This is a genomic window from Cognataquiflexum rubidum, from assembly GCF_022538115.1.
Classification (GTDB): Bacteria; Bacteroidota; Bacteroidia; order Cytophagales; family Cyclobacteriaceae; genus Cognataquiflexum; species Cognataquiflexum rubidum.
On record NZ_JAKZAL010000015.1, the window covers coordinates 1 to 115,343 of the forward strand.

Annotated in this window: 101 protein-coding genes (1 of these 101 running past the window's edge); 56 read left to right on the forward strand and 45 right to left on the reverse strand. The window is 40.6% G+C overall.

Annotated features, from left to right (window positions below):
• The 5 genes from MMU05_RS15635 to MMU05_RS15655 form a co-directional block, all read right to left on the reverse strand.
• The coding region (locus MMU05_RS15635; RefSeq protein WP_241142618.1) for an ATP-binding cassette domain-containing protein at positions 1–1,426 on the reverse strand (1,426 nt) is incomplete at its 3' end.
• A gap of 134 nt (positions 1,427–1,560) precedes the next feature.
• Positions 1,561–2,013 carry a D-aminoacyl-tRNA deacylase gene (dtd, locus tag MMU05_RS15640; RefSeq protein WP_241142619.1) on the reverse strand — a complete coding sequence of 151 codons (453 nt, stop codon included), beginning with the start codon at positions 2,011–2,013 and terminating at the stop codon, positions 1,561–1,563.
• A 3-nt stretch (positions 2,014–2,016) separates the two neighbouring features.
• Positions 2,017–2,733 (reverse strand): Rossmann-fold NAD(P)-binding domain-containing protein, encoded by a 717-nt coding sequence (locus tag MMU05_RS15645; protein ID WP_241142620.1) that lies wholly within the window; start codon positions 2,731–2,733, stop codon positions 2,017–2,019.
• A gap of 48 nt (positions 2,734–2,781) precedes the next feature.
• Entirely contained in the window at positions 2,782–3,195 is a 414-nt protein-coding gene (locus tag MMU05_RS15650; RefSeq protein WP_241142621.1) for a YkvA family protein, read from the reverse strand.
• Between the two features lie 4 nt (positions 3,196–3,199).
• Positions 3,200–3,721 carry a DUF7935 family protein gene (locus tag MMU05_RS15655; protein WP_241142622.1) on the reverse strand — a complete coding sequence of 174 codons (522 nt, stop codon included), beginning with the start codon at positions 3,719–3,721 and terminating at the stop codon, positions 3,200–3,202.
• A 117-nt stretch (positions 3,722–3,838) separates the two neighbouring features.
• Between MMU05_RS15655 and MMU05_RS15660 the strand changes: the two genes are divergently transcribed.
• Positions 3,839–4,162, forward strand: a complete 324-nt coding sequence (locus MMU05_RS15660; protein ID WP_241142623.1) for a HesB/IscA family protein — start codon at positions 3,839–3,841, stop codon at positions 4,160–4,162.
• 22 nt (positions 4,163–4,184) lie between these two features.
• Here the strand turns inward: MMU05_RS15660 and MMU05_RS15665 are convergent, their stop codons facing one another.
• On the reverse strand, positions 4,185–4,640 hold the full coding sequence (locus tag MMU05_RS15665) for a hypothetical protein (protein ID WP_241142624.1): 456 nt from the start codon (positions 4,638–4,640) through the stop codon (positions 4,185–4,187).
• A gap of 40 nt (positions 4,641–4,680) precedes the next feature.
• On the reverse strand, positions 4,681–5,781 hold the full coding sequence (locus MMU05_RS15670; protein ID WP_241142625.1) for a 2Fe-2S iron-sulfur cluster-binding protein: 1,101 nt from the start codon (positions 5,779–5,781) through the stop codon (positions 4,681–4,683).
• A gap of 290 nt (positions 5,782–6,071) precedes the next feature.
• Between MMU05_RS15670 and purB the strand changes: the two genes are divergently transcribed.
• Entirely contained in the window at positions 6,072–7,418 is a 1,347-nt protein-coding gene (gene purB, locus MMU05_RS15675; protein WP_241142626.1) for an adenylosuccinate lyase, read from the forward strand.
• A gap of 156 nt (positions 7,419–7,574) precedes the next feature.
• Positions 7,575–9,131, forward strand: coding sequence for a SulP family inorganic anion transporter (locus MMU05_RS15680; protein ID WP_241142627.1), 1,557 nt, complete (start codon positions 7,575–7,577; stop codon positions 9,129–9,131).
• Here MMU05_RS15680 and ctlX read toward each other — a convergent pair.
• The 7 genes from ctlX to MMU05_RS15715 all read right to left on the reverse strand — a co-directional run bounded on the left by ctlX (position 9,123) and on the right by MMU05_RS15715 (position 16,619).
• On the reverse strand, positions 9,123–10,058 hold the full coding sequence (gene ctlX / locus MMU05_RS15685; protein WP_241142628.1) for a citrulline utilization hydrolase CtlX: 936 nt from the start codon (positions 10,056–10,058) through the stop codon (positions 9,123–9,125). The genes MMU05_RS15680 and ctlX overlap by 9 nt on opposite strands.
• Before the next feature lie 19 nt (positions 10,059–10,077).
• Entirely contained in the window at positions 10,078–10,980 is a 903-nt protein-coding gene (locus tag MMU05_RS15690; protein WP_241142629.1) for a hypothetical protein, read from the reverse strand.
• Positions 10,981–11,148: 168 nt separating this feature from the next.
• Complete coding sequence (locus tag MMU05_RS15695) at positions 11,149–12,090, reverse strand: hypothetical protein (RefSeq protein ID WP_241142630.1); 942 nt, start codon at positions 12,088–12,090, stop codon at positions 11,149–11,151.
• A 150-nt stretch (positions 12,091–12,240) separates the two neighbouring features.
• Complete coding sequence (locus MMU05_RS15700; protein WP_241142631.1) at positions 12,241–14,769, reverse strand: ATP-dependent Clp protease ATP-binding subunit; 2,529 nt, start codon at positions 14,767–14,769, stop codon at positions 12,241–12,243.
• An 82-nt stretch (positions 14,770–14,851) separates the two neighbouring features.
• Positions 14,852–15,484: a WbqC family protein gene (locus tag MMU05_RS15705; RefSeq protein ID WP_241142632.1), complete on the reverse strand. Its 633-nt coding sequence runs from the start codon at positions 15,482–15,484 to the stop codon at positions 14,852–14,854.
• A 65-nt stretch (positions 15,485–15,549) separates the two neighbouring features.
• Positions 15,550–16,185, reverse strand: coding sequence for an L-threonylcarbamoyladenylate synthase (locus tag MMU05_RS15710; RefSeq protein WP_241142633.1), 636 nt, complete (start codon positions 16,183–16,185; stop codon positions 15,550–15,552).
• A gap of 26 nt (positions 16,186–16,211) precedes the next feature.
• Positions 16,212–16,619 carry a (deoxy)nucleoside triphosphate pyrophosphohydrolase gene (locus tag MMU05_RS15715; RefSeq protein ID WP_241142634.1) on the reverse strand — a complete coding sequence of 136 codons (408 nt, stop codon included), beginning with the start codon at positions 16,617–16,619 and terminating at the stop codon, positions 16,212–16,214.
• An 87-nt stretch (positions 16,620–16,706) separates the two neighbouring features.
• On the opposite strand from MMU05_RS15715, the gene mltG reads away from it, so the two are divergent.
• The 15 genes from mltG (at position 16,707) to MMU05_RS15790 (ending at position 32,298) form a co-directional block, all read left to right on the forward strand.
• Positions 16,707–17,750, forward strand: a complete 1,044-nt coding sequence (mltG, locus tag MMU05_RS15720; protein ID WP_241142635.1) for an endolytic transglycosylase MltG — start codon at positions 16,707–16,709, stop codon at positions 17,748–17,750.
• 1 nt (position 17,751) lies between these two features.
• Positions 17,752–18,159 (forward strand): acyl-CoA thioesterase, encoded by a 408-nt coding sequence (locus MMU05_RS15725; RefSeq protein WP_241142636.1) that lies wholly within the window; start codon positions 17,752–17,754, stop codon positions 18,157–18,159.
• Between the two features lie 11 nt (positions 18,160–18,170).
• Positions 18,171–19,124 carry a YihY/virulence factor BrkB family protein gene (locus MMU05_RS15730; RefSeq protein WP_241142637.1) on the forward strand — a complete coding sequence of 318 codons (954 nt, stop codon included), beginning with the start codon at positions 18,171–18,173 and terminating at the stop codon, positions 19,122–19,124.
• A gap of 87 nt (positions 19,125–19,211) precedes the next feature.
• Positions 19,212–21,308: a phosphate acetyltransferase gene (gene pta, locus MMU05_RS15735; RefSeq protein ID WP_241142638.1), complete on the forward strand. Its 2,097-nt coding sequence runs from the start codon at positions 19,212–19,214 to the stop codon at positions 21,306–21,308.
• 73 nt (positions 21,309–21,381) lie between these two features.
• Positions 21,382–21,753 carry a globin domain-containing protein gene (locus MMU05_RS15740; protein WP_241142639.1) on the forward strand — a complete coding sequence of 124 codons (372 nt, stop codon included), beginning with the start codon at positions 21,382–21,384 and terminating at the stop codon, positions 21,751–21,753.
• 3 nt (positions 21,754–21,756) lie between these two features.
• Positions 21,757–22,521 (forward strand): lysophospholipid acyltransferase family protein, encoded by a 765-nt coding sequence (locus MMU05_RS15745; RefSeq protein WP_241142640.1) that lies wholly within the window; start codon positions 21,757–21,759, stop codon positions 22,519–22,521.
• Positions 22,518–22,805 carry an Asp-tRNA(Asn)/Glu-tRNA(Gln) amidotransferase subunit GatC gene (gene gatC / locus MMU05_RS15750; RefSeq protein ID WP_241142641.1) on the forward strand — a complete coding sequence of 96 codons (288 nt, stop codon included), beginning with the start codon at positions 22,518–22,520 and terminating at the stop codon, positions 22,803–22,805. The genes MMU05_RS15745 and gatC overlap by 4 nt, the downstream gene beginning before the upstream one ends.
• A gap of 38 nt (positions 22,806–22,843) precedes the next feature.
• The gene (locus MMU05_RS15755; protein ID WP_241142642.1) at positions 22,844–25,615 is read left to right on the forward strand and encodes a hypothetical protein; all 2,772 of its coding nucleotides are present in this window, start codon (positions 22,844–22,846) and stop codon (positions 25,613–25,615) included.
• Positions 25,616–25,695: 80 nt separating this feature from the next.
• Positions 25,696–26,418 (forward strand): ABC transporter ATP-binding protein, encoded by a 723-nt coding sequence (locus MMU05_RS15760; protein ID WP_262917689.1) that lies wholly within the window; start codon positions 25,696–25,698, stop codon positions 26,416–26,418.
• Positions 26,419–26,498: 80 nt separating this feature from the next.
• Positions 26,499–27,047, forward strand: coding sequence for a cob(I)yrinic acid a,c-diamide adenosyltransferase (locus tag MMU05_RS15765; protein ID WP_241142643.1), 549 nt, complete (start codon positions 26,499–26,501; stop codon positions 27,045–27,047).
• A gap of 4 nt (positions 27,048–27,051) precedes the next feature.
• Positions 27,052–28,119 carry a branched-chain amino acid aminotransferase gene (locus MMU05_RS15770; protein WP_241142644.1) on the forward strand — a complete coding sequence of 356 codons (1,068 nt, stop codon included), beginning with the start codon at positions 27,052–27,054 and terminating at the stop codon, positions 28,117–28,119.
• 332 nt (positions 28,120–28,451) lie between these two features.
• The gene (locus MMU05_RS15775; protein ID WP_241142645.1) at positions 28,452–28,976 is read left to right on the forward strand and encodes a hypothetical protein; all 525 of its coding nucleotides are present in this window, start codon (positions 28,452–28,454) and stop codon (positions 28,974–28,976) included.
• 60 nt (positions 28,977–29,036) lie between these two features.
• Positions 29,037–30,138, forward strand: a protein-coding gene (gene prfB, locus MMU05_RS15780; protein WP_241142646.1) for a peptide chain release factor 2 whose coding sequence is annotated in 2 segments (ribosomal slippage) — positions 29,037–29,096 and positions 29,098–30,138 — 1,101 coding nt in all. Because the reading frame shifts where the segments join, the coding sequence is not laid out codon by codon here.
• A gap of 73 nt (positions 30,139–30,211) precedes the next feature.
• The gene (locus tag MMU05_RS15785) at positions 30,212–31,399 is read left to right on the forward strand and encodes an MFS transporter (RefSeq protein ID WP_241142647.1); all 1,188 of its coding nucleotides are present in this window, start codon (positions 30,212–30,214) and stop codon (positions 31,397–31,399) included.
• A 173-nt stretch (positions 31,400–31,572) separates the two neighbouring features.
• The gene (locus tag MMU05_RS15790) at positions 31,573–32,298 is read left to right on the forward strand and encodes a lysoplasmalogenase family protein (RefSeq protein ID WP_241142648.1); all 726 of its coding nucleotides are present in this window, start codon (positions 31,573–31,575) and stop codon (positions 32,296–32,298) included.
• Positions 32,299–32,300: 2 nt separating this feature from the next.
• Here MMU05_RS15790 and MMU05_RS15795 read toward each other — a convergent pair whose 3' ends face one another.
• The 5 genes from MMU05_RS15795 to MMU05_RS15815 form a co-directional block, all read right to left on the reverse strand.
• Complete coding sequence (locus MMU05_RS15795; RefSeq protein ID WP_241142649.1) at positions 32,301–33,656, reverse strand: M24 family metallopeptidase; 1,356 nt, start codon at positions 33,654–33,656, stop codon at positions 32,301–32,303.
• A gap of 59 nt (positions 33,657–33,715) precedes the next feature.
• Positions 33,716–35,083 (reverse strand): MATE family efflux transporter, encoded by a 1,368-nt coding sequence (locus MMU05_RS15800; RefSeq protein ID WP_241142650.1) that lies wholly within the window; start codon positions 35,081–35,083, stop codon positions 33,716–33,718.
• An 18-nt stretch (positions 35,084–35,101) separates the two neighbouring features.
• Positions 35,102–35,641, reverse strand: a complete 540-nt coding sequence (locus MMU05_RS15805) for an NUDIX domain-containing protein (protein ID WP_241142651.1) — start codon at positions 35,639–35,641, stop codon at positions 35,102–35,104.
• Between the two features lie 63 nt (positions 35,642–35,704).
• Positions 35,705–36,187, reverse strand: coding sequence for an Lrp/AsnC family transcriptional regulator (locus MMU05_RS15810; RefSeq protein WP_113924451.1), 483 nt, complete (start codon positions 36,185–36,187; stop codon positions 35,705–35,707).
• Between the two features lie 210 nt (positions 36,188–36,397).
• Complete coding sequence (locus tag MMU05_RS15815) at positions 36,398–37,591, reverse strand: tetratricopeptide repeat protein (RefSeq protein WP_241142652.1); 1,194 nt, start codon at positions 37,589–37,591, stop codon at positions 36,398–36,400.
• A 76-nt stretch (positions 37,592–37,667) separates the two neighbouring features.
• Between MMU05_RS15815 and MMU05_RS15820 the strand changes: the two genes are divergently transcribed.
• Both MMU05_RS15820 and MMU05_RS15825 read left to right on the forward strand, forming a co-directional pair.
• A complete protein-coding gene (locus tag MMU05_RS15820) occupies positions 37,668–38,315 on the forward strand; it encodes a sulfate ABC transporter permease (protein WP_241142653.1) in 648 nt (215 codons plus the stop codon).
• 121 nt (positions 38,316–38,436) lie between these two features.
• Complete coding sequence (locus MMU05_RS15825) at positions 38,437–40,464, forward strand: M3 family metallopeptidase (protein ID WP_241142654.1); 2,028 nt, start codon at positions 38,437–38,439, stop codon at positions 40,462–40,464.
• A 113-nt stretch (positions 40,465–40,577) separates the two neighbouring features.
• Here the strand turns inward: MMU05_RS15825 and MMU05_RS15830 are convergent, their stop codons facing one another.
• Together MMU05_RS15830 and MMU05_RS15835 are read right to left on the reverse strand one after the other, a co-directional pair.
• The gene (locus tag MMU05_RS15830) at positions 40,578–42,014 is read right to left on the reverse strand and encodes an amidohydrolase (protein WP_241142655.1); all 1,437 of its coding nucleotides are present in this window, start codon (positions 42,012–42,014) and stop codon (positions 40,578–40,580) included.
• 371 nt (positions 42,015–42,385) lie between these two features.
• Positions 42,386–43,381: a cation diffusion facilitator family transporter gene (locus MMU05_RS15835; protein ID WP_241142656.1), complete on the reverse strand. Its 996-nt coding sequence runs from the start codon at positions 43,379–43,381 to the stop codon at positions 42,386–42,388.
• Positions 43,382–43,520: 139 nt separating this feature from the next.
• Here MMU05_RS15835 and MMU05_RS15840 point away from each other — a divergent pair, with 139 nt between their 5' ends.
• Positions 43,521–44,606, forward strand: a complete 1,086-nt coding sequence (locus tag MMU05_RS15840; protein WP_241142657.1) for an AI-2E family transporter — start codon at positions 43,521–43,523, stop codon at positions 44,604–44,606.
• Positions 44,593–45,528: a tetratricopeptide repeat protein gene (locus MMU05_RS15845; RefSeq protein ID WP_241142658.1), complete on the forward strand. Its 936-nt coding sequence runs from the start codon at positions 44,593–44,595 to the stop codon at positions 45,526–45,528. The genes MMU05_RS15840 and MMU05_RS15845 overlap by 14 nt, the downstream gene beginning before the upstream one ends.
• Here MMU05_RS15845 and MMU05_RS15850 read toward each other — a convergent pair.
• From MMU05_RS15850 to MMU05_RS15860, 3 genes are all read right to left on the reverse strand, one after another.
• A complete protein-coding gene (locus MMU05_RS15850; protein WP_241142659.1) occupies positions 45,519–48,470 on the reverse strand; it encodes an ATP-binding protein in 2,952 nt (983 codons plus the stop codon). The two genes, MMU05_RS15845 and MMU05_RS15850, sit on opposite strands and share 10 nt — an antisense overlap.
• Positions 48,471–48,611: 141 nt before the next feature.
• On the reverse strand, positions 48,612–49,853 hold the full coding sequence (locus MMU05_RS15855) for a porin (RefSeq protein ID WP_241142660.1): 1,242 nt from the start codon (positions 49,851–49,853) through the stop codon (positions 48,612–48,614).
• An 81-nt stretch (positions 49,854–49,934) separates the two neighbouring features.
• Positions 49,935–52,196 (reverse strand): aconitate hydratase, encoded by a 2,262-nt coding sequence (locus tag MMU05_RS15860; RefSeq protein WP_241142661.1) that lies wholly within the window; start codon positions 52,194–52,196, stop codon positions 49,935–49,937.
• 480 nt (positions 52,197–52,676) lie between these two features.
• Here MMU05_RS15860 and MMU05_RS15865 point away from each other — a divergent pair, with 480 nt between their 5' ends.
• Positions 52,677–54,425, forward strand: coding sequence for a sensor histidine kinase (locus MMU05_RS15865; RefSeq protein WP_241142662.1), 1,749 nt, complete (start codon positions 52,677–52,679; stop codon positions 54,423–54,425).
• Between the two features lie 8 nt (positions 54,426–54,433).
• Here the strand turns inward: MMU05_RS15865 and MMU05_RS15870 are convergent, their stop codons facing one another.
• Positions 54,434–55,447, reverse strand: a complete 1,014-nt coding sequence (locus MMU05_RS15870; protein WP_241142663.1) for an acyl-CoA reductase — start codon at positions 55,445–55,447, stop codon at positions 54,434–54,436.
• Between the two features lie 143 nt (positions 55,448–55,590).
• Between MMU05_RS15870 and MMU05_RS15875 the strand changes: the two genes are divergently transcribed.
• The 5 genes from MMU05_RS15875 (at position 55,591) to cas6 (ending at position 59,738) form a co-directional block, all read left to right on the forward strand.
• Positions 55,591–55,938, forward strand: coding sequence for a 4Fe-4S binding protein (locus MMU05_RS15875; RefSeq protein ID WP_241142664.1), 348 nt, complete (start codon positions 55,591–55,593; stop codon positions 55,936–55,938).
• 177 nt (positions 55,939–56,115) lie between these two features.
• Positions 56,116–56,445, forward strand: coding sequence for a DUF3276 family protein (locus MMU05_RS15880; RefSeq protein ID WP_241142665.1), 330 nt, complete (start codon positions 56,116–56,118; stop codon positions 56,443–56,445).
• 122 nt (positions 56,446–56,567) lie between these two features.
• Complete coding sequence (locus MMU05_RS15885; RefSeq protein WP_241142666.1) at positions 56,568–57,650, forward strand: AI-2E family transporter; 1,083 nt, start codon at positions 56,568–56,570, stop codon at positions 57,648–57,650.
• Between the two features lie 13 nt (positions 57,651–57,663).
• On the forward strand, positions 57,664–58,761 hold the full coding sequence (gene ychF, locus MMU05_RS15890; RefSeq protein WP_241142667.1) for a redox-regulated ATPase YchF: 1,098 nt from the start codon (positions 57,664–57,666) through the stop codon (positions 58,759–58,761).
• Between the two features lie 107 nt (positions 58,762–58,868).
• The gene (cas6, locus tag MMU05_RS15895; RefSeq protein ID WP_241142668.1) at positions 58,869–59,738 is read left to right on the forward strand and encodes a CRISPR-associated endoribonuclease Cas6; all 870 of its coding nucleotides are present in this window, start codon (positions 58,869–58,871) and stop codon (positions 59,736–59,738) included.
• A gap of 69 nt (positions 59,739–59,807) precedes the next feature.
• On the opposite strand, the gene MMU05_RS15900 is transcribed toward cas6, so the two are convergent.
• Together MMU05_RS15900 and MMU05_RS15905 are read right to left on the reverse strand one after the other, a co-directional pair.
• Entirely contained in the window at positions 59,808–62,510 is a 2,703-nt protein-coding gene (locus tag MMU05_RS15900) for a PQQ-dependent sugar dehydrogenase (RefSeq protein ID WP_241142669.1), read from the reverse strand.
• A 105-nt stretch (positions 62,511–62,615) separates the two neighbouring features.
• Entirely contained in the window at positions 62,616–63,194 is a 579-nt protein-coding gene (locus MMU05_RS15905) for an outer membrane beta-barrel protein (RefSeq protein ID WP_241142670.1), read from the reverse strand.
• 270 nt (positions 63,195–63,464) lie between these two features.
• Here MMU05_RS15905 and msrB point away from each other — a divergent pair, with 270 nt between their 5' ends.
• Positions 63,465–64,568: a peptide-methionine (R)-S-oxide reductase MsrB gene (gene msrB / locus MMU05_RS15910; protein ID WP_241142671.1), complete on the forward strand. Its 1,104-nt coding sequence runs from the start codon at positions 63,465–63,467 to the stop codon at positions 64,566–64,568.
• A gap of 336 nt (positions 64,569–64,904) precedes the next feature.
• Here the strand turns inward: msrB and MMU05_RS15915 are convergent, their stop codons facing one another.
• Complete coding sequence (locus MMU05_RS15915; RefSeq protein ID WP_241142672.1) at positions 64,905–65,411, reverse strand: GtrA domain-containing protein; 507 nt, start codon at positions 65,409–65,411, stop codon at positions 64,905–64,907.
• A gap of 1,010 nt (positions 65,412–66,421) precedes the next feature.
• Here MMU05_RS15915 and MMU05_RS15920 point away from each other — a divergent pair.
• Complete coding sequence (locus MMU05_RS15920) at positions 66,422–66,829, forward strand: hypothetical protein (protein WP_241142673.1); 408 nt, start codon at positions 66,422–66,424, stop codon at positions 66,827–66,829.
• An 86-nt stretch (positions 66,830–66,915) separates the two neighbouring features.
• Here the strand turns inward: MMU05_RS15920 and MMU05_RS15925 are convergent, their stop codons facing one another.
• Positions 66,916–67,335 carry a Dabb family protein gene (locus MMU05_RS15925; RefSeq protein ID WP_241142674.1) on the reverse strand — a complete coding sequence of 140 codons (420 nt, stop codon included), beginning with the start codon at positions 67,333–67,335 and terminating at the stop codon, positions 66,916–66,918.
• Between the two features lie 160 nt (positions 67,336–67,495).
• On the opposite strand from MMU05_RS15925, the gene MMU05_RS15930 reads away from it, so the two are divergent.
• A complete protein-coding gene (locus MMU05_RS15930; protein WP_241142675.1) occupies positions 67,496–69,925 on the forward strand; it encodes a penicillin acylase family protein in 2,430 nt (809 codons plus the stop codon).
• Complete coding sequence (locus MMU05_RS15935) at positions 69,922–71,514, forward strand: glucoamylase family protein (protein WP_241142676.1); 1,593 nt, start codon at positions 69,922–69,924, stop codon at positions 71,512–71,514. The genes MMU05_RS15930 and MMU05_RS15935 overlap by 4 nt, the downstream gene beginning before the upstream one ends.
• 79 nt (positions 71,515–71,593) lie before the next feature.
• Here the strand turns inward: MMU05_RS15935 and MMU05_RS15940 are convergent, their stop codons facing one another.
• The 3 genes from MMU05_RS15940 to MMU05_RS15950 form a co-directional block, all read right to left on the reverse strand.
• Positions 71,594–71,929 carry a rhodanese-like domain-containing protein gene (locus MMU05_RS15940; protein ID WP_241128120.1) on the reverse strand — a complete coding sequence of 112 codons (336 nt, stop codon included), beginning with the start codon at positions 71,927–71,929 and terminating at the stop codon, positions 71,594–71,596.
• A gap of 64 nt (positions 71,930–71,993) precedes the next feature.
• The gene (locus tag MMU05_RS15945; RefSeq protein ID WP_241142677.1) at positions 71,994–72,257 is read right to left on the reverse strand and encodes a hypothetical protein; all 264 of its coding nucleotides are present in this window, start codon (positions 72,255–72,257) and stop codon (positions 71,994–71,996) included.
• Positions 72,238–73,134, reverse strand: coding sequence for a sterol desaturase family protein (locus tag MMU05_RS15950; protein WP_418884478.1), 897 nt, complete (start codon positions 73,132–73,134; stop codon positions 72,238–72,240). Before MMU05_RS15950 ends, MMU05_RS15945 begins: the two co-directional genes overlap by 20 nt.
• A 377-nt stretch (positions 73,135–73,511) precedes the next feature.
• Between MMU05_RS15950 and MMU05_RS15955 the strand changes: the two genes are divergently transcribed.
• Both MMU05_RS15955 and MMU05_RS15960 read left to right on the forward strand, forming a co-directional pair.
• Complete coding sequence (locus MMU05_RS15955; RefSeq protein ID WP_241142679.1) at positions 73,512–74,117, forward strand: class I SAM-dependent methyltransferase; 606 nt, start codon at positions 73,512–73,514, stop codon at positions 74,115–74,117.
• A 104-nt stretch (positions 74,118–74,221) separates the two neighbouring features.
• The gene (locus MMU05_RS15960) at positions 74,222–75,025 is read left to right on the forward strand and encodes a universal stress protein (protein WP_241142680.1); all 804 of its coding nucleotides are present in this window, start codon (positions 74,222–74,224) and stop codon (positions 75,023–75,025) included.
• Positions 75,026–75,131: 106 nt separating this feature from the next.
• On the opposite strand, the gene MMU05_RS15965 is transcribed toward MMU05_RS15960, so the two are convergent.
• The gene (locus tag MMU05_RS15965; RefSeq protein WP_241142681.1) at positions 75,132–75,974 is read right to left on the reverse strand and encodes an alpha/beta hydrolase; all 843 of its coding nucleotides are present in this window, start codon (positions 75,972–75,974) and stop codon (positions 75,132–75,134) included.
• Positions 75,974–76,813 carry a 1,4-dihydroxy-2-naphthoyl-CoA synthase gene (locus MMU05_RS15970; RefSeq protein WP_241142682.1) on the reverse strand — a complete coding sequence of 280 codons (840 nt, stop codon included), beginning with the start codon at positions 76,811–76,813 and terminating at the stop codon, positions 75,974–75,976. The genes MMU05_RS15965 and MMU05_RS15970 overlap by 1 nt, the downstream gene beginning before the upstream one ends.
• Positions 76,814–76,894: 81 nt before the next feature.
• Here MMU05_RS15970 and MMU05_RS15975 point away from each other — a divergent pair, with 81 nt between their 5' ends.
• From MMU05_RS15975 to MMU05_RS15990, 4 genes are all read left to right on the forward strand, one after another.
• A complete protein-coding gene (locus MMU05_RS15975) occupies positions 76,895–77,971 on the forward strand; it encodes an AMP-binding protein (RefSeq protein ID WP_241142683.1) in 1,077 nt (358 codons plus the stop codon).
• Positions 77,972–78,033: 62 nt separating this feature from the next.
• Entirely contained in the window at positions 78,034–78,390 is a 357-nt protein-coding gene (locus MMU05_RS15980) for a DUF2141 domain-containing protein (RefSeq protein ID WP_241142684.1), read from the forward strand.
• Between the two features lie 31 nt (positions 78,391–78,421).
• Positions 78,422–79,624, forward strand: coding sequence for an ATP-grasp domain-containing protein (locus MMU05_RS15985; protein WP_241142685.1), 1,203 nt, complete (start codon positions 78,422–78,424; stop codon positions 79,622–79,624).
• Between the two features lie 132 nt (positions 79,625–79,756).
• Positions 79,757–80,551, forward strand: a complete 795-nt coding sequence (locus MMU05_RS15990) for a hypothetical protein (protein WP_336246955.1) — start codon at positions 79,757–79,759, stop codon at positions 80,549–80,551.
• On the opposite strand, the gene MMU05_RS15995 is transcribed toward MMU05_RS15990, so the two are convergent.
• Both MMU05_RS15995 and ppsA read right to left on the reverse strand, forming a co-directional pair.
• A complete protein-coding gene (locus MMU05_RS15995; RefSeq protein ID WP_241142686.1) occupies positions 80,538–80,993 on the reverse strand; it encodes a hypothetical protein in 456 nt (151 codons plus the stop codon). The genes MMU05_RS15990 and MMU05_RS15995 overlap by 14 nt on opposite strands.
• A gap of 108 nt (positions 80,994–81,101) precedes the next feature.
• Positions 81,102–83,486 carry a phosphoenolpyruvate synthase gene (ppsA, locus tag MMU05_RS16000; RefSeq protein ID WP_241142687.1) on the reverse strand — a complete coding sequence of 795 codons (2,385 nt, stop codon included), beginning with the start codon at positions 83,484–83,486 and terminating at the stop codon, positions 81,102–81,104.
• Positions 83,487–83,629: 143 nt separating this feature from the next.
• On the opposite strand from ppsA, the gene rluF reads away from it, so the two are divergent.
• A complete protein-coding gene (gene rluF, locus MMU05_RS16005) occupies positions 83,630–84,364 on the forward strand; it encodes a 23S rRNA pseudouridine(2604) synthase RluF (RefSeq protein ID WP_241142688.1) in 735 nt (244 codons plus the stop codon).
• Positions 84,365–84,479: 115 nt separating this feature from the next.
• On the forward strand, positions 84,480–85,160 hold the full coding sequence (locus tag MMU05_RS16010; protein WP_241142689.1) for a YiaD family glycine zipper/OmpA-like lipoprotein: 681 nt from the start codon (positions 84,480–84,482) through the stop codon (positions 85,158–85,160).
• Between the two features lie 159 nt (positions 85,161–85,319).
• Here the strand turns inward: MMU05_RS16010 and MMU05_RS16015 are convergent, their stop codons facing one another.
• The 4 genes from MMU05_RS16015 to MMU05_RS16030 form a co-directional block, all read right to left on the reverse strand.
• Positions 85,320–86,087, reverse strand: a complete 768-nt coding sequence (locus tag MMU05_RS16015; protein WP_241142690.1) for an XRE family transcriptional regulator — start codon at positions 86,085–86,087, stop codon at positions 85,320–85,322.
• 10 nt (positions 86,088–86,097) lie between these two features.
• Positions 86,098–86,355, reverse strand: a complete 258-nt coding sequence (locus MMU05_RS16020; RefSeq protein ID WP_113924905.1) for a hypothetical protein — start codon at positions 86,353–86,355, stop codon at positions 86,098–86,100.
• Between the two features lie 404 nt (positions 86,356–86,759).
• A complete protein-coding gene (locus MMU05_RS16025) occupies positions 86,760–89,015 on the reverse strand; it encodes a Tex family protein (RefSeq protein WP_241142691.1) in 2,256 nt (751 codons plus the stop codon).
• Positions 89,016–89,197: 182 nt separating this feature from the next.
• Entirely contained in the window at positions 89,198–89,815 is a 618-nt protein-coding gene (locus MMU05_RS16030) for an outer membrane beta-barrel protein (RefSeq protein WP_241142692.1), read from the reverse strand.
• 268 nt (positions 89,816–90,083) lie between these two features.
• On the opposite strand from MMU05_RS16030, the gene MMU05_RS16035 reads away from it, so the two are divergent.
• Entirely contained in the window at positions 90,084–90,674 is a 591-nt protein-coding gene (locus tag MMU05_RS16035) for a TlpA family protein disulfide reductase (RefSeq protein ID WP_241142693.1), read from the forward strand.
• A 158-nt stretch (positions 90,675–90,832) separates the two neighbouring features.
• Here the strand turns inward: MMU05_RS16035 and MMU05_RS16040 are convergent, their stop codons facing one another.
• The gene (locus MMU05_RS16040) at positions 90,833–91,450 is read right to left on the reverse strand and encodes an outer membrane beta-barrel protein (protein ID WP_241142694.1); all 618 of its coding nucleotides are present in this window, start codon (positions 91,448–91,450) and stop codon (positions 90,833–90,835) included.
• A 218-nt stretch (positions 91,451–91,668) separates the two neighbouring features.
• On the opposite strand from MMU05_RS16040, the gene MMU05_RS16045 reads away from it, so the two are divergent.
• The 8 genes from MMU05_RS16045 to MMU05_RS16080 all read left to right on the forward strand — a co-directional run bounded on the left by MMU05_RS16045 (position 91,669) and on the right by MMU05_RS16080 (position 99,840).
• Positions 91,669–92,247 (forward strand): TlpA family protein disulfide reductase, encoded by a 579-nt coding sequence (locus MMU05_RS16045; protein WP_241142695.1) that lies wholly within the window; start codon positions 91,669–91,671, stop codon positions 92,245–92,247.
• 101 nt (positions 92,248–92,348) lie between these two features.
• Complete coding sequence (locus tag MMU05_RS16050; RefSeq protein WP_241142696.1) at positions 92,349–93,023, forward strand: hypothetical protein; 675 nt, start codon at positions 92,349–92,351, stop codon at positions 93,021–93,023.
• Between the two features lie 92 nt (positions 93,024–93,115).
• Positions 93,116–93,502 carry a hypothetical protein gene (locus MMU05_RS16055; RefSeq protein ID WP_241142697.1) on the forward strand — a complete coding sequence of 129 codons (387 nt, stop codon included), beginning with the start codon at positions 93,116–93,118 and terminating at the stop codon, positions 93,500–93,502.
• Between the two features lie 17 nt (positions 93,503–93,519).
• Positions 93,520–94,638: a helix-turn-helix domain-containing protein gene (locus MMU05_RS16060; RefSeq protein ID WP_241142698.1), complete on the forward strand. Its 1,119-nt coding sequence runs from the start codon at positions 93,520–93,522 to the stop codon at positions 94,636–94,638.
• A 188-nt stretch (positions 94,639–94,826) separates the two neighbouring features.
• Positions 94,827–95,519 (forward strand): DUF2306 domain-containing protein, encoded by a 693-nt coding sequence (locus MMU05_RS16065; RefSeq protein WP_241142699.1) that lies wholly within the window; start codon positions 94,827–94,829, stop codon positions 95,517–95,519.
• A gap of 551 nt (positions 95,520–96,070) precedes the next feature.
• A complete protein-coding gene (locus MMU05_RS16070) occupies positions 96,071–97,417 on the forward strand; it encodes a flavin monoamine oxidase family protein (RefSeq protein WP_241142700.1) in 1,347 nt (448 codons plus the stop codon).
• Complete coding sequence (locus MMU05_RS16075; RefSeq protein WP_241142701.1) at positions 97,414–98,544, forward strand: nitrilase-related carbon-nitrogen hydrolase; 1,131 nt, start codon at positions 97,414–97,416, stop codon at positions 98,542–98,544. The genes MMU05_RS16070 and MMU05_RS16075 overlap by 4 nt, the downstream gene beginning before the upstream one ends.
• A gap of 30 nt (positions 98,545–98,574) precedes the next feature.
• Positions 98,575–99,840, forward strand: a complete 1,266-nt coding sequence (locus tag MMU05_RS16080) for a C69 family dipeptidase (RefSeq protein ID WP_241142702.1) — start codon at positions 98,575–98,577, stop codon at positions 99,838–99,840.
• 102 nt (positions 99,841–99,942) lie between these two features.
• On the opposite strand, the gene MMU05_RS16085 is transcribed toward MMU05_RS16080, so the two are convergent.
• The 4 genes from MMU05_RS16085 to MMU05_RS16100 are packed head-to-tail and all read right to left on the reverse strand — an operon-like array spanning position 99,943 to position 102,896.
• Positions 99,943–100,926: an MlaD family protein gene (locus MMU05_RS16085; protein ID WP_241142703.1), complete on the reverse strand. Its 984-nt coding sequence runs from the start codon at positions 100,924–100,926 to the stop codon at positions 99,943–99,945.
• On the reverse strand, positions 100,926–101,684 hold the full coding sequence (locus MMU05_RS16090) for an ABC transporter ATP-binding protein (RefSeq protein WP_241142704.1): 759 nt from the start codon (positions 101,682–101,684) through the stop codon (positions 100,926–100,928). The genes MMU05_RS16085 and MMU05_RS16090 overlap by 1 nt, the downstream gene beginning before the upstream one ends.
• Positions 101,677–102,474, reverse strand: a complete 798-nt coding sequence (locus tag MMU05_RS16095; protein ID WP_241142705.1) for an MlaE family ABC transporter permease — start codon at positions 102,472–102,474, stop codon at positions 101,677–101,679. The genes MMU05_RS16090 and MMU05_RS16095 overlap by 8 nt, the downstream gene beginning before the upstream one ends.
• Before the next feature lie 53 nt (positions 102,475–102,527).
• Complete coding sequence (locus tag MMU05_RS16100) at positions 102,528–102,896, reverse strand: response regulator (protein ID WP_241142706.1); 369 nt, start codon at positions 102,894–102,896, stop codon at positions 102,528–102,530.
• A gap of 499 nt (positions 102,897–103,395) precedes the next feature.
• Here MMU05_RS16100 and MMU05_RS16105 point away from each other — a divergent pair, with 499 nt between their 5' ends.
• The 7 genes from MMU05_RS16105 to MMU05_RS16135 all read left to right on the forward strand — a co-directional run.
• A complete protein-coding gene (locus MMU05_RS16105) occupies positions 103,396–103,854 on the forward strand; it encodes a YciI family protein (RefSeq protein WP_241142707.1) in 459 nt (152 codons plus the stop codon).
• A 152-nt stretch (positions 103,855–104,006) separates the two neighbouring features.
• Entirely contained in the window at positions 104,007–105,350 is a 1,344-nt protein-coding gene (locus MMU05_RS16110) for a sugar porter family MFS transporter (RefSeq protein ID WP_241142708.1), read from the forward strand.
• Positions 105,343–106,227, forward strand: coding sequence for a carbohydrate kinase family protein (locus MMU05_RS16115; RefSeq protein WP_241142709.1), 885 nt, complete (start codon positions 105,343–105,345; stop codon positions 106,225–106,227). Before MMU05_RS16110 ends, MMU05_RS16115 begins: the two co-directional genes overlap by 8 nt.
• Before the next feature lie 164 nt (positions 106,228–106,391).
• Positions 106,392–107,720, forward strand: a complete 1,329-nt coding sequence (locus MMU05_RS16120) for a DEAD/DEAH box helicase (protein WP_241142710.1) — start codon at positions 106,392–106,394, stop codon at positions 107,718–107,720.
• Positions 107,721–108,399: 679 nt separating this feature from the next.
• On the forward strand, positions 108,400–111,618 hold the full coding sequence (locus tag MMU05_RS16125) for a SusC/RagA family TonB-linked outer membrane protein (RefSeq protein ID WP_241142711.1): 3,219 nt from the start codon (positions 108,400–108,402) through the stop codon (positions 111,616–111,618).
• 28 nt (positions 111,619–111,646) lie between these two features.
• Positions 111,647–113,203: a SusD/RagB family nutrient-binding outer membrane lipoprotein gene (locus tag MMU05_RS16130; protein WP_241142712.1), complete on the forward strand. Its 1,557-nt coding sequence runs from the start codon at positions 111,647–111,649 to the stop codon at positions 113,201–113,203.
• 72 nt (positions 113,204–113,275) lie between these two features.
• Positions 113,276–115,343, forward strand: partial view of a phosphocholine-specific phospholipase C gene (locus MMU05_RS16135; RefSeq protein WP_241142713.1) — the 5' portion only. 482 nt of this gene lie beyond the right edge of the window; the window shows 2,068 of its 2,550 coding nt (coding positions 1–2,068); it begins with the start codon at positions 113,276–113,278; its stop codon lies beyond the right edge, outside the window.

Consider the following 115,343-nt stretch of genomic DNA (forward strand, 5'->3'; position numbering starts at 1 on the left):
AATGACTCACATAAATCATCGAAACCGGCAGAATTTTGCAAACCAGATCGACAGTTTCTCTGAACCTGACCCTTTGTAAGTCATCCATTCCTTGGGCAGCCTCATCCAAAACCAATAATTCGGGATTTTTGATCAAAGCCCTGGCAAGCAAGATAAACCTTTGGTTTTCGAGTGAAACCTGACTCAACAATCGATTGGCTATATTTTCCAAGTGAAACAATCCCAACCAATCCATTGCCAATTTTTCCTGCTCCGGAGAGACTTTTTTGAACAAACCCATGGTGTCAAATAATCCCGATAGCACCACCTTGATACAGGTTTGATTGGGTGGAAAAAACCTCGAAAGCTCCGGCGCTACAAATCCAATTTGCTTTTTGATATCCCATATACTTTCTCCTGATCCTCTTTTCCTGTCAAAAAGCCATATTTCATTGGCATAGGCTTGAGGATTTTCACCCAATACCAAACTGAGAAGAGTGGATTTGCCTGCACCGTTTTCTCCTTTTAGAGCCCACTTTTCATTGGGAAGAATCGTCCAATTGATGCCATCCAGGATCTGTTTGTCTCCATACCTTACCACAGTATTTTTAAACTCCAGGATTTTTTGGAAGGAAAATGCCGAATTCTTAACCAAAAGCCTTTTTACAAATTCCGGATCAACGTCATTCTCAAACCGCATGCTTTGGTGCACTCCTTTTATTCTTTCCGCTTTGTCGGCATTGGAGATTTTATTTTCGCTCAATATGGCTACGTGGGTGATTCCGGATGGAATCTCGTCATGGTGGGTACTCATCAAGACATGAATCCCCGAGGCAATGATATCTGAAAGCATACCTCCAAAATCACCCCTTGTTTCTTTGTCCAAACCCGTAAGCGGCTGGTCCATCAAAAGAATTTTTGGATTCTTGATCAAAGCTGTGGCAAAAGAAAGTCTCCTCGTCTCTCCATTCGACAATTTGATAAGGGATTTGTCTTTGAGATGTTCTAAATTCATGAACCTGATTACTTTTGATAAGCTCCAGGGACCGGGCACTTTTACTTCTATGTTTTTAAGATAATCTTCCACAGTCAGGGCCTCATCCGACTCCATCGAGTTGAAGCGTTGCTGATAATAGAAATTACCCAGGTTGGACTTGTTCTTAAAAGTATACTGCTGAGAAACGGTGGCAATCAAATCCCTGAATGAGTTTACTTCGCCTGCTTCTGATTTTTGCTCTTGGTATTCTTTGGCAAAAGACCTTTGGATGGTACCTGAAGTCACCATGGTTTTGCCTAATAGGGTATCCAAAAAAGCTGTGAGTTCCACTCCTGATTGCCCCAAAATCGCCCAATGTTGACCTGTCTCCCATTCAAAATCCAGGTTCTCAAAAACTACTTTGTCAAATTGTCTGACAGTGGCTTTTTGGATGGAAATTAACGTGAACATGAAGGGGGGGGTTGGTTGTAGTGGTTGAAATTGTTGTAGTGGTTGAAATTGTTGTCAAGTTATCGCGTTGTCGAGTTTTTGGGTTTTGCCAAACTGCCTACTGAGACTGTTAACTGTAAACTCTTACTTCTTCCTCAAACTTTATTTTTGCTGTCCATAATGATCGTGACTGGACCATCATTGACCAAAGCTACTTTCATATCGGCCCCGAATTCCCCTGTTTGGATGGGTTTTCCCAATTCCTTTTCAATGGAATGAATAAAGTTCTCGTAGATCGGAATGGCAATGTCAGGTTTTGCAGCTTTGATATAGGAGGGTCTGTTGCCTTTTTTGGTACTTGCATGGAGAGTAAATTGGCTGATGAGCAAAATGTCCCCTGAGGCCTCAAGAATGCTTCTGTTCATCACCCCATTATCATCAGGGAAAATTCTGAGGTTGACGATTTTTTTACTCAGCCATTCTATATCTTCAGTGCCATCCGCCTCTTCTATTCCCAATAAGACCATCAATCCTGTCCCGATTTGGCCTTTGATCTGTCCGTCTATTTTGACTGTGGACTCAGATACCCTTTGAATCACTGCTATCATACCTCAAAAATCCTGCATCTTCTTAGAGGAAATAATCTCCACTTTTACCGGTTTGGTTTGGTTGGCTTGATGAATCATTGCCTTCGCAACCTGATTGTCATTGATGGGACGGAAAGACTTCCCCAATTTCAACCATACCAAAGGCTTTGTCAATATTTTGGCCACTTCTTCCCCAAACCTGAATTCTTTCCTGTTCCCGACCAATAATGAAGGCTGAAACAGACCAAGATAATCAAATGGTATCACCTTAAGGTCCTCTTCGGTCTCTCCTTTGACTTTGTTGTAAAAAACCAAAGACTGTGGATTGGCACCCATTGCACTGACATATAAAAATTTATTTACACCCAAAGTATGTGTCCAAGATGCAAATCCGATCACATAACCATGGTCAATTTCGTAAAATTTCTCCTTCGATCCTGCCACTTTGATGGTAGTACCCAAGGAACAGAAAGCATGCATTTCACAGGATTTTTTATTGATGGCATCTACAAGGGGGAAAAATACCCCGCCCAAGTCCTCTTCCCGCAGTTTGGATTCTATGTCCCAACTTTGGATTTTGCTGAAATCACCTTCCACCTGTACTAACTTATGGTGCTTCAAGGCGAGTTTGCGACGTCCTACTGAAATGAGGTAATCATAAGAACTGTCCTGAAGCAACTGGTGCAGCAGCTGCATGCCAATCAAACCTGAGGTACCTGCGAGAAATGCTATTTTTTTCATATCAGGTAAAGTACGCCCAAAAAGATGAAAAGCAAAAGTTCAAAGTCATTAAGCCTGGGTCTTTTCCCAATTCAAAAAATCCTGGACTTCATGTTTGACAGTATTGAACACCGCTAAAATCACGGAAAGATCATCCGTAAAACCCAAAATCGGCATAAAGTCAGGAATAATATCTATTGGGGTGACGAAATACACCAAACCCAAAACAATGAGACCTAATGTTTTGGATGAAACTTTAAATTTTCCACTTCTGTGAGCCTGGATCATCCTTTTGAAAATCAAGATCGGTTCCAAAGCTGTCTGCACCTTTGGATGATGGGAAACTTGACTAAGCCTGTCGCTGACATTTTTCAAAAGCTTTTGAAGCTTACTGTCCTCCCCCGCTATTTGGTTTGCTTTTTCGAGGTAAAGGATTTTGGCCTTGCCAAAAAAATCAACTGTCTTTTCCCTTAATGACGCCATGTTTTTAGAAGAATATTCTTATTTCAGACTTAACGGATTTCAAGGCCATTTGGATAGCATCATTTTTCTGGTCCAATGTTAGCTGAAAAACCCGCTTGGCGAGATCGATACTTCTGGCCTCTTCCGGCAAATCCTGCATAGCGGTATTGATGATGGTAACGACACTCTCCACCGCCCTTCGGACGCTTTCCCAAGTTTCATCAGTAAAATAAACCTGCTGAGAAAGGTTATGGTTAAACTCCTCCCTTACCTCATGTAGCAATTGGCTATAGAATTCTCTGGCCGAAAATTCAGGGTTGCTGATTCTTCTGACAAGGTTATTTGGGGTGATCCTTTCGAGCAAAAGACAAAGTCTTTCACCTGCCTGCAACCTGATAGGCAAAATCGTCTGTGTGTTTTGGGTTTTCAAATCCAACAACATTTTCTCCCTTTCTTTCTGAAGAAAGGACATGATAGTCAGGTACATCCCATAAATCACCAATCCTGCAGGCAAAATAATTTTCAATAAATCCGCGAGATACGCCATATAATTTCAATAATTTGATCCGAATATCAGAAATTAATAGACGCAATAAAACTTTGCCAATTGATATTTTTAAAACCTAAATTTGAACTTACCTATCAAAAAGTGGATTAAATAGACATGTTGATTCCGATCCAAATCACTGAAAAGGCACAATCCGAAATCAAGGATATCATTGCCCATAAAAATATCCCTCCTGACTACTCGCTCCGTGTGGGAGTCAAAGGTGGTGGCTGTGGCGGAATGTCCTATCTTTTGGGATTTGATAAACCCAAGGAAGGCGACCAACGATTTGAAGTGGCCGGCATTCCTGTTTTAATCGAAAAAAAACATTACATGTTTTTGATGGGGATGCAGGTTGATTTTTTTGAGGGGGATGAAGCAAGGGGTTTTACTTTTGTAAATCCTGATATTCCCAAAAGACATGACAGTGACAATCAATAGACCCTAGCAGCCAGAAAGGGTTTTATCCCCTTCTCTTTAATCCATTTACAAGCTCTTTTTCTTCCCCTACCAGCTTCAACGACCTGATAATCCGGTCAGGAGAAGGCTTGGCTACTGAAAAAAACAACAATGCAATAGCAAAAGAGACCGTATATCCCGGGTTTTCAAATAAAAACAAACCCAATGCCGATATCAACGCAGCTACCAGCAGTAGCCCAAATCTCTTGAATGAAGCTTTGGAATAGGAATGAAGCTTTATTGGAAGGTCATAATTGGAGTTGACTATACCTTTGCTTTCTTTTTGGAAAACCACAAACTGGGCTAGCAAAAGAGTAAAAACAGTTCCCAAACCAAAATATTCCCAAAATCCAGGTAATTGAGGCACGTTGAAAAAGAAAATCGGGCTCTCTGAATTCAGGTAAACAAATCCAAAAAAGGGAATCGGAATGGCGATCATGATCAGCACAGTCCGTTCCAAATTGTCGTAGATTTTCCTTAATTGTGAGTCTTCCAAAATCCTATTCGATTACAATTTTGATATCAGAACTTGCCGGCTTGGACGAACAACATAAAATATATCCTGCTGCTATTTCACTTTCGCTCAATCCTGCATCTTCGATCATATCAACTTTACCGGAAATCAATTTTCCCCTACAGGCAGTGCAAAGACCACTTTGACAGCTGTAAGGCATGTTGATGTCTTTGTCCAATCCCGCTTCAAGAATTGTTTTTCCCGCAGGAACTTCAAAAGAGTAGGATTGTCCTTCGACAGTTACCTCGATTTCCCGGGTCAGCTCAGGAGACAATTTACCTTCCGACTTGAGTGTCTCCTCTTTGGCGTGAATGTCTGAAAAAAAGCTTTCCTTAAAGATTGATTTTTTGTCAAAACCCATGGATTCGAATGCTGAGATCGCCGTGTCCATTACACCATCTGGACCACAGGTAAAAAATTTGGGGGAATCGAGTCCAGGGTGGTTATTTTCATTCAGGATGGTCTTGACCTTTTCTACATCCAACCGGCCTTTTAGTCCGGTCCAACCGGAACTAGGCTGACTGATATTATGGAATATTTTGAACCTGTCGGGATATTTTGATTCAAAAGCATCAAGTTGCTTTTTGAAAATAATCTGATCTTCAGACCTACTGCAGTAAATCAGGGTAACTTTTGATTCAGGTTCATTGACAAAAACCGACTTGATGATACCCATGATCGGAGTAATGCCGCTTCCTCCGGCCACCATTACGAATTGGTTTTTATTTTTGGAATGAAACTCTGTGGTAAAATGTCCCAGAGGTTTTATTATTTCTATGGTCTTACCAGGTCTGATCTTTTCGTTGAGGTAATTGGAAACCAAACCGCCTTGGACACGCTTGATGGTAATCCCCGGATGAGGATCTGTAAATGGTGAAGTACAGAGACTATAAGATCTCCTTACTTCCTTTCCACCCAATTCCAGAATCAAAGAGATGTATTGGCCGGGCTTATAATCGAGATATGGCTCCGGTTGCTCAAAATAGATGGTAACTGTATCTGAAGTTTCTTTGACTACTTCCCTTACTTTCAAAGACATATAATGGTCTCCCCTCTTATTGTCCTTTTTCTTGAATAGATTAAACATTCGCGATTTTCAATTTACACACTTACAATTTTGGCTCGCCCAAAATTAAGGTTCTGTTTTGTAATTATTTTATTTATTCACTGATTAATAACCATCATCACAACAAATTAATGGGAAACAGGTTCGAATTAGGCAAAAGGAATTTTAAAACTTTTTAAAAATCAAATTGAAATAAGAAATAAACAAATCACGCGGACAGTAACACCTGCAGAAAAGCCTTTTATTTAAAATTTACCTCCGTATTTCATATTGAAAACCTAAATTGCAGGCTCAAATCAAAAATCATCCTTATGGAATTGACACATCTGACAGCCGTGAGCTCCATTGACGGCCGTTATGGAAATAAAACCGCTCCCCTTCGTTCCTATTTTTCAGAGTTTGCTTTGATCAAATACCGGGTTCACGTAGAAATCGAGTACTTTATCGCCCTTTGCGAACTTCCTCTTCCACAGTTGAAGGATTTTGATAAAAACCTTTTCCCGGCTTTGAGGAAGATTGTCTCTGAGTTTCAAATTGTCGATGCCGAGACCATCAAAGAAACTGAGAAGACCACCAACCACGATGTGAAAGCAGTGGAATATTTCATTAAGGAGAAATTTGACAAACTACACCTTCAAGAATTCAAAGAATTCATCCATTTTGGCCTGACTTCACAGGACATCAATAATACCTCTACTCCGCTGATGCTAAAAAACGGGCTCAATGAGGTGATTTTACCGGCTTTGGATCGGGTCATGTCTAAGCTCCTATCCCAAGCAAACGATTGGAAGGATATCCCGATGCTTGCCAAAACCCACGGTCAGCCTGCCTCCCCGACAAGGTTGGGCAAAGAGATCATGGTATTTGTGGTACGCCTTGAAAAACAACTTGGATTATTGTCACAGGTTCCTTATTCTGCAAAGTTTGGAGGGGCCACTGGGAATTTGAACGCCCATTTTGTGGCGTACCCGGACACAGACTGGCATGGATTTGCAGATGATTTTGTTTCGAAATATTTGGGATTGGAAAGAAGCTATCCTACGACCCAAATAGAACATTATGATAACCTTGCTGCACTTTTTGATGGGTTAAAAAGAATCAATACCATTCTTTTGGACCTATCCAAAGATGTTTGGCAATATGTCGCCATGAATTATTTCAAGCAAAAAATCAAAGCCGGAGAAATAGGATCTTCTGCCATGCCACATAAAGTCAATCCCATTGATTTTGAAAATGCAGAAGGAAACTTAGGGATTGCCAATGCACTTTTGGAGCATTTGGCTGCAAAACTCCCAATCAGCAGGCTCCAACGTGACCTGACCGATAGTACGGTCCTTCGCATTATCGGCGTTCCTTTAGGCCATATGCTGATAGCTTTCGAGTCTTTAGAAAAAGGACTTGGAAAACTTGAACTCAACCGTGCGGCCATAGATGCGGATCTGGAAGACAACTGGGCCGTGGTGGCGGAAGCCATTCAAACAATTTTAAGAAGAGAAGGCTATCCAAAACCTTACGAAGCCCTGAAAGAATTGACTAGGACAAATGAAAAAATCACCGAAACTTCCATCAAACAATTTATAGACACTTTGAATGTTTCTGATTCGATAAAGGCCGAATTAAGCGGGATCAGTCCATTTAATTTTACGGGAAAATATTGAAAATACAGATGAGGGCACTCGGGATTTAAAATGTATTTAAACTTCCAGGGCTCTTTTAGGAATTATTTTAAGATTCTATTTATCAAAAATGTTCTCTAAGATTTGGTTAAAAATGATATTTTAGCCTCAAGTTTAAATCAAACAGGCCCAATATTCATGCAAAAAAGTCTCTTTTCACACCTTGGCAATGATTTACCGGCAGGATTGGTCGTTTTTCTGGTAGCCCTTCCTTTATGTCTTGGAATTGCTTTGGCCTCTGGCGCACCTTTATTCTCCGGAATTATTGCAGGAGTAATCGGAGGGATTGTAATTGGTTCTTTGTCCGGTTCCCATACTTCTGTTTCTGGTCCAGCGGCAGGTTTGACGGTTATAGTCCTCAATGCCATCACCGAACTTGGGAGTTTTGAAGTTTTCCTTTCTGCGGTAGTTCTTGCAGGAATAATCCAAATAGCTTTTGGGGTTTTAAAAGCCGGGGTTATTGGCTATTATTTCCCAACTTCTGTTATTAAAGGAATGCTGGCTGGTATCGGAATTATTTTGATCATAAAACAGATTCCATATGCTTTTGGTGTAAATGATACCAAAGATTTAGAGAAATTCATACCCTTTGTAAATGATTGGGATGCTGTGATGAGTCTTGGTAATTTGACCAACACATTGGATATAGGTGCCATCATTATTTCAGCAGTTTCAATCGGCATCCTGATTTTATGGGACAAGCAGTTCATTAAAAAACTTTCCTTTACCAAATTAATACCCGGTCCTTTGATCGTGGTTTTGTTGGGTATCGGACTGAATAAATATTTTAAATTTTTTGTCCCGTCTTTGTATTTGAGCAATGAAGACAAAGTGGTTTTGCCTGTAGTTCAGTCTTTTGATGGATTCTTCAACCTGTTCACATTCCCGGATTTTTCGCAATTGGGTAACAGCGATGTTTGGCTTGCGGCAGTGACTATCGGGATTATTGCAAGTTTAGAAACCTTGCTCAGCTTGGAGGCTGCAGACAAAATAGACCCTTTGAAGCGTATTTCGCCACCCAACCGGGAGCTTTTGGCTCAGGGCATCGGTAATGTGTTCAACGGATTTGTAGGAGGACTACCCGTGACGGCTGTGATTGTCAGGAGTTCCGCCAATGTGACGGCAGGCAGCAGAACAAAGATTTCTGCAGTTTTCCACGGGATATTGCTTTTCGCAAGTGTCATGTTTATCCCTGGACTTCTTAATTTGATCCCACTGGCATGTCTCGCCGCTATCTTGCTGATGGTAGGATATAAGCTTACTAAAGTTTCCCTTTTTAGGAATCAGGCAAAACTTGGTTGGGATCAATTCCTGCCGTTTATTATTACTATTATGGGAATAGTTTTATTCGATCTTTTGATAGGAATCGGTTTGGGAATGGGGATAGCCATGGTATTTATTCTTTTGAGAAATTACCAAAACTCATACTTGCTGGATGACAGGAAAGAGGAACTTGACGGTTCGATCAGGATTGTCCTTTCAGAAGAGGTAAGTTTTCTCAATAAAGGTGCCCTGATAAAAGCGCTTGAAGATATACCGGATGGAAAACATGTGATTATTGATGGATCCAAATCCAAAGTGATAGACTACGACGTCCTTGAGGTAATTGAAAATTTCAAAACCAACGCAGGATCCAGAAATATAGACGTGGACACCATCAAAATTAAATCGATCAAAACGACCGGATTACATTAAGGGCAAAAAGATCTCTGCCATCATACATCGGACACTTCCTCCACCTATTTTTTCAATGGTTGGGATTTTCGGGACGAGGATTTCCGTGTATCTTTTGATGGTATTGATCTGGACCTCACCGAGAGAATGAAATGCCGAATCGGACATGACAGTGAATTTCTCCCCTTTTATGTTCTGTATTTCAAGCATATTACCTGCAAACTGAAATTTCTGCTTAGACGTAATGGGAATCATTTTCTTTCCGGTTTTTTCCAGATATTCCTGTACTTTAAGCTTTTCAGACGCTAGCGGAATACTGTCCAAACAGACAACAGCAATCTCAGACCCCACATGCATCATGACATTAGTATGGTAAATCGGGGAAGCAGCACCATTTATGACTTGGGTCGCATCAAAGTCGACAATCTCAAATCCCATTAATTTCCCAAAATATCCTAAAGGCGTACTGTGTGTCCTTTGTGACCTGCAGGCATAGGCGACTTTATTGATTCTATCCAGGATCAAACTTCCCGTTCCCTCCAAGAATTGCCCGTCCTGCTCAAAAAAAGTCAGGTCAATTATTTCAGAAATCTTAAAACCTTTATTGATCAGGATTTCAATGATGTCTTTTCTCCTTTCCAACCTCCTGTTTGGAGAAAACATGGGATAAAGCACCAATTTCCCGTCCTGATGCGTGCTAAACCAGTTGTTGGGGAAAATGGCATCGGTTTTTTTGGGTGAGCTTGTATCATCCACCACCAAAACATCTACACCCTTTTGTTGAAGTGAAGAAACAAAAGCATCAAATTCCCGCTGGGCTATTGTATTGACTTCATCCGCATTGCGGTCATCCTTTTGTTGGTAAAAGTTGTTTTCGGCAGTTTCTGGGTTAAAACCAAAATTTGTAGGCCTAACCATTAAAATGTGGGAAGTAATTTGATTTGTCATAAAGTTCTGGTCAGGAATATTACTTTCGATTGTACCTATACAATGCAGGTTCTATGTTGAACCTTTTTTCACTCAAGGTGAAATAACTTTTTCCATTGGGGTGAAAGCCAATCGCCTCACCTTGTGGTTCAGGCTTATAGGGCAAAATCAACGGGTCACGGGCCAAGGCCTGAGGGATGGTTTCATTTTCATTTCTTTTCCAATAATAAACAGTAAAGTAATTTTTGATCAAAATCTCTTTACCATCACTCGAAATATCCCCCGCTACCGACATCGTAAACGGCAATTCCATCACCTTCTCCAACACAGCCTCTTTCTTTTCAAATGCCTCTTGGGTGGTTCTGTAGAGAATATTCAGGCTATCACGCTTCGTCAAAATAAAAATGTCTTTCGTAATCGGGTCTACTATAAGAGTCTCCGCATCTTTGGCCCCATCCGGGTAGCTCAGTTTCAATATCTCAGGCTCCACTTCCATCGCTTCTAAAAATTGCTCCGGTTCGGGAAATCGATAAATGAAAACATTGGTATACCTTGCCTGATTATCTCCAATTTCACCTACGTATATGTAATTCAGTTTTGGATCCGGACCCGGACCAACGGCAATGTCTTCCCAATCTCGGTTCCAAACACCTTTGAGTTTGAATACTGTCAAACCTTTTCCCAAGGTATCAATTACAAATATCTTTCTCCCTCCCCCACTGTCATTGTGGGTGTAAATCAGACCATCATGGGTTTTAGAAAACGCTATACCGCTCGCCTCGTCGATTTCCTTGTTTTCTAAAGTCCCAACACTGATTTGATTTGTGAAAAAATGTTGATCAGCCTCTTTTTCAAGCCTGACCAATTTTGGCTGGGGGATATTCAGCATCAGCATGGATGGGAAAAAATACAAAAACAAAAACAACCTCATGTATTCACTCATTTCTAAGTCTCTCTTTAATTATGGATAACAAAGTTCGGGCTTTTTTGGGTTTGGCAAAGTTAATTTTTGTTGGGATTCTAAACCATACAGGGCTTGGGCGATAAGAAATAATCGAGCTATTCATTGATTCAACAAAATCTGACCGATTAAATTCAATTAACTTCCCCCTTATTTCCTTTTGTAATAGTTCAAATCAGGAATGATCCCATCATTCCATTCGCTAAGTGTAAAATATCCACCTTTATCATCGAAGCAAATTGCTTCTCCCTGTTCTTCTTTTTCGTAAGGTGCAAAAGACGGAATGCTCTCCAACAATGCTACCAAGGATTGGTCTGTGGTTTTTTTCCAAAAGAAAATTTTATCATAATTCTTGATCAAAACTTCATTGCCATCTTCAGAGACTGTTCCCGCCGTTGCGATTCTAAAAGGAAAAGTACCGGCACGAATAGCTGTGTTTAATTTATCTGTCTTTTGAGGATAGGGCAAGGAAAATAGCAATGAGAAAATATCCCTTTTGGTGACCAAAAAAATATCCTTGGTAATGGGATCTACCAACAATGCTTCAACGTCATGGCTTTTGTCAGGATATTCAAAAAGGATTTTTTCCAAGGGTAATTCTAAGTCTATGGTTTTAGACCGGTGAGATTCTTCAAACTTTGGCTCTTCAAAGCGGTATATAGTATAATCTTTATACTCCTGGTTATTGTCGCCAATGTCTCCAATATATAGGTAATTTTTTCCGGACTCAGGACCTAGACTGATTTCAATGTCCTCCCAATCTCTATTTTCCGCTCCTTTAATCTTATATTCAGCAACCGTCTCCCCATTGGTGATATCAAGCAGGTAAAGGCTGTTGGTATTCCCTTTGTCTTGAATAGTCCAAACAAAACCGGTGTTGTAACGACTGTAAGCAAGTCCCGAACCCTCTTTTAATCCGACTTTACCTCTTGCTTCGGCTTTTGGTTCAAAAAAATCAGAATTCTTTAAATCGCTTAATTTATAATCAGACTTAAAAGGAATATTTCCTCCTGGGTTGTTTTCCGGAGCTTCATTCTCCTTGCAAGCAAATAGAAGGATTACCAAAAAAGGAAGATAAAAATAAAATTTCATCGATTATGTAGATTGGAATTATGGCTGAAAGGTAAGAATAAAATTATTGTTGCTTGCCTTGTTTGAAATTCCAACACAGACAACTGATTAAAACAAAAAAATAGGCGAACAATTTCCCGTTCACCTATCTCTAATAAAAGCTTTGTGTTTTTATTCTGCTTTCTCTTTTTTCTCTACTGTAATGGTCAATTCATCTCCTTCTCCTGAATAATCTGCCATGATGATGTCGTTTTCGGAAAGTTCACCTTTAAGAATTTCCTCCGCCAACGCATCTTCAAGATACCTTTGGATTGCCCTGTTCAGAGGTCTTGCACCATACTGTTGGTCATAGCCTTTGTCAGCAAGGAAATCTTTGGCTTTATCAGTCAATTGGATAGAATAACCCAAGTCAGTGATTCTTTTGAACAATTTGCTCAAGCTGATATCAATGATCTTATGGATATGATCTTTATCCAGAGAATTAAACACCACTACATCATCCAATCTGTTTAAGAATTCAGGGCTGAATGCTTTCCTTAGCGCGCTTTGGATCGTTGACTTCATGACATCATCCATACTTGTGGATTTTGCTTTGGATGCAAATCCAATGCCCGCACCAAAATCCTTCAAGTCTCTAACTCCAATATTGGAAGTCATGATGATGATTGTGTTTCTAAAATCTACCCTTCTGCCCAATCCATCCGTCAAGATTCCGTCATCCAATACCTGAAGCAGGATATTGAACACGTCGGGATGCGCTTTTTCAATTTCATCCAGAAGCACCACAGAATAAGGCTTTCTTCTGACTTTCTCTGTCAGCTGTCCACCTTCTTCATATCCGACATATCCCGGAGGCGCTCCCACAAGTCGGGAAACACTGAATTTTTCCATGTATTCCGACATGTCAATTCTTATGAGCGCATCGTCTTTGTCGAAAAGATAGTTGGCAAGCATCTTTGCAAGCTCTGTTTTTCCTACCCCGGTAGGGCCAAGGAAGATGAATGAACCGATTGGTTTTTTCGGGTCTTTCAATCCCACTCTTGTTCTTTGGATGGCTTTTGAAAGCTTCTTGATCGCTTCTTCCTGACCGATGACTTTAGCCTGAAGCTCTTCGTTCATGTTTAGAAGTTTCAATCCTTCATTCTGTGCAATCCTTTTGGCGGGAATGCCCGTCATCATGGCAATAACTTCTGCAACGTTATCTTCCTCTACAGTGTAGCGTTTAGTCTTGCTATCTTCTTCCCACTTGGCTTTCGCATTTTCTAATTGCTCAAGGAGTTTTTTCTCCTTGTCTCTCAATTGGGCGGCTTCTTCGTATTTCTGGCTTTTTACAACACGGTTTTTTTCCACCTTGATTTTCTCCACTTCTTCTTCCAATCTCAGAATATCTTCCGGAACATGGATATTATTGATGTGGACTCTAGCACCGGCTTCATCAAGAATATCGATCGCTTTGTCAGGAAGGAATCTGTCTGAGATATACCTGTCAGAAAGTTTCACACAGGCTTCTATTGCCTCAGGCGTGTAGATTACATTGTGGTGGTCTTCGTATTTGTCCTTGATATTATTGAGGATTTGAATGGTTTCCTCGGGTGTAGTAGCATCTACCATCACCATTTGGAACCTTCTGGCTAAAGCGCCGTCTTTTTCGATATACTGTCTGTATTCGTCTAAAGTGGTGGCTCCTATGCATTGGATTTCTCCTCGGGCCAATGCCGGTTTGAACATGTTGGAAGCATCCAAAGATCCGCTGGCACCACCGGCACCAACAATAGTATGCAACTCGTCTATAAACAGAATCACACTGGGAGACTTTTCGAGCTCGTTCATGACGGCTTTCATTCTCTCTTCAAATTGACCTCTATATTTTGTACCTGCCACCAAAGATGCCAAGTCCAAGGTTACCACGCGCTTGTTAAACAAAACACGGGAAACTTTTTTCTGTACAATTCTCAAAGCCAAACCTTCAGCAATGGCAGTTTTACCTACACCAGGCTCTCCGATAAGGATAGGGTTGTTTTTCTTTCTTCTTGAAAGAATCTGAGCAACCCTTTCGATTTCTTTTTCTCTCCCAATGATCGGATCCAACTTGTCATCTTCAGCCATCTTGGTAAGGTCTCTTCCAAAGTTATCAAGAACCGGAGTTCTGGATTTTTCTCCCGTAGTTTTGGAGGCTCCTGATGCACTTCCTGATGAAGAACCGAACAATTTCGAACCGTCCTCGTCCGGATCGTCGGCTTCTGCTTTTGCACGGGGAGCAGAATCTGTTTGGAATTCCAACATCTCTTTCACAGAGTCATAGTTGGTGTCGAACTTATGGAGGATTTGAGTCGCAATGTTGTCCTCATCCCTCAGGATTGATAACAACAAATGCTCGGTTCCGATAAGTTGGCTCTTGAATATTTTAGCTTCCAAATAGGTAATTTTCAAAACCTTTTCGGATTGCCTTGTCAACGGGATGTTAGCAAGGTTTTTTACATTGTGCGTAGCTGTACCTTTTACAGCCCTTTCGATAGAATTGCGAAGCTCGTCAAGTGGCACACCCAACTTCTTCAATATGGAAACAGCCACTCCTTCCCCTTCTCGAATCATACCCAGCAAGAGGTGCTCTGTACCGATATAATCATGACCCAACCGCAAAGCTTCTTCACGACTGAGAGAGATCACCTCTTTTACCCTGTTTGAAAATTTTGCTTCCATTTATTTCCTTTCTAAATTTTATTTTAAATCTGTAATAATGTTACCGAATTTGTTTTAAAAACACAATCTATTTACAGATTGTTCAATGATTTTTTTTTGATTGTATGAGGACTTCATTCGATTCCGGACCCATGCAAAACAACAAATCAAGAATGCTAAGGTTGGGAACAAAGTCTAAGCCAAACAATTGCGTGTAAATAACGGGTGTCATGATGTCTCTTTCACCATACCCCTCCTTGGCATAGATTATTCCCCTGATATCGGCAGATACGGGCAAAATGTCAAAATTTGACTCCACTTTAAGCTTCACCTTCAGTTTGAGTAGTTTCAGACAAACTGTCAGTAAGTCCAGATTCATTTCAAACAAAAACGTCATGTTTTTGTCAAAGACTTGGTCAAAATACGGGTAGAAATATTCAAAAAATGGTGCTTTGCCATAAGCACTTTGGATTCCCCGCAGGTGGACATTTTTCCACTTTTGGTTATAATCAATTTTCACCTCTTTATAGAGTTGTTTTTTACTGCTTCCGATAACAGGAACCGACAGGACATCCATCTTATTCGCCAACAATATATGGGCTCTATTTCTGTAAGTCTGCTTCTGAAATCTCTCTGTCGGATCTATAAAAATTTCTTCACAATCCTGAATTGCTACGAAAAATTCGATTGGCGGCAAATAAAAAAGATCGGTGATGATGGTGTTTTCTTGGTTCAAATGATCCCGAATTTAAATGGGTAAATATTCAAACAATTTCTTTTGTAAAAACCTTTGTGTTGCCTTTAATACCCCATGATGTCCTCCACGGAGCCCAAACCTTGACGGACTACTTCTATCTCCTCACCGGTGCAATCCAAAATAGTGGATCCCACATTGTTGCCATATCCGCCATCTATGACCACATCAACCAAATCTCTGAATTTTTCATATATCAATTCAGGATCTGTACTGTATTCTATAATATCATCTTCATCGCGGATAGAGGTCGTCAATATCGGGGATCCTAACTCTTTCACCAGCAATCTGGGTATGGCGTGGTCAGGAACCCTGATACCCACTGTTTTTTTGTTGCTATTGAGGATTTTGGGGACAGAATTATTGGCTTCCAAGATGAATGTATAGGGTCCCGGCAGTGCTTTTTTCATCATCTTGAAAACAGGCGTACTCAAAGCACGCGTATATTCAGAGATATTGCTCAGGTCATAGCAGATAAAAGAAAAATTATGCTTTTTCACTTTAATTCCTTTGATCTGGGCAATCCGTTCTACCGCTCGAAGGTTGTGGATGTTGCATCCCATCCCATAAACTGTATCTGTGGGATAAATAATCACTCCTCCGTCAAGTAGAATGTTGACGATTTTCTGGATTTTCCTTGGGTCAGGATTCTCAGGGTATAGTTTGATAAATTCGGCAGCCATGGAAGCTTTGAAATTCGTTGGTTAAGTCAATGGTTTGCTTTAAACCATTCGATGAAGTCAAAAACAATGGGTACATCCGCCTCAGCCCAGTCCAACAGCAGAAGATTTTCAGGTTCTATCCAAAGGATTTGCTGATGCTCTTTGATGACCAAATGTCCACTTATATAGCCACAAAGAAAAGGAATAAGTTCAATTTCCTTTCCTTCTGTATAGGAATGAAAGTTGCTTCTAAATGCTTTTTTAACCTCAATGTCGATGTTAAGTTCTTCCCTGATCTCTCTGATCAGACATTTTTCTGCAGATTCATTGGCTTCAAGTTTTCCACCGGGAAATTCCCATTTAAATGGCAAATCCATTTTTCCACTTCTTTGGGCAACGAGGATTTTTCCATTTTTGAGGATGATCGCACAGCTGACTCTTACAGTTTTTGCCATAACATGGAGGATAGGGTTAAAGGAAATGCCTGCCCTTGAACAAAAATCTCTATTTTTGCGGTTATTCTATTGTTGCCTCCCAATTATATGTTCAAAGACAATAAAACAAAATATTACTTTATTGCCGTGATCACTATCTCGGTCCTCTTCACTTCCTTGTCCTTTTACTTTTATCAGGCATTTTTCAGCCCAAATGCACTCACAGATAAAGAAGAGTCTTACACTTTGAAAATCCCCAGCAATGCCACTTTTCAAATGGTGTCTGACAGCCTCTACCAGAATAGAGTTATTCATGACTTGATTTCATTCAGTTTTGTTGCAAAAGTATTGGGATACCAAAAAGCTGTAAAACCGGGCTTGTACGTCATTCCTGCAAAAACAAGCAACCTCAATCTGATCCGACTCCTGAGGTCAGGGAGGCAAACCCCGGTTAAACTGACTTTCAACAATGTCAGGACCAAGGAGGATCTCGCAGAAAAAATCACCAAAAACCTGGAAGTTAACCAAGACGAGTTCATGGACTTGATCACAGATTCTGCCTATATCCGCAAATTCGGGTTTGAAGAAGAAACCATCATGGGGATGTTTATCCCAAATACCTATGAAATATGGTGGAACACCGGTGCTGAAAAACTTTTTGACAGGATGTACAAAGAGTATGGGAATTACTGGACTGCTGAAAGATTGGCTAAAGCGAAAAAACTAGGATTGACTCAAAACGAAGTCTCCACTTTGGCTTCGATTGTACAAGCCGAAACTCAAAAATCAGACGAAAGACCCAAGGTAGCCGGTGTGTATCTGAATAGACTCAGAATTAACATGGCACTTCAGGCGGATCCGACCCTTGTTTTTGCTGTTGGAGATTTCAATCTAAAAAGAGTTTTGAATGTCCATAAGGAAATCGACAGTCCCTACAACACCTATAAATATCCGGGATTACCCCCAGGACCGATTAATCTCCCAGAGATCTCGGCTCTAGAAGCTGTCTTGAATTATGAAGACCACGACTATTTATATTTCTGTGCCAAGGAGGACTTTTCAGGTTACCATGCCTTTGCAAAAGATTACAATGAACACATGAATAATGCCCGCAGGTACCAAGCTGCATTAAACAAATCAAAAATATTCTGACATGTTCCAAGCTGAAACCAAAATAAGAGTCCGGTACGCAGAAACAGACCAAATGGGATATGTGTATTATGGAAACTACGCCATGTATTTTGAAGTGGCAAGGGTCGAAGCGCTTCGATCTGCAGGCTTTTCATACAAGCAGATGGAGGATGACGGGATCATCATGCCGGTATTGGACCTACATACACAGTTTATCAAACCGGGTAAATATGACGAGCTGCTGACCATCAAGACAACGATACCCGAAATGCCAGGAATAAGGATAAAGTTTGAGTATGAAGTCAGCAATGAATCCGAGGCACTGATTACCAAAGGCTGGACTGCTTTGACTTTTTTGAAAAAAGAAAGCCACAAACCCTGCAGACCATCCCAATATTTGCTAGATTTATTACGTCCATATTTCCAGTAATCCATTTTTAAGTGAAAAAGAGGATCCGCTTATTATCGATCAGATTTACCAGAAAAGCTAAGTTTCTTAGAAAATTTCATCTCGGAAATCCTGACCAAAACCTTTACGATGTAGGCAGGATATTCATGTTTCAGATGCGGAAAGATGAAATTACAGAAAGGGCCGGTGCCATGGCCTTCAGTTTTACAGTAGCGATGTTTCCGCTTCTACTTTTTCTATTGAATATGATTCCTTATGTAGGCTTGTTTTTTCCCAATGTGACGACACAAAACATCCTGCTATTCATCGCGGAATTTATCCCATCCAGTGTCTACCAGGAAGCTGAAGCTACGATCATGGATATTGTCAGCAAACCAAGACAGAGTTTATTGTCCCTTGGTTTTTTTCTTGCCTTATTCTTATCCACGAATGGGGTGGTTTCTATGATGAATGCCTTTAACGCGGTCTACAGGACAAAAGAAAACAGATCTTTTTGGATGACTAGAATCATTGCTGTCAGTATCGTGATGGTCTTGGTTTTGGCCATATGCGGGGCGGTATTGATCATGATTCTTGGAGGAAGTATTCTTTACCGGATTTCGGAGTGGGACATGGTCTCCAGCAACCTTTATATTTATATGCTGACCTTCTTTCGGTTTTTAGTTTTGTTGTCTGTTTTCTTAATCGCTACAGCTTTTATTTTTCGGTTTGCTCCTGCTGTCCATGACAAATGGAAGTTTTTTTCTACAGGATCTCTCACAGGAGGCATTTTGATCACCTTCGGGTTTTATCTTTTTTCTTTCTACCTGAATAATTTCGCTACCTACAATAAGCTTTACGGCTCCATCGGTGCAATGATTGCAGTCATGCTTTGGCTGTTTATCACTTCCCTGATTATCCTGGTGAGTTTTGAGATCAATGTAAGTCTGGACAAAGCTGCCGGTAGACATCTTGTCACAAAAGGGGTGGTTGAAGAAAAAATATGATTTTAATCATGATTATATAGTATTTTCATCAAGTTTGGAGTCCTCTAGGCATTCTAATTTTGTACCTGATTCAAAAAACCGTTTTCTATGGAAACCAACAAAAGCATTTTTATTGCCACAACACAACCCTTTAGCGGAAAATCAATCGTTGCACTCGGATTGGTCGATATGCTGCTTTCCAAAGCACACAAGATCGGATATTTCAAACCCATCATCAACCACAATCCCGGAGTCAAAAAGGACCCTCATTTCGAAACACTCATACAACATTTCAAACTTCCGATCCAATACGAAAAATCATACGGATACACCAGAGAAGAGGCAAATCATCTCATCGAAGCGGGACAGCAGGGAGAAATCATTGATACCATTATCAGCAAATACAAAGTCCTGGAAGAAGAATATGATTTCACAATCATTGAAGGAAGTGATTTTTTGGGAGAAGGGACAGCTTTTGAATTTGATGCCAACCTTGCCATTGCAAAAAACCTAGGTTCACCTGTTATTATCGTCCTATCGGGAGATGGTAAATCGGCGGCACAGGTAGTCACCTCAGCCATAGTGACTATCAACAATTTCCTGCAAAGAAAAGTAAAAGTGTTGGCAGTGGTCATCAACAAGGTGGATGATGAATTCCGAAAAGAAATCAAAAAGAGCCTGCAAAGCCAATTGAATAAGGATATCATCTTGGCTGTGATTCCAAAAATACAGGAACTCAAAAGCCCTTCCATGAAAGAAATCAAAGAACACCTTGGCGCAGAAGTCATGTTTGGAGAACAATTTCTTTCTAATCCCGTGGACCACTTCATTTTTGGTGCGATGCAGATTTCAAACTTTCTCAAACACATCAAAAAGAATGTCCTGATCGTCACACCTGCAGACAGGGCGGATATCATCTTGGCTTCCCTTCAGGCCAATCATTCCCAAAACTTCCCAAGGATGGCCGGAATGGTATTGACCGGGGGTTTTGAAATCGCTGATTCCGTCATCAAATTGATCGAAGGCTCAGATGTAAACCTTCCTATGTTGAGAGTGGACGATCCCTCTTTTTATGCTGCGACCAAAGTAGCCGCGATCCATTCCAAGATCAGTCCAGACTGCCCTGACAAGATCATGGGAGCGATCAATACTTTTAGAAAATATATTGACACAGAAGCCCTAGAGAAAGAAATGATCAATTTCGTGGGTGTCGGCATGACCCCAAGGATGTTTCAGTTTCAGCTTGTCAAATGGGCGAAAAACAAAAAGAAACACATCGTATTGCCGGAAGGAAAAGACGATAGGATATTGAAGGCCGCTGACCGACTTGTGAAGCAAAAAGTGGTGAAAATAACCCTTCTTGGCAATGTTCAGGAAATCTTAGCGAGCATCAGCAGGCTTGGTTTGAACCTTACCAAGGACAATTGTCAGATTATCAATCCACAGGATTCTTCCAATTTTGAAGATTATGCCAATACCCTCTACGAGCTCCGAAAAGGAAAAAATATGCCATTGGAGGTCGCCCGTGACCTGATGACCGATGGGGCCTATTACGGAACAATGATGGTTCATAAAGGCCACGCTGACGGAATGGTCTCCGGAGCAATCCATACCACAGCACATACCATTCGGCCTGCGCTTCAGTTTATCAAAACAAAGACAGGCATCTCCTTGGTATCTTCTGTTTTCTTCATGTGCCTTCCTGACAGGGTGACGGTATTTGGTGATTGCGCCATCAATATCAACCCAACTTCTGAAGAATTGGCGGAAATAGCCATTTCCTCCGCAGACACCAGTAAACGGTTTGGAATCGAACCGAGAGTAGCCATGCTATCCTATTCCTCCGGTGAATCAGGAACAGGGGAAGATGTAGAAAAAGTCAGAAAAGCGACTGAAATCGTGAAAGAAAAAAGACCCGATATTAAAGTAGAAGGCCCTATACAATACGATGCAGCCGTGGACCCGGTGACAGGACGCCAAAAAATGCCCAATTCAAAGGTCGCAGGAAATGCCTCTGTTTTGATTTTCCCTGATCTCAACACAGGGAACAATACCTACAAAGCAGTCCAAAGGGAAACCGGCGCAGTCGCCATCGGGCCGATGCTTCAGGGACTCAATAAACCTGTCAATGACCTTAGCCGCGGCTGTACCGTCGATGATGTGTTCAACACTGTCGTGATCACAGCCATTCAAGCTCAAGAATAGTTTTCTCTTAAAATATATTTGGTTTGAGAATTGATTTTTATCGGTTCTCAAACCTTTTTTATTAAGTTCCCCCATGAATTCTACTGTTTCTATTTACGAATCCCTCGGTGAGGAAAAGATAAAGTTGATAGTCCGTTATTTCTATGAGAATGTGGCAGACTTTAAAGAGTTGCGAAAGCTCTACCCCGAGGATTTGGCACCCGCAGAAGAAAGGCTATTTTTGTTCCTCATCCATGTATTTGGTGGACCTCATACCTACCTGGAGCAACGGGGACACCCCATGCTTCGCAAAAGACATTTCCAATGGCCAATCGACGGCGATATGAGAAACTCCTGGCTTAACTGCATGCTTTCGGCGATCGAAAAAGTAGAAATGGACACTGAAATAAAAGATGCTTTACAAGGATATTTTGTCAAGGTAGCTAACCATATGATCAATCAATAAACCATGGTTGTAATTAAGAAGATTTATTCCATTTATGCTTTTTTGATCTTTGGATTGACATTTCTTTTACTTTTCCCCTTATTTCTGATTTGTATCTGGATTCCAAATTGGGAGAAATACGGTCGGAAAATCAATCAGTTTTGGGCCAACCTGTTCTTTTTTCTGATCTTTATGCCCATCAAAGTGGAAGGGAAGGAAAATATTAAAAAAGGACAACCCTACATCTTTGCAGCAAACCATTTCTCCTACCTTGATATCGCCATGATGGGATTTATTCCGGGCGATGTGGTATATATCGGCAAAAGCTCCATCCGGAAAGTCCCTCTTTTTGGTTATTATTTCAAAAAACTGCATATAGCCGTCAACAGATCCAGCATCAAAAGCCGTAGTGAAGTGTTGGTAAGGGCAAAAAATGCAATTTCCAAAGGAAGCAGCATTGTGATTTTTCCTGAAGGGGGTATCACCACAGGGATGCCTCCGCACATGAACAAGTTCAAGGATGGGGCATTTAGTCTTGCGATAGACAAACAAATACCATTGATTCCTGTCACTTTATCGTTTAATCATTTAATTTTGCCCGACGACGGGAGGCTTTTATTGAATTTTAAGAAAGGAAAAATTGTAATCCATCCCCCGATCCAGACGCTTGGCCTGACTTCCAAAGACCTTTCAAGCATCAAAAATAAATGTTACTACACCATTCAGGACCAACTTTGGGAAGACAACAACCTCTTGGATACTGAAAAAACCATAATTCAGACTTTATGAAAATTGATTTGAATACCGTAAAGAAAATCTCCCACCTCGCCAGACTTGAGTTTAACGAGGAAGGAGCAGAAAAAATCCAAAAAGACATGACCCAGATCCTTGATTGGGTGGAGCAACTCAATGAGGTTGATACAACAGGGATAGAGCCTATCACGACCATGTCTTCCGAAGTCAATGTGATGAGAGAAGACGTCGTGGGAGAGCACCTTTCGCATGAAGCCGGTTTGCTCAATGCCCCACAGCGGGATTCGGATTACTTCAGGGTTCCAAAGGTACTCGAATAATGCCGACAAAAAACACTCAAAAATTAGACAATATCATTATGAAAGGCCTTCCAATATCACTCTCGGTGGTAGGAGGCCTTTTCCTATTGTTCAGCAGTTTCGTTTGGGAACGTGGGATTATGCCTGTCCTTCCCGGAATATTTTCTGAAGCAGTCTCGGTTCCCGTGAAATTGGTACAGGTCGGGGGGGAATTGATCAGGATTGAAATGGACAATTTTCTTTTGTTCCAAAATTTCGAATCCATTCCCGCGTTGGTTTACCCCTCACTCACCCTACTGTTTGGCAGCTTGGTATGGATACTTTTCAGTTTGGGACTTGCCCTGATCAGCAGCCTCAAAAAGCTTTACTTCACCGCGGCGACAGCTTTGGTGATCTTTCTGCTAGCATTTAGCGGAATCAACGGTCTTAATATTGGAGGCATATCAAGCAATTATGCCTTGATTGGATTGATGGCAGGAATCATGATCCCATTGATCGGATTGTCCTTTTTTGCCCCCTCTTGGGGAATATTAAGAAGGTTTTTGGTAATCCTGATTTCAGGTTCTGCGACACTTTATCTTCTTACACAGGTATCTGAAATCCCATCTCCATGGCTTTGGCTCGGGGAAAACAGCGCTTTTCCTGCAGCAGTAGTATCAGTTGTTTTCCTCATGCACATCGGTCATGCGTTCATTTCCGGCAGTTCGATTCTATTGATCAAGCTGAATAAAGGAACCGGGATCAAAATTACCTGGCATATCCTTTTCATCTTCCTGATCTATTTCTTTCTGGTCTTCTTTTCGTTTTTGGACCTTACAGGTGAGGTTGATTTGCCTTTTCCAATCCTTCCTCCTGTGATCTTGATGCTGATCAGCGGATTGATTGGATATTATGTATTGCAGTATAAAATCGAACAGACAGATCAGGTATATAACCATCCTGATATTGGCAAATCTTTCTTTTGGATTGGCTATGCTTTGACCACATTCACCTGGGCTTGGGTTATCTTTAAGGACAACCAACCGATGATTGAATTTTTCAACCATATTTTCATCTATGGTCAGGTGGCATTCAGCTTGCTGTTCTATTTGTACCTGATGGCCAATTTTTCCCAAATTCTTAACTCGGGAAAAGACATAGAGAAAATCATTTTCAAGCCTCAATTTTTCGCCTATTTCCATATGAGAATCGGGGCAATCATGGCAGTGGTGGTATTGCTGATCTATGCGGATGGGATCGTTGGGGTGCAGTTGGCCTCGGGCAGTTCCAATATCAATGCTGAATATTATTACCAAACCGACCGTCCGTTGGAAGCGGCCATTCTTTATGAGAGCTCTTGGATCCAATACCGAAAAAACGACAAGGCAAAGAATACCGCTTCCCATTTGAGATTTTCGCTTAACCAAACCAATTTGGGAATGGAGAATCTCTATCAGGTATTTGACAATTCCCCCTCGGTCATCAACACACTTTTGCTCAGTTCCAAACTTCATGAACAGGAGAAAATCTTCGATGCTGTTTTTTACTTAGAAAGAGGTTTGAGTTACTTTCCTGGAAATCCATATTTGGCCAATAACCTTTCCCTCCTTTATTCCAAACTCAATAAACCGACTGAAGCAATTTCAATGATGGAAGAAATCGTTGACCAAGACCCTGTCCTTCAGTCCAATCTTCTTGCCTTAAAAGTCAAACATCAGGTCGAACAAGAAGATGCGGTTTCTATTCCCGATGATCAGATTTTCAAAATCAACTACCTGGTTTTTGAAAACAAAAAAGGAAACTTTGCTCCATTTGAGTTGGGTACAAATGACCTTTCAGAAAATTATTCTTTGAAAACAGCCCTTCTCCGAAACCAATGGACCAATAAGGTTACAGCACCGCTAGCCTCGGACCTGCCTATCATTGATTCCCTTGTGGCCAAAGCGCAGGTGAGTGTTGAAGAAATGAATCTTCGGGACACGAGGGTATTGAGGACGCTCCAAGAATCGTATATCAACGAAACGCTAAAATACCTCAACGGTACCGCAATGGTTCTTCCCAATGCTGCAGGTTACTACCATTCCATTTCTGCCAAAATTTTGTATGGAGAATTGGATTTTGAGAAATCCTCGGTGGACATTTTGGTGGCTCAGGAAAGAGGTTTTCAAAACTTTCAGCCCATTCACCTGGCCATTCTTTTTTTCGGTGGAAAACCTGCAGAAGCGCAGTTGATTTCTCAAAAATTTGCTGTTCCATTTCCTGATTGGATGGTCTGGGATGAAAACGGGAATTTGGCAGAAAATCCGAAGACAGTCTATTTTGATAAATCAGCAAAATTGCATCGTGCAATGCCTTCTGATTTCATGAATCATCTGGAAGAAATCCAAGACCCAAAATTCAAGTCGGAATATGCTTTTAAAGTATTGCTACACAAAATGCATTGGCTGAATTCCTCTGATTTTGAGAAAGTCAAGAATATTCTGCTTCAAAACCTTGGAGATATATGGTCTTCTGAAGATTTGGATTCTTGGTATTCATTTGTGATCAAAGAAGAAAAAACAGAACTGACGGAAAAAACCCAAGCATTGATCAAACCAGATCTGGACCTGGGTCGAAATGCATATTGGGTTCCCTTGATGTTGAAAAAAGTAAAGGCCGAATCCGATGACCTGAAGAAATACGAGATCCTGCAGGACGCGATCCAATTTTCCAAAGACCCGATGCTTTGGATCCAATATGTGAAGCAAAGCAGGAAACTCGGACTCGACAGCTATGCAAGCAGTGCGCTGATGGAAATGCAAGGCTGGTTGACTATTTCCCAAATTGAAAAACTGCAATTGGAAAACTTATAGCACCTTTTATCGTAATCTTGAAGTAAAGTTTTTTGCTACAGATCTTTTCCATTAATTTAAGACTTTAAAATTATTTGCCGATGACTAAGATAATAGAAACCACCGCAATCAGTAAAACCTATAAAATGGGTGCGGAAATAGTAGAAGCGCTAAAATCCATATCCATTACAGTCAACAAAGGCGAATATGTGGCTTTTATGGGTCCCTCAGGTTCAGGAAAATCAACTTTGATGAACATCATAGGTTGTTTGGATTCTCCCACCACGGGTTCTTATGTCCTCAATGGAAAGGACGTCAGTGACATGACCGAAAATGAGCTTGCAGAAATCAGAAACAAAGAAATCGGATTTGTATTCCAGACTTTTAACCTTCTTCCAAGAGCCACTTGCCTGGACAATGTGGCGCTTCCATTGATCTACGCAGGATATAACAAATCCGACAGGCAGGAAATGGCGAATCAGGCATTGAAAAACGTAGAACTTGGCGACCGGGTCCACCACAAGCCAAACGAACTTTCAGGTGGTCAGAGACAAAGGGTTGCCATCGCCCGTGCCTTGGTCAATAACCCAAGTATCATCTTGGCCGATGAACCTACCGGTAACCTGGATTCCAAGACTTCTTATGGTATCATGGAGCTTTTCCACGAACTCCACCAAAAAGGAAATACCATCATCATGGTAACCCACGAAGATGACATCGCCCATTATGCCCATAGGATTATCCGATTGAGGGATGGGCTTGTAGAATCAGATACTGTCAATCCAAATCCTACAAGAGGAATTTCAATGTTGGTATCTGAGTAAATTCGTGAAGCTTTTATAAATCTTTATGTTATTTTTGTGGCTGGATAGAGAAAGGCCAGCTTAGATACAATTTTGCTTCCATGAAAATATACACCAAAACCGGAGACACGGGAAAGACTTCATTGTTGGGAGGCCGGAGGGTTTCAAAAGCAGAATTAAGAATTGATGCCTATGGCACAGTAGATGAACTCAACAGTTTCATCGGATTGCTCCGTGATCAGGAAATCAACAAAAAAAGAGAGACACTTCTCAAAGAAATCCAAGACAGGCTTTTTACTATCGGTGCTACCTTGGCCTCCGAACCGGGAAAAGAAAATATTAAAAAGCCCGATCTTCATGAAGAGGACCTGGAACTTTTGGAAAAGGAAATTGATGAAATGGAAACCCAATTGCCACAATTGCGGCATTTTATATTACCGGGAGGCCACCAAAGTGTATCTTTTTGCCACGTGGCCAGGACAGTATGCAGAAGGACAGAGCGCTGTGTCATTGACCTGATGGAGATAGAGCATGTAGATGAAATAATCGTAAAATATTTAAACCGGCTTTCTGATTATCTTTTTGTATTGGGAAGGTTAATTGCCCAAGAGTTAGGAGTTGAGGAGGTTACTTGGAAGCCCAGAATCTAATACCATGAAAACAGCATTACAAATAGACATCACCAAAACGGGTGCATCCAGACTCCATGAGACTGACTTTGACAACTTGGTGTTTGGAAAAACCATCAGCGACCACATGTTTGTGGCTGATTATGCAGATGGCGAATGGACCGACCTCCGCATTGAGCCTTATGCGCCCCTTTCCCTCAATCCTTCCAATGCCACCCTTCATTATGGTCAATCTATTTTTGAAGGAATGAAAGCCTACAAAAATGAGGAAGGTGAAATCCTTCTTTTCAGGGCCGATGCCAATCAGAAGAGATTGAATGAATCGGCAAGAAGAATGTGTATTCCTGAAGTTCCTGAGGAGATTTTTATGGAAGGACTGATGACACTTTTGGATCTGGACAGGGCTTGGATTCCGAATAAACCCGGATATTCACTTTATATCAGGCCTTTTGTATTTGCCACGGATGACTATATCGGTGTCAGGCCATCAGAAAAATATAAGTTTATGATCTTCACCTGCCCTGTTGGAAACTACTATTCCAAGCCTGTGGCAGTAAAAGTGGAGCAGAAATATACAAGGGCCATTGAAGGCGGTACAGGACAGGCGAAAGCTTCCGGCAACTATGCAGGCTCGCTGTATCCGGCGCTCTTGGCACAAAGAGAAGGCTACGACCAATTGCTTTGGACAGATGGTAAAACCCATCAATTCATCGAAGAAAGTGGTACGATGAATGTGATGTTTATGGTCAATGACACCATCATCACTGCACCGACCCACACCGGGACTATCCTGAAAGGAATCACCCGAGATTCTGTCTTGTCCATCGCGAAAGAAATGGGTTATCCTGTAGAAGAGCGTTTTTTGAGTGTGACGGAACTGGAGAAAGCACTTACAGAGGGAAAACTTCAAGACGCATTTGGAACAGGCACTGCAGCAACCATTGCCCATATCTTCAAAATCAATATCCATGGAGAGGATTATATCCTTCCCGAAAAGCCATCCTATGCTTTTTCCCATCAGGTCCAGAAAACCCTCGATGACATCAAGTATGGCAAAAAAGAAGACAAACGGGGCTGGATTATCAAATTGTAAAAGAAAGCTGATATTAAATCAGAATAATAAAAACCACCCTTGGGTGGTTTTTTTTTGTTTCAATTGCCCACCTTTCACATCATGTTATGTATTAGATAAATATTTTTAATACAATGAAAAAACTGTTTACAATTTCCAAAAACTTCTTTTTTAGCCTATTTCAGAGCTTTATCTTAAAGAAAAAGAAATTCAATGATTTTAAACCATCCTAAAAATTGCCAAATATTCATAATCGCCCTCATTTCCTTATATTAGCTTAAAATCTTCTATTTGAGCATAAAACTCTTTTGGGGATTTCCGTTATACCTGATACCACCAAAAAGGCCTATTGCATGAAAAGTACCTTTTTCAAATCCAAAGTATCCCTAATTTCACTGATACTCTTGTTTTCATTGGCCCATCATTCCTATTCCCAAAAATTCCTCCTTCTTCAAAAGGGTTCCAATACCAAAACCGCCCTCCGATTTCAGATCGGTGAAGAAATAACCTACAAGTCCACCAAGTTTGATTACTATGTCACTGATGTGATCGTCGATATCAAAACAGACATTATCGTCCTTTCTGAAAATGTCCTCCAACCCAAAGATATCACCGTAGTAGACATCCGCAACAAAGACCAAAGAAACCAAACGATCAAAAACCTGTCTTTCCTTAGTATGGGGGCGGGAGTTATTTTTCTTCTTGTCAATACTGTCAATAGCCTCTACCAACAGGGAGACCTCTCACGGCTGGAGGAATCTTGGGCTTTGTCCGCAGGTCTTATTGCCGGTGGATTTGTGATTTCAAAACTCAAGTATAAAGAATTCAAACACAAAGGAGATAATAAAATCCAGATTGTAATTCTGTATGGAGATTGAAAATGAATAGGTAAATCGGGGATTTTTTACGACTTTTGCACCTCAAAAACTAAATAAATTATGACATCAGACCAGTTGAAAGACTTGAGAGCCCGCGTTTCGGCTTTGAGGAGGTATCTTTGACTACGATAAGAAGAAAGCAGAAATAGAAGATTTGGATGCTGTTTCATCACAGCCCGGTTTCTGGAATGATTCTGATGAAGCGGAGAAAATAATGAAACAAATCCAGGCCAAAAAAACCTGGACCTCACCTTTTGAAAAATTAGAAACCAGCCTTCAGGATCTGGAAGTGCTTTTTGATTTTTACGCTGCGGATGAAGTTTCTGAAGAGGAAATGAAGTCCGAATACAAAAAAGTTTTGGGAGAGGTAGAAGACCTCGAACTCAAAAAAATGCTCAGCAGCGAGGAGGATCAACTCAATGCCGTACTTGAAATCAACCCGGGAGCCGGCGGAACAGAAAGTAACGATTGGGCTTCTATCTTGATGAGAATGTACATCATGTGGGGCGAAAAAAACGGTTACAAAGTTCGTGAGGTGGATTTGCAGGAAGGTGAAGTCGCCGGAATCAAATCCTGTACCTTGGAGTTTGAAGGCCCATTGGCATATGGCTTCCTTAAATCCGAGATTGGTGTCCACCGTTTGGTGAGGATTTCACCTTTTGACAGTAATGGAAGAAGACATACCTCATTTGCGTCTGTATATGCCTATCCCGAAGTAGATGATACCATCGAGATTGACATCAATCCTGCAGACGTTGAGTTGCATACGTCGCGCTCAGGCGGAGCAGGTGGACAGAATGTAAACAAGGTCGAAACCAAAGTGCAGCTTACCCACAAACCGACAGGAATCGTGGTTGTTTGCCAGATAGAGCGCTCTCAGCTTGCCAACAGGGAAAAGGCCATGCAGATGTTGAAGTCTAGACTTTACCAAATGGAAATGGAGAAAAGGAACGCTGAGCGGGCAAAAGTTGAATCAGGAAAACTGAGGATTGACTTTGGCTCTCAAATCAGAAACTACGTCCTGCATCCTTACAAATTGGTAAAAGACGCCAGAACAGGCTATGAAACCTCAGACACCCAAAGTGTACTCGATGGGAATATAAATGAGTTTATTAAGGCATTTTTGCTTGCGCAAAGCGAGGAAGAAGCCAACCAAGATTGATCTTTTTGACTTTACAATCCTGGTTCAGACTCGTTCTGGATCAGGATTGTTTTATTTCTAACTTGACTCCTTCATGAGATTTTTGCCTCCATTCTTTACGTTGGATTATTTTCTCCTCTGCATGAGTTCATTTTTGTTTTTTTCAAGTTTCAATATGATCATCCCGGAGCTCCCCTCCTACCTGAGTTCTTTGGGCGGTGAAGATTACAAGGGTTTGATCATTGCCTTATTTACACTTTCAGCGGGACTTTCACGTCCATTTAGCGGTAAGTTGGCAGATAAAATAGGCCGAATTCCCGTAATGGTTTTTGGAGCTGTAGTCTGCATCATCGCAAGCTTGGCTTATCCCATTGTCACCTCAGTAGCGGGTTTTCTTTTCTTACGGTTTATGCATGGATTCTCCACAGGATTCACCCCTACAGGGACATCTGCATACGTGGCAGACATTGTCCCATTCAACAGACGTGGGGAAGCCATGGGCATCCAATCGTTGTTTGGGTCGTTGGGAATGGCTGCGGGACCCGCGACTGGAGGCTATATTGGGTCTATTTGGGGGATTCAGCCTTTATTTTACACTTCTGCATTTACGGCTATTCTTTCCATTTTGATCTTGATCAGGCTAAAAGAGACTGTGGCCAAACCGGAAAAATTCCATCCGAAGTTATTGAAATTGAAACGGGATGAATTGATAGAAAAAAGGGTTTTGGCCCCTTCCCTTGTATTATTTTTGACTGTATTTTCATTTGGAGCGGTACTGACAATTATTCCAGACTTTTCTGAACATTTGGGAATCCTTAATAAAGGGCTTTTTTTCGCGGTTTTCACGCTTTCTTCTTTGGGTATAAGAATTATCGCAGGCAGGGCTTCCGACAAATATGGAAGAATTCCTGTGATGCTTGTTGCCTGCCTTTCTATGGGAATAGCGATGTTTCTGATCGGGTTTGCTGAATCAAAAGCCATGTTTCTTTTTGGAGGAGTAATTTTCGGTTGCTCTGTTGGCATGAATTCCCCTACCATTTCAGCATGGACGATTGATCTTTCTTTAGATAAGTTTAGAGGAAGGGCATTGGCTACCATGTACATTGCCATGGAATCAGGGATCGGTGTGGGTGCTTTGGTTTCCGGCTATGTTTATGCCAACAAATCGGCTAATTTTCCTTTGGTTTTTTCGATTGCAGGAATATTTTCATTGACAGCTTTTGGCATTTTGCTTTTTTTGAGAAACAACCAAAAAGACAGGTTAAAAATGGATAACCAGTAATATTATAATACTAAATTTAAATAGTGCCATATTTTAAAAAATGTTATAAAAAAATTTAATTTATTGGTTAAATGTAAATTATAAAAATTTTTTAACAATTTAATTTCTAATTAAAGCATTTTATTCTGTTTTTATAGATTATTTTTAAAATCGATAATAAACCGAATTTCTGAATGTTAGTCTGGAATACAAAGTTTTCTGTCTTTTACATTTCCACAGCCATACTTGCAATTACTTTTCTTTTATTGGATATAAAAGCCGGTTTCTATTTATTCAATCTCATGACGGTTCCAATACTTGTTTTGGGGCTATTACTTAAGTTTAAAAAGAATCCTCATCCTTTGATGTCTTTGATGATAGTGGCATCCATATTTTCCTTTGCGGGAGATTTGTTGATGTTATTGGAAATTGAGGAAAGTATGTTCAAAACTATTGGTATCTGTACATTTATTGTAGCACAAACCTGCTATGGCTTATTGTATTATTTTTCCACCCAATTTACTGAACAAAACATAAAGCCATCCCTTGTCAAGAGATGGCCTGAATTAATCGCCTTGATTGTTTTGGGTATTTATGCCTCCGTTGTATTGGAGTATACCAATGAGTTTTTTCTTCCGGGATTACTCTATTCATTCTTTGGTGTTTCCACCTTTATATTGGCTTTGAACAGGAGGTTTTTTGTCAGCCAACGCAGTTTCATTTTGGTATTTATTGGCGCTTTCTTATTTATTTTAAGTGCCTCGCTTACAGGATTTGACATGTATGCAACCAATAAAATCAGTTACGCAGTAGCCATACTCCTATATGCAGGAGGCCATTATTTCTGCAGTTTTGGTATTCTCAGCCAAATCGAAGAAATAATCCACAAGGAGGTCCCGGAAAAATCAATTTTCGAATGACATTACGGATTGTGTAAAAATCCGTTTTTCCTTGGAACAGGCATGATTTCAACCTGCCTGCCATTTAAGTAAGTGACTTTTTTCCCATCAAAAAAAGCTCCTTCCTCTAATTGAACCCTTAACTCCTTGTTCCACTCTTTCAGGAATACCACCGCGTTCAGTTCAATCGCATATATGGTATTGGGATACATGGGATAATCACCGGCTCCGGGTGTATCTCCCTGATTGTCCCACATGCCGATAGTCGGACCGGATGCATGGCCGTGCATGCCAAGAGGATGCGAATAAATACTGCCTTTTATCCCTTCTGCATCCATCCCTTTTCTTGTTTCTCTAAGAATTTGATTTCCTGTACGCCCGGTTACAAAATTAGAAGTAAGTATATCTTGAAGCCTATTGCCGACTTTCATGGCATCTTTGAGGTATTGAGGAACCTCGTTTTCCCCAAGTTTGAGAACATAAGCTAGCTGTTGGGTATCCGTATTCAATCTCAGGTATGAAATACCAAAGTCGATATGAAGCATATCTCCGGGCATGATTACTTCGGAATCTGCTTTGACAGCAAATGACCTCAATTGACCCTGTGATGAAGGATCCGCCCTTTGGATATCGACAGAGGGATGAAACCAAGTGTCTAACTTCAGTTCCTTGATTCTTTCTCTATACCACCATACCACATCATCAGTCGTGGTGACGCCGGGTGTGATTACCTCTTCAGAAAGTCCATCGGCGATGATGTCATTGGCGATTGTTTGAAGATGCCGGTAAGTTGCCATTTCTGAAGGCGTTCTTGTTTCAAGCCATCCAACAGCGAGATTTTGGGCTGAAGTAATTTTATTCTGAAAATTTTCCGGCAAGTAAGATTTTAGAGTATTGTATTCTGTGACGTTTAGGCCATCTGCATGACCAAAATCCTTGGCAATGTTCAAGCCGATTTTCTTAGGATTTTTTTCGACGATCAATTCAGACAAACGCTTCCATTGATCCGGTTGGGTATCAGGATCCCAAGCTTTTTTGAATGATTTTCCGACATCATACCTCGCCACAGCGTATGTCTCGACAGTGGCCGATCCGGGGGCTTTGTACAGGACCAACATGGTTCTTCTTCTTGCGGCATGCCAAGTGGCAGGCAAAAATGTCTTGATCACAGGGTCTTCATTGTACTCTCTCGATATAATCACCCACATATCTATCTCGGTCCTGTCCATCAGCGTGGGCAAAAGTGTTTGAATCCGCTCTTCCAGCCATGCATCGATGACAGTGGCCTGCTCTCTCTGACTCAAAATATGGGGGATTTGTGCGGGAAGGATCTGACTTAATCCTATGAACAAAGCAATTGATAACAAGAATTTTTTCATGGTGATTTCCAAATTTAATTTCGGAAAATAGGAAGAAAACTCAATATTAAAAAGACAAACTATGCCATTGAAATATTGGCTTCTTGCTTGACCAATAACCTTTGGCTGATTTTATGAAAACGGTAGAGCAACATGATACCGGTAACGGTCAGGCCGATCAAAAGTCCAACCCATATTCCAATTTCCTGCAACCCATATGAAAAAGCCAATATATAGCCCAAAGGCAACCCAATCACCCAATAAGCTACCAAGGTCACGATGGTGGGAATTTTCACGTCTGACATTCCCCTGAGAGCACCTAGACCCACCACCTGAATGCCATCTGACAATTGGAAAAAGCCCGCAATGATCAATAGCGTTGCACTCATTTGAATCACAGACACATCATTGATGTAAAGTGAAGGCAAAAATTCTCTAAAAACGATAAAAATGACAGCAGCCACACTCATAAAAATAGCCACCATAATAAATACTGTAAATCCGGCTTCTCTCAGCGTTCTGATGTCATTTCGCCCCAATTGATTACCCACCCTAATCATCGCTGCTGTCGAAAGCCCTGAGGCCATCATATAGCTGACGGAGGCAAGGTTAATGGCTATCTGATGGGCAGCGAGTGCAGTCACCCCTATCCATCCCATCATGATCGCTGCTGCGCTGAATGCCCCCACCTCAAAAATAAACTGAAAACCAGTCGGAACTCCTATTTTTATCAATTTGGACAACATCGGGAAACTCAGTTTTGTCATTCTCAAACTGAGGTTATATGGCTTATAACGCTTTGAATTCCAAACATAATAGGCCATCATCAATCCCATAAAAATCCTCGAAATCAAGGTAGCCCACCCTGCACCGTTCAAGCCAAGCGCAGGAAAACCAAGATTCCCATATATCATGACCCAATTCAAAAAGACATTGATTCCATTGCAGAAAATGGTAATGTACATGGCTTGTTTGGTTTGGGAAAGTCCTTCTGCAAATTGCTTGAAAGTCTGAAAAAACATGAATGGAAGCAAAGAAAACGTGATGATAGCCAGATATGGAATGGCCAAAGTGACTACTTCTTCCGGTTGGTTGAGATTCTTTAGAAAAGGAGATGCCATCACAATCAGAAAAAACATCAAAATCCCTCCGGCCATATTGATAATAAAACCATGGTTGAACAACCGGGAAATCCGTTTGCCTTTGTGATTTCCATCTGCCATAGCCACCAACGGAGTCATGGCCATAGACACTCCAATCCCAAACATCAAAACCACAAAGAAGATACTGTTGGCCAAAGAGGCCGCAGCAAGAGGTACAGCCCCAAGCCTTCCAACCATCATACTGTCTGCCACCCCTACCAAAACCTGCCCCAACTGACTCAGCATGACCGGATAGGCGAGGTAGAAAGTTGTTGAAAAATTTTCCTTGAAATTGGGAAGAGTCATTTTGAGAAAATAAAATCGTCAGATATTGAGCATTCTAGCCACTTTCAATAAGCCAGCAATGGAAATGGCATCCGTAATTTCTCCATTCATTACCTTTTGGATGGCCTCTTTAAGTGGGAGTTTGATGACTTGAAGCTGTTCAGTTTCCTCAAATTCAGTTTCACCCTCGGTAAGTTCCTCTGCAAGGAATATAAATCCTTCCTCATCCGTCACAGAATTGGAAGTATGCAGCCTCATAATTTTTGTCCACTTTTTGGCTGAAAGGCCGGTTTCTTCCTTCAGTTCTCTTTTAGCAGAATCCAGAAGATCCAACTCTAAAGGTCCGCCACCCATTGGGATTTCCCAAGAATATTCATTTAAAGTGTACCGAAATTGCCCGACAAGCCATGTATTCAGATCTTCATCAACAGGGACAATGGCCAAGGCTTTGTTTTTGAAAATGACTTTTCCATAAATCCCGTCTTTTCCTGAAGGGATTACCACTTCATGTTCCTCTAGTTTGATCCAGGGATTTTGATAAATTGTAGTTTTGGATTTGGTTTTCCAAGGATTTTCCATGTATTGGTAAAAATAAAAAAAGGGTGACTTTCGGCCACCCTTGTGATTTATATCTTATAAATTTTAAGCAGGGATCGGCAATACTTTACTGTCCTTAAAAGTAGAAAGAATCACCATGGATTGCATCGAATCCACTTCTTTAATTTCGCTGACTTTTTCCAGCATCAGTTTTTGGTAGGCAGTGATGTCTTTTGCAATGATTTTAAGGATAAAGTCACCTGTACCAGTGATGTGGTGACATTCGATCACTTCTTGGATTTCATTGATCTCTTTCATAAAAGCATCAATATTTCCTTTATTGTGACCTATCAGACTGACCAACACAAATGTGCTGACACCCAATCCGATTTTTTCAGGATCCAATTTGGCATGGTAGCTTTTGATGATTCCCGATTGTTCCAATTTCTTCACTCTTTCCAAAGTCGGGGCAGGAGAAAGTCCGATGTCTTTTGAAAGTTGGGCATTGGTTATTTTGGCGTTGGCCTGAAGTATCTCCAGTATCTTACGGTCTATTTTGTCGAATTTCACTTTAATGCTATTATCCATGATTCTTGAATTTTCAAAATTTTATGTCGTACAAAGTTAATATAATTTGATATTGTTTTAAAACAATTGATTACAAAATAAAACCCTGTTTGCAAAATATTGTTTACCAATAAGCAACTTTTCAGAATATTTGCATTGAATTGTTTTCAACTTATCGAAGTTAATCAAATTATCTCCTGAATTTGATATAACTCATACGGGAAAAGGATATTAAAGTTTATTCTTTTTGATATAATCTCTTGCTTCCTTGTGTGCGGGGTGATTTCGCTTAGCATATTTCTTCACTTGATTGAAATAACTCTTTGCCAAGGGCTTATTTTTTTCTTGATTTGCCATCTTTCCCAAGGCAATCAAAGTGTACAGGTAGTACCCGCTTTCCTGACTTTCGGATTCTTCCCCATAGGAAAGTGTCTTTAGGTAATACTTTTTGGCCTCCTTTTGATCTCCTATCCGGTCATAATACTGGGCAATATAAAAAGCCGCGTACCTTCCGCTATTGGATTCATAACCTGTCCATTTATCATCGATTCTTTGGAGAATCTGTTCAGACATTTCTTTTGCCTCGGTAATTCTCCCCACAGTATATAAATGTCGGGCGTAGGAGCGGTGGAAATATGGATTATTTGGAAATTTACTGTGCAGATAATCTGTGATAGCCAATGCTTTATAAGGTTGTTTTTCTTCAGAAGCATAAAGCCTGAAAAGAAAATATTGTGCTTCAATTCTGGCATAAAAGGCGTTTTGGGCGACATCTTCCAATTGTTTTAGGCCAAGGGCTTTATTTCCTTTGGGAAACATTGCAACCACAGGCTTAAGCAAAGGGTAATTTTCCGGAATCCATACAGAGAAGTAATTGAACAAGGCATCTCCCAACAGCAATTCAGGACCTAACTCTTCTTCTCCCCTGCTAAGATTTAAATATTTGAGTGCATTTTTCCCTGCAAAAGTTGCTCTTGTCCAGCTTTTTCTCTCACTGTACAACCTTCCCTGAAAACCATAAGCACCTGCCAAAAAGAAAGCAGCTTCTTTGTTCTTAGGGTCATTATCCAGCATTTCTTCTGCTTTGTCTATGACGACATCCATCTGATCGATAAAAAGGTCATCGTATTTGTCGTTTTCAACATCAGGGGCAATTTTCCACCATGTACTCAATCCAATCAAGAAATAGGGTAAGGGATGCTCAGGATATTGGTATTGCATCACCCTAAACCCGCGCTCCGCAGTCTCAAAATCAAAATTATACAGGGCATTAACATTCTCTGTGATTCTAAACTGCAGGCCCTTGTCCAATAACAAATAGGGAGATTCACTCTTGCCTACTTGGTCCAAAGGACGGTCTTGTGCAATAGAAACGCTTGCAAAAAACATCAAAATCAATATCACTGAAAAACTTCCTTTTCGCATTCTTATTCTAAATTTTCTCCAAAATTATATGCTATTCCAAACAATCATTTAGATTTGGCTATAATTATTTCAGATTATGTCACAGACGTCCAGTCCTATCTCACAACGCATCGAAGCCAATTTAGATTTCGATAAAAGACTGTTTTTTTTGATTTTGGTTATTTTGTTTCTTTTAGTAAGGTATGTGACCAACGACCTGATCCTACAGTCCATCCCGGGATATGATAAATTGGAGTCCGAAGGTTCATTCATGATATTCCATATTTTCAATGCGCTGAATTACATTTGGACACCTTTTGCCCTGCTGTGGAAATTTACCACAACCGCTTTTGTGATTTGGTTGGGCGCATTTGCTTTTGGCTATAAGGCGCCATTTGTTCGTCTGTGGCAATTTGTCTTGGTAGTAGAATTTATTTTCATCATTCCGGAATTGATCAAAATGTTGGTGTATATCAAACCATCTGATTCGGTGACTTACGAAGAAATCAGGGATTATTACCCGCTTTCTTTATTCTCCATGGTCAATCCGGAAAGTGTTGCCGCCAAATATCACTACCCATTAAGGGCTATCAATCTGTTTGAATTGATTTACGTGGTGTTTTTGATTTTTGGATTCCATACGGTCAGCCGCCGGACACTTACTGAATCAACTTTTGTGGTCCTTTTCAGTTACGTGTTGATGTTTTTGTTATGGTTGTTGTTTTACACTTTGGTGTACAAATAATTTATTCGACAAAATCCAGCATCTGATTATTGACACTTTTTAAGGTTTGCATCTTCCGTCAGGGATATAAACTTGATTACCTTTGCTGTTACTAATTCCTTGAATTCAAAAATCAAAAAATATGAATCCATTATTGGAAAAATTCAATACCCCATTTGAAACTGCCCCATTTGACTTAATCAAGCCTGAACATTATTTACCTGCCATTCAGGAAGCCATAAAAAAAGCAAAAGAGGAAATTCAGGAAATAAAAAATAGCCCGATTCCTACTTTTGAAAACACAATAGTTGCATTGGACCAATCCGGGGAAAAACTGAATGTCATTTCTTCCATATTTTTCAACCTCAACAGTGCCGAGACCAATGATCAAATCCAGGCTTTGGCAAGGGAAATCTCTCCACTTCTGACTGCACACAGCAATGACGTTTTGTTGGATGAAGCGCTTTTTGCCAATATCCAATTTGTCTACGAACAAAAAGAGAAACTTAACCTGACGGAAGAACAGAAAACCCTTCTGGAAAAGACCTACAAAAGCTTTGTTCGAAACGGAGCCAAACTTGACGAAAACCAGAAGATAAGACTACGAGAAATTGACCGTGAGCTATCGCAATTGGGATTGAAATTTGGTGAAAATGTTTTGGCTGAAACAAATAAATATGAATTGGTCGTTTCTGAAGAGTCAGACCTTGCAGGATTGCCGGACGCTGTCAGAGAAGCTGCATTGCAATCTGCTGAGGAAAAAGGAAAGCCGGGAAATTGGGTCTTTACACTAGCCTATCCCAGCTACATCCCATTTATGATGTATTCCGAAAATAGGGCGTTGAGAAGAGAATTGTTCATTGCCTCAAGTACAAAATCCTGCAAGGGAGACGAATTGGACAACCAACAGCATATTAAAGATATGCTTCGACTCAAAAATGAAAGGGCAAATCTGCTTGGATATAACCGATTTTCGGATTTCGTATTGGAAGAAAGAATGGCTAAAAGTGCTCCAAAAGTGATGGATTTTCTTCACAACCTCCTGGAAATGGCCAAACCGAAAGCACTTGCAGAAGTCATAGAACTTGAAAAGTTTGCAATGGAACTTGATGGTCTGGAGAAAATTGAAAAATGGGATTTCGCATTCTATTCCGAAAAACTCAAGAACCAAAAATATGAGGTCAGCGATGAGTTACTTCGACCTTACTTCAAACTTGAAAATGTAATTGAAGGGGTATTTCTCACTGCCGAAAAATTATTTGGGATCCATTTCGTAGAAAACCAAAACATCCCAAAATACCATCCTGAGGTGACCACCTATGAAGTCATTGACACCGAAGGCAATCATGTGGCGGTATTTTACGCTGATTTTTTTCCAAGGGCAGGAAAAAGAAACGGTGCGTGGATGACAAGTTTCAGGGGACAAAAAACAGTGAAAGGAAAAGAATCTAGACCACATGTTTCGATAGTCTGCAATTTTACCAAACCTACCAAAACCAAGCCTTCCCTTTTGACATTTAATGAAGTAACTACCCTTTTCCATGAATTTGGACATGCGTTACACGGCATGCTGGCAAAGGGCAATTATGAATCGCTGACAGGCACGAGTGTTTATTGGGACTTTGTAGAACTTCCCTCGCAGATTTTTGAAAATTGGAGTTATGAGAAAGAATGTTTGGATCTTTTTGCAAAGCATTATGAAACAGAGGAAATTATCCCTTCTGAATTGATCCAAAAGATAAAAAATGCCGCTAATTTCCAGCAAGGTTATCAGACTGTGAGGCAAATCAGTTTTGGCCTCCTTGACATGGCTTACCATGGAACTGATCCGTCTAGTATATTGGATATTTTTTCATTCGAAAAAGAAATCCTAAAACCAACTTCCCTGCTTCCTGATGTGAATGGAACGCTGATGAGTACGTCCTTTTCCCACATTTTCCAAGGTGGCTATGCGGCAGGATATTACAGTTATAAGTGGGCAGAGGTTTTGGATGCTGATGCCTTTGAAATGTTTCTCGAAAAAGGAATTTTCGATAGAGAAACAGCCACATCATTTAAAGAAAATATCTTGTCAGCAGGAGGAAAAGAGCATCCTACAGTACTTTACAAAAGGTTTAGAGGAAGAGATCCAAAACCTGATGCTTTGCTCAAAAGAGCAGGATTGGTTTAAAATAAAGCCAGCCTTCAAATTAAATTGAAGGCTGGCTTTCACTTTTCGATTAACTGTTTCTTTGCATTAAATTAACTGTTGCTTTTAATCGGAATATCAAAAGGTTTTGAACCTCACTTGGTAACATTAAAATCAAGAGGAACCACTTTGTCGCCAACTAGCGCTTCATATTTCAGACCTCCCAATCTTTCGTCAAACTCTTTTTTTGCTTCTTGGATGATCAGAGGATTTAAGATCAAATCCTTTCCTGTCAAGGCCATGGTTTTTGCTGCAAGCATCATTCCTTTAAATCCGATGCTCATTCCATCGGCAGCAACTGCCTGCCAGGTATGTGCGGCAGTTCCAGGCACCCAAGTAGCTGTTCCCAAACCTACGGTTGGAACTACATAACTTACATCACCGACATCAGTGGATGCAGGAAAGAAATTCAGGGCATAAGGCTGGACTTTTTTTGCGACATCCAAAGAAGGTACTTTGGGGGAATTAAAGGTTTTTTGGATTTCTGTGGCCCATTTGATTTCCTCTTCGTCATACTCCACTCCTCCAAGGGAACTCAGGTTTTTATGCATTTGCTTTGCCAAAGTTTCATTTGGCAGTAAGCCATATAATCCTGACGCCAATTCAATTTCTACCCTTGTACCTGTTCCCATGGCAGCACCTTCGGCAGCTTTTCCGATTCGGGCCCACATGTCTTTCAATTCTGTAATATCAGGATGGCGGATCATATACCTCACTTCCGCAAAATCAGGAACGACATTTGGTGCTAAGCCTCCACTCGAAATAATATAATGTATTCTACTTTCCTGATCCACGTGTTCACGCATCATGTTTACCATCATATTCATTGCCTCTACAGCATCTAAGGCTGATCTTCCTCTTTGTGGCGAAGCGGCGGCGTGGGCTGTCTCTCCATAAAACCTGAATCTGCCACCGATTACTGCATTACAGGTGGAAGCATTGGCAGCATTTCGGTCCGAAGGGTGCCAGTTGATGACTGCATCCACTCCATTGAATATTCCATCACGGGCCATGTACACTTTCCCTCCACCACTTTCTTCTGCCGGTGTACCAAAGATTTTAATGGTTGCCTTGATATTGTTGGCGTCAATCCACTCCTTCAAAGCTACGCCTGATGCGACCACAGCTGTGCCAAAAAGATTGTGTCCACATCCATGGCCATTACCACCCTCCACGATTACCGACCTGTAGGGAACCGCATCTTGGGACAAACCCGGTAAGGCATCATATTCCGCAAGAAAACCGATGACCGGACCTCCTTTATCATAGGTGGCCACAAATGCAGTAGGCATTCCGGCTACACCCACCTCCACATTAAATCCCGAAGCTTTCAATTCATCGATCAATACTTTGGAGCTAGTGACTTCTAAAAACCCCAATTCAGGATTTTCCCATATCTCCCGTGCGGCTTTTGAAAACCTTTCGGTATTGGCATCCAATTGCTTGACAATAAATGCCTCATGGGATGGCTCTTGGGCCATAGTCGGCAACCAAATCAGCACCCCTAATAATCCAAGTAATATTCTCTTCATGGCGATAAATTATAAATGAAATTTTTTGAAAGTAAGTGTTCTTAAAATTAAGTATCGCGGGATTAAAACAAAACAGAAAAGTGACAAAAAAGAAAATAAAAAAAGGATATGTTTGTACATATCCCTTTTTAAACTCCTTAATCCATTTGAAAAGCAATTGCTGTTGATGTAGGTACAGCTTAAAACCTTAATATCTTGTTAGATTATGATTAGAACTCCAACAAGAATTAACCATACTACGGAAGTAACCGCTAACAGTACCCGAAATTGTTTGTCCTCGTTCATAGCTTTTTTTTTGTTGAATATACTAAGATAATTGTATTCTTGAAAAAAGGGATAAAATATTTTAATTTTTTTTAAGTTATGAAATATTATTGCTCAATAAACTCATGATAATGCTTTTGATTTTTTGACATATTCAAAGATGTCCATTCTATTTTGGTGTCTTTGGGATATTGCCGAACAACACAGTCTTTCATTTGACAATAATGGCAACATTTTTCCGGAATACAAGGATCTGCATGTACAAAAACTTCCATAATACCGGGCCAGGCATCTTCTAAGGCATGTTCCAACTCTTCCACCTCATTATGGACTTGTTTCAAATCAAAGAAATAAGGCAATGTCAAATGAAGGTCTATATGCCTGTCTCCGCCGTATTGCTGCACCCTCATATTATGGATATCAATCCAACTTGGCTTCCGGTTTTGGTTGATGGTTTTCACGGTCGAATCAATCGCAGTCGGGTCCAATTCATCCATCAATCCTGCTACAGATTTTCTCACCAAACCATATCCCGAATAAAGAATGTAGAAAGAAAATAGTACGGCAATGATGGAATCAAGGAATTGGTATCCTGTAACCAAAATGACAACCACACCCAAGATCAATAGAAAACTGGACAAAGCATCGGTAATCAAATGCTTCCCGCTTGCCTCCAAAGTGATGCTGTTGAGTGATTTGCCCCTTCTTTGTAGCATGATTCCCAAAATGCCGTTAACCGTTCCGGAAACGGTAATCAATACAATACCTGCAAATAAATTTTCGAGTGTATGAGGGAAGAAAAAACTATAAACTGACTGATAAACGATAAACAAACCTGCAAGAATAATCAGGGTACCTTCCACTCCGGCACTAAAAAATTCTATTTTACCGTGACCATAAGGATGATTTTCATCTCTTGGCTTTGAACTCAAATAAATACTATAAGTGGCAAAACCTGCTGCCACAACATTGACTATGCTTTCAAGCGCATCGGTAAGGATAGCAGTAGAATTGGTAATATAATAGGAATAGAACTTGACTACCAACAAAACAAAACTGACAATAAAGGAGACTCTTATCCAAATCGACTTTTCTCTTTCCACTTCAATATTTTTGAACTGTTAAAAATAGAATTAAATTTAATGAGTTTTGATAATCACTGTTTTTATTAATCTCTTTAGATGGAATAAGTGAAGCTAACAACCAAACCCAATTCTGCTTAACCTTCTTTTAAACCTTTTTATGAGCCAAAGTAACATTAATTTACCCCCCTACCTGAAAGCACTTGCTGTTTTGTCATTGATCATCCTGATCGTTTTTATTTTGATAGTTGGGCGTAGTCTTTTAGTCCCTTTGTTTTTGGCAGGTTTGATTTCAATACTATTGACCCCGATGTCAGATTTCTTGGAAAGAAAAAAGCTGTCGCGCATTTGGAGTACGGTGATATCACTTTTTTCAGGCCTGTTTCTCATTTTGGGGTTGATTGCCTTCATTGTTTTTCAGGTTGCTTCATTTGGAAGGGATCTCGGAAATGTAAAAGAAAAGCTCAACATCTACTTAATTCAGATCGATGGTTTTATTATGACCAATTTCCAGATAGAGACCGGTATAGGGAATGGAATCGACAAACATTATCTGATCGATTGGATCCAATCCCATGGATCAACATTGGCTGAATTTGTTTTTGGCACCATCGGATCCTTGTCCATGGTCCTTTTGTTGCCTGTTTTCATTTTCTTCTTTCTACTTTACCGCAACCACCTGACCGTATTCCTTTCGATGCTTTTTCCAAGACATAATAAGGAAAAAGTGATCGAAGAAATCCTGATCCTCCGAAAAGTTGTACAAAATTATATAGTGGGAGTCCTCAAGGTAATGGTAATATTGGCCATTTTAAATACCGCTGTATTGTTGGGATTAGGGATCAAACACGCTATATTTTTCGGCGTTTTTGCCGCAGTATTAAATATAGTGCCATATTTAGGTCCTTTGATAGCCCTTCTCTTACCGGTTGTCTTTGCCTTTTTGACCAAAGACGGACTGTTTTACCCTATTGCAATTATCGTTTCTTTTCAATTGATACAAATGATAGAAGCGAATTTTCTAACACCAAAAATTGTCGGCGGCAACGTAAACCTGAACGCTTTTGCCACAATCATTGGATTGTTGGTAGGTGCATCTATTTGGGGCGTGGTCGGAATGATCCTGATTATCCCTGCCTTGGCGGTTTTAAGAAAAATATTTGAACTTACAGATGCCACAAAGCCTTATGCATTATTATTGGGCGAAGAAAAAAATGACGTTGGTTTCCTTAATGAACAATCTTAAATTATCAGTAATATTCCTTTTTGGGGTTCTGGTTTTATTTTCCTGTGACAATACCGAAACCAAAAAAGGCCGGTTTTTACTCAAAGGAAATGAAAAGCTTAAAGAAAATGATCCCGAGGCTGCGATTGAATTTTATTCAGAAGCACTTTTGGTAGATCCTCATTATAAAGATGCGCTTTATAACAGGGGTTTGGTATACCAGCAGCTCAACAGATTGGAAGAGGCGATTTCAGATTTTTCGTCAGTCCTGAATGCAAATCCTGCCGACTCTTTGGCCCTGTTTCAAAGAGGTGTAGGATACATGGATAACGGAGAATATTATAAGGCTCTTGAAGACAGCAAGAAACTATTATCTACCCTGCCCAAAAGCTGGAAAAGTCATTTTTTGACCGGATTAATTTTGGAAAAAATGAAAAATTACCCTGAAGCGCTTGAAGCATTTGACAATTCTTTGGACCTGCAACCCGATAATCCTGAAGTTTTGATCAATAAAGCCACACTCCATTATTATTTGAAAGAATTTGACCAATCTGAGATATCAATTGATATAGCCCAAAAACTTAACCCTTCTGAACCAAACATCTATAACCTCCGTGCAATGCTTGCTTTTGAATCAAAAGATTATGCCAAAGCAATGGAGTGGATTGAAAAATCTATAGAACTCAATCCAAAAGAGGCATTTTATTACAATAACAGGGGTTTGTACCAGATTTACCTAGGTGAATATGAAAAAGGTCTGGAAGACATCAATTACAGCCTGAAGCAAAACCCAAAGAACCTTTATGCCATCAGAAACAAAGGGATTTACTATTTCTACAAAGGTCAAAAAGAGTTGGCTTTAACTTACTTTAAGGAGGTATTTCAAAAAGATCCTGACCTGGAATTGGTCAAAGATTATATCGAAAAATGCAATCAAAAGTGATTCAAAGCTTCTTTTATTTTTTTCAATAATTCAGAAGCATCAATAGGTTTTGAAACATAACCTGTAAAGCCACTCTGGTCGATTTTTTCTATCAAATCCTGCTTTGCTGCGGCAGATAATGCCAAAACCGGGACATTTGAGATTGATTTAATGAGTTTTGTAGCCTCAAAACCGTCCATGACAGGCATTTGGATATCCATTAAAACACAATCATACTTTTCATTTTTGACAGCATCAACAGCTTCTTTGCCGTTGTTTACCCTATCATAGTCAATGCCCCACTTTTTGATGATTTTTCCAAGAACAAGTGCATTTACATCGTTGTCCTCAGCCATCAACAATTTTATTTTATCGAAAGGCAACATGGCCGCATTTTCCTTTTGGGGCACCGGGACAAAGAGTTTTTTGGTTTTTTCGAAAACAATTTCAAAAAAGAAGGTAGAACCCATTCCCAATTCTGACTCAAGGCCGATCTGACTGTTCATCTGTTCAAGCAACCTCTTGGTAATGGAAAGACCCAATCCGGTTCCTCCATATTTTTTGCTGAAAGAATGGTGAATCTGATCAAATTGGTTGAATATCCGCGATTGGTGTTCTTTTGCTATGCCAATGCCGCTATCCTTAACCGAAAAATATACCCTGATTTTTTCATCCAAGAACTCACTTATCCTGACCTCAATCTCTACCTCTCCGTTGTTGGTAAACTTAAGGGCATTTGTAATCAGGTTATTCAAAATTTGGGCAAGTCTGACTTTATCGCCTTTTACCTCTTGATTTAATTCCTCCTGGATATTGAGGGTAAGTCTATTTCGACTGTCTTTGGCATGGAATTCCAAGCCTTTTACCACCTGATTGACAACTTCCTTCAAATTCATCGGGTTGTATTCCAAGGTAAGCTTGCCGGCTTCGATTTTTTGGTAATCCAATAAATCATTGATCATGATGATCAGGTTATCCACCGCAAAATTGATGGTATTCAAAGCAGATGCTTGCTGGGAAGTATGCTCGTCCTGGAGCAAGGTATAAACGGAACCGGAAATGGCATTGAGAGGGGTCCTCAATTCATGGCTGATCATGGATAAAAATTCAGATTTTATCTGACTTGCTCTTTCGGCCTGCTCTCGGGCATTTTTAAGGTTTTCTTCAAATCTCTTTTGATCCGTAATATCCGTGAGGTACCCATACCAAACCACATCCCCACTTTCCAATAATTCCGGTTTTGCTGCCCCATAAACCCACTTAAACTGTCCATTTGAAGGTTCTTTGACCCTGAATTGACAATTCCAAGGCCTCAATGTCCGAGCTGACGTCACTGTTGAAGTAAGGACTAAGGCAATATCTTCGGGATGAACTTTATTAATGGCAAGGCTGATGTCACTGAAATCCTTCAATTCACCCTCTTTGATTCCCAACAAGTCTTTTATTCCCGGACTTAAGTAGGAGAACTTCATTTCGCCTTCTTTGTCAAGAACAAATTGATAAAGAGCACCTGGAACCTGTTCGGTCAGATGGAGTAAGAAGTCGGAGGAATCCTGAAGTGTTTGCTCAAGATTGACACGCTCTGAAATATCTCTTGCAAAAGAAACAATGTATTTATTCTGATTACTTTCTACCAAACTGCAATTCACTTCCATGTGAATCCCCGATTTATCCGGCTTGGAATATTGGGTTTTGTACATCAGGTTTTTATCCCTTGCCAATTGGCTGAGGAGGTTTTCCCAAGCACTGACTTCAACAAAGCGTGCGTCGAAATCCCCGATTTTATTTGTTTTGCCTGAACCCATTATAAGACCAAGTTTTTGATTGGCTTCTTGGTTTGCAAATATGATTGTACCCGAAATGTCTGAAATCAATATTGATTCCGGGGAGTGTTCAAACATTTCTTTATATAACCCCAACTCACTCAGAAGGTCATTTTCTTCTGAAATATCCCGGATAGTTCCAAAGACCTTTGAAACACCGTTATCTTTAAACTGGCTTTTCCCAATTATCCTTACCCATTTTTCATGTTGAAGTCTTGTTTTTATTTTAAGCCTGAGGTCAAAGTCTTTGCCTATAGCCATCAATTCGGTCATTGACTTCTGGATTATGGACCGAAAATCCGGTAAAAAATAATTGATCAATTGTTCTATGCTCAAAAAATCACTTTGCTCCAATTCAAGGATTGAAAAAAGACCTTCACTCAAAATCACCTTATTTTCAGGCATTGTGATTTCCCATAATCCGGATTTTGAAACGATTTCACCAAGTTTGGTAAGTTCAATTTTCCAGGCTAGACCATCTTTAGCAAGCCGCTGCGCTGTGGTATCTCTTCCAACAGCATAAAACACCCCATCCAAAAAATTAACATTCCATTCAATCCATTTGAAATCCCCATTTTTCGAAATCATTCTAGCCTCAAAATGGCCGAAGGACATCCCGCTTTTGAAATCCAACAATAATTGCTGAACCTTTGACAAATCCTCAGGATGAAAAAACTGACACAGCTCGACATTTGTCATCTCTTCCGGAGCGTATCCCAACACTTCTTTGGATGAATTACTGATCCAGGTAAGAAAATTTTCTTGACCGACACCCACTAGGTCATGAGTATTCTTGAAAAACTCTCCGGTCTCTTTTTTGGAAGGCATTCCAAGTGCCCTCATTTCTTTTCCCTTATAAAAAAGAAAATAATTTGAGCCGTTGTCCTGTGGCAACTCAATGTTAAAAACAAATTCGTGGTCGAGGTAACTGATAATCATCTCCTCACTGAAGATGTAGGAATTGATATCCAACCCCAAACCTACCAAGGTTTTGTCTTCTAATTTGTCTCCGATTATTTTATCGAAAGATTCATTTGTATAAAAAATATTATATGGATAGGTATCATCGGCCAAGAAAACCATCTCTGATGATTCATAAATAATCTTCTTGAATGTATTGTTAATACCTCTTTCCTTCATGGGAAACAATTCTCTGGGACTTAAATTAAAATCTCTTGTAATGGGTGCTAAGCCTGGTGTGAACTTATGCTGTAAACATACATTAAATTGTTTTTTGACACAAATAAATTGTAATTAAATATTTAATAAAATATGCAAATATCATATACCAAATTCAACCTGGAACATCCCTGTCCAAGAGTTGCCAGCATTTTCAAACCTAGATAGTCCCTCCAGCCACTTATATCCCACATTTCCCTGCAACTTTATCCGATGTCCATTGATATAGTAGGTATATCCGAGAAGCGCCTCTTCAATTTTATTCTGAAACTCTGAAATTGATTGGTCAGGATTCACAAAAGCATATCTTACCGCAAATTCCGATTTTTGGGAAACCATCTTACTCACTTGGATATTTAAACCTTTTCCAACCTGCACATACCGAATATCACCGGCTTCATTGGTAGTTATTGGATCCGGGCTATTTCGTTGGAAATATTCTGTCATTATCGAATTTCCACGGTACTTAAACACTGCATCTACTATCAAGGTGTTTAAGTTTCTTGCTTCGAATAATGGCAATCCAAGTTGCCCGCCGGTTCTGGTTGATTTGAGGTTTTTTGAATACGTCAAACCCATGGCTAATTTTGGGGTTTCTTCAAATTCAGTATCTCCTTCAGAATAATCACCATTATTGGAAAATAATCCAAAAGGAAGATACTCAACCCTTCCGGTATAAGCCAATCCTGTGTTTGTTTTCGAGGCATTTCTACCCTCTCCGGTTGTAATTGCCCCCTTTAACTGAAAAAAGGAGTTGTCCTTTAATTTTTTGGTATAATAACCAAAAAAACCAAAATCACGGTCAATGGTAAATGCAGCATTTGCTATAGACCTATCGGCAAACTGAAGGTTTCCTGAACTGATGACCCGTTGACGGTTACCGGGCAGTTTGGACTGTCCAAAACCAAAATAAAGATTTTTTGTAGGAAAATAATAAACAATCGCATCTCTAATCGGCTGAGCTATTCCGCTTGATTCTAAATCAAGGTCAGCTTTTGAAAAACCAAGTTGTATGTAATATTGGAATTTGGGATTAAGAATGTATCCATCGAATCTCAATCGGAGTCGTCTTACCCTCATCTCAAACTCATTTATTGTGATATCGTCCCCGTCGAGGGTGTTGAACCCCGCCCTGTTTTGCATTCTAAATCTTAAATTCATCAGAAAAAGCGAATCCTTTGAAAAGCTGACACCTTCTTTTACATCTAACTGCGCTCGTTCATCGGATTCAACTGTTTGTCCAATTGCATTTTGAGCCATTGATGATAAAAATACCAAGAAAATCAAGGTCTGAATTACCGTGATTTTTTCGGAAGACAATATCAAATGGAAATTTTTGATCATTTACAATCGACTTAAAAATTTGAATAAATAAAAAGGCTGTAGAATTTATTCTACAGCCTGTACTTCTAATTACTTTGAAAATTATATTTCCTCTTTGATCAGATTTAGAGCAGAGCCTGCCACAAACCAACCAATCTGTCCTTCATTATAGGTATGATTGACCGCTATTTCGTTTTTGGTTCCATTAGCATGATTCAAAACCACGGTCAAGGGCTTGCCAGGTTTGAATTCGGTCAATCCTACAATATCAATGGAATCATCTTCCTGAATCAGGTCATAATCCGATGGATTTGCAAATGTGAGAGCCAACATACCCTGTTTTTTAAGGTTTGTTTCATGGATTCTTGCAAAAGACTTCACCAATATTGCCCTGACTCCCAAGAACCTTGGTTCCATGGCGGCATGCTCTCTCGAGGAGCCTTCTCCATAGTTTTCATCACCTACGACTATTGATCCGATTGCATGCTGTTTGTAATGACGCTGCACGGAAGGTACCTCACCATACTCACCGGTGAGTTGATTTTTTACTTTATTGGTTTCCAAATTGAAAGCATTTTGAGCACCAATGAGCATATTATTGGAAATGTTATCCAAATGACCTCTGTATCTCAGCCAAGGACCCGCCATGGAAATATGGTCTGTTGTACATTTGCCTTTTGCCTTGATCAGAAGTTTCAAACCCTTCAGATCCGTTCCTTCCCAAGCTTTAAATGGTTCGAGCAATTGTAATCTATCAGATTTGGGATCAACGAGTACACTCACCTTGGATCCATCTGCAGCAGGTGCTTGGTAACCTGCATCTTCAACAGCAAAACCTTTGGTAGGCAATTCAAGACCACTTGGCTCTTCCAATCTCACTGATTCACCTCGTTCATTGATCAGGGAATCTGTCAAAGGATTGAAGGTCAAATCTCCTGCGATAGCCATAGCGGTTACGATTTCGGGAGAAGCTACAAAAGAGTGTGTATTTGGATTTCCATCTGCTCTTTTTGCAAAGTTTCTGTTGAAAGACGTGATGATAGAATTCTTTTCTTGCTTTTCAGCTCCATGTCTTGCCCATTGTCCAATGCAAGGACCGCAGGCATTGGCCAAAACAACTCCTCCCATGTTTTCAAAAATCCCAAGAAAACCATCTCTTTCGACAGTAAATCTTACCTGCTCTGATCCAGGAGTAATGGTGTATTCTGACTTGGCGGTCAGTTTTTTGTCAACGGCCTGCTGTGCCAATGAAGCCGCTCTGGAAATATCCTCGTAAGATGAATTGGTACATGAACCGATCAACCCGACCTCTAACTTGGCAGGCCATCCGTTTTCTCGCACAGCTGCTGCGAATTTTGAAATCGGCCAAGCCAAATCCGGAGTAAATGGCCCATTGATATGTGGCTCAAGTTCAGAAAGATTGATTTCAATGACCTGATCAAAATATTTCTCGGGAGAGGAATACACTTCCTCATCTCCTGTAAGATGAGCCTTGATCGTATTGGCCATATCTGCGATGTCCCCTCTTTCAGTTCCTCTCAAATAAGCTTCGGATTTTTCATCATAACCAAAAATTGAAGTTGTAGCACCGATTTCGGCTCCCATGTTACAAATAGTTCCTTTTCCTGTTGCAGAAAGGGATCTTGCACCATCTCCAAAATATTCAACCACAGCTCCTGTACCACCTTTTACAGTGAGGATTCCGGCCACTTTAAGTATCACGTCTTTGGCTGATGTCCATCCGGAAAGTCTACCGGTCAATTTAACTCCGATTAATTTTGGAAACTTCAGTTCCCAGGGCAAGCCTGCCATCACATCACAGGCGTCGGCACCACCAACCCCAATGGCAATCATTCCCAACCCACCGGCATTTGGGGTATGGGAATCAGTCCCGATCATCATTCCTCCTGGAAAAGCATAATTTTCCAATACGACTTGGTGAATGATACCCGCTCCGGGTTTCCAAAAACCTATTCCATATTTATTGGAGACAGAAGAAAGAAAGTCATATACCTCTTTATTCTTATCATTTGCTTTTTTGAGATCCGCCAATGCGCCGATTTCAGCTTGGATGAGGTGATCGCAATGTACCGTAGATGGAACTGCGACCTTATCTCTTCCTGCCTGCATAAACTGTAAAAGTGCCATCTGTGCAGTTGCATCCTGCATGGCCACCCTATCAGGATTGAAATCGACATATGACACACCTCTTTGGAAAGAAGAATTCGCTTCTCCTTGGGTAAGGTGTGCATACAATATTTTTTCGGTCAAGGTTAGGGGTCTTCCTACTGCTTTTCTGGCAGCTTCCACCCTTGACGGGAATTTGGAGTAGACCGCCTTAATCATTTCTATATCAAATGCCATTGGGAATTGTATTTAAAATGTTGAGAAGGTTAATTTTATCGTTCGCAAAGATAAAAAAACAGGGCAAAATTGGAAGTATTTTCCCTTAAGCTAGGTCATTTATTTAGCCTAAATGTCTTAAAATTTTCAAATTCGCCAATTATTCAGGACAGTCACGCATTCTGTTCCTGTATTGACCTCGAAATCCAAAATAAACTTTGAAAGTAGATTTTTGATGATTTCAGTCTTTTTGGTTTCTTTTCCCCAATTTAAATTCAAAAAAAAACTCTTCACAATTGACACTAATTTGAGGGATTTTGATTTTCAATTTTCGGAATTTTTTTTTAAAATGTAAAAAAGTGATTTTCATATAAATAGAAGTAATTTCCAATTTTATATTTTTAATCCTAAATAGTCAAACTTCAAACCTAAAATACAAAAACCCTATCCTTTGGTTCTAAAAATGTCTACATTTCCTGCCTAAATCAAATCCAAACACCTGTGGAACTGAATATTTTTTCCATTACCCTTTTGGTATCGGGAATTATTGTAGCGGCAATTTCCACTGTAATCATTTACAGATTAGGAGATTCCGTGAGGTGGTTTGCATTTACCATGCTGTTTGTTTCGATATGGGCATTAGGGTATGGCTTTGAGCTATCTGTCAAAAGCTTGGAAGCCATGCTATTTTGGATCAAAATTGAATACATCGGTATTTCCATGGCGCCGGGAACATGGCTTTGGTTTTCTATAAAATATTCAGGTCTTGAAAAATATGCCACTCCAAAAATCTTTTTCCTGATTTTTTTGGTTCCGGCAATTACTTTTTTAATGGTGCTTACCAACGAATTTCACCACTTACATTATCAGGAAGTAACTGTAGATGAATCCGGACCTTTCCCTTTGCTTGCCATCAAAATCGGCCCTTGGTATTATATCCACCTTTCCTTTTTTTACATTTCACTCTTCGTTGGGATTTTAATATTGCTCTATAAATTCAAAAACGCTGATACCGTATTCAAAAAACAAAACAACCTATTGGTCCTTGCAGGGCTGTTTCCCTGGGCGTTCAACTTGATTTACCTATTTGGATTCAGACCATTTGGGCATATAGACCTTACTCCTTATGCATTTTTGATCATGTATATTTTTGTCGGCATAGCGCTGATCAGATTTGACCTTTTCAGCATAAAACCGATAGCGAGAGACAAAGTATTTGAAGTTATCACAAAAGGAATCCTGGTTTTCGATCCGCATTTCAGAATAATCGATTTCAACCCTCATATTGGGAAAATTCTGGAACAGCCTCTGTCATTTTTGATTGGAAAAAAACTTGAGGAAATTGTGGGAGAAAAAACAGAATTGGAAAGTTTCTTAAAGCAGGGAGAGAAGGTGGAGATTGAATCTTCTTTAAATTTAGTGTCAGGAAAAAAAGACCTATCCATCGAATATGTGCCCATCAAAGACAAGAAGGGCGTATCACTTGGCATGATGGTCATATTTGAAGACATCACACTCAAAAAATCGATCCAAAACCAAATTAGGAAACAAGCAGAAGAATTAAAAAATCTCAACAGCCTCAAGGACAAACTATTCACCATTATTTCCCATGATTTGAAAGGGCCGATTTTTGGGATCAGGGAACTGATAAAATTGTCATTTGATGGCGTGATCAGCAAAGAAGAGTTTTTTGAAATCCTTCCTGAAATCAATAAAAACATGGATTCGGTTTCGATTTTGCTTGAAAATCTTTTGGCTTGGACCAGCAGCCAATTAAAAGGAGAGTATTTGGAGAAAAAAATCTTTGAACTCGACAAGTTGGTAGAGCAGCAGGTTTCCCTTTTTGAAAAGGTAACAAAGGAAAAAGGAATTACGCTGACACTCCAAAAATATGGCAATCTCCAGGTTTTTGCTGACAAAAATATGATCGATCTGGCTATTCGGAATCTTATCAGCAATGCGATAAAATTTTCCGGCCAAGGGGATTATGTGACCGTTATTCTCAAAGAAAATGAAGAAACCATTGCAGTCAAAGTCAAAGACACGGGGTTAGGGATATCAGAAGAAAATCTGGAAAAGCTCAAAAACAGGGAATCATTCACTACTCCCGGAAAAGACAAGACCACAGGAACGGGATTGGGAATGCTTCTTGTGCACGATTATGTGGTCAAAAATGGAGGGGAATTGCACATCCAAAGCCAAATAGAAAAAGGAAGCGAATTCAGTTTTAGCCTTCCCAAAAATGAATAACTATTGAATTATAAAGTTTTTAAAAACGCAATGGTATCTATTCCGTCTGCATAATCTACCAAAGTGGGGCATTGGGCTTGACCAAAATCAAGGCTGTCCTCAAACCACCCTCCCCGAGAAAGCTTACATTGGATCTTATCGCTGACCCTCCTGACCAAATCATTCAGTTCCTCTATGGTTTGATAGACTTCATAGTAAAGCACAGAAATAGGAGAAACCAGACCTTTGCTTTCCTGCAAAATCAAAAAACCGTTATCCAAATGATCTTCTTTGTTTACCAGTAAGATGGATTTATTGTATTCGTAATTGTGGAAGTACTTATGGTTATTGGCGATTTCACTGTAATCTTCAATGGAATCCATGAAAGAAATAAGAACCTCCCTATTGGGAACAAAGATCTTTGATACATTTCTACAGCCCAAACCATAGTATTGAAAAATGTCTAGCCCAAGTTTAATATAATCCTCCTTTGATTCACCACCGTCCAATATCCCGACAGAAGTCCTGTTTTTTCTGATGATATTGGGATATTTGCCAAAGTAATACTCAAAATACCTTGCTGAATTATCACTTCCGGTAGCGATATAGGCATCTTTATTTTTGAGCATTTCCTCTACCGAAATCATTGACTTGAATTTTGGTTGGATCGATACCAGTTTTTCGATTAGCCAAAGGATAAGCACCTGGTCCGAAGAGCTGAGTTTGATACAGGCCCGGTGACCTGTCAGCAAGACACACATCAGGTCATGAAAACCCACCGCCGGGATATTTCCTGCCATGAGAACCCCGACCGACTTTGGGTCATTGTCTGAGGGAAGATTGTAGGCCGATAGCCAATTCTCCAAACTTTCCTTTTTCAAAAAAACCAAAAGGGCATTCAGTGCATTTTTTGTCTGTGCTGGAGAAAACCAATTGTTTTGATTTTCTACTCTTCGGCACAGATTGTCCAAATCCTCCTCGGAAATATTTTTGATAAGGCTTCCAAGTTGGTCAAATGCGTCAATTCTCTCTTCGAGGGTCATTGTTTAGGTAATTTTGGCAAAGATATCCAATTCAAAACAATAATGATTTTTGGCCGATTGAAAATAAATTACTTAGCATGACAACTTTTTATTGCAGGAATGGTTAATTCCATGTTAATTTTGGGGAACAAAAAAAGAGGATTATGGCTATAATGATAACCGATGAGTGCATCAACTGTGGTGCCTGCGAACCAGAATGTCCTAATACCGCCATCTACGAAGGTGGTATTGAGTGGACTTGGGCTGGCGGGACCAAGTTAAAGGAAGTGACCCTTTCGGATGGGTCAGTGCTGGATGCCAATGAAAAACAAGAACCTAGATCTGACGAGTTTTACTATATAGTCACAGAAAAATGTACGGAATGTACCGGGTTTCATGAGGAGCCTCAATGCGCTGCGGTATGTCCGGTTGATTGCTGTGTAGACGATCCAGATCACAGAGAAACGGAGGAAGATCTGATGGGCAAAAAGATTCTAATGCATGGAGAATAAAAAGAGGGGAATCCCCTCTTTTTTTGTTTTGATTAAGAATGAATGGTGGAATTGAACCAATAATCAATGAAACCTTCACTTCAATTAAAAAAAACTAGATAATCCCTTGAATATGATTTTCGAATTGATTTAACTTGTCCTCAAAATAAAGGCTATATCAAACAAAAACTTTGGCAAGTGGAAGATCACAGAGGAAATGACAGAGAAGAAATCTTCTCAAAAAGAGTGAAGGCAGGTAAGCGGACTTACTTTTTTGATGTAAAATCAACCAAGTCAAACGACTATTACCTTACCATTACAGAAAGCAAAAGAAGGATGCAGGGCGATACTTTTGTTTTTGAAAAACACAAAATATTTCTTTACAAAGAGGATTTCGGAAAATTCATTGAGGCTTTGCAAAGCGCTGTAGACCATGTCAAGAATGATTTGATGCCTGAGGTTGATTTCTCTCAATATGAGGTTGAGGAATCAGAAACCGAATTCGATGACGAGCTGAAGTGGGAATAATCCCCATTTTTTAAATCATAAAGAGAAAAGAAACAATATCAGGGAATCTTCGTGGGGTTTTGAACAATCCGATTCGAAAGATTTCATTGTGATTGTTTCTTTTTCCTATCTTTCTATTACTTATGAAAAAGCCAATCATCGCCCTTTTATTTTTCATTTTCGTGCTTTTGGTGATTGGTTGGTATTTTTCAAACATCACTTTCTACTTTATTTTCTCTCTGGTTTTGGCGGCAATTTTGCGTCCATTGACCAACCGGATCAATTCATTCCACATCATCGGCCAACACACGCCAAGATGGCTTGCCATTTTGCTGTCATATGGACTGGTATTGACTTTAATTTTCCTGATAAGTTTACTTTTTCTTCCCTTGATCAGTGCGCAGATTCAGGTGATTTCATCTTTTGATCCGGATTTCTTATATGAGCAGATCCAAAACCCAGTCGGCAAAATCGAGGACTTATTGATCAAATTTGGTTTGGTCAAAAGCGATCCGGGATTCTTGATACTCCAAGTCAGAGAAACACTTATATCAAGTTTTGGGTCGATCAATTATCAGGGTATTGTCAATACAGTTGTCAATACCACAAGTTCTTTTTTGATAGGTGTCATGGCCGTCAGTTTTATTTCCTTCTTTTTGTTGCTTGAAAATGGTCTCCTGAGAAGGAATATCATGGACCTCATTCCCAATCCTTATTTCGAGTTGTCTGTTTCCACATTCAATAAGGTCGAAAGACTTCTTTCCAATTATTTAGTCGGGCTTTTGATCCAAATCACCTGCATTTTTTCTTTGGCCGCCATCGGACTCACCTTAATGGAAATTGATTATGCTTTGACCATCGCCATGTTTGCAGCTGTGGCAAATCTCATACCTTATGCTGGACCCTTGCTTGGAGCAACTTTTGGGGTAATCGTAGGGATTTCTACCGGGAATTTTGAAAATTCCAATGAGATAACTTTCATGATCATCAAAATACTTTCAGTTTTTGGGGTTGTCCAGTTGACTGATAATATCATATTGCAGCCTGTAATATTCTCCAAATCTGTAAAAGCACATCCGCTTGAAATTTTTGTGATTATCTTTGCCGGTGCGAAAATCGCCGGTATCCTTGGGATGATCTTTGCAATACCGGTTTACACCATTTTCAGGGTATCCGTGTTGGAATTTTACCGGGGTTACCGAGAATACCGAATCTTTAAAATGTAAAAAACAATCTTAAATGGCTTTACAATGTGGCATCGTTGGCTTACCCAACGTTGGAAAATCAACTTTATTCAACGCACTTTCTGCTGCAAAAGCTGAAGCTGCAAACTTTCCTTTCTGTACAATAGAACCAAATGTCGGAGTAGTAACCGTTCCGGACCAACGGCTGTCCGTATTAGAGAAGCTAGTAAATCCAAACCGTGTTGTGCCAACTGTGATTGAGTTTGTCGACATCGCCGGACTGGTCAAGGGAGCAAGCAAAGGAGAAGGTTTAGGAAATAAATTTCTCGCAAATATCAGGGAAGTCGATGCAGTGATCCATGTGATCAGGTGCTTTGATGATGAAAACATTGTGCACGTAGCAGGTGGTGTTGATCCGGAATTTGACAAAGAAGTCATAGACACCGAACTACAGCTCAAAGATTTGGAATCAATAGACAAAAAAATCGCAAGAATAGAAAAAATAGCCAAATCCGGAGATGCAAGAGCCCGAAAAGACCTGGAAGTTCTTCAAACATTCAAATCAGAGCTCGAAGCAGGAAAAAACGCAAGGGCTGTTTCGATTGACAAGGAGGAATTTGAAGCCGTTAGAGACTTACATCTTTTGACTATCAAGCCTGTGCTCTATGTAGCCAATGTAGATGAAAAAAGTCTTTTGACAGGCAATAAATATGTAGATCAATTGAGAGAAAAAGTAAAGGAAGAGCATGCGGATGTCATCATTCTCTGTGCGGCCATCGAGTCACAAATCGCTGAATTGGACGATGCAGACGAAAAAGCCATGTTTTTGGGAGAATACGGCTTAGACGAAAGCGGCTTGAACAAATTGATTTCGGGGGCGTACAAGTTACTTGATTTGATTACTTATTTCACTGCGGGGGTTCAGGAAGTCCGAGCATGGACAATCAAAAAAGGTTGGAAGGCTCCACAAGCTGCCGGTGTCATCCACACAGATTTTGAAAGAGGATTTATCAAAGCAGAAGTAATCAAACTTTCTGACTACGAAATGTATAAATCAGAGGCCGCCTGTAGGGAAAATGGAAAAATATCGATTGAGGGCAAAGAATATGTCGTTCAAGACGGAGATATCATGCATTTTAGATTCAATGTATAACAAGTTTAAAGAAATTAATTTGTACTTTTGCAAGAACCGTGAATATTGTGATTAATGATTAATTACCAAGTTTAAATAATTGTTTCATTTCTATTTTTATTAAACCCGTGAGAATAAGATTAATATTTTCGTTAAAAAACAAAGGTGCTTATTTACCTTTCCATCACCAGTACATCTTGGCTCAATTTCTGAAAGGATTGATCGTGAAAGGTGGCAGGGAAGAATTTTTTAACTACAATTACTTCAATTTCTCTGGTCTTAAAGGTCAGACCAAAGTAAGTCGAAGCGGACTTCACTACTACTCGAGCTTAGTCACTCTAGTGCTTTCATCACCCAATGAAGAATTTATGGACTATTTGCTGGAGCAGGTATTCGAAACTCCTAAAATTGAGTTAGGAAACCTTATCCTTTCCCCTGAGTACACGGAACAGGAAACAGAACCAACATTGGAAGTTTCAAACAAATTTGTTTGTATCTCTCCATTGGTATTGTTGACACCTGCTTTCAATGATGAATCGGGAAAAAGATTTATCAACCCGGATACAGATGAATTCTCTGACCTGCTGTATGAATCTACCCTGACTAGGATGGAAAGATCGGGATGGTACAACCAAGAACAAATGGAATCCTTCTACAAATTCCAAGTTGTACCTGACATGAATTATGTAAATAAGTTGAGAGAGCAGCAAAAGAAATTTGCTAGAATCTACTCCGTTTACGACATGGATGTGAAGTATGAAGTAAGAGGGTATACTTTACCTTTTACACTATATGCAGCTCCAGAGGTGCAAGACTTTGTGTTTAAGTGCGGATTGGGTGCGTTCACCCACAAAGGATTTGGTATGCTAGACCTTGCAAACCATGCTCCTAACCAACGCGCTGAACCCTACAAGTTCAAAAGAGAAGGTTTCATTCCTTACAAAGCCCAGGATAGACCTAAGTCCGGAGAATCGGAAGAAGGACAAGAGGAACTTTAAAACAATAAAACCGGCCGCAAGCCGGTTTTATTGTTTACTTACTTTTCAATCAGTTGCTTTTCTAATTTTTCAATCTGATGTGAAACTGACTGTGTTCATCAGAAATGAGCCCCAAATATCCACGCCTGTTTCGGTCTGGAAAATAATGTACAGATCTTCCCTTCCATTCGTTTCTTCTATTCGCAGACTATAATCAAACCATTTATTCTGTTTGTTTTTTGGCCTGTTTTCTTCACTGAGAACCGGAGTTTTCCCAATTAATTTCCCATCTACACTACCGACTCTCACCTCAAACCACCCTGATTTCTTATTCGGATCAAGAGAAAGAACCAAATTTTTTACCTCACTAAGGTCAATTCCATTGAATCCGATGTGGGATAAGTTCTCAGTAAACTTGACCAATTTTGAATCCTGCCAATTGGCTTTTGCTGTGCCTTTGAAATAATCAGCCTCAGCAGCCAATAACATAGGGTTTCTAAGCACAACCTGTTCCCTTCTCAGTATTGGCGCAATTCCATTTGCACCCTTATCCTGATAGCTTACTGTCAAGAGATACGTTCCATTCAAATTCCCTTTGGCATGTTGGTTTAAATTCAAAACACCTTGAGCAGCAATCCTGTTTTTGGGATTTGATTGCTTGTTTGGAGACAAGGAAAGGATATACTCTACCATTTCTCCAATATCTCCTTGCGATAGATGTGCATGGCTTGGCATCTGTCGCTCGCCCCATACGCCGCCTCCACCATTGGTAATTTTCTTTACAAGATAATTTTTACCTGATGGATCACTTTCATATTTGACTGCCACTGTCGCATAACTTGGACCAATGGATGGATTGTCAATGCCGTGACAGGCATTACAACCACTCTTAACAGTCAGATTTTGACCCAATAGACTAACTGAAGGCGTTTCCTGCTGGTGCCCTTCCGCGGCTTCTACCCTATCGAATCCATTTTTCAAATAATCCCACGTGACCATGATCTTATCTGCCGGAATGACGCCATCTTCACGGTCTGCGACAGTCACCTGGTAATCAATCGAAGGATTTCCCCAATAAAATGATTGGTTGTTATCCATTTGAATTGAAATTTCCGGAGGCTCATTACCCACTGTCACTTCGAGTTGGTAAGTGTCAATTTTCCCCTCATTGTCTGTGACGGTCAGGGTAGGTTTGAAAATTCCGGTTTTCTCAAAGGTGAATGTGGGATTTTGTTCCCTCGACTGTATTTTCCCTGTTCCTTCAAAATCCCATCCGTAGGTCAACAAGCTGTCGCCTTCATCAAAATCCATGCTCCCTTCACTAGAGAATTGAACGGTCAAGGGCGCTGCTCCCTGGTTTTTATCCGCAGCCGCTTTGGCCACAGGCTTTCTGTTTCCTGCACTGAATTCTATTTTGTATAATCCTGAGTCGTCATTTTGAGCTGACCAATAAGTCCCATATTCGAGTACATAAAGTGAACCGTCGGGGCCAAACTGCATGTCAACAGGCTTATCAAAAACTAACGTGGGAAGAAACCTTTCCATGGAATCCAAATCGGAATTCTCATCCATCGTGACTGTAAAAATCCAATTACGCATCCAATCATAGATAAACAATTTACCATGATAGTATTTTGGAAATTTCACCTCTGTCTTTGGAAACAAGTCGTGATAGTAAACCGGTCCTGCCATGGCATTCCGCCCCCCTGAACCCAATTGGGGGAAATCCTCAGAGTCAGCATATGGATACCAGATAAATGCCGGTTGGGCGGGAGGAAGTTGCTTGACTCCGGTATTGTTTGGAGAATTGTTGACCGGTGCCTTGGGATCATATTCAAAAATGCTTTGCTGCTTTTCAAAATCATAATACCAATACGGCTTATTGTTGGCAATCAGGTATGGCCATCCAAAGAAGCCTGCTTTCTTGGCTTGATTGACTTCATCGTAACCTCTTGGCCCTCTTTGAAGACTGTCTTTTGTGGCATCAGGTCCGACTTCTCCCCAATATAAATACCCGTTCTTTTGATCAACCGAAATTCTGAAGGGGTTTCTATTTCCCTTGACATAAATCTCAGGACGAGTATCAGGAGTTCCTACCGGAAAAAGGTTGCCCTCAGGTATAGTATATGTCCCATCGGGCTGAGGTGTAATTCTCAAAATCCCTCCCCGAAGGTCATTGCTATTGCCGGAACTTCTCTGTGCGTCGACGTTTTCGGGCCTTCCATTTCTCTCATCGATGGGATTGTAGCTGTCAGATTCGAAAGGAGTAGTGTCATCGCCTAGTGAAAGGAAAAGATTTCCTTTATGGTCAAACTCAATAGAGCCACCGCTATGGCAACAGCCTCTGAAATGCGGAATCTCCAACATGATTTTTTCTGAAGCCATTTCAATCATGTCATCTACAAGAGTAAATCTTGACAAGCGGTTGATACTGACAGGTTCTATAGGAGCATAATAAAGGTAAATCCAACTATTCTTATCAAAGCCGGGATCCTTTGCCAATCCCAACAAACCATCTTCCCCATCAAAATAAACGTTCAGAAAACCGATTTCTTTGGTTCCTCCATTTGAGGGTTCATACATTTTGACCTTCCCTTTTCTCTCAATGAATATCACCCTCCCATCACTGAGGACTTCCAATTCCATGGGTTCATCCAGTTTTTCCACCAGGGCGACTTTGGTAAAGCGGCTATCCTCCGGCTTTTCAGTGACAAATTTTTCCTCTTCCTTTTGGCAGGAGGCAAAAACAATAAGCATCGCTGAAAAAAGAATAATGGGTAAAAGTGGTTTCATGGGCCTTATGGGTTTGAGATAAGACCAAGATATAGAAAATAAGATTTAAACAAATAAAAAAATCCCCTAGAGGCTAGGGGATTTAACAAATGGATTTTGGAGTAATTAAAATTTAAAAGAGAGACCGAGCATCAATTGTTGGAATCTGAAATCACCATCTCCGGTAAAGACATCATCAATGTTGACTGTTTGTCCATTGAGCACTCTTTCATACCTGAGATCCAATCCTACATTCCCAAGGTTGAGTCCGATTCCAAATTGATACCCTGCATTGAATTTGTCAAATTCGAAGTCACGCAACTCGTCTTCTATATAGTAATGGAAAGAAGGTCCTGCAAATACTGAAACCACAGACCCCAATAGGTTTAACCCAACCAATACAGGCGCATCAAGTCTTTGGGTTTGCAATTGGACTGAGTTGATTTCTGATTTTAAATTGGTATAATTGAGTTCTGGTCTCAGGAAAACCGGTCCTGCATTTACCTTCCCAAATAATCCCAAATGGTAACCAAGGTTATTTTTTGGAGATCCCCAAATCGCCTCAGCATCCTTAAAATACTGTCCGTTTGAATTGTAATTTAATCCTCCTTTGATTCCAAACCCTCCACCGGTTTGAGAGTACCCTGAATGGCAAAATACCATCAGGACAAACATGAGTACGCTGGCTTTCAATGTAGTTTTCATAATAGTTGGTTTATGTGAATTGAAATATATTTTCAGCAAATGATATTAGGGTTGACGCATATCTGACAATTCTTTTTTGAGCAATTGTTAATCTTTGCAAACACATTCATCTGATTTGCTGTTAGTAAACGTATATCTTCCGGATTCTTGTATAATTTGAATGTCCATAAAATGTCCATCATTCAATTGTCTCCATAGACAGCAACCGATTCCCATTTATCTAAAATCATGCCCCATTCAAATTCAATAGTTAAAACAGTCAATAAGATCATGGCCTTTTCAAAAAAAATCCTTTATCTGGTATTAATACCTACTTTCAGTCTTTTGGTGTTTTCCTGCTCACAGGCAGAAAATGGAAAACAAAAAAGTGAAAATTCCGATGCTCCTGAAGAAATTTATGATGGACCTACAGCTTTGGCCACTTTTGCAGGTGGATGCTTTTGGTGTATAGAAGCTCCTTTTGAGGGAGTTGACGGTATTGTATCTGTGGTTTCCGGCTATGCCGGTGGCAAAGAAAAAAATCCAACCTATTCGGATGTATCTGGAGGAAAAACAACCCACAGAGAATCTGTACAAGTCACATTTAACCCTGATATCATCAGTTATTCTGAGATATTGGAAATTTTCTGGCAGCAATTTGACCCGACTGACGAAGGCGGTTCCTTTTACGACAGGGGATTTCAATACACTTCTGCGGTATTTTACCATGACAAAATCCAAAAGGAAGCTGCCGAAGCTTCCCTCAAGAAGCTTTCCCAATCAGGCAAATTTGACAAACCCATCGTAACTCCTTTGATCAAGTTTACTAACTTTTATCCTGCGGAAGATTACCATCAGGATTATTATAAGAAGAATCCGACCGAGTATTATGCTTACAGAACAGGTTCGGGAAGGGATGCTTTTATTGCAAAACATTGGCCTGTAAAATTGGAAGACAAATACAAAAAACCTTCTGACTCAGAGTTAAAGAAAAGACTTACAGAACTTCAATACCAAGTCACCATGCATGAAGAAACTGAGCGGGCTTTTACCAACGATTACAATGAAAACAAAGAAGAAGGAATCTATGTATGCATTGTTTCGGGTGTTCCTTTGTTCAGTTCATCAGATAAATATGAGTCCTATTCAGGTTGGCCGAGTTTCACCAAACCGATCGATGCCCGCGTCATCGGCAAACCGACCGATACCGCTTACGGAATGATGCGTGTGGAAGTAAGGAGCAAACTCGGTGATTCCCATCTTGGCCACGTATTCAATGACGGACCTGAACCTACCAATCTCCGGTATTGCATGAATTCAGCCGCCATGAAATTCATCCCAAAAAAGGATATGGAAAAAGAAGGTTACAAAGATTGGCTTTGGGTAGTTGATTAAAATTATCCTACACAAAAGTGGTTCAACTCCCAAAAATCATCGATTGATAACCAAATCCTTGGCGTAGTTAAATGTCTTATGCTGCGACTGGGTGAAATTTGCCTACCCTGCACCTGGCCCAAGGCTAAAATGATCCTAAGGGATCATTTCCAAACGCCTTGTCCTACCCATTTATCTTTTCCAATTTGTAATTGGATTCTACCAAACACCCTAACGAAAGGTAATTCTTGGTAAAATGAATTACAAATTCATATAATAGAAAAGGATAGTTACAAACTACCCTTAGCGGTTACGCCATTCTATTCCAAGTGGGACGGAGAAAGGAGGAAAATCACTTCATTCAAGCCATTTCCTGATCTTTCCTTCGAGCGATTCTCTTTGGGGCTTATGTGTAATCTCGGTCGTTCGGCCTTCGAATATCTTTTGGCGATTATAATGTCCAATAGTTAATGGTAAAATAAAACTGCATAATATATAAGACATCACAAGCAATCCACCCTTTTTATCCTTTCGGAATCCGTAAGACAAAAACCTTTTCTTCCTTACAAAATAATGGTGGTTAATAAAACCAATCACCAACATTGGGATAATCACTATCAACTTATTGGTCAATATTGGGATTAAGCCTAGCAAATTAACCAAAAGGTAAATTGCAATTATATTGAGAGATACTATAAGGGTACTTACAGCTGTCACGCTAATCAGAGCTATTGCCTCATGTTCTTTAGCTTTATCTTTGTAAAATCTAAAGATTCTAAATAAAAAATAGTTGTATTTTTTCATTTTCGCAAGACTAATTTTCATTGGGTTTTTCGAATAGAGTGTCACCAGTGGAATACTCATAAAGTAATTTCCCACCCTGAGCATAGTCAAACGTCTGATCCTAGGACTGGGTGGAATTTGTAATTCCACCCTTTTATCTTTTCCAATTTACAATTGGACTATTCAACCAAACACCCTAACGAAAGGTAATTCTTGGTAAAATGAATTACAAATTCATATAATAGAAAAGGGTAGTTACAAACTACCCTTAGCGGTTACGCCATTCTACTCCCAGACGGGGGGAGTAGGCACAATCTACCCCTAGAGGCTACGTTTTTCTAGCCCAGACGGGGAAAATCATTGGCACAAATAGGGAAAATTCTCACAGAAGCTTGGAAAACGATTACAAAAATAGGGGTAAAGTTCGCAAAAAGAAGTATCTGTAACTAAATGTAATATTGCTAAAAGCAGTAAAAGCAAAGTCCCTCCCCCAGTTCTAATTTTTTCGATTTTTATATTTACAGTCTCTCCCTCAGGATTGACCTTTTTTAGTACATCCCTAGCCAAAAAGTAAACGAATACTAGCAAGATTATTCCAATTATCTTATTCATAACCTTTAGTCTTCTTTAGATTGATCAAACGCTAATTCGATTGTAGAATTGAGTTTTTTTTACTTGGGCATCAAGAATATGGTGGCCTCTCAAGGCCAGATTTAAGTATTATTCTTTCGACCCCAACTAGGTGTAGTTTAACGCCTGATGCTGAAACTGGTATGAATTTGTAATTCCACCTTTCTATCCCTACCAATTTGTAATTGGACTATTCAACCAAACACCCAAACGAAAGGTAATTCTTGGTAAAATGAATTGCAAATTCTACTAAATAAAAAGGTATAGACAGAATCTACACCTAGCTCCTTCACCTTTCTACGCTCAGGGATTGAAATGATTTTTGGTTTTGGATGATGTTAAAATATATGCTAAAATAAATTGTTGTTTAATTGAAGCATTTATGAGAAATTGGTTTTCAGATTTATAGTTTAAATTGCACAATTTCTGTAATTGTTTAAAGCTTCTAAAAACCAACCAACATGAACAAATTCGTTAAAATCGGCATTTTTGCCCTCATCATTATCCTTGCAGGAGTATTTTATTGGAGGTATTACTTTGTGTTCAGTGAAGGTGTCAAAGGCGGCACGCTCAATTATTTTGAGAAAAAAGGATATGTCTTCAAAACATGGGAAGGCCGTATTGTTCAGGAAGGTTTCCAAAGTCCTACTGCCGGTGCCCTTCAAAGCAATGAGTTTAGATTCAGTGTTCAAAATGACGCACTTGTGGAGCAACTCGAGCGTGCAAGTGGTAAATTTGTAGAATTGCGTTATAAGGAATACCTTAATTCATTGCCTTGGAGAGGCGCCAGCGAAGTTGTAGTCTATGAAATCATCGAAATAGGCGGGAAAGGTGAGGTTGATACCGAGCTACCGATGAATAAAAACTGACCTGGGAATCTACATTTTCCAAAAAATCAAATAAAAACTCCAACAGAAATGAACCTGTTGGAGTTTTTATTTTTTCTACTTTCTGATTATTTAGTCCAATAATCCACCACCAATACTTTGTCCAAATGTGGCCCCAATACTGCACCAAAAGCCTTATGATCAGGATGTGGAAGGTAAATGTCTCTGTCTTCCTCAGAGGCAAAGGTTAGAAAAAAGCAATGCGTAAAGCCTTGATCCAATCCTTCAGGACTGTTATTGGTTCCCCATTCGATTGACTTGATGACATCAATTTTTGATGGAAGCGCTGTAAAGGCATCCACCACTTTCTGGATGTCCGCTTCGGCTGTACCATCTTTGAACTTAAATAAAACAACATGTCGCAGTGCTTTGTCCATAGTCACTATTTCTTTTTCGATTACTTTTTCAATAATTTTTTCTTCTTTTTGGGGAGCTTGGCAAGCTGCAAACAACAGCAGCGAAAAAGCCAAAATCATTAAATTTCTCATGGTTGAAGGTTTTTGGTTATGGTAGCAATTTGAAAAATAAAGATGAATGGTTTCGACCGTTTATCCAATTTTCTTATTGGATTCAAAATATTTTCAGAACTTAAAAAGGACATTAAAACTCCCTGACCATTTATTTGGATCAGGCCAGAAATTAAGAACAATGAAAAAGCTCCAAAAACAACCAAACATCTTATTTATACTTCTCCTCCTTTTAGGAATAAATCAAAATTCTTTTTCACAGCAACTCAGCATAAAAAATCTGCACGGGGAAGTCGAAGTATTTCGGGACAGCAGCGGAATCAACCATATTTTTGCCAAAAACGAACATGACCTTTTTTTCACCCAAGGCTACATGGCTGCCAAGGACCGCTTATTCCAGTTTGAAATCTGGAGAAGACAGGCTTTAGGCACAATGGCAGAAATCTTCGGGGAAAAAGAATTGGATCGGGACAAAGGGGTAAGGCTTTTCAAATTTCGTGGTGACAAAAAATCCGAATTAGCGCATTATCATCCAAGGGGTGAATTGATCATTGATTCCTTTGTGGAAGGAGTAAATGCCTACATTGCCGAAGCCCGCCAATCGCCGGAAAACCTTCCTGTAGAATTCAAGCTTTTGGGCATCTTACCTGAATTATGGACTTGGGAAGTAGTGATTTCCCGACATCAAGGACTGCTCGAAAACGTCAAAGATGAACTGAATTTTAGCCGGATTGTAAGTCTCATCGGAGCCGAAAAAACGAAAGAAATCCACTATTTCCACCCTAATGAACCCATTTTGGATCTTGACAAGTCTATCCCGACAGCGTTGCTGTTCAAGGATATTCTTGCTCCCTACAATGCTTTTCGCAAAAGCATGACCTATTATCCTGAATACATCATCCCGGAAGCCCGAAACAATCCCGAAAAATTTATGACCCAATTACTGGATTATGAAACCGATATTCAGGAAACCCTCGAGACTGAGAAATTTTCCATCGGTAGCAACAATTGGGTAGTCAGTGGCAAATTAACTGAAAGTGGTTATCCCATGATGGCAAATGACCCCCATAGACTGATTGCCGTTCCTTCACTTAGGTATTTGGTTCACCTTCATGCGCCCGGATGGGATGTGGTGGGCGGCGGAGAACCTGTGATTCCTGGAGTATCGATAGGTCACAACCAATTTGGAGCTTGGGGTCTGACGATTTTCGAAACAGATAACGAGGACATGCGCATCTATGACATTCATCCCGAAAACCCGCAACTTTATTTCCATGAAGGAAAATGGCATGAGATGGAAGTGATTTCGGATACTATCAAAGTAAAAGGAAAATCCAATGCTGTTTTGAAACATTTCTTTACCATCCATGGTCCGGTGACATTCGTAGATCAGGATCTGAAAAAAGCAGTTGCAGTACAATGTGCTTGGCTTGAAAAGGGCGGCGCACCCTATTTGGCTAGCTTGAGAATGAACCAATCGACAACTTGGGAAGAGTTCAGAGATGCCTGTACTTACAACCACATTCCCGCTGAAAATATGATTTGGGCAGACAGGGAAGGGAATATCGGTTGGCAGGCAACAGGAATCTCACCTATCAGAAATGGTTTTTCGGGTATGGTAGCAACCTTGGGAGATGGCAGTAAGGAATGGGACGGCTACTTGCCCATCGCAGAGAGACCACATGATTATAACCCTGAAAATGGTTTTATAGCCACCGCCAACGAAAACGTAACTCCTGCTGACTATCCACATAAAAATGCCCTAGGCTATGAATGGGCTGATCCCTTCAGAGGTGACCGGGTCAGGGAAGTTTTAGGAAAAGGAACTGACTTTTCGATAGACGAAATGGGAAAGCTTCAAAATGACTATCTGTCGCTTCCTGCAAGAACCTTGGTCCCCTACTTAAAGAATCTTGTTTTTGAGAAAAATGAAGCTGGAAAATTGAGGGATTTGCTTTTGGATTGGGACTTCAAGCTGGAAATGAACTCTATTCCTGCAGGAATTTATGTCATGTGGGAAAGAAAAATCAGAGAAAAAATAAAGGAAATATCAGTTCCCAAAGAGGTGATGGATTTGGTCGGCACCATACAGATGACCCGTGTGATAACTTGGATAGAACATCCGGAAAGCTTATTTTCAGAAAATCCGGCTATGGAAAGGGACAAGTTTCTTGTAAATTGCTTGGAATTGGCACTTCAGGAACTTGAATCGAAACTGGGTAAAAACAGCAATAACTGGCAATACGGTCAGGCTTCCTATAAACACGCCTATATCACACATCCTTTGAGCCCGGCCTTGTCGGATGCCTGGAAGGAAAAATTGGATGCAGGTCCGGTGGCGAGAGGAGGTTACAGTTTTACTCCCGGTGCAAATGCTTATGGAGACAACAATACTTCAGGTGCTTCATTCAGGGTTGTAGTCGATACCGGCGATTGGGAAAAAACCATTGGCATCAATACTCCCGGACAATCAGGCAATCCCAATAGTCCATTTTATAGAAATTTATTTCCTATTTGGGCGGCAGACAAGTTTGTCAATATACCTTTCGGATACGATAGAGTCAAAAAAAACGCAATGGAGCGAATCTACTTAAAACCAATGAACCCATGAAAATCCGAGATATTTTTATCAGCTGCCTGCTTACCTTATCAGGTTTCTTTTCATGCAATCAAAAAGATGTTGAAATCCTTGTTTTTCCATATGACAGCCACATTGAACTCCAATGGCCTAAAATTGAGGGAGCAAATTCTTATTTGATTTTTGCCAGTTTGGATGGAGGCGAATTTGCCCAAAGGGCAGAAACTTCGGACACATTGCTGATGGATTTTTGGATGAATAAGGAAGATGGAAGAAAGCCAATAGACTATAAAATTGAAGCAGTCACCAACAAAGGGAAGAAGGAAATCGCACAGATAACCACCCAAACCCGTGAAATGAATGAGGAAGAATTATTGGACATGGTTCAATTTTACACCTTCAGGTATTTTTATCATGGTGCTGAACCAAATTCAGGAATGGCGCCTGAAAGGATTCATATTGATGGCGAATACCCTGAAAATGATGCCCATATTGTCACCACAGGTGGAACAGGATTTGGGATTTTTGGATTGATAGCAGGAATTGAAAGAGGTTGGATAAGCAAAGAACAGGGAATTGCACACTTTGAAAAAATGGTCACTTTTTTGGAAAAAGCTGACCGATACCACGGTATATGGGCACATTGGATCGATGGCCAAACAGGCAAAACCAAACCTTTTTCTCCAAAAGACGATGGCGCAGACCTGGTAGAATCCGCATTCCTGATGCAGGGACTCCTAGCGGTAAGGGAATATTACCGAAACGGGAACAACGATGAAAAGGCATTATCACAAAGGATCAACAAACTTTGGGAAGAAATGCAGTGGGATTTTCATACCAAAAACGGTGAAAATAAACTGTATTGGCATTGGTCCCCCACCTTTGGATGGGAAATGAATTTCCCCTTGGAAGGATACAATGAATGTCTGATCACCTATGTCCTGGCGGCAGCTTCACCAACTTTTACCATCGACCCTGCCGCATACCATGAAGGATGGGCACGGTCCGGAAGTATCAAAAACCCGGTAGAAGCCTTCGGATTTCCACTACAGCTCAGGCACAACTATGCCGAAAAAATGGGAGGTCCTTTGTTTTGGGCCCATTACTCTTACATGGGCTTGGATCCAAGGGGATTGAATGATGAGTATGCCGATTATTGGCAGGAAAACCAAAACCAAACCCTGATCAATCGGGCTTGGTGTATAGCAAATCCAGGAAACTTTAAAGGATATGGAGAAGATCTTTGGGGATTGACTGCCTCCTACTCCACCAATGGCTATAATGCCCACCATCCGGGAAATGACACGGGGGTTATTTCTCCTACTGCCGCACTTTCTTCCATTCCCTACACCTATGAAGAATCTATGAAAGTGTTGAAAAACCTGTATTTCAACTACGGTGACAAGGTTTTTGGAAAATATGGTTTCTATGATGCCATGAGTCCGGAACATGAATTTTTCCCAAAAAGATATCTCGCAATAGATCAAGGCCCAATCGTAGGCATGATCGAAAATTACCGAACAGGCTTGGGTTGGAAGCTCTTCATGCAGGCTCCCGAAATCTCCGCAGGCTTGGAAAAACTCGGATTCTCAATCAACAAAAATGGATTGGAGGAGCAGTGATAGACCCAAGGAATAAAAAAAAATCCATCGGTCAGTTGCCTGCCGATGGACTTTAACACCATTCAACCCAATCAATATTTTAAACGATTTCGTAAGGCCATCTGATAATTCCGCCGGCCATATTATAAGTGTGTTCAAATCCCATTTCACTCATGACTTCACAAGCCTGTCCGCTCCTGTTTCCACTTCGGCAGTAGATATAATACTTTTTATCCTTTGGAAGGTTTTGGATTTGAGACATAAAGTTTGGACTCATCATGTCAATGTTCCTAGCGCCTTTCAATTTTCCGGAGTGAAACTCCCCCGCTGTCCTCACATCAAGTATTACAGCGTCTTTGGCAGTCATACCTTTTTGGAAATCTTCACAAAATAGGTCTGTATATTTTTTTGGTTTAGTTCTAAAGAAATCAAACATATTTTTTCCGTTTTATTATGATCACAAAGTTATGGTCAGAAATACTGCCAAACCGTAACCAAAATCACATAGGGTTTTTTGCTTCTGTTTGATTCTCTACTGGTTTTGGGAGCTTACCGGTCAGTTGGAGGATGGAAAGTCTGACCAACAATGCCCAAGGAATAGCGTGGTATACAAAATCAAACCAATCCAAAGCAGCCATCCCTTTGGCCCCACTAGCTATCCATTTGATCTTTCCCCATATGTGTGGCTCTGGGACAAAAGGAGCCAAACCCAACGTCAGGCTGAGGATAATGACAAATCGCCAATTATTGATGGTTGCTTTCATGTTGCTTTTTCTTTATAAAAGGGTAAGTGATCTGCTGGAAGAAAGTCTTTGGAAATTCTTCCATTCCTTCAAAACCCAAGGGTTCATCTCTGCCTTCATGGGGAATATAATTGGTACCAAAAAGGTAATCCCAAACACTGAGGGTGATGCCGTAATTGACTCCGTAAGGCCTGTCTTTTGGCAAAACTTTCACATGATGCCATAAATGCATGATAGGATTATTCAGAATATATTTCAGCGGACCATAGGTGATTCTCAGGTTGGCATGGTTGAGATGACCGATGGCGGTAGTGAAGATGTGCACTATAAAGAAGTCCTCCAGACCAAAGCCAATCATTGCCAAAGGGATATACTGGGCAGATTTGTAAAGGATGGTTTCCATCCAATGGAATCTCAAATGGGCCGCAAAACCCATTTCTTCCACAGAGTGATGGACTTTATGGAACTCCCAAAGGATCGGAACCCTGTGCAATACCCTGTGAACATTCCACTGAATAAAATCTGCAACCAAAAACAGCAGTAAAAACTGGGACCATCTTGGCCAGCTTTCAATGTTGAGGGCTACAGTATTTTCGATTCCAAATAATCCCAAGAAGTCATTGAATGCTTCTACAGCTACATTGGAAATGGCATTGTAGGCAATCAGGGAAAACAGGAAATAATTGAAAAACATATAAAATCCGTCCAGCCAAAAATCCTTTCTGAATACTGATTGATTTTCCCTCCAGGGGCGGAAAATTTCCAATAACCAAACCCCAACCGATAGGCCAAGCAACCACCAAAAGTAATTGTGCCAGGAAGGGTAAAACATTTCGCTGATGAGGTAATTCCAATAACCATAATAAGAATCACCGATTATCTTGATGTATTTCTCCAATTCCATATTCTAGCTTTTTTTCTTTTAAAAGAAAAAGGACAATCCACGTGATTGCCCTCTTTCGATACTCCCATAAACCACAACTAATTATCTTTGTTTTCAGCTCGGAGAGATTTTCTCCTTTTACCCAAGCTTACTTTTTTTTGACCAACTTTAGACACCTATTGACTTATTCTGAAGGGTAAGAACCGGGTGGCGAAAACTTCAATTTTGATATCTGAAACTCTCTCGTAATCTTATTTCAATTCAAAACTAATCATAAGAACCCTGCTAAAATGTGACGAATGTTACATTTATTCATGATTTTAATCTGAAAAAGTGAGTTTTATTACTGAAGGGCTGAAAATATTTAGAGATTTTTGGGGAAATAACTAAAAATGGACAATATTTTCTGGAATGAAAAGTTTTCTCAAACTCCCAATCTATATGGGGAGCATCCTAATGAGTTTGTTAAATCCAATATCGATTCGATGTCGGCCGGCAAAATCCTTTTTCCGGGAGAGGGAGAAGGTAGAAATGCCTTGTATGCTGCTTCATTAGGCTGGCAGGTGACAGCCATAGACCAAAGTGAAACCGGCAAAAAACATTGTTTACAAAAAGCCGAAAAAATAGGACTTCAGATCGAATACCAAGTTTGTGATGCTTTGATTTATATGCCCGAACCGGAATCTTTTGACGTGGTAGCCTTGGTGTATTTTCATCTTCCAAAGGAGACTTTGGCTGAAGTTTATTCCAAATTTGAAAAAGCCTTGAAAGTGGGAGGCAAAATGATCATTGAAGGTTTTGGTAAAAAACAACTTCAATACCAATCCGGAGGTCCAAAAAACCCAGATTTCCTCTACAATCTTACTGATTTGAAATCTGTTTTTCAAAATATCCAATGGCACATTGAATATGATGGGGACATCTATCTTAATGAGGGAAAGGGGCATAAGGGTGATGCCCATGTGGTCAGGCTTTCCGGGAAAAAAATCAGAAATTAAACTGATGAATATCAGGATTTTGTTTTTCCAATTTATCTAAATTGTGTTCAAATAAAATACCAAAAGGAAAATTTAAAAAGTTTTATCCAAAACCTGAAATGGCCATGAAAATCCTTGTTCCCACAGATTTTTCAGACAATGCAAACAATGCATTGGATTTTGCAACGAAGATCGCCTTAAAAGAAAAGGCTTCCATTACACTCATGTTCGCCTTTTATGCCGTGTATGATTTTGCTGCCCAAGCCACAGAAATCGTCAATCAAATTGAATCAGATGCAAGAAAAGCACTAAAAAAATCAGCAAAGGAAGTAAAGGAATTGGGAATTGAAATTGAATATAAGATTGCCCAAGGTACAGTGGCCTCGACAGTAACAGCATTGGCATACAGGGAGGAATATGACTTGATCGTCATGGGAACCCAAGGAGCAAGCGGGATAAAAAAAGCGCTTATAGGATCAAATACCGGCCATGTCATCAAAGAAAGCAAGGTTCCCGTATTGGCAGTCCCACAAAATGCAAAATGGGAAAATTGGACAAAAATCTCCACCGGCCTCGAGTTGATCAAAGAAGAAGAAAAGTTCTTCAACACCCTGTTCAAGCTAACCAGTAATTTTGACCTTCCATATGAGTTTTTTCATGTCAAAACTGAGGATAGTTTTGAGAAGGAAATTGGATTGATAGGGCTCGAGGAAGTGCTTAAGGAAAAGTATGAGAATGAGGAAATCAGCTTTGTTGTAGAAGAATCTTCTGATGTCAACTCCGGTATTGAATCTTATCTCAAAAAAAATCCGGGATCTATTTTGGTAATGTTTTACAAAAACAAATCATTTTTCGAATACCTATTCAACAGAAGCACGAGTCTGGAGATGGCTTACCATACCCACGTGCCGCTTTTGGTAATCAAGTGAAAAAGGTGAATGGTAAATGGTAAGTGGTTAAAGGTAAAAGGTAAGAGGTTGTCCACCTTTTACCTTTTACTTCTTACCGTATTAACCAATAATCTTTATCCAAGATTTAAGCATCCACCCTACCCTCAATCCACTTCACGATATCTCCCATAATTTGCTCTTTTTCATATTCATTGACCAGTTCATGGAAAAGGCCGGGGTATTTATTGAAGGATTTATCATGAGATGAAATTTTCCCAAAAAACTCCTCTGATCCTTTTGGATTGGTCAGCATGTCAGCAGTTCCGTGAAGTAACAAAACCGGAAGTTTGAATTCTTTCGATTTTTGATCTATTTCCTTCATCATCCTGAGTAGTTCGTAGCCTGTCCTGGCAGGAATCGCTTCATGGTAATTCAAAGGATCTTCATCATATTTTCTTACTTCTTCAGGATCGTGAGAAACTTTGCTGCTATCCAATTTCAAAACCTTTAACCTTGGAGCTATTTTACTGACCACTGAAGAAGCTGCGATAAGAAATTTGGAAACATCATCAGCAGGCTTCAAAGCTGCGGCACTTAGGACAATTCCTTTTGCGTTTGGCTGGTATTTCAACACATAGGCAGCGACCAATCCACCTCCCATACTGTGTCCAAAAATAAATGCAGGGACATTGGGAACGTAAGTTTTTACTTTTCCGAACAAAGCATCGATGTCTTTGAGGTAATCCTCATGATTGGAAAAATAAGCATCCGGTTTTGGAGGACAAGATTTGCCATGACCCCTCCCATCGAAAGTAAAAACGGCAATATCTTTCTCTACGAGCTTCTTGGCCAAATGGGCATACCGGGAAGAATGCTCACCCAAACCATGAACAATTAAGATTGCCGCTTTGGAATCCTCGGGCATCCAAGCCTGAAGGTAAAGCTTCAAGCCATCATGGGTCGTATAACTTGTCTCCAGATGTTTCATTAAGGGATCCATTTGATGTCTTTGAAGTTCGGTTTTCTCTTTTCAAGAAAAGCATTTCTTCCCTCTTTTGCTTCCTCTGTGCCGTAGGCCAACCTCGTCGCTTCCCCTGCAAAAACCTGCTGTCCGACCATGCCGTCATCTGTTAGGTTCATCGCGAACTTCAACATTTTGATGGAAGTGGGGGATTTGGCTAATATTTCCTGTGCCCATTCATAGGCTGTATCTTCCAATTCGGCATGGGGAATCACGGCATTGACCATGCCCATATCATAGGCATCCTGCGCAGAATAGTTTCTGCCGAGGAAAAATATCTCGCGGGCTTTCTTCTGTCCCACCATTTTGGCTAGGTACGCCGAACCATATCCACCATCAAAACTCGTCACATCGGCATCGGTCTGCTTAAAAATGGCATGTTCTTTACTCGCCAAAGTCAAGTCACAAACCACATGCAAACTATGTCCTCCTCCCACAGCCCAACCGGGAACCACAGCAATGACGACTTTTGGCATAAACCGGATCAACCGTTGAACTTCCAGAATATTTAGTCTGTGGTACCCATCCTCTCCGACATACCCTTGCTGACCACGGGCCCTTTGGTCACCACCCGAGCAAAAAGAGTAGATCCCATCTTTTGGAGAAGGTCCCTCTGCAGAAAGCAAAATCACGCCTATCGAAGTATCCTCCTGCGCATCATAAAAAGCATCGTAAAGTTCTTTGGTGGTTTTTGGACGGAAAGCGTTTCTGACCTCAGGCCTGTTAAAAGCAATTCTTACCACACCATTACATTTTTTATAGGTTATGTCTTCGTATTCCTTAGCGGTTTTCCAATTGATCTCCATGCTATTTTTGGTTTAATTATTTTACGCAAGATAACAGCCTTAAAGGAATTTTGTTGATTTTTGAAAAGGCAATGCTTTACAATGGGAAAAATCATTCTTGAAAAAAATGCTTACACTTTTGACCAAATCCTAAAAGGAAATTGGGAGGAAGGGGATGCTTATTTTAGTGAAGCACTTCACTTTTGCCAAAGGTGGCTGCAAGGGCAGGATTCCTTTCTGCTCCAAACTTCTGGTTCGACCGGAATCCCAAAGACCATTGCTGTAGACCGGAGACAGATGGAGATTTCGGCAGAAGCTACCGGAAAATTCTTCAGAATGGCAAAAAATCCCCGCCTGCTCTGTTGCCTCAATACCCAAATGATAGCAGGCAAAATGATGTTGGTGCGTGCAATGGTGTGGGATGCGGACCTGATAGTAACCAAGCCAAAAGAAAATCCTTTCGAAGAAGAATGGGTGGATGGCGCATTTGACTTTGTGGCCATGGTCCCGATGCAGGTAGCATCATGCCTTTCTCAAAACTCCTCCCTCCAAAAACTGAAAAAAATCAAAACTCTTGTGATCGGCGGAGCACCTTCCCCAAAATCACTTCTTGAAAAAATCTCTTCTGAGAAGATTCCTGCTTACCAGACTTACGGGATGACCGAGACTGTTTCCCATATTGCTTTGGCCAAAATAGCAGGGACTGAGTTGGTATATGAAACACTTCCCGGGGTAAGCATTGGCGCAGATCCTGACAAAAGGCTTTGGATAGAAGCGCCAATGGCAAAAGAAAAAAGGTTGCAGACCAATGACTTGGTAGATATCCTGGATGAGAAGCATTTCATGTGGATCGGGAGATCAGATTTCACCATCAATTCCGGAGGCTTCAAAATCCAACCGGAAATCTTGGAATCCCAAATTGCTTCTACCATTGAAGCCCATTATGGAAAGGTAGCGTTTTTTCTTTTCGGACAGGATGACGAAAAATTGGGTCAAAAATTGGTCTTGGTCATCGAATCCAGCCAGACAGATAATGAAAAGGCAGGAAAATTGCTGTACTCCATTTCCGGGTTGGTCCATAAATACCAAATCCCAAAAGAAGTCATCTTCGTTAGGGAGTTTATCAAAACGCCTTCCGGTAAAATCAATAAATCTAAAACCATTAATTCATCGAAATGAAACTGTCAATTCTAATTTTGTCTCTATTAAGTTTTTTCTACGCAACACAAAACTCAACTACCTTGACACTTCAAGTCACTGAAGTCAAAAATGACCAGGGATTGATCAGGGTCTTGCTTTTCAAAGGTGAGGCAGGCTTTCCTGATGATGAAGCGAAAGCCTTCAAAAGTGCCTCTGTCAAGATCAAAGACGGGAAAGCGGTGGTTGATTTTGGACCTGTTCCGGAAGGGACTTATGCCCTTTCGGTATTTCATGACAGTCAGAACACAGGCAAATTGAGAACCAATGCATTTGGAATCCCAAGGGATGGATACGGGTTTTCAAACAATTCGATGGGTACTTTTGGCCCACCTTCATTTGAAAAAGCTGCCTTTAAAGTAACCGCCGGTAAAAATAATGTCAGTATCAAACTGAGATGAAATTACCTTTGCGTCAATAAACCCTTTCAAAATGATCCTGCTTGATTACCCCTATGTATCAGATTTTCTGCTACAGACGATTATTGAAAACAAATTCCCGGTCATCGCCACCAAAGAAGCAAAGCAAATTGGAGGCAACAAAGCAATCAATTGGATGGCTGAGGAAGATGCGGCCCGCATTCTCAAGGATAATCCCCACACTCCTATTTATACCAATTCGGAAAACAGCATCAGTTGGATCCAACAAAATACCCAAGGAACGGATCTTCCCGAAATCATAGACCTTTTCAAAAACAAGTATAAGTTTAGAAACCTAATAAAAACGGCCTATCCTGATTACTTTTTCGAAGCTGTGGCAGCGGAAAATCTGAGCGGTATGGATGTTTCAGGATTCAAATTTCCGTTTATCATCAAACCTGCAGTGGGTTTTTTCAGCATTGCTGTATACAAAGTGGACAGCCCTGAAGCCTGGACAGGCACAGTGGCAAAGATTGAACAAGACATCATCAGAACCCAATCTCTCTACCCCAAGGAGGTCATCGACAATACTGAATTTATCATCGAAGAATACATCAGGGGCGAGGAATATGCTTTCGATTGTTATTTTGATGGGGAAGGTAATCCGGTGATTTTAAACATCCTGCACCATGTTTTCACCTCAGAAAACGACGTCAGCGACCGGGTGTATTCAAGTTCTCCCGATATCATCCAAAAACTTCAAAGTCCTATTCATGACTTTCTTGGCGTTATAGGGTCAAAAGTAAAACTCAGAAATTTCCCCTTGCACATTGAAATCAGGATGGACGAGGAAGGAAAACTTTTTCCCATTGAAGTCAATCCAATGAGATTCGGCGGTTGGTGCACGACAGGAGACCTGTCATGGTTTGCTTATGGAATCAATTCCTATGAACATTTCTTTTATTCCAAAAAGCCGGATTGGGAATCCATATTCAAAACCAGAAAAGGTAAAAAATACAGTTTAATCCTTTTGGACAATACCACTGGATTTGAGCCTCAAGAAATCGCAGGATTTGATTATGAAGCGCTACTGTCAGATTTTGAAAACCCGCTGCATCTCAGAAAAATCGACTTGGACAGGTTTGGAGTTTTTGGGTTTTTATTTACCGAAACTTCTGAGGGAAATGAATCCGAGCTGACAGAAATTCTCCATTCAGATCTCAAAAAATATATCCAACTCAAATCCGGTTTTGAAAATAAAGCACTATTGATGTGACCGTTTTGGTTAAAAGTGGCTGAATCACCTTCGTTAAATGAAGTTTGAGACGAGGTGAAATTGCAATTGAACCTTTCATCATTCCCAAGAGGTTATTTCCTTGACACTCAAAATCAAAAGAATCCCTTAATTTTGAGTAAGAATATCCTTCATTTGAATCCAAACAGCATGCATCTTAGAACAGAAGACCTGACAAGAATCGAAATTGAATATGATTCAGGCGTAATACCACCGCCATACAGTCACATATTCAAGTTAAAAATCGGTTTTGGGAAGAATTTTCTAGAAACCCAGTTGGACATGGTATATACAGACCGCGAGGAGATTTCTGAGGATGAAATTCTCAATGAGGGTTTTTCGGTGGATGATGATTACCATTTTCAGGGTGAAATCCCCAAAGTGTGGGAAAAGCCCCTGCGGGAACTTTACGCCAAGTCAAAATGGTCCAATAAAAAGTTGGATGAAGAAGGCGGTATAAAACTTCTTGCAAAAGATTCTCAGGGTCAGATTGTACGGACGGTGCCATTTAACCAAGAAGATTGGCAGTTTTTTTCGCAGGATTATATTCAGGCCATCTACGAAATCTCTAAAAAAGAAGCACCGCTCACACTTCATTATCTGATAAGAGAAAACGAAACTGTCAATGAAATCAGCTTGACGGTGAAATTTTCAATCAGAAAAATTGAGGCAACTGTAAATGGAAAAACCAAAGAGGCCGATTGGGACGAAACCAAAGAATTGCTTTCCTTCATTTTTTTACCTGACTATGATTATGGAATCGCAACCGAGTCAAAGCCAACCCTAAAAGGTCATTTTATCGAGTGCGGCGATGGGTATTGGCATGATATGCAAAAAGGAGTCTTCAATATTGACGACTCCTTTGATGCAGTAAGTAAAATTAAGCAAGGTTTTCTCAGACTGATTTAAAATCAGGATTGGCATTGGTGTAGAAATCCCTCACAAAAGCCAAGAGTTGGTTATCGGTAAGCTTATCACTTGTCTGTACAGACAGCCACTTCCCGTCAAATGATTTGTTTTCGCGCAGGCGGTTGCGCATTTGCTCTTTGGCTACACCAGGACCAAACAGAAGAATATCATCAAAAGAATGAAGTTTGGTTTCCATCATTTTGTAATATTCATTGAGCTCTTTTTGGGAAATATTATGCTTTCGGTGTTCATTGTTGGAGGAATGGAGATTTGAGGAAGAGAACCTTGTTTTGTCGCTTCCTTCCCCAACTTCCCGCTTCATGCTTTCAAAAGGGGATTCAATTGTCTCGATCAAAACGGTGTTCCCCTCATTGAATCCAACAAAATGTGCTTTAGAGTGGTCTATCCACACGCCTACTTGTTTGAATGAATTGCTGTTCATATTATTTGGGTTTTATTGATTAAATGTTCATTGCTTGGTTTTAAATTTATTTTAAATCCCGAAATTAAGTTACTGTTTTCAGGCCAATGTTCCTTTAAATTAAAGCTCTTAATTTTTGATTTTCGTGTGTTTTTTTGATTCTGCAAGTGCAATGTTTTCTATTCCTTTCAAAAGTGCATCAGGATTGAAAGAAATGCTGTCAATGCCTTCTTCCACCAAAAAACCGGCAAATTCCGGGTAATCACTAGGGGCCTGCCCACAAAGACCAATTTTGACTTTGGCTTTTTTGGCTGATTGGATTACCATAGATAACATGCTTTTGACAGCATCATTGTTCTCGTCAAAAATGTCAGAAACTATTTCTGAATCCCGGTCAATCCCGAGAGTAAGCTGGGTAAGGTCATTGGAACCAATGGAAAATCCATCAAAAATTTCGGCAAACTCTTTGGCAAGGATGACATTACTTGGAATCTCGGCCATGACATAGACTTCCAAGCCATTCTTGCCTCTTTCCAATCCAAATTCTTTCATAGTCTCCAAGACTTTTTTTCCTTCCTCCACAGTCCTGCAAAACGGAACCATCAGCTTGACATTGGTGAAACCCATGTCTTCTCTGATGACACGCATCGCCTCACATTCCAATCCAAAACCTGCTTTGTACCGCTCATTATAATACCTGGACGCTCCGCGGAATCCGATCATGGGATTTTCTTCTTCCGGTTCAAAAACCTTTCCACCAATCAGCTGCGCATATTCATTTGATTTGAAATCACTCATTCTGACAATCACATCTTTGGGGTAAAAAGCCGCGGCCACCATCGCAACAGATTCGGATAACTTCTCAATAAAATATTTCTTTTTATCGGGATATTGTTGCGTGATGGCGGAGATGGATTTTTTGTCATTGGAATCATGAAGCTTATCAAAATCGGCCAAAGCCATGGGATGAATCCTGATTTCATTGCTGATGATAAATTCCATTCTGAGCAATCCCACTCCCTCATTGGGATAAAAAGAGAACCGAAAAGCCTTGGAAGGGTCAGCTAAGATAAACATTGGCTTGGTTTTAGTCGGCGGCACTTTCTGTAGGTCTATGACTTTTTCTGACCACTCTAACTTCCCATCATACACCATTCCCTCATCTCCTTCAATGCAGGAAACGGTAATCATTTGTCCATCTTTCAGTTTTTGGATTGCGTCTCCCGTACCTACCACGGCATGGATTCCAAGTTCACGGGCCACAATGGATGCGTGGCTTGTTCGCCCTCCTTTATTGGTCACGATACAAATCGCCTTTCTAAGCATGGCATTCCAATCCGGATTGGTAATGTCGGCCACGATAATGTCGCCATCCTTTACCTTACCCACATCCTTGACAGAATGGACAATGCAGACAGGTCCGCTTGCAATGGATCTTCCTACTGCCTTTCCCTTTGTGATCGGGTCCGCCTTGGAGAGCAATTTGTATTCTTTGGTTGTGATTTTCTGATCCTGCCCATGGATGGTTTCGGGCCGGGCCTGCACGATGAAAATCTCGCCTGTCAACCCATCTTTTGCCCATTCGATGTCCATGGGAAGCTTGTAATGTTTTTCAATTTGGAGACACCATTTGGCAAGCAGTTCTACTTCTTCATCTGAAAGAGAGAAAATGTTTTGTTCCAAAGGACTGGTTTTGACGTTGATGATTGGTTTTTCCTTACCGACAGCGTAGATCATTTTGTTTTCCTTTTCTCCCAATTTCCTGCTGAAAAGGCTTTTTTTACCTTTTTCTATGGATGGTTTGAAGGCATAAAATTCATCCGGATTGACCGCTCCCTGTACAATGTTTTCACCCAAGCCCCAAGCAGAAGTAATGTAAATCACATTAGCAAAACCTGACTCCGGGTCAATGGTAAAAGCCACACCTGCACTGCTGATATCCGATCTGACCATGCGCTGCACACCGGCTGATAAGGCCACCTGCATATGGTCAAAACCATTGTCTATCCTGTATTTGATAGCTCGGTCATTGAAAAGTGATACATAGCAACCATGGATTGCCTCAAGGATCCTTTCTTCACCAGCCACATTCAAAAAACTGTTGTGCTGTCCCGCAAAACTCGCCGTCGGCAAATCCTCTGCCGTAGCAGAACTACGGACAGCAAAAGAAAACCCTTGACCCTCGTTCAATTTTTTAAAAGCAGAGAGAACGTCTTGCTTTACTGCTTCGGGAATCTTTCCTGAAAGCATAAGTCCCCTACAAGCATCTCCAACTTCGGGCAAATTATTCAACGATTTGGTATCAAGCTTTTGTAATTCCTCGTTCAGAGAATCGATCAGGTTGTTTTCTTTTAAGAATAGCCTGAATGCTTCTGCAGTAGTCGCAAAACCATCCGGAATCCTGATACCGAGTGGACCCAATTCGTGGATCATTTCTCCCAAAGAAGCATTTTTACCTCCTACAATCGCAATATCTTTGTTTCGGATATCTTTAAATGGAATGGCGTACTTCATGGATAGGTTGTTTAAGATGGTTTATTGATGAGGATAATTTACTTTGTATATCCAAAAAATAATATGACAGAAATCACTTAAGCTTCTGACTTTCATTTTTATTCTAAATGCCTGTTCTTTGCAATCTCAAATCATAGCTGAAAATGACCGATTCCAATGGCACACGCATCAATAAATACCTCAGTGAAGTGGGGTTTTGTTCCCGAAGGGAAGCAGACAAACTCATCGATGCGGGAAGGGTGACAATCAACGGAAAAGTTCCTGAAATGGGAACCAAGATTAACGCCGGAGATGAAATCCGAGTTGATGGAAAGTTGATTTCGGAACCCAAAGAAGACCATGTTTACATTGCTTTCAACAAACCAATCGGCATCGTCTGTACGACAGATATCAAAGCCGAGAAAAACAACATCATCGAATATATCAACCATCCAAAGCGGATTTTTCCGATAGGAAGGTTGGACAAGGAAAGTGAAGGACTTATCCTCCTTACGAGCGATGGAGATATTGTGAATAAAATCCTCCGCGCCAAAAACAACCATGAGAAGGAATATGTCGTGACGGTGGACAAACCGATCACCAAAACTTTTATCCATAAAATGGGAAATGGGATTCCAATTTTGGACACCATTACCAATAAATGTGAAGTACGACAAGTCAGTGCTTACAAATTCAACATTGTCTTGACCCAAGGTCTCAACAGGCAAATCCGGAGAATGTGCGATTACCTTGGCTACAAAGTCACCAAACTCAAGCGCATCCGCATCATGAATATCATTCTTGACCAACAGATGGGAAAATGGCGCGACTTGACAAAAAAGGAAATGACAGAAATAAACTTAATGGTGGCGGACTCTTCTAAAACTTTTAATGATTAATGAGGTAGGATCAAAATGATCTTCCTCATTATCGGTCCTTGGCATGATGTTAGAGTAAGTTTAGCTTGTTGGTGTAAGATCATCGACAACTAATTAAAACTAAACATCAATAAGCATGAAAAAACTAAACATAAAATCGGGTCTTTTTGCCCATTTCCTAGTGGTCATTTTCTTAATGAGCTGTACAAGTATGAACAACGCTCAAAAAGGAGCAGTGATCGGCGCAGGAACAGGTGGTGCAGCAGGTGGACTTTTTGGATCAAAGAAAGGCAATACCGCTGAAGGTGCTGTGATAGGAGCAGTCATTGGAGGAGCAGTTGGCGCAGGTGTGGGAATATATATGGACAATCAAGCTGAAAAATTGGAACAGGAAGTAAAAGATGCCGAAATTGAAAGAGTCGGTGAGGCCATTAAAGTAACCTTCGATTCAGGAATTCTATTTGGTTTTGATTCTTACTCCTTGACTCCAGCTTCTCAGGAAACAATTATGAAGTTTGCAGGTGTCCTGAATGAATATCCTGATACGAACATCACGATCAATGGACATACTGACAACCGCGGAACCCATGAATACAACCTTGGGCTATCTAAACAAAGAGCGGAATCTGTGCATAATTATATCAAAATGCAAAAGGTAAGTTCTGAGAGAATGGTTACAAACGGTTACTCTTATGATACACCTGTAGCAGACAATTCCACAGACGAAGGAAGGGCAAAAAACAGAAGGGTAGAAATCCTGATCACAGCAAATGAAGCCCTTATCGAAAAAGCTGAAAAAGGAGAAATCAAGAATTAATTTGTTCCATGCTTTTAATCTATTGATTAAAGGATTGAAAAAGTGAAAAATCCAGTACCCATAGCCTTGAAACTATGGGTATTTTTTTGCTCTGATCACAATAGAATCATTTTGATGGAGGTTTATAATGGTCTTTAGGTCGAAAAAAAATCCAGAATCCTACCTCAATCGGATAATCTCTGTCTTCAAGTCCAGGATCATCTGCGAAATATCATCCAGGCTTACCGGCTTGGCTTTATCTTTTGGATTGGGGAAGTCCGTACTGATAAAGGCCTTCGCTTCCCATATTTCGACGACATCTTCTGCTTTGACTTCATAAGGTTTGTAATGTTCATTGTCAGAAACCAAAAATAATTTACCGTTTTCTTCGAGGTAATTGAACACCCTTTTGTAAACCACCCCTTCGGAAGAAGTGACAAGAACATATGTTTTGCCGCTTTTGATATCTCTCAATTGCTCGATATAAGAACCGATAATCACCGTGCCTGCCACCAAGGGAAGCATGCTATCTCCGCTCAGTTCGAATGCCCGGTAAGTCGCATTTCGCGAGAGGGTCGGAATATGAAACTGCGGCAAGGATTCCATGTACTCAGGATCCGCAAAACCATTCAGGTATCCGGCAGATGCCTTTTGTCCCACCATCGTGATGTTCTCTCGGTCGCTTTCATCGGCTGCAATTGTCAGGATTTTGATTTCTTTGTTTTGTGATCCTTTCCTTCCAAACTGTTGGATGTCGCGATGTAACAATTCGTCAATGCTTACTCCGAACAATTCCGAAATGATATCCAAGGCTGAAAGCTTCGGTTCGGATCTTCCGTCTTCATAAGCTGAAATCATGGTGCGCTGCACACCAAGTTTTTCGGCGAGGTCAGTTTGGGTCAATCCCTTTTCTGTCCTGAGAAATCTAAGATTCTTGGCGAGTATCATATGAATTCTATTAAGCTGAATACAAATAAAAATTGTTATCCTCTTTTTGTTGGTGCATTACCGAGAATGGATTCAAACCCGAGGTTGCCATCCTTCTTCTCTCCAACCGCTCTTGGATTTCGGCGATGATCTCCCCTACCGGCTTGGGTTCATTTACCAAAAGGTAACCGTATTGAGGTTTCCTCTCATCTTCGATAAAAAACTTCACCTGACAATTTCCCGAAGGAAGTTCTTTTTGAGTTACACTGATTTTGTCGATAGCTTCCATATCCTTAGCGTTTTAACAGGAGCTAATATAAAAATGTTATTTTAAATAACATATACATGTTTATAAAATTAACCTTTATACGACATATACTGTCGCAGTAATTGAAAGATTGGAAAATTCGGAATTGGAAAATTGAAGGGAAGATATCCTGGATATATGCTTCTTTGCCACTAACCCTATATTCTTTTTCCGTCAGGACGGAAGACCGAAGTACCGGGCATTTCAGTCCGCAGACAAGAATTAAAATGGATATCCAATCTACTTTTTTCAAATCCTACTGAAATCTTCCCTCACTAAAGAATAAACAATTACAACAATTACAACAATTACAACAATTACAACAATTACAACAATTACAACAATTGAATCAAACCTTGAAACTTTCCAACTTTGAAACCCTTCCCCTACCTAAACCTCCCCTTCAGCAACGCCAACTTCGCAGCCAAGTCACCTTCTACTTCCGCTTCTTTCTTTTTCTTTTCTTCAGGTTTTTCTTTCGGGGTGAAAGTTCCCTTGGCAGCAAATGGATCCGATTTCATACTCAATGCTATCCGCTTCCTCGCAATGTCTACTTCCATGACAGTAACCTGTACCTTTTGGTTGACGGAGACGACAGCAGCAGGATCACTCACAAACTTATCTGCCAAATGACTCAAATGCACCAATCCATCCTGATGAACCCCAATATCTACAAAGGCACCGAATTTGGTAATATTGGTGATGATACCGGGAAGCTTCATACCGACTTTTAGGTCTTTCATTTCGTTGACACCATCCTGAAAATTGAATACCTCAAAACTTTCCCTCGGATCTCTTCCAGGTTTGGAAAGTTCAGCCATGATATCCTGTAAGGTCGGCAAACCCACTGTCTCAGAAACGTAATTCTTCAAAATGATTTTTGACCTGAGTTCCTCTGAAGTCATCAAGTCAGCGACTTTGGCACCGATGTCTTTTGCCATTTTCTCCACCAACTCATAACGCTCAGGGTGAACAGCTGAAGCATCCAATGGATTTTTGGCATTTCTGATTCTCAAGAATCCTGCTGCCTGCTCAAATGCCTTCTCTCCCAATCTAGGAACTTTCTTGATCTCGCTTCTGCTTTTGAAAGGACCGTTTTCCTCTCGGTAGCTTACGATATTCTGTGCCAAAACAGGACCAAGACCCGAGACATAAGTCAGCAATTGCTTGGAAGCAGTATTGACCTCCACTCCTACACCATTCACGCAACTCATTACAGTATCATCCAATGAATTCTTCAACGCTCCCTGATCTACATCATGTTGGTATTGGCCGACACCGATTGACTTTGGATCGATTTTCACCAGTTCTGCCAAAGGATCCATCAGCCTGCGTCCGATAGAAACTGCTCCACGGATAGTAAGGTCATGGTCCGGAAATTCTTCCCTTGCCACATCGGAAGCGGAATAAATGGAAGCACCGCTTTCATTGACCATGGTGACGATGACATTTTTTGGCAAACCCAACGATTTGACAAAAGCTTCAGTCTCGCGGCTTGCGGTACCGTTTCCGATGGCGATGGCTTCCACATGGTGTTTTTCCACCAAATTTCTGATGGTCGCACCGGCTTCCGCAGTTCGCTTTTGGGGTTCATTTGGGTAAATGGCATCATAGCTCAGCAACTGACCCTGAGGACCCAAGCAGACGGTTTTACATCCCGTTCTGAATCCGGGATCAAGGGCCAAAACGGATTTTTCTCCCAAAGGTGCTGCCAATAGCAATTGCCTCAAGTTGTCCGCAAAAACCTTGATCGCCTCCTCATCGGCTTTCTTTTTGGTAAAAAGCCTTACTTCTGTTTCCATCGAGGGTTTCAACAATCTCTTGTAGCAATCCTTGATTGCAAATTTCACTTGCTCGACTGATGAGTTTGCAGCATTTTGAAGAATCTCCTTTTCCATCAAGGCTACGGCTGAAATTTCATCAGGACAGGTATCCAACATCAGGAAAAGCTCTTTTTCTCCCCTTCTCATTGCCAAAATCCTGTGTGATGGAGCTGATTTGACTGGCTCGGACCATTCGAAATAATCCTTGTATTTGATCGCTTCCTCTTCCTTGCCGGGAATGACTTTGGATACGAATTGACCATCTTTGATAAATAGGTCACGCATCTTCTTTCTCAGTTCCACATTTTCATTTACCCATTCGGCAATGATATCTCTCGCTCCCTGAAGCGCTTCTTCGATGGAATTGACTTCTTTTTCTATATCAATATATAAGGAAGCTTCTGACTCAAGGTCAAATGATACTTGTTCAAAAATTTTGGATGCCAATGGTTCCAAACCCTTCTCCCTAGCGATTGTGGCTTTGGTTCTTCTTTTTGGCTTGTAAGGCAGATACAAATCCTCCAAAAGCGACATGGTTTCTGCTGCAAGGATTTTTTTCTCCAGTTCGGGAGTGAGTTTTCCTTGCTCCTGTATTGATTTTAAAATTGCCTCTTTCCTTTTTTCAAGGTCTCGCAGTTGTTGGATTCTGTCACGGATAGCAGCCACTTGCACCTCGTCAAGACTTCCGGTGACTTCTTTTCTATATCTGGAAATAAAAGGAACGGTTGCGCCGTCATCCAACAAATCAACCGTATCGTTAACCTGCTTGACTTTGATCCCGAGTTCCTCGGCAATTTTGATAAAATGATTTGATGACATTGCGCTTTTGGAATAGATAAGCCTGCAAAGTAGCAAGCTTTAAAAAATACTCCTATGCTTGTTGGAGAAATAAAATCCCTCTTCCCTCTAAGTTTTTGATTCTTTGGGAGAATGTTTTTCCCTTAGGCAATAAAAAAACCTGCTTGTTTCCAAGCAGGTTTAAATTGTACATCATTAACCCTTTATTGCTGCAAACGGAAAATAATACCGCCTGTAAAACCAAACTGAACGATCGGCGACCAAGTGGATACACCTACAGCTGTACCTCCTCCCGGACTCCACCAAAGACTTCCTCCTGCACTTACCACAGGCATCATTAAGTTTGCCTGCAACCTGATACCAATCCTGTCCGATGCAAAATACTTCATACCGCCTTGAATGCCCCAAGAAAATTTGGTGATATTATTAAATTCACGGTCAGGAAATGCCAAAGTTCCTGTTCCCAATTTCATTCCTGCAAAAAAAGTCATTGCATCAGAAGTGGGAAACAGCCTGTTGGCACCAATCATTGCATAATGAACCTGTGTCCTTACATCCACTCTATTATTTATTAGTGGTGAGGAAGCTGTAGCTCGCGTTGCCATGTAACTGTACGAAAGCTCAATTTCCATATGTTCACTAAGGGAAAATCCTAGATTACCTCCCCAATTCTGACCATCTCCTAATCTCGCATTTCCTGAAGTGATACGATAAGAAGCAGGAAAAGTGTAACCTGTAATCGGTGTAATTTCTACACCTTGCGCTTTCAATTCCTGAAATGATATGATGATCAAAACAGAGAGTAAAATTAATTTTTTCATAACTTAATATTTTTATAAATCGGATGTAAAATCCAAAGATTAGCATTTTTTTGTATTGAAAATAATTTTCTAATCAAATTTTAGTTTCTATATCAAGTCTTGGCAATTTCGGGGTTAAAGGGAGAGCAAGGTTGAGAATCGTGTTCCTGTTCCTGTTAAAAATAATTGGTACCTATCGTCAATTTCCAAATGGCCAAAGATATTTAGGTTTGCTTTTATATATTTACAGTGGATTTCCTTAACCGTCAGTCAAATCAAAAGTAAAATCATGCTTAGAAATAAAATTTTGTTTTCCTTGCTTGGGGTTCTGTTTTTAGGAATTGCATTCTTTTATTTTACCGAAAAAGGCAGATCCATTAAAAGGCGCGTCAGGTTAGAACTTGTTGGAATGAATCTGCTAGGTCCAAAAAAGGAACCCATAACAGATATAGAAACCAAGTTTGACTATGTAGGAACTTTTATGGACATGGAAGGCAACAAAGTCAGCCTTGACCAATTTAAAGGAAAAACCCTTTTTATCAATATTTGGGCTTCCTGGTGCGGTCCGTGCCGAATAGAAATGCCGTATATCCATAGCCTTTACGGCAAATTAAAGGACAATCCCAACATTGCGTTTTTGATGATTGCTACTGACGAAGATTTTTACAAGAGCAAAAATTTTATACAGGAAAAAGGCTATACCTTTCCGATTTACCACGCTTTTGAAGGATTGAATTCCTCACTTTTCACTGAAGCAATTCCAACGACTATAGTGGTAAATCCTGAGGGAAAGGTTATCTATTTCCTCAATGGAACAAATAATTTTGATACTGATCAGTTTAGAGATTTACTCACTTCTAGTTCCCAAACCGCCCGTTAGGAAATCTTCAATATTCCTATCAATCGTTAAAAGAGGTAAATAGGTATAAATACTTACTATTCAACAGTATCTATCCAATCAAATAAATTGATTTTTTAACTACCATGGGATAAAGCAAAGAGCCTGTCTTTCTTGAACAAAAAAGGTTATGACCGAGGTTATTGTTGCAACCGAATAATCAATCCGGCATTCATGCTGACAGGAACGATCGGAGACCATCCGCTTACATTGGTTCCTGTATTTGGATTCCACCAAAGACTCCCACCTTCGCTTACAATAGGAAGCAACAGGGTACCCTGAAGTCTAAACCCAATTCTTTCAGAAACATAGTAGCGCATTCCTGCCTGAAACCCTAGCGAAAATCTAGTCCGGTCTACATTGGGGCTGTCCTCGAAAAGCAAGGATGCCGCGCCGATTTTCAGACCACCAAATAGTGTTACTTTTTCTGATGCAGGAAAAAGCATGTTAACCCCTCCCATCAAAAAATGAAGTTTGGCTTTGGTGACCTCGTCCTCCACCAGATACACAGAACTCGCCCGGGCATCTGTCCCAAAATAATTATAAGAGATTTCAAATTCCATAAATTCATTGGGAGTGTATCCTATTGAAAGCCCCCAATTAGCGCCTCCTTCCAATTTTCCGGTACCTCCCGTGATGTCAAATTGAGAGGAGAAAGTGTAGCCCGTGGTGGGTGTAATTTCAAAAGTCTGCGCCCCGGCATATCCTCCGAATAGCAAGGCTGGAATAATCAGGTAAAGTGAAAGGCTCTTTTTCATAATCACTCAGGATAAAGATTTTCAAAAGTTCAAATAGCAGCAATTGCAGTAGGTATAAATTTACCTTTTTATCAAAACTCGATAAGCAATTGGCCTCCTGTTTTTTGAAGATAAATCTAAGATTACAAAATTCGGGATGGAAAAACAGTATGAATTATCACAGAGAAAGATGGTCGATCCTCCTAATTTTGCGTATTGAATCGAGAAAAAAAATTGAGATGATTGATTGGAAAAAGGAGTTGAAAAGTTGGGGACTGATACTTTCAGTATTTGCATTCCTATATTTTACTGGGTTGATTACTCCGATTATGGGAGGACTGCAGTCGCTGCTTTTGGCCACAGGAATCAAAAAACCAAAAATCACTTTGGTCAATAAGGAAAACCAGACTTTTGACTATGCCGGAAGGTTTGTCGATATGGAAGGGAATCCCGTAAACTTGGCTGATTATAGAGGAAAAACTGTTTTTATCAACCTTTGGGCAACTTGGTGTCCTCCATGCAGGGCCGAAATGCCACATATTGAAGACATGTATGCCAAAGTCAAAGACACCGAAAACCTAGAATTTTTGATGATTGCATTGGACAAGAAAATGGAAAAAAGCAAGAAATTCATTGATGACAAAGGCTTTACCTTCCCAGTCGTCCATGCGAGCTACGGTCTTAACAATGCCCTCCAAAGCGAATCTATCCCGACCACTTTGGTAGTGAATCCTAAAGGAGAAATCATTTTTTACCAGGAAGGGATGAGCAACTTCGACACGGAAGAATTCAGGGATTTCCTGACCGGAAAAAATTAATCCTTTGGTGTGCAAACACTTAAAAAATCAAAAGACGAGGTAAAAAACTAAATAATCAATTTATTCGTAGACGGGGTATTGTTCACTTAAACAAATCCTCTATGAAGAAATTGTCAATTTTGTTCCTTTTCGTAATCGCGGTTATCGCTCAAGTCTTCGCGCAGGAAACCACAGAAAAATCTGTCTTTGATTATGCTGAAACCAAACATGAATTTTCCTTAGACCTTGCTCCGATCATTCTGGGGCAATATCCGAGTAACCTACTCTACAGAAATCATTATGTAAGTAAAAATGGGAAAAATGTAGCGCTTCGGGTTGGTTCAACTTTGGGGGTCGACATAAGATCTTTTGAATTAGATAGTCCTGGTGGTGGAAATGTTCAAAAAAACACCGGTCAATCATTTGGATTTTATGTTGGCAAGGAATATCAGCGTAAGTTTCACCCGAGAATCCTTGGATATTATGGGGCAGATTTATCGTTTAGCTATGGAAGGGCTTTCAATGAATTTAAAGCTAATGATCCATCCCAACCTTCAAGTACTAACGTCCATACTTTCGTAAACCTTGGTGCAGTAGGCTTTTTAGGAATGAAATACCATTTTTCCAAACACTTCTCGCTTTCGGTCGAAACATCAACATCATTCATTTATTCACAATCCACCAACAGTATTTCTGAATATACCCAAACTGCTTCGGGACAGGAATCAATATCGAGAAATGGCCTTAATTTTTATATGTCGCCGCTCAGAGCCATCCGCTTCGCTTTCCACTTCTGATATTGAAATTAATCAATCTCATTTTTATAAAATATTAAAAGACTTCTTGTGGATCGAGGTTTAATTCAGGATTTTGAATATTCCCGATTCACATGAAGTCTTTGCCATTTCTGATTTTTTTCAATTTTGGTTTTCGGATACTATATTCCAACCATATCTTAAGCGCAAAAAAATTTCTTGAAAAAGAAAATCCAACAAAAGACGAATTCAAAAAAAACATGGATATACGCTTCTTTGCCAGTAACCCTATATTCTTCTTCATGGGGACGGAAGACGGAAGTCGGAAGACCCCCGCCTGTCGTCGGGCAGGGATGTACCGGATATTTCAGTCTGCAGACAAAAATTTAAATGGATATCCAATCTACTGGCATAATTCTGTACATACATTAAAAATAATTACTTTGGGTAAAGTATTTGGTGAAATTAGTAAGGAATGGCTTGAGGGTAAAAGCCCGGTAAGTTGTCATAGACTTGAGTGATTCATAAACTTTATTCCATGATTTATATTATAGGCATTTTTGTAGCGTTTTTTTTGGCGCTACTCATCTTTACCAAAAAAGGGAGAAATCTCGCAGATACTGTTTTGGGGATTTGGATGGTAGTCATCGGTACCCACCTTTTGGGCTATTACAGCTACGCTTCGGGATTGGTCTATGACTACCCTCAATTTTTGTGGCTGAATTTACCTTATCCGTTTTTTCACGGCCCAATGCTGTTTCTTTATACCCAGGCATTAACCAATCCTGAAAAACTGAAATCAAAAGCGTGGTTATTTCATTTTATTCTTCCGGCTTTTATTTTGGTTATTCATATTCCTTTTATGCTTTTGCCAACAAAAGAAATTTTTGAAATCCTTAAAAATGGAGGAAGAAATATCAAGGATTGGCAGTCAGTTATACATTCAATTTTATTGATTTCTTCGGGTTTCTTTTATGTATTCACCACCTATCGTTTGCTTTCCAAGCATAAAAAACGGATCCTAAATCAGTTTTCTTATCAGGAAAAAATCAGTCTTAACTGGCTGAGGTTGTTGTTTTATGGAATGGGAATTATGTGGTTTTTTATCATATTTATCGGCAATGATACCCTAATATTTTCGGCTGCTACGGTTTTTACAATATTCATAGGCTATTATGGCATCAATCAAGTGGGCATTTTTTCAAGTCAAAACACCAAAAATGAATCCCTTGAGTCAATTGCCAAAGATGAAGAAGATATAAATTCAGAAAGGAAAAAATATGCCAAATCGGGCTTGAATGAAGAAATGGTCAAGGCAATCCATCAAAAGTTAACTTGTTTGATGGAAACTGAGAGGATGTTTACCCAACCCGAATTGAATCTCAATGATTTGGCCACCCGGTTAAATATTCATTCCAATTCGCTGTCACAGGTGATAAACGAAATCGAGGGGGTTAACTTCTACGATTATATCAACAGTCTTCGAATCGAGGAGTTCAAACGCTTGGTTTCATTACCCGAGAATCAAAAATTTACACTTTTAGGATTGGCTTATGAATGTGGCTTTAACTCCAAATCAGCATTTAACCGCATTTTCAAAAAAGCAACCGGTTCATCTCCGTCGGAATATGTAAAAAGCCTAACAGAAAAAATGTAAGCCAAGATTTTTATCGGACGATCCTAAAAAAAATGAAACAAATCCTAATTTTAATTTTTTCGATTGTCTTTGAATTTTTAAATCAATTGGTCTGCATACCCCTTTTGAAAGCGCTATTTTCAAAAGCAACTACCGCAAAATCATAAGAAAACTTCTTCCCACCTTACAAGCAAAGACGCTTTTGGTTTTTGATTGACCGAATTTCGGGCATTAAGCAAAAAAATCAATCAAATATGAAACGCTATTTCTTAAAATCAATGTGGGTTATCGTTGTCATTTTAGCACTTTTGATAGGCTATATACCTATTGACTATTTGCTAAACGGAGTAAATACTGGTTATTTAGAACTCAAAAGTCAATCTCTTTTAAACAGTAAAACATGGTACTTTTTTCTTTACATGCACATCATTTCAGGCGGCATCGCCATATTGATTGGTTGGGTTCAATTTAATCAAACCATGCATAAAAAATGGACGAATCTGCATCGAGCCATTGGTAAAGTCTATCTTATATCAGCATTATTCTGCTCCCTATCCGGAGTATATGTCGGGTTTTTCGCCACAGGTGGGTGGGTTGCTGCTGCGGGATTTATTACAGTAGCTTGTATCTATTTTTATACATCAATCCAAGGATTTTTTCACATCAAAAAAGGACAAATCCTATCACATCAAAACTTCATGACGTATAGCTATGCCGTTTGCCTTTCGGCAGTTACCCTAAGATTGGCAACCCCAACTGCCTATGTGCTGGGTTTGGATTACATTTCATCCTACCAAATAATCGCTTGGGCAGCTTGGATACCAAATTTGGCGATAGCCTATTGGATAAATAAAAACAGAGAAGTCAATTCTCAAATATTGAAAACCTCCAAATTGACATAAAAGCATCTCAAAATTCATCTGCATCACAGGAGCGCCCAATCCCAACCCTTCACAGTCTTATGAGGAGCTTTTTCTTATTTGAAAAAGTGACAATGAGGCTGTTTTTGGTAGTTATTCCGATTTAAATTTAACAGGAATGATTTTCCCAAATATGATTATCCGCTTTTATACCAGTAGCCAAATATCATTTTTCTCCACCTCGGCAAGCTCGGTGAACGGATATCGTGAGATCAGAGGGGGGTGGTAGAAATGCGGCTTTGCCGAATTTCTACCACCCCCCCCTTCAATATCAACAAATTCCGGTGGTCGAGCCTGCCGAGACCATTCTGTAAGTAATCCTATACTGGTAAGAAGGCGGATATACATATTCCCAAATAACCCTTTCTGCCTGTTGGGTATCTTTTTGAGCTTGAAAAAAACGAGCTGATTTAAACCTCAAAAAAGGAGAAAGGTTTGAATTGGAATATTGATAAATTGCTATCTTGAAGGTCTGAGAAGTCATTTCTTTTCGACTGAAAAAATGACTCATTCACTTTGCCCAAAATATCCCTATGCTTGACACCATCATCATTGGCGGAGGGTTCTCCGGGATTGCCGCCGCACGCATCCTCCACAAAACGAACAAATCCTTTATCGTACTTGAGACAAGGGAACGTCTGGGAGGAAGGGTTTACACCAAAAGATTTGAAAATGGACAATACTTGGATTTTGGCGGACAATGGATTGGCCCTACCCAAGACAGGATGTATGCACTCTGCAAAGAATACGGAGTGGATTATTATGAGACTTACAACGAAGGCTACAATATCCTGGACTTTGATCAAAAAGTAAAAAAGTACAGAGGTTTGATCCCAAAAATCGACATCATCTCTCTACTCAACCTCGATTGGTTATTGCGTAAAATGGAGAGGATGGCCAAAGGAATCCCTGCTTCCAAACCTTGGTCGCATCCCAAATCGGAAGCTTACGACAAAATCCTGCTTTCAGATTTTATAAAAAACAACAGCCTCACCAAGGCAAGCCATAAAATAATCACCTACGGTCTAGAGACTGTTTTTGCCTGCGAGCTCAACACCATTTCTTTACTTCATGCATTGTTTTATATCAAGTCAGGTCATAATTTAAATAGCCTTATCAGTATCAAAGATGGTGCACAACAGCATCGGATCGTGGGTGGCATGCAGACGCTTGTCGACAAAATAGCGTCTGAATTCCTCCCGAAGATCCTTTTTAATCACCCTGTTCGGTCCATTAAGCAGGACCAAAACAGCGTAATGGTTGCAGGTGACGGGTTTGAATTTGAAGCAAAAAATGTAATCATAGCCATTCCTCCACCACTTGCTGCCGAGATCAAATTTTCACCTGAGTTAGGTTCTCAAAAGTCTCAGATAATCAATCGGATAAGTATGGGTAAGGTAGGTAAATGTTTCATGGTCTATGAGAAGCCGTTTTGGCGGGATAAAAATTTCAGTGGACAGGCTTTGGCAGATGAGCATTCCCCATTTCAGACTTTTTTTGATTCTTCTCCTAAAAACAGTGAATACGGAGTTATCCTTGGTTTCACGATTGCGGACAGAGCGGAGAATTTTTTCAAAAAATCGCTTGACCAACGAAAACAGGCCATGCTGCAGAAGTTGATGGACTATTTTGGTGAGGAAGCCAAAAATCCGACAGCTTACCATGATTTTACCATGACGGATGAAACCTGGAGCCGTGGCTGTTATGCGGGACTTTATCCCGTCGGCGGTTGGACCGAATTCCAAGATGCCTACTCCAAACCTGAAGGCAGGCTATTTTGGGCAGGGACGGAGGCTTCAGATGTCTGGTTTGGCTATATTGAAGGTGCCGTCAGAGCAGGAGAAAAAGCAGCACAAATGACAATCGGAAATCCATCATGAAAAAAATATTGCTCGTAATATCGGTATTTGTCCTGATTTGGGCCATTTGGGCAAACACCGGATTCCATCCTGAGCTGCCGGCCATTACACCTGAAATCAGCGTGACTGAAAATATTTCCCCCATATCTTCTGACAGTATTCGGGGAAATGTGGTTGGAATCCAACCCTACATGCTGGAAACAGATTATCTGACACAGCAACAATTTCAAGACAAATTGGAATCCTATTTCAAAGCAGCAAATGATCAGGGTTTTTTCAGGGAAAACACGATGGTCCTGCTTCCTGAGTATCTTGGGACTTGGTTGGTCATAGCAGAAGAAAAAAAATCGGTCGTCAACGCAGGAAACCTGACATGGGCCATGGCGCAATTGGTTTTGAGCCATCCTTTCCGGTTTTCCACTTATTTTGGCAAATCAGAAAAAGAGTCGGATAGAATAGCTGCAGCTTTATTTAGAATGAAAGCTGAGAAAATGGCCAATATTTACCAAAATGTTTTCAACCACCTTTCCAAAAAATATCAGGTTTATATTGCGGCAGGATCTATTCTGTTGCCTGGTCCGGAAATAAAGAATGGGATTTTGGAGGTTGACATTGAGGCGCCCATTTACAATACTTCTTTTGTTTTTACTCCCAAGGGAGACCTGATTCCCCAATCCATCAGAAAGGCATTTCCGATAGAATCCGAACACCCATTTGTAACCGCCTCGCCCACTTCCGACATTCCAACTTTTGATCTGCCTTTCGGAAAAATCGGTGTATTGGTTTGCGCTGATTCCTGGTATCCTGAATCCTATAAAGCCATTCATGGAGTGGAAGTTGTCTTGGTCAACTCCTATTGTGCGGTGGACGGGGCAATGGATGTTCCATGGGCAGGCTACAATGGAGCTCCCATGCCTAGTGATGTCGATCCCAATGACATCGGGAAATTGACGGAAAAGGAAGCCTGGATGAAATATGCCCTTCCGGGAAGAATCAGGAGCTCGGGTGCCAAAATAGGCGCAAATGTATTTTTACGAGGTCAATTGTGGGATTTGGGTACAGATGGCCAACCGTTTTTCATCAGAGGGGGAAAGTTATTGGAAACCAAAAAAGCTGAAAAAGGAGGAATTTGGAACATGGATTTTTGACCTTATCATATCTTAAATTAATCCCTAACTATGTGCGATACCCTGGTTGCCCTTCCCCACTTTACCAAAAACAAAAACCTGATCTTTGCAAAAAATTCAGACCGCGAACCGGATGAAGCGCAGGCATTACAACATTTTCCAAGGATTTCCCAAAGGGAAAACATAAAAGGGTCCGAACAGAATCAAACGTTAAAGTGCACATATATTGAGATTCCACAAGTCAAGGAAATCTATGAAGTGCTGCTTTCCAAGCCATTTCAAATGTGGGGAGCAGAAATGGGTATAAATGAATTTGGGGTTGTGATCGGTAATGAAGCCGTATTTACCAACGTCAAAATCCAAAAACAAAACACCGGATTGACCGGAATGGACATGCTGAGGTTGGCATTGGAAAGGAGCCAAAATGCAGAGGAGGCGGTAAACTGTATCACTAACCTTTTGTCCCTCTATGGTCAAAACGCCTGTGGCGGTTACAAAAACAAGGATTTTTTCTACCACAACAGCTACATCATCGCTGATCCAAAAGAGGCCTACATCTTAGAGACAGCGGGTAAATCATGGGCAAGCAGGAAAGTGGAAAGTTTCGCAAGTATTTCCAATGGTCTTGGCATAGGGACGGATTTTGAAAGTATCCATTTGGCAGAGGAAAAACGGACTTTCCCATTTTCTTTGAAACCAAAAACCACTCCTTTTTCCTTTAGGGATTATTTCTCTGATTTCCTTTATACCAAAGTGGGGAGATCAAAAACCCGCCAAGCCTGCAGCAGCAACCTCCTTTCTGCAAGCAAAGGGGACTTTACAGCGGATAAAGCCATGCAAATCCTGAGAACCCATAACCTACCTGATCCTCAATTCAGTCCCAAAAAATGCAATACCTCCTCACTCTGCATGCATGCCACAGGACCGACTAATCCAAGTACTACCACAGGCAGTATGGTGGCAGAAATCCGTACAGGTCTTCCGTCCACTGTTTGGATGACAGGAACCTCCATGCCCTGTTTGTCGGTTTACATTCCTTTTTTTATGGGGACAAAAACATTGGAAAATTTCCTCCAACCCAGAGCAAATCCGGACAATTCGTTGTGGTGGAAAGCTGAAAAAATCCATAGGTGGATTGGTGAGGATTATCAATTTCGGAAAACAGACTTTATTGCAGTAGCAAAAAAATTAGAGGAAAGCTTTTTGAAAGAAGAAAAAAACCTCCTCCAATCCGGCGCCAATTCCTCTCAACCTGAGGCATTCAGTAGAAATTGTCTCCATGCCGTGATAGACATGTATTCCAATTTTCAAATCTGAATTCCACCCTTATTGACAAAATCCCATTTCACCTAAATATAGAACCAAAAAAGCCCTTCCGATATTGAATCAAAAGGGCTTTTCTAATATTTGGATCTTTCTTTAATTGTTTCCTGCAGCTTTGGCATCTGCTTTTGCTTTTTTCTTGAATCCTCCTCTAAATGGCCAAGTATATTCCAAAGCTTCTAAGCCTCTATTCAGGTTCAAAGTTGAACTGTCAACATTCACCATGGTGCTTTTTAGATTTTGGGCAAACTCGGGGTCGTTCAATAACATACCCACTGCGTTGTTCTGATCATCAAGTTTTTCAGAAACCTTGTTCAGGTTGTCTGTCAGGGCTTTTGTGTTTTCGGCTGTAGCCTGCAACTCACCCACTGTCGCTTTGAGGTTTGCAAAAGTCTCCCTATCGTTGGTAATATCATACAGCAAGGTGCCTTTTTGGTTCAGACTTGAGGAAAATTGACCGAGGTCGCCCATCATTTTGTTGCTTTTGGCAGTAGCTGCTTCTAAGTTTGAAAGGGTATTTTTAAAATTCTCAGCGATCACACTATCGGTCATTACTGCACCCACAATACCTTTGCCCTCTGCAATTTTAGTGGTAAGTACTTTTAAGTTTTCTGTTATGGTGACAAGGTTTTTATTATTCTCCTGCAAGGTTTCCATCATTTTATCGGTGTCCAGAGGCATGATCGCTGTCAGCCTGTCGCCATCTTCTACAGCAGGGGCATTTGTTGTTCCCCCGTAGATCACAATGATTTTATTTCCAATCAAACCATCCGAACCAATCGTGGCCTGAGAATCTTTGCGGATATAGTCTTTGACTTTTTCCTCCACGCTCATAACTATTTCGACTTGGGATTCCCCATAAAAATTGATCTTTCTGACAGTGCCGATCTTGACACCTGAAAACCAAACGTTATTCCCTGTCTGCAATCCTCCGATATCATCAAAAACGGCATTGAGCTTTATACTTTTCACAAATTTCTTCTGCTGTCCCCCCATAGTGAGGACCGCTCCTATGAAGATGATGATCCCGATCAGGACAAAAACGCCAACGATCACGGATTTTTTATTGTCATTTCTCATTATCTGATAAAATTATAGTCGTAAAATGATTTCACTTGTTTGTCGGTGGCTTCTTCAAATACCTTCTCAAAAGTTCCTACCGATGCAAAACGGCCTTTAATCAATACAGCCATCCTGTCTCCTGTCTGTTTGGCGCAGGTAAGGTCGTGTGTAATCACGATAGAAGAGGTTTTATACCTTTCCCTTACCTCGTTGATCAGGTTGTTAATTTCGATACAGGTTACCGGATCCAAGCCTGCGGTAGGCTCATCGTACAGCATGATTTCAGGATTGAGAATAAGCGTCCTTGCGATACCGATTCTTTTCTTCTGTCCACCCGAAAGCTCAGAGGGCATTTGGTTGATGGTATTCGGCAAAGCCACTGCCTCCAATAATTCCTCCACCTTAAAATCGATTTCTTTCCTTGTCAGGTTTTTGACATTTCTGACCAAAGGAAACTCAAGGTTTTCCCTTACAGTCATACTATCATACAAAGCAGATGCCTGAAATGAAAAGCCAATTCTTAGACGCAATTTATTAAGCTCCTTCAAATTGAGCTTTAGGGTGTCAATGCCAAATATTTTGATTGTGCCCTTGTCTTGCTTGAGTAGGCCGACCATGATTTTGATCAATACAGACTTACCACTTCCTGATTTCCCTAGCACCACCAGATTCTCTCCTTTATACAAATCAAGGTCTACATTTCTGAGGACATGGTTTTCGCCAAAGGATTTGACCAAACCGGTGATCTCTACGACTTTTTCTTGTTCGTTAAGCATATCGGATGGCATTTACAATTTGCATGATCAAAAGCTCCTCCACAAAGATCAGGAACATAGACATTACTACTGCCGCGTTGGCTGCCTGCCCTACACCCTCTGTTCCTCTGGATGAATTATATCCTTTATAGCATCCCACTATACCGATGGTAAAACCGAATACGATTGACTTGATCACCGAAGAGAATATATCCAAAAAGGAAACTGCCTCAAATACCTGAACAAAAAAGGTAGACAAACTGACAAGCTCATTCGCATTTACACTTGCAAATGACCCCATCAAGGCCACGAAATCTGTGTACATGACCAATACAGGTATCATGAATGTAGCTGCTAAAGTCCTTGTGATTACAAGGTATTTGAAGGGATTGATCGCTGAAACTTCCATGGCGTCGATTTGCTCAGTCACATTCATAGACCCTATTTCAGCACCGATACTCGAGCCAACTTTTCCGGAGGCAATCAATGCTGTAACCAACGGTCCCAAGGCTCTCACCACTGCGATAGAAATCAGGGAAGGCAACCAAGAGGTAGCTCCAAATTCTGCCAATGACGGGCGTGATTGGTTGGTAAACACAATGCCTATAATGAAGCCGGTCAGGGATATCAAAGGCAGAGACCGGTATCCGATTTCATAGCATTGTCTCAGGACTTCTTTAAACTCATATGGGGGAAACCAAACTTCCTTAAAAAACCTTTTGACGAATGAAAAAGCTTTTGCCATACCGGTAAAAAACTCATCCAGATTTTTGGATATTATAGGTTTATCTACCTTTTTGATTTTTGACATAAATAGTTAAAATTCATTGCTCTAATCTAAACAAATCCAATTGTTTCTTAGGATTATGTTCCCAATATTTCAGTCAATACTTCGTTGCTCAAAGGCTTGACCAAAAAGCCCGACACCAGCGGGTACCCATGGCTTTTTTCGACATCCATAGGATCCATAGAGGAAGTTAGCATTTTGACCGGGAAATTCTTGTTCATTTTATCGAGTTCATCCAAAAAATCCCAACCCTGCATCTCAGGCATATTGACATCCAGGATCAAAAGATCTGTGTCGTTGTCTTTCAGCCATCCCAATGCATCATAAGGATTTTCAAAAAACAAAAGGTCGATTTCAGGATTGATCCTCAAGATGTTTTTCCGATTGATCATGTGTTGGATCTTGTCATCATCCACAAAAATCAATTTGTTGATAGGCTTTATCATTTTCTAAAAAGATTGATCTAAACAAGCAACTAAACAATCAAATTCTTTTTCCTTTCATCCGAAGTCCTTGGAGGTCTTATCCGGGTTGGGAAAGTTTTATGACTGTTTACAAATATAACACCATAATCAATGTTTCGGGAAAGATTTTGATTAAATGAGTTTTTAGCTTTGTCTAATCTTTTTAGATAAACCAAATTAAGCTAAGGCTAAATGTGTTTTAAAAAATTTAAAATCAATTACTTACGGTAATTTTATTAAACTGAATTTAACAATTTTGTCTACACTTTTTTGAATGTATCCCAAAAAAATTATTGGCTAATTACTCCATTTCAACTTTGGATGCCCTTCTTCCAAACCATCCAGAATTTCGGAATACCCTGAAAAAATCTCTTGATTTATATAAATTGCTACTTAATATCCAGGTCGGTTTTACAGCCAAACTACTACCCTGTTCCAAAACGAAATTCAAAAAAATCCCAATAACCCAAAACCAAGCATAATGAAAACTTACTTCCTGATTGTCCTTTTCTCCTTTTCGATAGGGGTATTTCCCGTCATGGCACAAGATGAAAATTATGATTCAGATCTCGCCGAAAAACTAAAAGCTGACGACCTGGGTATGAAAAAATACGTCATGGCTTTTCTTTATTCAGGTGACCGCGCAGCTGAATATACCAAGGAGGAAAGGGCAGAAATCCAAAAAGGTCATATGGACAACATAACCAAATTGGCAGAAATGGGTAAACTGATCCTAGCCGGTCCATTTTTCGGCAACGAATCCCTAAGAGGAATTTTTATTTTTGATGTGGAGACCAAGGAAGAAGCTACTGCGCTGACCAACACTGACCCCGCAATCATTGCAGGCGTACTTAAAATGGAGCTTAAAGAATGGTATGGATCGGCAGCGGTGATGATGATTCCTGAAATCCATTCCAAACTCCAAAAGCCAAAAAATTGATTTTGGAAAAATCCGGTTTTTTTTCTCGGAAAGGATTTCAAGGAGAGGAATTATTCTCCATAATAATACCCGGATTACTGCCAAAACATTACCAAAATTTTAAAATTCCAATCTTCTGGTTAGTTTTAAACAGCTAACTCTAAAACCTATATATGCAAAGCAAAAACTACGTTTTGTTCTTATCCATCACCGCGGCATTGGGTGGATTCTTATTTGGATTTGATACCGCTGTGATTTCAGGTGCAGAACGGGATATCCAAAAACTTTGGAACCTTGATGATTGGAGTCATGGCATGGCCGTAGCGGTAGCATTGTATGGGACAGTATTTGGTGCATTGTTTGGGGGTATACCTGCTGATAAATTTGGTAGGAAAAATTCCCTGATCTGGATCGGTGTTTTCTATTTGGTTTCAGCTGTAGGTTCTGCCTTGGCAAACGACGTTAATACATTTATGTTCTTTCGCTTTCTCGGAGGCTTGGGTGTAGGTGCTTCTTCTGTTGTCGCCCCTATGTACATTTCAGAAATCGCCCCTGCCAAGAGAAGGGGACAATTGGTTGCTTTGTATCAATTCAACATTGTGTTTGGTATCCTGATGGCTTATTTCTCCAATTACCTCATCGGTACTGCTAATGTGAATGAGGCATGGCGATGGATGCTTGGAGTGGAAGCAATCCCTGCTCTGATCTACAGTGTTTTGATCCTCAAAGTCCCAAAAAGTCCAAGGTGGTTGATCGCAAAAAAACAAGATTATGATACAGCGAGAGAAATACTCACCAAAACAGATCCTGAGGGTGTAGATGAAGCCATGGAACTCGCCATAGCTGAAAGTAAGGAAATCAAAGGCAAAATCTCAGTCTCAACCCTTTTCAATTCAAAGTTTAGGAAAATCTCCTTTTTTGCTTTCCTGATGGCATTTTTCAATCAGATGTCAGGGATTAATGCCATTATCTATTTTGCGCCAAGGGTCTTTGAATCTGCCGGGATATCTACTGAAGACGCACTTTTTTCTACCATTGGGATCGGTGTTATCAACCTTGTGGCAACAATGTTCGGCCTTTATCTTATTGACAGAATCGGAAGAAAAATGCTGATGTATATCGGTTCAGTAGGCTATATCATATCACTTTCCTTAATGGCTTACAGTTATTTTGGCGGCGTGATCTCCCCGCAACTTCTCCCCTATTTCGTTTTTGGTTTCATTGCCTCTCATGCCATTGGACAGGGATCGGTGATATGGGTATTTATAGCCGAGATCTTCCCAAATGAGCTCCGAGCCTTTGGGCAGTCATTGGGTTCATTTACCCATTGGATTTTGGCGGCTGTAGTAGCCAATATTTTCCCCTACTTTGCCAATACCTATGGGGCAGGAAATATCTTTGCCTTCTTTGCCCTGATGATGGTATTACAATTACTTTGGGTAATCTTCAGAATGCCCGAAACCAAAGGAAAATCCTTGGAAGAAATTCAAAAAGAACTACAAAAAAGCCATGTCTAAGAAAGTCATATGTTATGGGGAAATGCTTTGGGATTGCTTTCCTGACCACGAAATCCCAGGAGGAGCGCCCATGAATGTCGCCCTGCACCTCAATCAACTTGGACTTGATGTACAGATGATTTCCCGATTGGGAATAGATGATTATGGAACAAGGTATCTTGATTTTGTCAAATCCTATCATTTTCCAATTGACTTGGTGCAAAAAGACCCCGATCATCATACCGGAACCGTGACCGTCCATAATGAGGATCCTGAAAACATCAAATACACCATCGTTTCGCCTGCAGCTTGGGATTTTATCAGTTTAAATGATGAAAACAAAAACGCAGTCAAAGAAGCAGATGCTTTTATATTTGGGAGTTTGGCTGTCCGGAATACCGTGAGTTGGGAAACATTATACCAACTCCTGCACCTGCCAACTTTGAAGATTTTTGACATCAACCTGCGGGCCCCGTTTTTTGATTTTGAAAAAATCGAGCTCATGCTCGGATTTACAGACATCCTAAAGATCAATGAGGACGAATTGGAGATCGTCTCCGATTATTTTGGCGTACCATCTGACGTCGAAAGTTGCTGTAAACTTTTGACAACCCATTTTCCTATCAAGATGGTATGTGTGACCCTAGGTTCTAAAGGAGCAATGATTTACCAAAACGGAGAAGTTTTCAGACATCCTGGCTACAAGGTCAAAGTGGAAGATACTGTTGGTTCGGGAGATGCTTTTCTTGCGGGATTTGTCAAAACCTATTTACAAGGAAAATCACCCAATGAAATTTTAGACTTTGCCTGTGCCATGGGCGCTTTTGTGGCTACCAAAAAAGGCGGAACACCGAGGTATGAGGAAAGTGAGGTTTGGAGGGTTAGCGGGAATCAGTGATCTGGTTTCAGTAGACAGTGGTAAGTATGAGTGTGCCTGAAATAAGTTGACAAAAAACAGTCAACTGTGGCTGAAAAATGCTCACTGAAAACTGAAAAACTATAGAATGTGGACTATGGAATTCTAAACTCTTCCCTGAAACTTAATTTCCGTACCTTTGCCCCATGTCAGAAAATACCGCTTCCTCCCACGCCAGATTTTTAAAGAATCTTTCTATCGATGCATTCAATGAAATGCAATTGGACTTTATAGAAAGTGCTGCCAAAACAGACAATATCATGCTCTTGGCACCAACTGGTTCGGGAAAGACCTTGGCTTACCTGATCCCTTTGGTAGATTCTCTTCAGGAAGACCTAAAGGAAGTACAGGCGCTGATCATCGTCCCGTCACGGGAGTTGGCGATTCAGATCGAGCAGGTTTTTAAAGGGATGAAAACTCCTTTCAAAGTAAGTACTGTCTATGGAGGTCATGCCATGAAGGTCGAGCAAAACAGCCTCAGCGAAGCTCCCGCTGTGGTGATAGGCACTCCGGGAAGACTTTCTGACCATGTGCAAAAAGAATCTTTCGACACTCAGGGAATCAAAATGATCATCTTGGATGAATTTGACAAGTCGCTACAAATGGGTTTCCACGAACAGTTGCGTGTGATATTCCGAGGACTGAAAACACAGACCCAACGGCATTTACTGACTTCCGCCACGGTGTTGGACAGGTTGCCTGAATTTCTGCCTTTCAGTAATCCAACTACTGTCAATTACCTACAGGATGAGGAAGATTCCAAACTTGAACTCAAGCTTGTCCATACTTCGAGCAAGGAAAAGGTGCAGGTATTGATGCGCTTGGTAGCAGGATTCCAGAATGAACCCTGCCTTGTTTTTTGCAACCACCGAGATGCTGTGGACAGAATTAGCATGCTGCTGACAGGAAATGGATTTGAACACGGTGTCCTGCATGGAGGTTTGGAGCAACTTGATAGGGAAAAGAATCTCATCAAGTTTAGAAGTGGCGTATATAACCTACTGATAGCCACTGACCTGGCTTCAAGGGGACTGGATATTCCGGAGATCATGCATGTGGTACACTATCAGATGCCTCCACGAAAAGATGCATTCACACATCGAAATGGAAGAACTGCAAGAATGCATGCAGAAGGAAACGGCTACCTGATTTTGGCCAATGATGAGGTTTTGCCTGATTATATAGACAAATCCGTCGAGGAAACTTCTGTGACTGAGATTCTGGCAGCAGTGCAGCCGTCATCCTTTGAATGCCTGTATTTCAGTGCCGGCAAAAAAGACAAAATCTCCAAAGGCGACATTGTGGGCTTGCTGACGCAAAAGGGAGGCCTGACAACTTCAGATATCGGATTGATTACAGTTTTGGATTTTTCGTCTTATGTGGCTGTCAAAAGATCCAAAGTCGCAAAAACCCTTGATAAAATCAGGAATGAGAAACTGAAAAAGAGCAAGGTGAAGATTGAGGTGGCGAGATAAAGTGCCGGCACCCTGAGGAACGAAGGATCTCACTATAATCGGTTGTAATTTTTATAGTTGTTGTAATGGTTGTCTGGAATTTTGGTTATTTGGTTAAAGGGTTAATTAGTTAACTGATTTGGGTTTAATTGGTTAATTGATTATTTGGTTAACTGAATATCCTTAATCTAGTTTATCTCATCCCGAAACGTGCGAGATTATAACCTTAAAACGGAACGATAGAATAGCAATGAGGTATTCCTAATTATCTCCAATTTCACATATACCCACTCAATTCTTTTGCGACTTCCAAACCACAGTCTTTCCCAACCCAGGAACCTTCCAATTTTTTAAACCTCCTGTTCCTCTTACCTTTTACTTCTCACTGTCTAGCTACTTCGTACTTGGTACATTGTACTTAGTACTTTCAGGTACTTAATCCTTTCTCCCCTATTGTTTACTATTTATATACTTTTTTAATTAACATAAACCTAACTATTCCTAAACACTAGACCTTTTCTATCTGTCAATATTATCTCAATAATGTTGATTTTTGATTGATTAAAGGCGTTTTTTTATAATTTAACATAAAATTAATTCACTTTAAGTTAACTTTTTCTTAACTGACAAAAATTCTCAAAAGTTTAGCTTTGGTAAAACTTTTAAACTTAAAGCTATTAAACATTTCTACCAAAAAAACATGAAAACGGCAAGATTACAGCAAGTCGGATGGATGTTGATCCTTTTTTTCGGATTGACGCTATCAGCCATCGCCCAAGAAAAAAGGGTCGAGGGAAAAGTAACTGACCCGGCAGGGCAACCGCTTCCAGGAACCAGTGTATTGGTCAAAGGAACCAACAGGGGCACAGTTGCCGACCTGGATGGTTTGTACAACATCATGGCAAGTCCAAACGATACTTTGACTTTCTCCTTTATTGGTTTTGAGAAAATAGACAGAATGGTCGGAAATTCCTCTATCATCAATATTACTTTGATGGAGGGTATTGAAATCGGCGAAGTGGTCGTAACCGCACTCGGAATGGAAAGGGATGCCAAGGCTTTGGGCTATGCAGTTCAGACTGTGGGTGGCGACAGGTTTACCGAAGCTAGAGAGACCAATGTCTTGAATTCCCTGAGCGGACGTGTTGCCGGGGTGCAAATCACCAATGGATCAAGTACTTTGGGAGGCTCCACACGGGTGACCATCCGGGGAGAATCATCTTTGAACATCAATGCCAACCAACCGCTATTCGTGGTGGACGGTATTCCTATCAGTAACAATATCGTAGGTTCATCGGGACGGGGCGGCCTAGAAGTTGATTATGGCAATTCTGCCGGCGAGATCAATCCCGATGACATTGCTTCCATGACAGTTTTGAAAGGTCCTGCGGCAGCAGCACTTTACGGTTCAAGAGCTGCCAACGGCGCAATTCTAATTACTACCAAATCCGGAAAAGGCAAAAAAGGATTTGGAGTAACCATCAATTCCAATACAACATTTGATAGTCCGCTCGTCATGCCGCAGTGGCAGGACAAATATGGACAAGGCAACAATGGTCAATTTTCTTTTGTCAATGGTGCCGGTGCCGGTATTGCAGACGGGGTCGATGAAAGCTGGGGTCCTGAAATGGACCAAGGTTTGAATATTCCCCAATTTGATTCTCCTAGAAACATTCCTGGATTCAGGGGAGGTGACTTGAATGCACCTTCCGGAAGTACCATCAATGCAACGCCGTGGGTTTCCGATAGGGATAACATCAACAACTTTTTCCAAACCGGTGTCACTTTGGCAAACAACGTGTCTATTGCAGGTGACAATGAAAAAGCCAATGTGCGCTTCTCATGGACCAACCTGGACCAAAAAGGAATCGTGCCCAACACAGATTTGAAGAGAAATACCTTGGCGCTGAATTCAGGTATCAACATTATTCCTGAAAAATTGACCTTAAATACCACGGTCAATTACCAAAATACCACTTCAGGAAACAGACCAAACATCAGCTACGGTACCGAAAGCTTGATGTACCTCTGGATCTGGTATGGCCGTCAGGTGAATACCAATAACCTGAGGGATTATTGGATGCCGGGCTTGGAAGATGTTCAGCAGTTCAATTACAATTATAACTACCACGACAACCCCTACTTCACTGTCTATGAAAACACCAACGGGCAGCAAAAAGGCAGGGTATTCGGTAATGTGTCTTTGAATTACAAGATCACCGACAAACTCAATCTGATGGTCAGGACGGGTCTTGACACTTACAATGAATTGAGAGATAGAAAAAGGGCATTTTCCACACAAAGATTCCCAAGAGGACATTACAGGGAAGACAATATTTTCTTCAGCGAAAGAAACTCAGATTTCTTGCTTTCCTATTCAGAAACCGGCAGAGGAACTTGGACTTACAATGTCGCACTCGGTGGTAACCTGATGTCACAGGAAAACAGGTTCCAACAAGTTGTTGCGCCTGAATTGTTGATTCCGGGAATCTACAATTTGACCAATACCGCTGTTGCACTTCAGATTGACCAATTCAATTCCAAGAAGAAGATCAATTCACTTTATGGATTTGGGCAGATCGGTTTCAAAAACATTTTGTTTTTGGACATCACAGGCCGAAATGACTGGTCATCCACTTTGCCAGTCAACAACAATTCCTACTTCTACCCTTCGGCAACATTGAGTGCTATCCTTTCGGATATGATCCAAATGCCAAGAAGCGTCAGTTTGGTGAAATTGAGGGCTGCCTATGCAGAAGTTGGAAATGACACAAGCCCCTTTAGCTTGACCAATGTGTTCAATAACCAGATCGCTTGGGGTTCTAATCAGGCAAAAACAGAGTCTTCGGTTCTTTCCAATGCCGATCTCCGACCTGAAAGAACAGCTTCTACCGAATTTGGTCTTGACCTCAGGTTCTTTGAAGGAAGACTCGGATTGGATGTCACCTATTATGACAATGTTACCCGTGACCAAATCATCCCGATCACTTTGGATATTGCCACAGGATACAACAGCAGGATCATCAACGCCGGAAAAATCCAGAACCGCGGTATTGAAATCGTCGCCTTGGCCAACCCGATCAAAAGACAAAGCGGCTTCCGTTGGGACGTCATTGCCAACTTTACCAGCAACAGAGGAAGGGTATTGGAACTGACTGAAGGTTTGGACACCTATACCTTGACTGCTACCAATGGCGCATTTATCCAAGCAAGAATCGGAGAAAGAATGGGGAATATCTATGGAGCTGGATTTAGAAGAGTAGCCGATGAAAACAGCCCTTACTTTGGACAGATCATCCACAATGCCACCGGTACACCGCTTACCGATTCACAGCTGAAACTAAGAGGAAACTACAATCCTGATTGGATGCTTGGAATCCAAAACAACTTTACTTACAAAAACTTCAACCTAGGGTTCCTATTTGACATCCGGTATGGAGGCATAGTGGTATCGAGGACCAAAACGATCGGAAGTACTTCAGGCCAATTGGAAGAAACACTTTTTGGAAGGGAAAACGGATATGACCTGACTGTAGAAGGTAATGGTATCATCAGCCCCGGTGTCATCCAAAATGCTGACGGTTCTTTTACTCCAAATACCATCAAGATCACTTCCCGAAACTGGCACAACCGCTATTATGAGCGAAACAATGTGGAGGCCGCCCAATATGATGCCTCCTATATCAAGCTGAGAGAAGTAACACTTGGATACAATTTCCCAAGGGAATTTATCAGCAGGACTCCTTTCCAGGATATCAAAGTCTCTTTTGTAGCACGGAACCTGGCGCTGTGGACCGAAAACCCACACTTTGATCCGGAAACATTGGCAATGTCCGGCGGAACTTTACAGCCGGGTGTCGAAAATATGGCTTTCCCATCTACCAGAAGTCTTGGGTTTAATATCAACCTTAAGTTTTAACCAGAAAAATTTCTGAACATACATTGTTATGAAAACCAATATCAAAAAACTATTCACTGCCCTCCTAGCCCTTCAATTGGGTTGGTTCGCAGCCTGTACAAGTGATTTTGAGGAAATCAACACCAATCCCAACTCACCGGAAACTGTTCCTTCCTCCCTGTTGCTACCGACCATACTGAGAACAACAGCCAACCAACATGCAGGTCAGGCTTGGGGCATCGGCAATGTGGTCATGCAATACACCGCCAAAATCCAGTTTACCAATGAAGACCGCTACAATTGGGGTCCTTTTGGTGATCCTTATGGCAGCTTCTTCAATGCCCAAAGGGACATTGCCAACATCATCAAAATCTCTGAGCCCCTTGGCCAAAACAACTATGTGGGCATAGCCAAAGTGGTCCGTGCTGTCCAATATGCATTCATGACAGACGCTTATGGAGAATTGCCTTATTCGGAGGCTATTCAGGCAAAAGACGGTATCAACTATCCGGTTTTTGATTCTCAGGAAGCGATCTACGAAGGTATCTTGAAAGATTTGAGAGAAGCAAATGAGCTTTTGGGTTCAAGTACGGAAGCTGTGCGTGGTGATATTCTTTTCGGAGGAAATATAACCACTTGGAAAAAATTTGCCAATTCCCTTCGGATCAGGGTTTTGATGAGGATTTCTTTGAGAAAAAATCCTTCAGCTGAACTTCAGCAAATTCTCGCCAATCCTGCACAATTCCCGATTTTTACCGGAAACGGTGACCATGCGGTATTGCAGCATTTGCCTGATGTGCCTAATCAGCACAACCTCTACACCACCCGATCAGGTTCTTTTGACGAATACAGGTTGAGCAAAAACATGGAGGTTACCCTAAAAGGATTGAATGATGCGAGGCTTTTCGCCTATGCCCAACCTACCAATGCTTCTGCTGCCGGCGTATTAGGGAATCCTGCTGATTACAGCGGGGTGCCAAACGGTCTTTCTGATGAAGAAGCTTTGCAATATTCGCCATCAGGTGACCCGGCCAAAGGTGGTTCAAATTTTATCTCAAGAGTAGGTTTCCTTTGGACTTGCGCAGCTTGTACTCCACGTGCAAACCCAATAGGCTACCAATCCATACTCATGAATTATTCTGAATTACAGTTTTTGCTAGCAGAAGCTAGAGAAAGAGGTTATATCACCTCGGGTTCAGCAGAAGAATTTTACCTCAATGGCATCAATGCTTCCTTTGATTATTATGAAGCCAGATACAGGGTTGTCAATCTCCCCCAAATTGCGGATAGACTCAACATCGGAAATGAGTATTTTTCTCAGCCAGGTGTTTCCTATACAGGAACACAAGCCGAGAAACTTGCAAAAATCGGAACACAAAAATGGATCGCGCTTTATTTCTCCGGTTTAGAAAATTGGTATGATTGGAGAAGGACAGGCATCCCTACGATTGTTCCGGGTCCGGCTGCATTTGAACCAACTGTCCCAAGAAGGTTTATGTATCCTTCTTCTGTTCAGGCATTGAATGAGGAAAATTACAATGCAGCATTAAGCAGACAAGGTGAGGACCGAATAACCACACGGGTTTGGTGGGATTTAGCAAGATAATTATATTGAACAATGAAAAATTCCTGCCTGTACCGGCCACCCCGGTACGGGCAGGATGTTTTAAAGAATACCATGAAAAACAACAGAAGAGAATTTCTTAAACAGGCAGCAATTTTTTCAGGAAGTATGGCACTTTGGGGAGGAATCCCCCAAGCCATCCAAAAAGCAATGGCCATCAGCCCCGAGGCAGGTACGACATTCCTTGATGCGGAGCATATCGTGTTTTTGATGCAGGAAAACAGGTCTTTTGACCATGCATTGGGTTCTCTTCAGGGAGTCCGAGGCTTCAACGACCCAAGGGCCATCAAGCTTTCCAATGACTTGCCCGTTTGGCTACAGCCTGACAAAGACGGAAAAATCTACAAACCATTTCACCTAGATATCCTAAATACAAAATCTACTTGGATGGGTGGAGTCCCCCACTCTTGGGAAGATCAGGTTGATGCACGGAATGAAGGGAAATATGATGGATGGGTAGAATCCAAAAGACCGGGAAACAAAGAATTCAGCCATATCCCCCTAAGCATGGGCTATTATAAAAGAGAAGATATCCCTTTTTATTATGCATTGGCTGATGCATTTACGGTCTGCGACCAGCATTTTTGCTCGGCATTGACCGGCACCACGACCAACAGGATGTATTTTTGGACAGGAAAAAGCAGGAATCCCAAAGACGGGTTTTCGGTTGTTCGTAACTCCGAAGCCACCTATTCCAAAGAAGTGGATTGGAAAACTTATCCTGAAAGATTGGAAGAAAACCGGGTTTCATGGAGGGTTTACCAAAATGAAATCAGCCTTTCTTCGGGATTGGAAGACGAAGACGAATCACTTTTAGCAAACTTCACAGACAATAACCTGGAGTGGTTCAAGCAATACCACGTGCGCTTTGCCAAAAGCCACTACCCATTTTTACAGAAAGCAGAAAAAGAACTCCAAGAATCCATCAACCAACTTGAGCGTACTATGAAATCCAATCCGGTCGATGGAATGGAAATAGCATTGGAAGAAAACAAAACCAAATTGGCGTATGTCCAAGCAACCTTGGTCAAGTATCATCCGGACAACTTTGACAAGCTTTCCGAATCAGAGAAAAACCTCCACAATAAAGCATTTACGATCAATGCTGAGGATCCTGATTTTCGCCAGACAGAATGGATGGAATATGAAAAAGATGGGGAAACTTTCAAAACAAGAATCCCTAAGGGCGACATCCTCCACGAATTCCGCAAAGATGTCAAAGAAGGAAAACTCCCGACAGTATCTTGGCTGGTTGCTCCGCAAAAATTCTCTGACCATCCATCAGCCCCTTGGTATGGCGCATGGTATGTCTCCGAGGCAATGAACATCCTGACCGAAAACCCTGAAGTCTGGAAGAAGACCATTTTTATACTGAACTACGACGAGAACGATGGTTATTTTGACCATATCCCTCCTTTTGTCGCCCCGCATCCTACAGATCCAAATTCCGGAAAAGTAACTGAAGGCATTCAGACCAAAGATGAATTTGTAACCTTGGAAGAGGAACTTTCCAAACCCGGAATGAAGCCTGAAAATGCCCGCCAAAGTCCGATTGGTTTGGGTTATAGAGTTCCGCTGATCATCGCCTCCCCTTGGACGCGCGGCGGTTGGGTCAACTCAGAAGTCTGTGACCTGACTTCTCCCCTGATGTTTTTGGAGAAATTTCTCAAACACAAAACCGGAAAAGACATCACAGAAGAAAATATCAGCAGTTGGAGAAGGACCGTTTGCGGTGACCTCACTTCTGCTTTCAGACCTTATGATGGCGAGAAAATAGATTTTCCAAAACCAGTAGTACAGCAAGAATTTATGAAAATGATCCACCAAGCGAGTTTCAAAAACCTGCCTGACAACTTCGGTCCTTTGAAATCAGAAGAAATCCAAGCTGTCAAAAAAACCGGGAGAAAATCCAAAGTCCTGCCCAAGCAGGAAGCCGGCACAAGAAATTCCAATGCGCTTCCTTACGAATTATACCTTGATGGGGCAATGGATTATTTTCAGCAATCATTCAGGATAGTTTTTCAAAATTCTGATAAAGTATTTGGGAAAAAGACAGCAGGAGTACCATTCCAAGTTTATGCTCCTGCCAAATATTTGGAAAACGGCAAATGGTTGCCGATGA

Bases quoted from the DNA above. Each gene is read 5' to 3' on its own strand.
- dtd (WP_241142619.1), bottom strand. From the start codon at position 2,013: ATGATAGCAGTGATTCAAAGGGTATCTGAGTCCACAGTCAAAATAGAC.
- MMU05_RS15645 (WP_241142620.1), bottom strand. From the start codon at position 2,733: ATGAAAAAAATAGCATTTCTCGCAGGTACCTCAGGTTTGATTGGCATG.
- MMU05_RS15650 (WP_241142621.1), bottom strand. From the start codon at position 3,195: ATGGCGTCATTAAGGGAAAAGACAGTTGATTTTTTTGGCAAGGCCAAA.
- MMU05_RS15655 (WP_241142622.1), bottom strand. From the start codon at position 3,721: ATGGCGTATCTCGCGGATTTATTGAAAATTATTTTGCCTGCAGGATTG.
- MMU05_RS15660 (WP_241142623.1), top strand. From the start codon at position 3,839: ATGTTGATTCCGATCCAAATCACTGAAAAGGCACAATCCGAAATCAAG.
- MMU05_RS15670 (WP_241142625.1), bottom strand. From the start codon at position 5,781: ATGTTTAATCTATTCAAGAAAAAGGACAATAAGAGGGGAGACCATTAT.
- purB (WP_241142626.1), top strand. From the start codon at position 6,072: ATGGAATTGACACATCTGACAGCCGTGAGCTCCATTGACGGCCGTTAT.
- MMU05_RS15680 (WP_241142627.1), top strand. From the start codon at position 7,575: ATGCAAAAAAGTCTCTTTTCACACCTTGGCAATGATTTACCGGCAGGA.
- ctlX (WP_241142628.1), bottom strand. From the start codon at position 10,058: ATGACAAATCAAATTACTTCCCACATTTTAATGGTTAGGCCTACAAAT.
- MMU05_RS15690 (WP_241142629.1), bottom strand. From the start codon at position 10,980: ATGAGTGAATACATGAGGTTGTTTTTGTTTTTGTATTTTTTCCCATCC.
- MMU05_RS15695 (WP_241142630.1), bottom strand. From the start codon at position 12,090: ATGAAATTTTATTTTTATCTTCCTTTTTTGGTAATCCTTCTATTTGCT.
- MMU05_RS15700 (WP_241142631.1), bottom strand. From the start codon at position 14,769: ATGGAAGCAAAATTTTCAAACAGGGTAAAAGAGGTGATCTCTCTCAGT.
- MMU05_RS15710 (WP_241142633.1), bottom strand. From the start codon at position 16,185: ATGGCTGCCGAATTTATCAAACTATACCCTGAGAATCCTGACCCAAGG.
- MMU05_RS15715 (WP_241142634.1), bottom strand. From the start codon at position 16,619: ATGGCAAAAACTGTAAGAGTCAGCTGTGCGATCATCCTCAAAAATGGA.
- mltG (WP_241142635.1), top strand. From the start codon at position 16,707: ATGTTCAAAGACAATAAAACAAAATATTACTTTATTGCCGTGATCACT.
- MMU05_RS15725 (WP_241142636.1), top strand. From the start codon at position 17,752: ATGTTCCAAGCTGAAACCAAAATAAGAGTCCGGTACGCAGAAACAGAC.
- pta (WP_241142638.1), top strand. From the start codon at position 19,212: ATGGAAACCAACAAAAGCATTTTTATTGCCACAACACAACCCTTTAGC.
- MMU05_RS15740 (WP_241142639.1), top strand. From the start codon at position 21,382: ATGAATTCTACTGTTTCTATTTACGAATCCCTCGGTGAGGAAAAGATA.
- MMU05_RS15745 (WP_241142640.1), top strand. From the start codon at position 21,757: ATGGTTGTAATTAAGAAGATTTATTCCATTTATGCTTTTTTGATCTTT.
- gatC (WP_241142641.1), top strand. From the start codon at position 22,518: ATGAAAATTGATTTGAATACCGTAAAGAAAATCTCCCACCTCGCCAGA.
- MMU05_RS15755 (WP_241142642.1), top strand. From the start codon at position 22,844: ATGAAAGGCCTTCCAATATCACTCTCGGTGGTAGGAGGCCTTTTCCTA.
- MMU05_RS15760 (WP_262917689.1), top strand. From the start codon at position 25,696: ATGACTAAGATAATAGAAACCACCGCAATCAGTAAAACCTATAAAATG.
- MMU05_RS15765 (WP_241142643.1), top strand. From the start codon at position 26,499: ATGAAAATATACACCAAAACCGGAGACACGGGAAAGACTTCATTGTTG.
- MMU05_RS15770 (WP_241142644.1), top strand. From the start codon at position 27,052: ATGAAAACAGCATTACAAATAGACATCACCAAAACGGGTGCATCCAGA.
- MMU05_RS15775 (WP_241142645.1), top strand. From the start codon at position 28,452: ATGAAAAGTACCTTTTTCAAATCCAAAGTATCCCTAATTTCACTGATA.
- MMU05_RS15785 (WP_241142647.1), top strand. From the start codon at position 30,212: ATGAGATTTTTGCCTCCATTCTTTACGTTGGATTATTTTCTCCTCTGC.
- MMU05_RS15790 (WP_241142648.1), top strand. From the start codon at position 31,573: ATGTTAGTCTGGAATACAAAGTTTTCTGTCTTTTACATTTCCACAGCC.
- MMU05_RS15795 (WP_241142649.1), bottom strand. From the start codon at position 33,656: ATGAAAAAATTCTTGTTATCAATTGCTTTGTTCATAGGATTAAGTCAG.
- MMU05_RS15800 (WP_241142650.1), bottom strand. From the start codon at position 35,083: ATGACTCTTCCCAATTTCAAGGAAAATTTTTCAACAACTTTCTACCTC.
- MMU05_RS15805 (WP_241142651.1), bottom strand. From the start codon at position 35,641: ATGGAAAATCCTTGGAAAACCAAATCCAAAACTACAATTTATCAAAAT.
- MMU05_RS15810 (WP_113924451.1), bottom strand. From the start codon at position 36,187: ATGGATAATAGCATTAAAGTGAAATTCGACAAAATAGACCGTAAGATA.
- MMU05_RS15815 (WP_241142652.1), bottom strand. From the start codon at position 37,591: ATGCGAAAAGGAAGTTTTTCAGTGATATTGATTTTGATGTTTTTTGCA.
- MMU05_RS15820 (WP_241142653.1), top strand. From the start codon at position 37,668: ATGTCACAGACGTCCAGTCCTATCTCACAACGCATCGAAGCCAATTTA.
- MMU05_RS15825 (WP_241142654.1), top strand. From the start codon at position 38,437: ATGAATCCATTATTGGAAAAATTCAATACCCCATTTGAAACTGCCCCA.
- MMU05_RS15830 (WP_241142655.1), bottom strand. From the start codon at position 42,014: ATGAAGAGAATATTACTTGGATTATTAGGGGTGCTGATTTGGTTGCCG.
- MMU05_RS15840 (WP_241142657.1), top strand. From the start codon at position 43,521: ATGAGCCAAAGTAACATTAATTTACCCCCCTACCTGAAAGCACTTGCT.
- MMU05_RS15845 (WP_241142658.1), top strand. From the start codon at position 44,593: ATGAACAATCTTAAATTATCAGTAATATTCCTTTTTGGGGTTCTGGTT.
- MMU05_RS15850 (WP_241142659.1), bottom strand. From the start codon at position 48,470: ATGAAGGAAAGAGGTATTAACAATACATTCAAGAAGATTATTTATGAA.
- MMU05_RS15855 (WP_241142660.1), bottom strand. From the start codon at position 49,853: ATGATCAAAAATTTCCATTTGATATTGTCTTCCGAAAAAATCACGGTA.
- MMU05_RS15860 (WP_241142661.1), bottom strand. From the start codon at position 52,196: ATGGCATTTGATATAGAAATGATTAAGGCGGTCTACTCCAAATTCCCG.
- MMU05_RS15870 (WP_241142663.1), bottom strand. From the start codon at position 55,447: ATGACCCTCGAAGAGAGAATTGACGCATTTGACCAACTTGGAAGCCTT.
- MMU05_RS15875 (WP_241142664.1), top strand. From the start codon at position 55,591: ATGGCTATAATGATAACCGATGAGTGCATCAACTGTGGTGCCTGCGAA.
- MMU05_RS15885 (WP_241142666.1), top strand. From the start codon at position 56,568: ATGAAAAAGCCAATCATCGCCCTTTTATTTTTCATTTTCGTGCTTTTG.
- ychF (WP_241142667.1), top strand. From the start codon at position 57,664: ATGGCTTTACAATGTGGCATCGTTGGCTTACCCAACGTTGGAAAATCA.
- MMU05_RS15900 (WP_241142669.1), bottom strand. From the start codon at position 62,510: ATGAAACCACTTTTACCCATTATTCTTTTTTCAGCGATGCTTATTGTT.
- MMU05_RS15905 (WP_241142670.1), bottom strand. From the start codon at position 63,194: ATGAAAACTACATTGAAAGCCAGCGTACTCATGTTTGTCCTGATGGTA.
- msrB (WP_241142671.1), top strand. From the start codon at position 63,465: ATGGCCTTTTCAAAAAAAATCCTTTATCTGGTATTAATACCTACTTTC.
- MMU05_RS15915 (WP_241142672.1), bottom strand. From the start codon at position 65,411: ATGAGTATTCCACTGGTGACACTCTATTCGAAAAACCCAATGAAAATT.
- MMU05_RS15920 (WP_241142673.1), top strand. From the start codon at position 66,422: ATGAACAAATTCGTTAAAATCGGCATTTTTGCCCTCATCATTATCCTT.
- MMU05_RS15925 (WP_241142674.1), bottom strand. From the start codon at position 67,335: ATGAGAAATTTAATGATTTTGGCTTTTTCGCTGCTGTTGTTTGCAGCT.
- MMU05_RS15930 (WP_241142675.1), top strand. From the start codon at position 67,496: ATGAAAAAGCTCCAAAAACAACCAAACATCTTATTTATACTTCTCCTC.
- MMU05_RS15935 (WP_241142676.1), top strand. From the start codon at position 69,922: ATGAAAATCCGAGATATTTTTATCAGCTGCCTGCTTACCTTATCAGGT.
- MMU05_RS15940 (WP_241128120.1), bottom strand. From the start codon at position 71,929: ATGTTTGATTTCTTTAGAACTAAACCAAAAAAATATACAGACCTATTT.
- MMU05_RS15945 (WP_241142677.1), bottom strand. From the start codon at position 72,257: ATGAAAGCAACCATCAATAATTGGCGATTTGTCATTATCCTCAGCCTG.
- MMU05_RS15955 (WP_241142679.1), top strand. From the start codon at position 73,512: ATGGACAATATTTTCTGGAATGAAAAGTTTTCTCAAACTCCCAATCTA.
- MMU05_RS15960 (WP_241142680.1), top strand. From the start codon at position 74,222: ATGAAAATCCTTGTTCCCACAGATTTTTCAGACAATGCAAACAATGCA.
- MMU05_RS15965 (WP_241142681.1), bottom strand. From the start codon at position 75,974: ATGAAACATCTGGAGACAAGTTATACGACCCATGATGGCTTGAAGCTT.
- MMU05_RS15970 (WP_241142682.1), bottom strand. From the start codon at position 76,813: ATGGAGATCAATTGGAAAACCGCTAAGGAATACGAAGACATAACCTAT.
- MMU05_RS15975 (WP_241142683.1), top strand. From the start codon at position 76,895: ATGGGAAAAATCATTCTTGAAAAAAATGCTTACACTTTTGACCAAATC.
- MMU05_RS15985 (WP_241142685.1), top strand. From the start codon at position 78,422: ATGATCCTGCTTGATTACCCCTATGTATCAGATTTTCTGCTACAGACG.
- MMU05_RS15995 (WP_241142686.1), bottom strand. From the start codon at position 80,993: ATGAACAGCAATTCATTCAAACAAGTAGGCGTGTGGATAGACCACTCT.
- ppsA (WP_241142687.1), bottom strand. From the start codon at position 83,486: ATGAAGTACGCCATTCCATTTAAAGATATCCGAAACAAAGATATTGCG.
- rluF (WP_241142688.1), top strand. From the start codon at position 83,630: ATGACCGATTCCAATGGCACACGCATCAATAAATACCTCAGTGAAGTG.
- MMU05_RS16010 (WP_241142689.1), top strand. From the start codon at position 84,480: ATGAAAAAACTAAACATAAAATCGGGTCTTTTTGCCCATTTCCTAGTG.
- MMU05_RS16015 (WP_241142690.1), bottom strand. From the start codon at position 86,087: ATGATACTCGCCAAGAATCTTAGATTTCTCAGGACAGAAAAGGGATTG.
- MMU05_RS16020 (WP_113924905.1), bottom strand. From the start codon at position 86,355: ATGGAAGCTATCGACAAAATCAGTGTAACTCAAAAAGAACTTCCTTCG.
- MMU05_RS16025 (WP_241142691.1), bottom strand. From the start codon at position 89,015: ATGTCATCAAATCATTTTATCAAAATTGCCGAGGAACTCGGGATCAAA.
- MMU05_RS16030 (WP_241142692.1), bottom strand. From the start codon at position 89,815: ATGAAAAAATTAATTTTACTCTCTGTTTTGATCATCATATCATTTCAG.
- MMU05_RS16035 (WP_241142693.1), top strand. From the start codon at position 90,084: ATGCTTAGAAATAAAATTTTGTTTTCCTTGCTTGGGGTTCTGTTTTTA.
- MMU05_RS16040 (WP_241142694.1), bottom strand. From the start codon at position 91,450: ATGAAAAAGAGCCTTTCACTTTACCTGATTATTCCAGCCTTGCTATTC.
- MMU05_RS16045 (WP_241142695.1), top strand. From the start codon at position 91,669: ATGATTGATTGGAAAAAGGAGTTGAAAAGTTGGGGACTGATACTTTCA.
- MMU05_RS16050 (WP_241142696.1), top strand. From the start codon at position 92,349: ATGAAGAAATTGTCAATTTTGTTCCTTTTCGTAATCGCGGTTATCGCT.
- MMU05_RS16055 (WP_241142697.1), top strand. From the start codon at position 93,116: ATGAAGTCTTTGCCATTTCTGATTTTTTTCAATTTTGGTTTTCGGATA.
- MMU05_RS16060 (WP_241142698.1), top strand. From the start codon at position 93,520: ATGATTTATATTATAGGCATTTTTGTAGCGTTTTTTTTGGCGCTACTC.
- MMU05_RS16070 (WP_241142700.1), top strand. From the start codon at position 96,071: ATGCTTGACACCATCATCATTGGCGGAGGGTTCTCCGGGATTGCCGCC.
- MMU05_RS16075 (WP_241142701.1), top strand. From the start codon at position 97,414: ATGAAAAAAATATTGCTCGTAATATCGGTATTTGTCCTGATTTGGGCC.
- MMU05_RS16080 (WP_241142702.1), top strand. From the start codon at position 98,575: ATGTGCGATACCCTGGTTGCCCTTCCCCACTTTACCAAAAACAAAAAC.
- MMU05_RS16085 (WP_241142703.1), bottom strand. From the start codon at position 100,926: ATGAGAAATGACAATAAAAAATCCGTGATCGTTGGCGTTTTTGTCCTG.
- MMU05_RS16090 (WP_241142704.1), bottom strand. From the start codon at position 101,684: ATGCTTAACGAACAAGAAAAAGTCGTAGAGATCACCGGTTTGGTCAAA.
- MMU05_RS16095 (WP_241142705.1), bottom strand. From the start codon at position 102,474: ATGTCAAAAATCAAAAAGGTAGATAAACCTATAATATCCAAAAATCTG.
- MMU05_RS16100 (WP_241142706.1), bottom strand. From the start codon at position 102,896: ATGATAAAGCCTATCAACAAATTGATTTTTGTGGATGATGACAAGATC.
- MMU05_RS16105 (WP_241142707.1), top strand. From the start codon at position 103,396: ATGAAAACTTACTTCCTGATTGTCCTTTTCTCCTTTTCGATAGGGGTA.
- MMU05_RS16110 (WP_241142708.1), top strand. From the start codon at position 104,007: ATGCAAAGCAAAAACTACGTTTTGTTCTTATCCATCACCGCGGCATTG.
- MMU05_RS16115 (WP_241142709.1), top strand. From the start codon at position 105,343: ATGTCTAAGAAAGTCATATGTTATGGGGAAATGCTTTGGGATTGCTTT.
- MMU05_RS16120 (WP_241142710.1), top strand. From the start codon at position 106,392: ATGTCAGAAAATACCGCTTCCTCCCACGCCAGATTTTTAAAGAATCTT.
- MMU05_RS16125 (WP_241142711.1), top strand. From the start codon at position 108,400: ATGAAAACGGCAAGATTACAGCAAGTCGGATGGATGTTGATCCTTTTT.
- MMU05_RS16130 (WP_241142712.1), top strand. From the start codon at position 111,647: ATGAAAACCAATATCAAAAAACTATTCACTGCCCTCCTAGCCCTTCAA.